99 protein-coding genes, 1 tRNA gene, 3 rRNA genes and 1 pseudogene are annotated in these 105,909 nt (G+C 70.0%); 41 read left to right on the forward strand and 63 right to left on the reverse strand.

Features of this window, described 5'->3' with window-relative positions:
• The 7 genes from rrf to ACFQPD_RS04735 form a co-directional block, all read right to left on the reverse strand.
• A 5S ribosomal RNA gene (gene rrf / locus ACFQPD_RS04705) occupies window positions 1-117 on the reverse strand.
• Window positions 118-276: 159 nt separating this feature from the next.
• Window positions 277-3,386, reverse strand: a 23S ribosomal RNA gene (locus ACFQPD_RS04710).
• Window positions 3,387-3,746: 360 nt separating this feature from the next.
• Window positions 3,747-5,273 (reverse strand): 16S ribosomal RNA (locus ACFQPD_RS04715).
• Together the 16S, 23S and 5S rRNA genes form the textbook arrangement of a ribosomal RNA operon.
• Before the next feature lie 429 nt (window positions 5,274-5,702).
• The gene (trxA, locus tag ACFQPD_RS04720) at window positions 5,703-6,059 is read right to left on the reverse strand and encodes a thioredoxin (protein WP_068751501.1); all 357 of its coding nucleotides are present in this window, start codon (window positions 6,057-6,059) and stop codon (window positions 5,703-5,705) included.
• Between the two features lie 110 nt (window positions 6,060-6,169).
• The gene (locus tag ACFQPD_RS04725; RefSeq protein ID WP_068751502.1) at window positions 6,170-6,919 is read right to left on the reverse strand and encodes a class I SAM-dependent methyltransferase; all 750 of its coding nucleotides are present in this window, start codon (window positions 6,917-6,919) and stop codon (window positions 6,170-6,172) included.
• The gene (locus ACFQPD_RS04730) at window positions 6,916-7,602 is read right to left on the reverse strand and encodes a metal-dependent transcriptional regulator (protein ID WP_353082843.1); all 687 of its coding nucleotides are present in this window, start codon (window positions 7,600-7,602) and stop codon (window positions 6,916-6,918) included. The genes ACFQPD_RS04725 and ACFQPD_RS04730 overlap by 4 nt, the downstream gene beginning before the upstream one ends.
• Before the next feature lie 50 nt (window positions 7,603-7,652).
• The gene (locus tag ACFQPD_RS04735; RefSeq protein ID WP_385898947.1) at window positions 7,653-8,798 is read right to left on the reverse strand and encodes an N-acetylglucosamine-6-phosphate deacetylase; all 1,146 of its coding nucleotides are present in this window, start codon (window positions 8,796-8,798) and stop codon (window positions 7,653-7,655) included.
• 89 nt (window positions 8,799-8,887) lie between these two features.
• On the opposite strand from ACFQPD_RS04735, the gene serC reads away from it, so the two are divergent.
• A complete protein-coding gene (gene serC, locus ACFQPD_RS04740; RefSeq protein ID WP_385898948.1) occupies window positions 8,888-9,985 on the forward strand; it encodes a phosphoserine transaminase in 1,098 nt (365 codons plus the stop codon).
• 3 nt (window positions 9,986-9,988) lie between these two features.
• On the opposite strand, the gene ACFQPD_RS04745 is transcribed toward serC, so the two are convergent.
• Window positions 9,989-10,966: a hypothetical protein gene (locus ACFQPD_RS04745; RefSeq protein ID WP_078919744.1), complete on the reverse strand. Its 978-nt coding sequence runs from the start codon at window positions 10,964-10,966 to the stop codon at window positions 9,989-9,991.
• A 34-nt stretch (window positions 10,967-11,000) separates the two neighbouring features.
• Here ACFQPD_RS04745 and ACFQPD_RS04750 point away from each other — a divergent pair, with 34 nt between their 5' ends.
• The gene (locus ACFQPD_RS04750) at window positions 11,001-11,621 is read left to right on the forward strand and encodes a hypothetical protein (protein WP_385898951.1); all 621 of its coding nucleotides are present in this window, start codon (window positions 11,001-11,003) and stop codon (window positions 11,619-11,621) included.
• A gap of 15 nt (window positions 11,622-11,636) precedes the next feature.
• Here ACFQPD_RS04750 and ACFQPD_RS04755 read toward each other — a convergent pair whose 3' ends face one another.
• The 5 genes from ACFQPD_RS04755 to nagB all read right to left on the reverse strand — a co-directional run bounded on the left by ACFQPD_RS04755 (window position 11,637) and on the right by nagB (window position 18,790).
• On the reverse strand, window positions 11,637-15,038 hold the full coding sequence (locus tag ACFQPD_RS04755; RefSeq protein ID WP_385898953.1) for a pyruvate carboxylase: 3,402 nt from the start codon (window positions 15,036-15,038) through the stop codon (window positions 11,637-11,639).
• Window positions 15,039-15,179: 141 nt separating this feature from the next.
• Entirely contained in the window at window positions 15,180-16,727 is a 1,548-nt protein-coding gene (locus ACFQPD_RS04760; RefSeq protein ID WP_385898955.1) for an NCS2 family permease, read from the reverse strand.
• A 67-nt stretch (window positions 16,728-16,794) separates the two neighbouring features.
• Window positions 16,795-17,565 (reverse strand): DUF3027 domain-containing protein, encoded by a 771-nt coding sequence (locus tag ACFQPD_RS04765; protein ID WP_385898958.1) that lies wholly within the window; start codon window positions 17,563-17,565, stop codon window positions 16,795-16,797.
• Window positions 17,566-17,949 carry a cold-shock protein gene (locus ACFQPD_RS04770; RefSeq protein WP_068751510.1) on the reverse strand — a complete coding sequence of 128 codons (384 nt, stop codon included), beginning with the start codon at window positions 17,947-17,949 and terminating at the stop codon, window positions 17,566-17,568.
• Window positions 17,950-18,025: 76 nt separating this feature from the next.
• On the reverse strand, window positions 18,026-18,790 hold the full coding sequence (gene nagB, locus ACFQPD_RS04775; RefSeq protein WP_385898961.1) for a glucosamine-6-phosphate deaminase: 765 nt from the start codon (window positions 18,788-18,790) through the stop codon (window positions 18,026-18,028).
• Between the two features lie 151 nt (window positions 18,791-18,941).
• On the opposite strand from nagB, the gene ACFQPD_RS04780 reads away from it, so the two are divergent.
• Window positions 18,942-19,709 (forward strand): hypothetical protein, encoded by a 768-nt coding sequence (locus ACFQPD_RS04780; protein ID WP_385898964.1) that lies wholly within the window; start codon window positions 18,942-18,944, stop codon window positions 19,707-19,709.
• Window positions 19,710-19,715: 6 nt separating this feature from the next.
• Here ACFQPD_RS04780 and ACFQPD_RS04785 read toward each other — a convergent pair whose 3' ends face one another.
• Complete coding sequence (locus ACFQPD_RS04785) at window positions 19,716-20,237, reverse strand: NUDIX domain-containing protein (protein WP_078919750.1); 522 nt, start codon at window positions 20,235-20,237, stop codon at window positions 19,716-19,718.
• The gene (locus tag ACFQPD_RS04790) at window positions 20,215-20,925 is read right to left on the reverse strand and encodes a copper homeostasis protein CutC (RefSeq protein ID WP_353082703.1); all 711 of its coding nucleotides are present in this window, start codon (window positions 20,923-20,925) and stop codon (window positions 20,215-20,217) included. Before ACFQPD_RS04790 ends, ACFQPD_RS04785 begins: the two co-directional genes overlap by 23 nt.
• Before the next feature lie 76 nt (window positions 20,926-21,001).
• Between ACFQPD_RS04790 and ACFQPD_RS04795 the strand changes: the two genes are divergently transcribed.
• Complete coding sequence (locus tag ACFQPD_RS04795; protein ID WP_385898966.1) at window positions 21,002-21,535, forward strand: GNAT family N-acetyltransferase; 534 nt, start codon at window positions 21,002-21,004, stop codon at window positions 21,533-21,535.
• Window positions 21,536-21,615: 80 nt separating this feature from the next.
• Here ACFQPD_RS04795 and groL read toward each other — a convergent pair whose 3' ends face one another.
• Window positions 21,616-23,247 (reverse strand): chaperonin GroEL, encoded by a 1,632-nt coding sequence (gene groL, locus ACFQPD_RS04800; RefSeq protein ID WP_385898968.1) that lies wholly within the window; start codon window positions 23,245-23,247, stop codon window positions 21,616-21,618.
• Window positions 23,248-23,433: 186 nt separating this feature from the next.
• On the opposite strand from groL, the gene ACFQPD_RS04805 reads away from it, so the two are divergent.
• Window positions 23,434-23,922 (forward strand): hypothetical protein, encoded by a 489-nt coding sequence (locus ACFQPD_RS04805; protein ID WP_385898971.1) that lies wholly within the window; start codon window positions 23,434-23,436, stop codon window positions 23,920-23,922.
• A gap of 15 nt (window positions 23,923-23,937) precedes the next feature.
• On the opposite strand, the gene ACFQPD_RS04810 is transcribed toward ACFQPD_RS04805, so the two are convergent.
• Window positions 23,938-24,222, reverse strand: a complete 285-nt coding sequence (locus ACFQPD_RS04810) for a DUF3263 domain-containing protein (protein ID WP_197971698.1) — start codon at window positions 24,220-24,222, stop codon at window positions 23,938-23,940.
• 102 nt (window positions 24,223-24,324) lie between these two features.
• Here ACFQPD_RS04810 and manA point away from each other — a divergent pair, with 102 nt between their 5' ends.
• The 3 genes from manA (at window position 24,325) to ACFQPD_RS04825 (ending at window position 26,265) form a co-directional block, all read left to right on the forward strand.
• Window positions 24,325-25,503 (forward strand): mannose-6-phosphate isomerase, class I, encoded by a 1,179-nt coding sequence (gene manA, locus ACFQPD_RS04815; protein WP_385898973.1) that lies wholly within the window; start codon window positions 24,325-24,327, stop codon window positions 25,501-25,503.
• A 39-nt stretch (window positions 25,504-25,542) separates the two neighbouring features.
• Window positions 25,543-25,618 (forward strand) — tRNA-Thr (locus tag ACFQPD_RS04820).
• 38 nt (window positions 25,619-25,656) lie between these two features.
• Window positions 25,657-26,265 carry a class I SAM-dependent methyltransferase gene (locus ACFQPD_RS04825; protein ID WP_385898976.1) on the forward strand — a complete coding sequence of 203 codons (609 nt, stop codon included), beginning with the start codon at window positions 25,657-25,659 and terminating at the stop codon, window positions 26,263-26,265.
• Window positions 26,266-26,283: 18 nt separating this feature from the next.
• Here ACFQPD_RS04825 and ACFQPD_RS04830 read toward each other — a convergent pair whose 3' ends face one another.
• A complete protein-coding gene (locus ACFQPD_RS04830) occupies window positions 26,284-27,048 on the reverse strand; it encodes a DedA family protein (protein WP_385898979.1) in 765 nt (254 codons plus the stop codon).
• Between the two features lie 214 nt (window positions 27,049-27,262).
• On the opposite strand from ACFQPD_RS04830, the gene ACFQPD_RS04835 reads away from it, so the two are divergent.
• The 3 genes from ACFQPD_RS04835 (at window position 27,263) to ACFQPD_RS04845 (ending at window position 31,001) form a co-directional block, all read left to right on the forward strand.
• Window positions 27,263-28,354 (forward strand): ABC transporter ATP-binding protein, encoded by a 1,092-nt coding sequence (locus ACFQPD_RS04835; protein ID WP_385898982.1) that lies wholly within the window; start codon window positions 27,263-27,265, stop codon window positions 28,352-28,354.
• Window positions 28,355-28,444: 90 nt separating this feature from the next.
• Window positions 28,445-29,605 carry a cystathionine gamma-synthase gene (gene metB / locus ACFQPD_RS04840; RefSeq protein WP_385898985.1) on the forward strand — a complete coding sequence of 387 codons (1,161 nt, stop codon included), beginning with the start codon at window positions 28,445-28,447 and terminating at the stop codon, window positions 29,603-29,605.
• A gap of 10 nt (window positions 29,606-29,615) precedes the next feature.
• Window positions 29,616-31,001, forward strand: coding sequence for a DUF4032 domain-containing protein (locus ACFQPD_RS04845; RefSeq protein ID WP_385898988.1), 1,386 nt, complete (start codon window positions 29,616-29,618; stop codon window positions 30,999-31,001).
• Here the strand turns inward: ACFQPD_RS04845 and ACFQPD_RS04850 are convergent.
• A complete protein-coding gene (locus tag ACFQPD_RS04850; RefSeq protein ID WP_385898991.1) occupies window positions 30,998-31,618 on the reverse strand; it encodes a class I SAM-dependent methyltransferase in 621 nt (206 codons plus the stop codon). The genes ACFQPD_RS04845 and ACFQPD_RS04850 overlap by 4 nt on opposite strands.
• Window positions 31,619-31,772: 154 nt before the next feature.
• On the opposite strand from ACFQPD_RS04850, the gene cysS reads away from it, so the two are divergent.
• The 3 genes from cysS (at window position 31,773) to ACFQPD_RS04865 (ending at window position 35,718) form a co-directional block, all read left to right on the forward strand.
• Window positions 31,773-33,218, forward strand: a complete 1,446-nt coding sequence (cysS, locus tag ACFQPD_RS04855; protein WP_385899136.1) for a cysteine--tRNA ligase — start codon at window positions 31,773-31,775, stop codon at window positions 33,216-33,218.
• A 5-nt stretch (window positions 33,219-33,223) separates the two neighbouring features.
• A complete protein-coding gene (gene rlmB, locus ACFQPD_RS04860) occupies window positions 33,224-34,180 on the forward strand; it encodes a 23S rRNA (guanosine(2251)-2'-O)-methyltransferase RlmB (RefSeq protein WP_385898994.1) in 957 nt (318 codons plus the stop codon).
• A 101-nt stretch (window positions 34,181-34,281) separates the two neighbouring features.
• Complete coding sequence (locus ACFQPD_RS04865) at window positions 34,282-35,718, forward strand: glycine hydroxymethyltransferase (protein ID WP_385898997.1); 1,437 nt, start codon at window positions 34,282-34,284, stop codon at window positions 35,716-35,718.
• A gap of 6 nt (window positions 35,719-35,724) precedes the next feature.
• Here the strand turns inward: ACFQPD_RS04865 and ispF are convergent, their stop codons facing one another.
• Genes ispF through ACFQPD_RS04880 form a run of 3 tightly spaced genes read right to left on the reverse strand, consistent with a single transcriptional unit; the run spans window position 35,725 to window position 37,401 of the window.
• The gene (gene ispF / locus ACFQPD_RS04870; protein ID WP_141680079.1) at window positions 35,725-36,198 is read right to left on the reverse strand and encodes a 2-C-methyl-D-erythritol 2,4-cyclodiphosphate synthase; all 474 of its coding nucleotides are present in this window, start codon (window positions 36,196-36,198) and stop codon (window positions 35,725-35,727) included.
• Window positions 36,198-36,905 (reverse strand): 2-C-methyl-D-erythritol 4-phosphate cytidylyltransferase, encoded by a 708-nt coding sequence (gene ispD, locus ACFQPD_RS04875; protein ID WP_385899000.1) that lies wholly within the window; start codon window positions 36,903-36,905, stop codon window positions 36,198-36,200. The genes ispF and ispD overlap by 1 nt, the downstream gene beginning before the upstream one ends.
• A gap of 10 nt (window positions 36,906-36,915) precedes the next feature.
• Window positions 36,916-37,401 carry a CarD family transcriptional regulator gene (locus ACFQPD_RS04880; protein ID WP_068751529.1) on the reverse strand — a complete coding sequence of 162 codons (486 nt, stop codon included), beginning with the start codon at window positions 37,399-37,401 and terminating at the stop codon, window positions 36,916-36,918.
• Between the two features lie 167 nt (window positions 37,402-37,568).
• Here ACFQPD_RS04880 and ACFQPD_RS04885 point away from each other — a divergent pair, with 167 nt between their 5' ends.
• Complete coding sequence (locus tag ACFQPD_RS04885) at window positions 37,569-38,060, forward strand: hypothetical protein (RefSeq protein WP_068751530.1); 492 nt, start codon at window positions 37,569-37,571, stop codon at window positions 38,058-38,060.
• A gap of 3 nt (window positions 38,061-38,063) precedes the next feature.
• Here ACFQPD_RS04885 and ACFQPD_RS04890 read toward each other — a convergent pair whose 3' ends face one another.
• Window positions 38,064-38,741: a response regulator transcription factor gene (locus ACFQPD_RS04890; RefSeq protein ID WP_068751531.1), complete on the reverse strand. Its 678-nt coding sequence runs from the start codon at window positions 38,739-38,741 to the stop codon at window positions 38,064-38,066.
• Window positions 38,738-39,901 (reverse strand): sensor histidine kinase, encoded by a 1,164-nt coding sequence (locus ACFQPD_RS04895; RefSeq protein WP_385899005.1) that lies wholly within the window; start codon window positions 39,899-39,901, stop codon window positions 38,738-38,740. The genes ACFQPD_RS04890 and ACFQPD_RS04895 overlap by 4 nt, the downstream gene beginning before the upstream one ends.
• A 196-nt stretch (window positions 39,902-40,097) precedes the next feature.
• Here ACFQPD_RS04895 and phoU point away from each other — a divergent pair, with 196 nt between their 5' ends.
• From phoU to ACFQPD_RS04910, 3 genes are all read left to right on the forward strand, one after another.
• Window positions 40,098-40,763: a phosphate signaling complex protein PhoU gene (gene phoU / locus ACFQPD_RS04900; protein ID WP_385899007.1), complete on the forward strand. Its 666-nt coding sequence runs from the start codon at window positions 40,098-40,100 to the stop codon at window positions 40,761-40,763.
• 19 nt (window positions 40,764-40,782) lie between these two features.
• On the forward strand, window positions 40,783-41,532 hold the full coding sequence (locus ACFQPD_RS04905) for a phosphoglyceromutase (protein ID WP_068751533.1): 750 nt from the start codon (window positions 40,783-40,785) through the stop codon (window positions 41,530-41,532).
• Window positions 41,533-41,711: 179 nt separating this feature from the next.
• Window positions 41,712-43,130, forward strand: a complete 1,419-nt coding sequence (locus tag ACFQPD_RS04910; RefSeq protein WP_385899010.1) for an AI-2E family transporter — start codon at window positions 41,712-41,714, stop codon at window positions 43,128-43,130.
• Here the strand turns inward: ACFQPD_RS04910 and ACFQPD_RS04915 are convergent.
• The 6 genes from ACFQPD_RS04915 to ACFQPD_RS04940 form a co-directional block, all read right to left on the reverse strand.
• The gene (locus tag ACFQPD_RS04915; RefSeq protein ID WP_385899012.1) at window positions 43,127-43,861 is read right to left on the reverse strand and encodes an SDR family oxidoreductase; all 735 of its coding nucleotides are present in this window, start codon (window positions 43,859-43,861) and stop codon (window positions 43,127-43,129) included. The two genes, ACFQPD_RS04910 and ACFQPD_RS04915, sit on opposite strands and share 4 nt — an antisense overlap.
• Window positions 43,862-43,882: 21 nt before the next feature.
• Window positions 43,883-45,046 carry an iron-containing alcohol dehydrogenase gene (locus tag ACFQPD_RS04920; protein ID WP_385899015.1) on the reverse strand — a complete coding sequence of 388 codons (1,164 nt, stop codon included), beginning with the start codon at window positions 45,044-45,046 and terminating at the stop codon, window positions 43,883-43,885.
• A gap of 259 nt (window positions 45,047-45,305) precedes the next feature.
• Entirely contained in the window at window positions 45,306-45,665 is a 360-nt protein-coding gene (locus ACFQPD_RS04925) for a biotin/lipoyl-containing protein (protein ID WP_385899018.1), read from the reverse strand.
• 16 nt (window positions 45,666-45,681) lie between these two features.
• Complete coding sequence (locus ACFQPD_RS04930; RefSeq protein ID WP_068751747.1) at window positions 45,682-45,942, reverse strand: hypothetical protein; 261 nt, start codon at window positions 45,940-45,942, stop codon at window positions 45,682-45,684.
• A gap of 11 nt (window positions 45,943-45,953) precedes the next feature.
• Window positions 45,954-47,510 (reverse strand): acyl-CoA carboxylase subunit beta, encoded by a 1,557-nt coding sequence (locus tag ACFQPD_RS04935; protein WP_385899020.1) that lies wholly within the window; start codon window positions 47,508-47,510, stop codon window positions 45,954-45,956.
• Between the two features lie 11 nt (window positions 47,511-47,521).
• Window positions 47,522-49,015 (reverse strand): methylmalonyl-CoA carboxytransferase subunit 5S, encoded by a 1,494-nt coding sequence (locus ACFQPD_RS04940; RefSeq protein WP_385899023.1) that lies wholly within the window; start codon window positions 49,013-49,015, stop codon window positions 47,522-47,524.
• A gap of 338 nt (window positions 49,016-49,353) precedes the next feature.
• Here ACFQPD_RS04940 and ACFQPD_RS04945 point away from each other — a divergent pair, with 338 nt between their 5' ends.
• Complete coding sequence (locus ACFQPD_RS04945; RefSeq protein ID WP_385899025.1) at window positions 49,354-49,728, forward strand: UDP-galactopyranose mutase; 375 nt, start codon at window positions 49,354-49,356, stop codon at window positions 49,726-49,728.
• A gap of 237 nt (window positions 49,729-49,965) precedes the next feature.
• Here the strand turns inward: ACFQPD_RS04945 and ACFQPD_RS04950 are convergent, their stop codons facing one another.
• The gene (locus tag ACFQPD_RS04950; protein WP_385899028.1) at window positions 49,966-50,376 is read right to left on the reverse strand and encodes a CBS domain-containing protein; all 411 of its coding nucleotides are present in this window, start codon (window positions 50,374-50,376) and stop codon (window positions 49,966-49,968) included.
• A 216-nt stretch (window positions 50,377-50,592) separates the two neighbouring features.
• Complete coding sequence (locus tag ACFQPD_RS04955) at window positions 50,593-50,793, reverse strand: hypothetical protein (protein WP_385899031.1); 201 nt, start codon at window positions 50,791-50,793, stop codon at window positions 50,593-50,595.
• A 249-nt stretch (window positions 50,794-51,042) separates the two neighbouring features.
• On the opposite strand from ACFQPD_RS04955, the gene ACFQPD_RS04960 reads away from it, so the two are divergent.
• Complete coding sequence (locus tag ACFQPD_RS04960; protein ID WP_353081706.1) at window positions 51,043-51,453, forward strand: hypothetical protein; 411 nt, start codon at window positions 51,043-51,045, stop codon at window positions 51,451-51,453.
• 118 nt (window positions 51,454-51,571) lie between these two features.
• Window positions 51,572-51,796, forward strand: a pseudogene (locus ACFQPD_RS04965) (prolyl oligopeptidase family serine peptidase); the annotation flags it as partial.
• A gap of 204 nt (window positions 51,797-52,000) precedes the next feature.
• Here the strand turns inward: ACFQPD_RS04965 and ACFQPD_RS04970 are convergent.
• The 6 genes from ACFQPD_RS04970 to ACFQPD_RS04995 are packed head-to-tail and all read right to left on the reverse strand — an operon-like array spanning window position 52,001 to window position 60,696.
• Complete coding sequence (locus ACFQPD_RS04970; RefSeq protein ID WP_385899034.1) at window positions 52,001-53,278, reverse strand: SDR family NAD(P)-dependent oxidoreductase; 1,278 nt, start codon at window positions 53,276-53,278, stop codon at window positions 52,001-52,003.
• On the reverse strand, window positions 53,275-54,621 hold the full coding sequence (locus tag ACFQPD_RS04975; protein ID WP_385899037.1) for a PHP domain-containing protein: 1,347 nt from the start codon (window positions 54,619-54,621) through the stop codon (window positions 53,275-53,277). The genes ACFQPD_RS04970 and ACFQPD_RS04975 overlap by 4 nt, the downstream gene beginning before the upstream one ends.
• Window position 54,622: 1 nt before the next feature.
• The gene (locus tag ACFQPD_RS04980) at window positions 54,623-57,082 is read right to left on the reverse strand and encodes a thiamine pyrophosphate-dependent enzyme (protein ID WP_385899038.1); all 2,460 of its coding nucleotides are present in this window, start codon (window positions 57,080-57,082) and stop codon (window positions 54,623-54,625) included.
• A gap of 30 nt (window positions 57,083-57,112) precedes the next feature.
• On the reverse strand, window positions 57,113-58,522 hold the full coding sequence (lpdA, locus tag ACFQPD_RS04985) for a dihydrolipoyl dehydrogenase (RefSeq protein WP_385899041.1): 1,410 nt from the start codon (window positions 58,520-58,522) through the stop codon (window positions 57,113-57,115).
• 17 nt (window positions 58,523-58,539) lie between these two features.
• Window positions 58,540-59,913: a dihydrolipoamide acetyltransferase family protein gene (locus ACFQPD_RS04990; protein WP_385899044.1), complete on the reverse strand. Its 1,374-nt coding sequence runs from the start codon at window positions 59,911-59,913 to the stop codon at window positions 58,540-58,542.
• Between the two features lie 30 nt (window positions 59,914-59,943).
• On the reverse strand, window positions 59,944-60,696 hold the full coding sequence (locus tag ACFQPD_RS04995; protein ID WP_385899046.1) for a DeoR/GlpR family DNA-binding transcription regulator: 753 nt from the start codon (window positions 60,694-60,696) through the stop codon (window positions 59,944-59,946).
• Between the two features lie 171 nt (window positions 60,697-60,867).
• Here ACFQPD_RS04995 and ACFQPD_RS05000 point away from each other — a divergent pair, with 171 nt between their 5' ends.
• Window positions 60,868-62,100, forward strand: coding sequence for a serpin family protein (locus ACFQPD_RS05000; RefSeq protein WP_385899049.1), 1,233 nt, complete (start codon window positions 60,868-60,870; stop codon window positions 62,098-62,100).
• Between the two features lie 237 nt (window positions 62,101-62,337).
• On the opposite strand, the gene ACFQPD_RS05005 is transcribed toward ACFQPD_RS05000, so the two are convergent.
• Window positions 62,338-64,221 (reverse strand): hypothetical protein, encoded by a 1,884-nt coding sequence (locus ACFQPD_RS05005; RefSeq protein ID WP_385899051.1) that lies wholly within the window; start codon window positions 64,219-64,221, stop codon window positions 62,338-62,340.
• A 75-nt stretch (window positions 64,222-64,296) separates the two neighbouring features.
• Window positions 64,297-65,358: a hypothetical protein gene (locus ACFQPD_RS05010; RefSeq protein WP_385899054.1), complete on the reverse strand. Its 1,062-nt coding sequence runs from the start codon at window positions 65,356-65,358 to the stop codon at window positions 64,297-64,299.
• Window positions 65,359-65,545: 187 nt separating this feature from the next.
• On the opposite strand from ACFQPD_RS05010, the gene ACFQPD_RS05015 reads away from it, so the two are divergent.
• Genes ACFQPD_RS05015 through ACFQPD_RS05050 form a run of 8 tightly spaced genes read left to right on the forward strand, consistent with a single transcriptional unit; the run spans window position 65,546 to window position 71,479 of the window.
• Complete coding sequence (locus ACFQPD_RS05015) at window positions 65,546-66,217, forward strand: fructose-6-phosphate aldolase (protein WP_068751570.1); 672 nt, start codon at window positions 65,546-65,548, stop codon at window positions 66,215-66,217.
• 57 nt (window positions 66,218-66,274) lie between these two features.
• Entirely contained in the window at window positions 66,275-67,648 is a 1,374-nt protein-coding gene (locus tag ACFQPD_RS05020) for an MBL fold metallo-hydrolase (protein ID WP_068751571.1), read from the forward strand.
• Window positions 67,645-67,992 carry a rhodanese-like domain-containing protein gene (locus ACFQPD_RS05025; RefSeq protein WP_197971702.1) on the forward strand — a complete coding sequence of 116 codons (348 nt, stop codon included), beginning with the start codon at window positions 67,645-67,647 and terminating at the stop codon, window positions 67,990-67,992. Before ACFQPD_RS05020 ends, ACFQPD_RS05025 begins: the two co-directional genes overlap by 4 nt.
• Entirely contained in the window at window positions 67,989-68,780 is a 792-nt protein-coding gene (locus ACFQPD_RS05030; RefSeq protein ID WP_385899058.1) for a sulfite exporter TauE/SafE family protein, read from the forward strand. Before ACFQPD_RS05025 ends, ACFQPD_RS05030 begins: the two co-directional genes overlap by 4 nt.
• 22 nt (window positions 68,781-68,802) lie before the next feature.
• Complete coding sequence (locus ACFQPD_RS05035; RefSeq protein ID WP_385899060.1) at window positions 68,803-69,108, forward strand: ArsR/SmtB family transcription factor; 306 nt, start codon at window positions 68,803-68,805, stop codon at window positions 69,106-69,108.
• The gene (locus tag ACFQPD_RS05040; RefSeq protein ID WP_385899063.1) at window positions 69,105-70,154 is read left to right on the forward strand and encodes a permease; all 1,050 of its coding nucleotides are present in this window, start codon (window positions 69,105-69,107) and stop codon (window positions 70,152-70,154) included. The genes ACFQPD_RS05035 and ACFQPD_RS05040 overlap by 4 nt, the downstream gene beginning before the upstream one ends.
• A gap of 29 nt (window positions 70,155-70,183) precedes the next feature.
• Window positions 70,184-70,420 carry a thioredoxin family protein gene (locus tag ACFQPD_RS05045; RefSeq protein WP_385899066.1) on the forward strand — a complete coding sequence of 79 codons (237 nt, stop codon included), beginning with the start codon at window positions 70,184-70,186 and terminating at the stop codon, window positions 70,418-70,420.
• A gap of 9 nt (window positions 70,421-70,429) precedes the next feature.
• The gene (locus tag ACFQPD_RS05050; RefSeq protein ID WP_385899068.1) at window positions 70,430-71,479 is read left to right on the forward strand and encodes a biotin/lipoate A/B protein ligase family protein; all 1,050 of its coding nucleotides are present in this window, start codon (window positions 70,430-70,432) and stop codon (window positions 71,477-71,479) included.
• A gap of 232 nt (window positions 71,480-71,711) precedes the next feature.
• Here the strand turns inward: ACFQPD_RS05050 and ACFQPD_RS05055 are convergent, their stop codons facing one another.
• From ACFQPD_RS05055 to ACFQPD_RS05085, 7 genes are all read right to left on the reverse strand, one after another.
• Entirely contained in the window at window positions 71,712-72,155 is a 444-nt protein-coding gene (locus ACFQPD_RS05055) for an RbsD/FucU family protein (protein WP_068751576.1), read from the reverse strand.
• Window positions 72,156-72,177: 22 nt separating this feature from the next.
• A complete protein-coding gene (locus ACFQPD_RS05060; protein ID WP_385899071.1) occupies window positions 72,178-73,161 on the reverse strand; it encodes a LacI family DNA-binding transcriptional regulator in 984 nt (327 codons plus the stop codon).
• The gene (locus ACFQPD_RS05065) at window positions 73,158-74,588 is read right to left on the reverse strand and encodes a rhamnulokinase family protein (RefSeq protein ID WP_385899074.1); all 1,431 of its coding nucleotides are present in this window, start codon (window positions 74,586-74,588) and stop codon (window positions 73,158-73,160) included. Before ACFQPD_RS05065 ends, ACFQPD_RS05060 begins: the two co-directional genes overlap by 4 nt.
• A 103-nt stretch (window positions 74,589-74,691) precedes the next feature.
• Window positions 74,692-76,461 carry an L-fucose isomerase gene (locus tag ACFQPD_RS05070; protein WP_385899077.1) on the reverse strand — a complete coding sequence of 590 codons (1,770 nt, stop codon included), beginning with the start codon at window positions 76,459-76,461 and terminating at the stop codon, window positions 74,692-74,694.
• Between the two features lie 90 nt (window positions 76,462-76,551).
• Window positions 76,552-77,610 carry an ABC transporter substrate-binding protein gene (locus ACFQPD_RS05075; protein WP_385899080.1) on the reverse strand — a complete coding sequence of 353 codons (1,059 nt, stop codon included), beginning with the start codon at window positions 77,608-77,610 and terminating at the stop codon, window positions 76,552-76,554.
• A gap of 62 nt (window positions 77,611-77,672) precedes the next feature.
• Window positions 77,673-78,677: an ABC transporter permease gene (locus ACFQPD_RS05080; RefSeq protein WP_385899083.1), complete on the reverse strand. Its 1,005-nt coding sequence runs from the start codon at window positions 78,675-78,677 to the stop codon at window positions 77,673-77,675.
• Complete coding sequence (locus ACFQPD_RS05085) at window positions 78,674-80,191, reverse strand: sugar ABC transporter ATP-binding protein (protein WP_385899086.1); 1,518 nt, start codon at window positions 80,189-80,191, stop codon at window positions 78,674-78,676. Before ACFQPD_RS05085 ends, ACFQPD_RS05080 begins: the two co-directional genes overlap by 4 nt.
• A 145-nt stretch (window positions 80,192-80,336) precedes the next feature.
• Here ACFQPD_RS05085 and ACFQPD_RS05090 point away from each other — a divergent pair, with 145 nt between their 5' ends.
• A complete protein-coding gene (locus ACFQPD_RS05090; protein ID WP_385899089.1) occupies window positions 80,337-80,687 on the forward strand; it encodes a rhodanese-like domain-containing protein in 351 nt (116 codons plus the stop codon).
• A gap of 70 nt (window positions 80,688-80,757) precedes the next feature.
• Here the strand turns inward: ACFQPD_RS05090 and fbaA are convergent, their stop codons facing one another.
• The 6 genes from fbaA to ACFQPD_RS05120 all read right to left on the reverse strand — a co-directional run bounded on the left by fbaA (window position 80,758) and on the right by ACFQPD_RS05120 (window position 86,459).
• Complete coding sequence (gene fbaA / locus ACFQPD_RS05095) at window positions 80,758-81,786, reverse strand: class II fructose-bisphosphate aldolase (protein ID WP_385899092.1); 1,029 nt, start codon at window positions 81,784-81,786, stop codon at window positions 80,758-80,760.
• 102 nt (window positions 81,787-81,888) lie between these two features.
• The gene (locus tag ACFQPD_RS05100; protein WP_385899095.1) at window positions 81,889-82,428 is read right to left on the reverse strand and encodes a hypothetical protein; all 540 of its coding nucleotides are present in this window, start codon (window positions 82,426-82,428) and stop codon (window positions 81,889-81,891) included.
• Between the two features lie 22 nt (window positions 82,429-82,450).
• Window positions 82,451-83,083, reverse strand: coding sequence for a TrmH family RNA methyltransferase (locus ACFQPD_RS05105; protein WP_385899098.1), 633 nt, complete (start codon window positions 83,081-83,083; stop codon window positions 82,451-82,453).
• 91 nt (window positions 83,084-83,174) lie between these two features.
• Entirely contained in the window at window positions 83,175-83,717 is a 543-nt protein-coding gene (locus ACFQPD_RS05110; protein WP_385899100.1) for a YceI family protein, read from the reverse strand.
• 426 nt (window positions 83,718-84,143) lie between these two features.
• The gene (locus ACFQPD_RS05115) at window positions 84,144-84,914 is read right to left on the reverse strand and encodes a LemA family protein (RefSeq protein WP_385899102.1); all 771 of its coding nucleotides are present in this window, start codon (window positions 84,912-84,914) and stop codon (window positions 84,144-84,146) included.
• Window positions 84,915-84,986: 72 nt separating this feature from the next.
• Window positions 84,987-86,459, reverse strand: coding sequence for a helix-turn-helix domain-containing protein (locus ACFQPD_RS05120; protein WP_385899104.1), 1,473 nt, complete (start codon window positions 86,457-86,459; stop codon window positions 84,987-84,989).
• Window positions 86,460-86,610: 151 nt separating this feature from the next.
• Here ACFQPD_RS05120 and aceA point away from each other — a divergent pair, with 151 nt between their 5' ends.
• Entirely contained in the window at window positions 86,611-87,873 is a 1,263-nt protein-coding gene (gene aceA / locus ACFQPD_RS05125) for an isocitrate lyase (protein WP_385899139.1), read from the forward strand.
• A 34-nt stretch (window positions 87,874-87,907) separates the two neighbouring features.
• Window positions 87,908-90,127: a malate synthase G gene (locus ACFQPD_RS05130; RefSeq protein ID WP_385899107.1), complete on the forward strand. Its 2,220-nt coding sequence runs from the start codon at window positions 87,908-87,910 to the stop codon at window positions 90,125-90,127.
• On the opposite strand, the gene pyrE is transcribed toward ACFQPD_RS05130, so the two are convergent.
• The 3 genes from pyrE to cobT are packed head-to-tail and all read right to left on the reverse strand — an operon-like array spanning window position 90,120 to window position 92,473.
• A complete protein-coding gene (gene pyrE / locus ACFQPD_RS05135) occupies window positions 90,120-90,662 on the reverse strand; it encodes an orotate phosphoribosyltransferase (RefSeq protein ID WP_385899110.1) in 543 nt (180 codons plus the stop codon). The genes ACFQPD_RS05130 and pyrE overlap by 8 nt on opposite strands.
• On the reverse strand, window positions 90,659-91,378 hold the full coding sequence (locus ACFQPD_RS05140; RefSeq protein WP_385899113.1) for a sortase: 720 nt from the start codon (window positions 91,376-91,378) through the stop codon (window positions 90,659-90,661). Before ACFQPD_RS05140 ends, pyrE begins: the two co-directional genes overlap by 4 nt.
• Window positions 91,379-91,417: 39 nt before the next feature.
• Window positions 91,418-92,473 carry a nicotinate-nucleotide--dimethylbenzimidazole phosphoribosyltransferase gene (gene cobT / locus ACFQPD_RS05145; protein WP_385899116.1) on the reverse strand — a complete coding sequence of 352 codons (1,056 nt, stop codon included), beginning with the start codon at window positions 92,471-92,473 and terminating at the stop codon, window positions 91,418-91,420.
• A gap of 32 nt (window positions 92,474-92,505) precedes the next feature.
• Here cobT and ACFQPD_RS05150 point away from each other — a divergent pair, with 32 nt between their 5' ends.
• Window positions 92,506-93,225: a cobalt-precorrin-6A reductase gene (locus ACFQPD_RS05150; RefSeq protein ID WP_068751594.1), complete on the forward strand. Its 720-nt coding sequence runs from the start codon at window positions 92,506-92,508 to the stop codon at window positions 93,223-93,225.
• 5 nt (window positions 93,226-93,230) lie between these two features.
• Here ACFQPD_RS05150 and ACFQPD_RS05155 read toward each other — a convergent pair whose 3' ends face one another.
• Genes ACFQPD_RS05155 through ACFQPD_RS05185 form a run of 7 tightly spaced genes read right to left on the reverse strand, consistent with a single transcriptional unit; the run spans window position 93,231 to window position 99,355 of the window.
• Window positions 93,231-95,726: a cobyrinate a,c-diamide synthase gene (locus tag ACFQPD_RS05155; protein ID WP_385899119.1), complete on the reverse strand. Its 2,496-nt coding sequence runs from the start codon at window positions 95,724-95,726 to the stop codon at window positions 93,231-93,233.
• The gene (cobO, locus tag ACFQPD_RS05160) at window positions 95,723-96,310 is read right to left on the reverse strand and encodes a cob(I)yrinic acid a,c-diamide adenosyltransferase (RefSeq protein WP_385899142.1); all 588 of its coding nucleotides are present in this window, start codon (window positions 96,308-96,310) and stop codon (window positions 95,723-95,725) included. Before cobO ends, ACFQPD_RS05155 begins: the two co-directional genes overlap by 4 nt.
• Window positions 96,280-96,879 (reverse strand): precorrin-6Y C5,15-methyltransferase (decarboxylating) subunit CbiT, encoded by a 600-nt coding sequence (gene cbiT, locus ACFQPD_RS05165; protein ID WP_385899121.1) that lies wholly within the window; start codon window positions 96,877-96,879, stop codon window positions 96,280-96,282. The genes cobO and cbiT overlap by 31 nt, the downstream gene beginning before the upstream one ends.
• Window positions 96,876-97,688, reverse strand: a complete 813-nt coding sequence (locus tag ACFQPD_RS05170; protein ID WP_385899145.1) for an energy-coupling factor ABC transporter ATP-binding protein — start codon at window positions 97,686-97,688, stop codon at window positions 96,876-96,878. Before ACFQPD_RS05170 ends, cbiT begins: the two co-directional genes overlap by 4 nt.
• A complete protein-coding gene (gene cbiQ, locus ACFQPD_RS05175) occupies window positions 97,673-98,416 on the reverse strand; it encodes a cobalt ECF transporter T component CbiQ (RefSeq protein ID WP_068751598.1) in 744 nt (247 codons plus the stop codon). Before cbiQ ends, ACFQPD_RS05170 begins: the two co-directional genes overlap by 16 nt.
• Window positions 98,413-98,688 (reverse strand): energy-coupling factor ABC transporter substrate-binding protein, encoded by a 276-nt coding sequence (locus ACFQPD_RS05180; RefSeq protein ID WP_068751599.1) that lies wholly within the window; start codon window positions 98,686-98,688, stop codon window positions 98,413-98,415. Before ACFQPD_RS05180 ends, cbiQ begins: the two co-directional genes overlap by 4 nt.
• Window positions 98,681-99,355, reverse strand: a complete 675-nt coding sequence (locus ACFQPD_RS05185; protein ID WP_068751600.1) for an energy-coupling factor ABC transporter permease — start codon at window positions 99,353-99,355, stop codon at window positions 98,681-98,683. Before ACFQPD_RS05185 ends, ACFQPD_RS05180 begins: the two co-directional genes overlap by 8 nt.
• A 212-nt stretch (window positions 99,356-99,567) precedes the next feature.
• Between ACFQPD_RS05185 and ACFQPD_RS05190 the strand changes: the two genes are divergently transcribed.
• From ACFQPD_RS05190 to ACFQPD_RS05220, 7 genes are all read left to right on the forward strand, one after another.
• On the forward strand, window positions 99,568-100,221 hold the full coding sequence (locus ACFQPD_RS05190) for a precorrin-8X methylmutase (RefSeq protein ID WP_068751601.1): 654 nt from the start codon (window positions 99,568-99,570) through the stop codon (window positions 100,219-100,221).
• Between the two features lie 41 nt (window positions 100,222-100,262).
• On the forward strand, window positions 100,263-101,078 hold the full coding sequence (locus tag ACFQPD_RS05195; protein WP_385899125.1) for an alpha/beta fold hydrolase: 816 nt from the start codon (window positions 100,263-100,265) through the stop codon (window positions 101,076-101,078).
• A 173-nt stretch (window positions 101,079-101,251) separates the two neighbouring features.
• On the forward strand, window positions 101,252-102,334 hold the full coding sequence (locus ACFQPD_RS05200) for a sensor histidine kinase (RefSeq protein WP_068751603.1): 1,083 nt from the start codon (window positions 101,252-101,254) through the stop codon (window positions 102,332-102,334).
• Entirely contained in the window at window positions 102,331-102,984 is a 654-nt protein-coding gene (locus ACFQPD_RS05205) for a response regulator transcription factor (RefSeq protein WP_068751604.1), read from the forward strand. The genes ACFQPD_RS05200 and ACFQPD_RS05205 overlap by 4 nt, the downstream gene beginning before the upstream one ends.
• Before the next feature lies 1 nt (window position 102,985).
• The gene (locus ACFQPD_RS05210) at window positions 102,986-104,080 is read left to right on the forward strand and encodes a cobalt-precorrin-5B (C(1))-methyltransferase (RefSeq protein WP_385899129.1); all 1,095 of its coding nucleotides are present in this window, start codon (window positions 102,986-102,988) and stop codon (window positions 104,078-104,080) included.
• A 726-nt stretch (window positions 104,081-104,806) separates the two neighbouring features.
• Window positions 104,807-105,013, forward strand: a complete 207-nt coding sequence (locus ACFQPD_RS05215; RefSeq protein ID WP_385899132.1) for a hypothetical protein — start codon at window positions 104,807-104,809, stop codon at window positions 105,011-105,013.
• Between the two features lie 603 nt (window positions 105,014-105,616).
• Window positions 105,617-105,909 (forward strand): hypothetical protein (locus ACFQPD_RS05220; RefSeq protein ID WP_385899133.1); only part of this gene is annotated, 293 nt, incomplete at its 3' end.

A 105,909-nucleotide genomic window follows, 5' to 3' on the forward strand; every position in this document is an offset into this window, starting at 1 on the left:
GTCCGGCGGCGTCCTAGTCTCCCACAGCGTCCCCGCTGCAGTACCATCGGCGCTGAAAGGCTTAACTTCCGGGTTCGGGATGGGACCGGGTGTTTCCCTCTCGCTATGGCCACCGGAACAACCACCACGGTCACCCGTGACTGGTCATGTCCGATCAACACAACACACTATTCACATATAGCTTTCGTGGGCCATGGACCCGGACAACCAGACACGACTGGGCGACCGAAAACCATCAACCAACAACTTCACAGTGGACGCGTAACATCTTTGTAGAAAGACAAGCCCTCGGCCTATTAGTATCGGTCAGCTCCATGCATTACTGCACTTCCACATCCGACCTATCACCCCATGGTCTATAGGGGGCCTTACCAGATTAATCTGTGGGAGCCCTCATCTTGAAGCGTGCTTCCCGCTTAGATGCTTTCAGCGGTTATCACTTCCCAACGTAGCCAACCAGCCGTGCTCCTGGTGGAACAACTGGCACACCAGAGGTTAGTCCGTCCCGGTCCTCTCGTACTAAGGACAGCTCTTCTCAAGACTCCTACGCGCGCAGCGGATAGGGACCGAACTGTCTCACGACGTTCTAAACCCAGCTCGCGTGCCGCTTTAATGGGCGAACAGCCCAACCCTTGGGACCGACTCCAGCCCCAGGATGCGACGAGCCGACATCGAGGTGCCAAACCATGCCGTCGCTATGGACGCTCGGGCAAGATCAGCCTGTTATCCCCGGGGTACCTTTTATCCGTTGAGTCCTGGCGCTTCCATGTGCCACCAGAAGATCACTAGTCCCGACTTTCGTCCCTGCTCGAGATGTCTCTCTCGCAGTCAAGCTCCCTTGTGCACTTACACTCGAAACCTGATTGCCAACCAGGCTGAGGGAACCTTTGGGCGCCTCCGTTACCTTTTAGGAGGCGACCGCCCCAGTCAAACTACCCATCAGGCACTGTCCCTGAACCGGATAACGGTCCAAAGTTAGATAACCAGAGTGACCAGAGTGGTATTTCAACGACGACTCCACCCGAACTGGCGTCCGGGCTTCACAGTCTCCCACCTATCCTACACAAGTCACACCGATCACCAATACCAAACTATAGTAAAGGTCCCGGGGTCTTTCCGTCCTGCTGCGCGTAACGAGCATCTTTACTCGTACTGCAATTTCGCCGAGTTCGTGGTGGAGACAGCGCCCAAATCGTTACTCCATTCGTGCAGGTCGGAACTTACCCGACAAGGAATTTCGCTACCTTAGGATGGTTATAGTTACCACCGCCGTTTACTGGGGCTTAAGTTCAAGGCTTCGCCGTGAGGCTAACCCTTCCCCTTAACCTTCCAGCACCGGGCAGGAGTCAGTCCGTATACATCGTCTTACGACTTAGCACGGACCTGTGTTTTTAGTAAACAGTCGCTTGGGCCTGGTCTCTGCGACCCTCAACGCTTTCGAAGCAAGTTCTACTACGCATCGGGTCCCCCTTATCCCGAAGTTACGGGGGTATTTTGCCGAGTTCCTTCACCACGATTCTCTCGATCGCCTTGGTATTCTCTACCTATCCACCTGTGTCGGTTTGGGGTACGGGCGGCTCATATCTCGCTCACGAAGCTTTTCTAGGCAGCATAGGATCACTCTTACGACCACACACATGCGGCCGACCCATCATGTCTCAGACACATGAGGTGCGGATTTGCCTACACCTCGCCCTACACACTTAGCCCGGGGATATCCAAACCCGGGAAGAGCTACCTTCCTGCGTCCCTCCGCAGCTTGCCTACTACAAGATCGGGTCACGCACTCAACCAACCACAGACCCGAAGGTCCGACGGCCGGCCTCACGCGCTTAGCATCACTCGCCTCAACACGGACGATATTTCGCCGGTACGGGAATATCAACCCGTTGTCCATCGACTACGCCTGTCGGCCTCGCCTTAGGTCCCGACTCACCCAGGGCAGATTAGCTTGACCCTGGAACCCTTGGATATTCGGCGGACGGGTTTCTCACCCGTCATTCGCTACTCATGCCTGCATTCTCACTCGTGTGCTCTCCACGGCCGGGTCACCCCGCCGCTTCACCGCGCACACGACGCTCCCCTACCCATCCACACAGCCTCACGGCCTAAACATGTGAATGCCATAGCTTCGGCGGATAACTTGAGCCCCGCTAAATTGTCGGCGCAGAATCACTTGACCAGTGAGCTATTACGCACTCTTTCAAGGATGGCTGCTTCCAAGCCAACCTCCTGGTTGTCACCGCAACTCCACATCCTTTTCCACTTAGTTATCGCTTAGGGGCCTTAGCTGATGATCTGGGCTGTTTCCCTCTCGACTATGAAGCTTATCCCCCACAGTCTCACTGCCGCACTCTCACTTACCGGCATTCGGAGTTTGACTGATTTCGGTAAGCTTGTGGGCCCCCTAGACCATTCAGTGCTCTACCTCCGGTAAGAAACATACGACGCTGCACCTAAATGCATTTCGGGGAGAACCAGCTATCACGGAGTTTGATTGGCCTTTCACCCCTATCCACAGCTCATCTCCTCGGTTTTCAACCCAAGTGAGTTCGGGCCTCCACGACGTCTTACCGTCGCTTCACCCTGGCCATGGATAGATCACTCCGCTTCGGGTCTAGAGCACGCGACTCAAACGCCCTATTAGGACTCGCTTTCGCTACGGCTACCCCACACGGGTTAACCTCGCCACGTACCACTAACTCGCAGGCTCATTCTTCAAAAGGCACGCCGTCACCCCACCCCAAAGGGCAAAGCTCCGACGGATTGTATGCGGCCGGTTTCAGGTACTATTTCACTCCCCTCCCGGGGTACTTTTCACCTTTCCCTCACGGTACTTGTCCGCTATCGGTCACCAAGGAGTATTTAGGCTTAGCGGATGGTCCCGCCAGATTCACGCGGAATTTCAGGGGTTCCGCGCTACTTGGGAATCACTCAAGGGAGTGACCAGCATACGTCTACAGGAGTCTCACCTTCTACGCCACGCCTTCCCAGACGCTTCGACTTCACTGATCATTTCTTACTCCCCGGTCGCACGGCAGCACAACCAAGAACAACCCCACAACACCCCCACTGCAACACCTGCCGGCTATCACACAGTAAAGGTTTGGCCTCTTCCGCTTTCGCTCGCCACTACTCACGGAATCACTATTGTTTTCTCTTCCTACGGGTACTGAGATGTTTCACTTCCCCGCGTTCCCTCCAACTGCCCTATACATTCAGGCAGAGGTCGCCGGACATGACTCCGGTAACTTCAAGGTTTCCCTATTCGGACATCCCCGGATCACAGCTCGTTTACCAGCTCCCCGAGGCTTATCGCAGGTTACAACGTCCTTCATCGGCTCTTGGTGCCAAGGCATCCACCGACCGCACTTAGTAGCTTGTCAAAATCTACAAAGATGCTCGCGTCCACTGTGAAATTATCAACACACACACGGAAAACCAGCCCACCCACCACACAAGCAGCAGCAGACCAGCCCCGCACAGAGAAAACCGATCACCCAACAGGCAACCGACCCCTCAAAACCCAACAACGTACTCCACGACACCCACCCCCAACACCCAGCCCACTTTCCACACCCCAACAGGAGCAGTACTCACAAACCAGACACCAGGAGACAAGCATCTCCAGCCAATGTTCCACAAACCAGAGCCACCAGGCCCAGTGACACTCGCACCAGAAACCCAGCAACACATCAACCACCACCCACCCCCACAGGGACAAGCAGCAGTCAACGGCTCCTTAGAAAGGAGGTGATCCAGCCGCACCTTCCGGTACGGCTACCTTGTTACGACTTAGTCCTAATTACCGGTCCCACCTTCGACAGCTCCCCCCCGCAAAACGGGTTAGGCCACCGGCTTCGGGTGTTACCGACTTTCATGACTTGACGGGCGGTGTGTACAAGCCCCGGGAACGTATTCACCGCAGCGTTGCTGATCTGCGATTACTAGCGACTCCGACTTCATGGGGTCGAGTTGCAGACCCCAATCCGAACTGAGACCGGCTTTTTGAGATTCGCTCACCCTCACAGGCTCGCAACTCTTTGTACCGGCCATTGTAGCATGCGTGAAGCCCTGGACATAAGGGGCATGATGACTTGACGTCATCCCCACCTTCCTCCGAGTTGACCCCGGCGGTCTCCTATGAGTCCCCGGCATAACCCGCTGGCAACATAGGACGAGGGTTGCGCTCGTTGCGGGACTTAACCCAACATCTCACGACACGAGCTGACGACAGCCATGCACCACCTGTAAACCGACCCAAAAAGGGGGCACCTATCTCTAGATGTTTCCGGCATATGTCAAACCCAGGTAAGGTTCTTCGCGTTGCATCGAATTAATCCGCATGCTCCGCCGCTTGTGCGGGGCCCCGTCAATTCCTTTGAGTTTTAGCCTTGCGGCCGTACTCCCCAGGCGGGGTACTTAATGCGTTAGCTACGGCACGGAGAACGTGGAATGTCCCCCACACCTAGTACCCACCGTTTACAGCGTGGACTACCAGGGTATCTAAGCCTGTTTGCTCCCCACGCTTTCGCTTCTCAGCGTCAGGAAAGGTCCAGAGAACCGCCTTCGCCACCGGTGTTCCTCCTGATATCTACGCATTCCACCGCTTCACCAGGAATTCCATTCTCCCCTACCTTCCTCAAGTCAGCCCGTATCGAAAGCAAGCTCAGAGTTAAGCCCTGAGTTTTCACTCCCGACGCGACAAACCGCCTACAAGCTCTTTACGCCCAATAAATCCGGACAACGCTCGCACCCTACGTATCACCGCGGCTGCTGGCACGTAGTTAGCCGGTGCTTCTTCTGTGGGTACCGTCACAAAAAACTTCGTCCCCACTGAAAGCGGTTTACAACCCGAAGGCCGTCATCCCGCACGCGGCGTTGCTGCATCAGGCTTCCGCCCATTGTGCAATATTCCCCACTGCTGCCTCCCGTAGGAGTTTGGGCCGTATCTCAGTCCCAATGTGGCCGGTCACCCTCTCAGGCCGGCTACCCGTCGAAGCCTTGGTGAGCCACTACCTCACCAACAAGCTGATAGGCCGCGAGTCCATCCCAGACCAGAAAACCTTTCCAACAAACCCCATGCGAGGAAAGCTGAATATCCGGTATTAGCACCTGTTTCCAGAAGTTATCCCAGAGACTGGGGCAGGTTACTCACGTGTTACTCACCCGTTCGCCACTCGTGTACCCCCGAAGAGGCCTTACCGTTCGACTTGCATGTGTTAAGCACGCCGCCAGCGTTCGTCCTGAGCCAGGATCAAACTCTCCGTCGAAAAAACAAAAAACCAACCACCACCAAAGCAGCAGCCAGCCAAAAATGTTTCAATCAACAAAAACTTCAACCACTGACAAAGACCCAAAAACTGGATCAATCAATCAATCATCAAAGGAATCCCAAACCAACCCCCAAAAGAGGGCCAGCCACGGGAAAAAACACAGACACAGCCACAAACAACCATGCCTGCAAAAATTGGCATTGACTTTTAAAGTACGCTGTTGAGTTCTCAAGTTTCGGTTGCTCCTGGAGCTTCCACCCCTCAGGGTTTCCGCTCCGGGCAACTCGCCCAACCTTACTCCGGCTCCTCGTCCCCGTCAAATCGGCGGTTTCTCGGCTTCCGTTGCTTGGCCCCGGGCGCTTGGTGAACATTACTGGAACACCCGGGGCCGTGCAAATCGGCGGTGGCCGGCGTCATACACCCTGGTCAGGCGCGCTTTGCCTCCTCCACCAGGGCGTCGATGTCCAGTGCCTTGATCTGGTCGATGAGCGAGTCGACCTGCTTCCCGTTGAGGAGCCCTGCCTGGCGGAACACGAGGTGCCCCCGGCGGAAGCCCATGATCGTGGGGATGGACTGGATGTCCCAGGCCGCGGCCAGGTCCCGCGCGTCCTCGGTGTCGACCTTGCCGAACACGACGTCGTCATGCCGGCCGGAGGCGTCCTCGTAGATCGGCGCGAAGCGCTTGCACGGGCCACACCAGTCGGCCCAGAAGTCGACGAGGACGACCTCGTTCTCGCTCACAGTGCTGTTGAAGTTCTCGGTGGTCAGGGCGGTGGTCGCCATGGGCGATCCCCTCTCTTCCTCGGTTCAGTACGACGTGGAGAGCAACGTCTCCAGCGGCCACGATATTCCCGTGGCGCGACACCCCCGAGGGTATCCCCCGCCCAGGCGGGTCACTTGATGGCGGTGAGCTTCCGCATGGGCAACGGGATCCGGACGACGCCCCTCGCGTCCGCCCGGGCCGCGAGGAACTCCACCGCTGCCGCCGCGCGTTTCGGTGTCGTGGCGCCACGAAGACCGCCGATCAGGCGTTCGGCGTCCTCCCTGGTCCTGATCTCTACGTAGTACTTGGCGCGCTTGTCCTCGGCCTTGATGAGCCCCACGGCCTGGAAGGCGTCGCGCGCCTTGAACTCGGTGAGTCCCGGCAGCTGCGGAGCGACTCGGAGGATGTGCGCCAGCCGCCCGACGAGTCGCAGGTCGGAGGTGTTGGCCGGCCGGAGTGAGGGCGTGAGGGCCGCGAAGACGCCGCCCGGGCGCAGCACCCGCGCCACCTCGGACAGCAGGCGGGACCTATCGGCCACCACGGCGATGCCGAGGGACGACACCACGGCGTCGAAGCTGTCGTCGGCGAAGGGCAGGTAGGAGGCGTGCCCGGCCACCAGGGGTCCTCGCCCCCGCCGGGCGGCTTCGTGGAGTTCCGCCTCGGACCGGTCGAGTCCGATGACGGTCCTGCCCTCACGTGCCAGCCGGTCCACCATGGCTCCCGCGCCGCACGCCAGGTCCAGCACCAGACCGGCCGAGCCGGAGACGGAGCGCGCCAACCACTCGTAGGGGGTGTGGTCGCCGCCGTACGCGCGGCTGAGGACGTCCTCGATGGCCCCGGGCACCCGCTGCCCCCGCCAGCGGTCCCCCCGGGGGCTCATGCCCTGCTCACGAACAGGAGTTCGGCGGCCAGGAGGCCGATGTCTCCGGTGACGCCGTCGTGGGACACCCGCACGACGTCGACGATCCGCTGCGCCTCGAACGCCGCCCCGGGCCTGAGCCCCATCGTCGCCAGACTCGGGAGCATCGCGCTGTCGGCCTGCAGGTTCTCGCTCATCCGCTCGAGCACGAACCGCTGCGGGATGTCGGAGACGAGGTCGCTCAGCGGGTCGGCGTGGTCCCGGAAGGGGACGTGCTCCACGTCCACGCCCAGATCCTGGAGCCCAGGGATCGGGTTGCCGTAGGGCGAGCGCGTCGGGGACCCGAGGATGGCGATGAGGCGCTTCTCGACGTCGAGGGAGATGACGTGCTCCCAGCGGCAGGCCTCGTCGTGCACCTTCTCCCACTCGAGGCCGATGACCTCGGTGAGGAGGCACTCGGCCAGGCGGTGCTTGCGCATCACGTCGCGCGCCAGCCGGGCGCCCGTCCTCGTGAGCCGGATCGTGCGGTCGACGTCGACGATCAGCAGGCCGTCGCGCTCCATGCGCGCCACGGTCTGAGACACGGTTGGCCCGGACTGGTGCAGACGCTCGGCGATCCGTGCCCGCAACGGCTGCACGCCCTCCTCGAGGAGTTCGTACACCGTCCGGAGATACATCTCCGTCGTGTCGATCAGGTCGCTCATGACACCCCCTCGCATCACATCCTAGTGTCGGGGTGCGACGCGGCGACCCGTCAGCTGTGGAGAGCCGGCCTGCGCACCCACTGTCCGCGGCGCAGCACGCCGTGCAGGCGGCCCGCGTCGTCGACGAGGCAGATGTCGGCGAAGCGCCCGGGCACCAGTTCGCCCACCTCGTCCAGGCCGTGCCAGGCGGCCGGCGTCGTCGCGGCCATCAGCGCCGCGTCCGGGATCGAGACCCCGACCTCCCGGACGACGAACTCGAACGCGCCGGCCATGGTCAGCGTGGAACCGGCGATCGCTCCGGGCTCGCCGTCGGCGGTGACCAGCCGGGCGGTGCCGGCGCTCACCTCGACCTCGAGGTCGCCCAGGATGTAGCGGCCGTCCCCGTCCCCGGTGGCACTCATGGCGTCGGTGACCAGGGCGACCCTGGCAGGCGTCGCGGCGGCTATGGCCATCTCGGCGACGACGGGGTGGTGATGCACGCCGTCGCAGATGAGCTCGACCATGACCCGCTCGTCGGTGAGGAGCACCGGGACGGGACCAGGGTCGCGATGGTGGATGGGGCGCATCGCCGAGAACAGGTGGGTGGCGACGCGGGCGCCCCACCCGATGGACACGGCAGTCCGGCGGTCGTCGGCGTCGGAGTGGCCGAAGGCGACCGCCACGCCCGCCTCGGTGAAGCGGCGGGTCGCGGCCTCGGCGTGAGGCAGCTCGACAGCGAGCGTGATCATCTTCAGCGCCGGTCCGCCCGCCCGCAGGAGCCGCTCGACCGAGTCGGGATCCGGATCCCGCAGGAGCGCCTGGTCGTGGGCGCCCTTGCGCTCAGGTGCCAGGAACGGTCCCTCGAGGTGGATTCCGTCCAGGTCGCCCGACTCCACGAGGGCGCTCAGCACTCCGAGCTGAGCCTCCAGGCGCTCGAGCGGCTCGGTCACCGTGCTGGCGAACAGCGTCGTGGTGCCCTGGGAGCGATGGAACCCGACGGCCCTGCGGTTGCGCTCGGGGTCCGGGTCGCCGAAGCTCACGCCGACGGCGCCGTGGCAGTGTGTGTCCACGAACCCGGGGACCGCCCAGAGAGCCGGCCCCGGCATCGGCGGCCCCGCTGCGACCGACAGGATGCGGCCGTCGCGGACCTCGATGGTGGCGTCGTCGACGACCCCGGCGGGTGTGACGGCGTGAGCGACGGTCAGCTGCAGGTCCATGTCCGCATTCAAGCACCGCGGCGGGCGCGGGACCCAGGCTCGCTGAACGTGGCTGCGCGACCCGTCGCCCCGCATGGGAAACTTGGCCCGTGATCCAGATCCCCGCTGACCTGCTCCCCGCCGACGGCCGCTTCGGCTCCGGTCCCGCCAAGGTGCGGCCCGAGGCACTCGACTACCTGGCCATGCGCGGCGACATCCTCGGCACCTCGCACCGGCAGGCACCGGTCCGCGACCTGGTGCGCTCCGTCCAGGAGTCGCTGGCGGAGTTGTATCGGCTGCCCGAAGGCTACGAGGTCGTCCTCGGCAACGGCGGGTCCACCCTGTTCTGGGACATGGCGGTCTCGTCGCTCATCGAGCACCGCTCGGCCCACGGCGTCTTCGGCGAGTTCTCCCGGAAGTTCGCCACGGCCTCCGCCCGCGCGCCGCACCTGGGTGATCCGGTGGTCAGCGAATCGGCGCCTGGCGGCGTCGCGGTGCCTGAGGCCGTCGACGGCGTGGACACGTACGCGTGGGCGCAGAACGAGACCTCCACGGGCGCAGCCGCCCCCGTGCGCCGCGTCGGGGACGGGCTCGTCCTCATCGATGCGACCTCGTCGGCGGGCGGCATGGACGCGGACATCGCGGAGACCGACGTCTACTACTTCGCCCCGCAGAAGAACTTCTCCTCCGACGGCGGCTTGTGGCTCGCGTTCGCCTCGCCCGCCGCGATCGAACGGGCCGAGCGCATCAAGGCCTCGGGGCGGTGGATCCCAGGCATCCTCGACTTCTCGGCGGCGGTCACCAACTCCCGCCAGCACCAGACCCTCAACACCCCCGCGCTGGCGACGCTCCTCCTGCTGGAGGACCAGCTCGCGTGGCTGCACGAGCTCGGCGGCATGCAGGCCGTCGCTGAGCGCTGCGCCACGTCCACGGGGATCCTGTACGACTGGGCCGAGGACCGCGACATCGCCGCTCCGTTCGTGCAGGACCCGGCGCACCGGTCCCCTGTGGTCGCCACCATCGACCTCGACGAGTCCGTCGACGCCAAGCAGGTCATCGCGACGCTGCGGGCCAACGGCATCGTCGACGTCGACCCCTACCGCGCGCTGCAGCGCAATCAGCTGCGCGTGGGCTGCTTCGCGTCGGTGGATCCCGACGACGTCCAGGCCCTGACCGCCTGCCTCGACTACGTCATCGAGCGGATGTGACGCTCAGCGCTTGACCAGGTAGGTCACCGCCCCGGCCGCCAGCGACACCGCGGCGGCGAGGATGAGCGCCACGGCCGTGCCGGTCCGGGCGGGCCCGGGCTCGCGCACGGGTTCCTCGACGGCGTCCACGGAAGCTGAGGGGCTGGCGTCCGGTTCGGCGGGCGCGCTACCGGATTCGGAGGGCGCCGGCTCGGGCGTCAGCGTCACCGTGGTGTCCGACGCGGGGACCTGCGTCTGCCGGAGCGCCGGGTTACCGCCGACGATGATCTCGTCATTGGGGCCGACCGCGAGAGACTCGCCGTCCGGCGCGCCCACGATGGTCTGCGTGACCAGCGGCTCCCACGTGAAGGCGTCGACGTACTCGATGCCCGCCGCGGTGCGGAGCGCCAGGGTGCTGCCGTCGGAGAGGAACGCCCCGTCGGTCACCCCCTCGGGCGCGTCCGCGACGCGCACCAAGGTGTTCATGTCCTGCCGCGACGGCTCGAGCGGGGCCCGGTAGATGCCGGGCTCCTCCCCCGCCGTCGCGATGTAGATCCGCCCCCGGCCCGAGATCATCATGGCCGTCGCATGCCGCGGTCCGTCCTCGTAGACGAAGTCGTAGGCGTGATACGTCGTGCCCGCCTCGTCCAGGGAACCCAGCCGATAGACGACGACGAAGTCCCGATCCGCGCCCTCGTCGCCGATGTCACCGACCCAGAGCCGGTCGCCCCGCCAGGCCAGGGCCTGCACGGACTCCGGCTGGGCGTTGAAGGACACCTCGCGGCCGTCGTCGGCCGAGGTGACGATGCCGCGGTCCGCCCGGGGCCCGGCCAGCCACAGCTCGCCGGTGCCCGACGCGTAGGCCATCCCGACAGCCGGCGTGGCGCCCTCCGGCGCCTCGATCTCGTCGGCGGACGCGGTCTGGATGGCGCCCAGGACGACGAGCAACACGAGCGCCAGGAGGACGCCCGTGACGATGAGACGACGTGTTCGCGGATTCACTGTGCCGATCGTACGCCCGGGTTACCGTTGGGGCATGCAAGAGCTCGTCTCGTGTGCGATCTCGATCGACGACGTGCGGGACATCTTCGGCGCCACCCCGGAGCTCGCCGACCGGCTCCGCGCCTCGTCCGCGGCACGTTTCCAGCGGCCTCAGGCATCGCACCGGAGGTGGTTGCGGCCGTTGCTGCGCCACGATCCCGAGCTCGAGGTCGCGCGGGACACGCCGTCGGCCGAGGACATGTCGGCGCTCCTGGCCGGGGCACACATCCCCCCGGACCGCGTCGCGGCGTCGTGGCGCCTCCTGCTCGGCTGGGTGGAGGACCTGGCGGTCCGGTCGGCCCGCGTCCCCTGGGACAGGGCCGCGTTCGACCGCCTGGAGTGGAACCTGGCCCGCGCCGGCCTCAACAGCGACTACTCCCTGCGCCGCCTCGCCGACCGCGACCTCGGCATCCCCCTCCACCCGATGCCGGACCAGGTGGCCGGGTATGCGAAACACGTCCACGCCGTCGAGACCCGCGACGCGCTGCGTGCGGTCCGCGACCATCCGGAGTTGGAACCCGGCGACCGTCAGGTCCTCGACCCGATCCTCAGCGTGCTCGACGCCGCATCCGCCGACCCGCGCCTCGACGTCGTGACCATCGGCGCGCGGGCCTGACGGCCCCCGCCGGCGTCAGGCGGGGTCGATCACCAGCACCAGGTCGCCGCCCTCCAGCTGGGTGGTTCCGGGCAGCACGACGCGGCTCACGAACCCGGCCACCGGGGCGTTGATGGCCGCCTCCATCTTCATGGCCTCGATCGTGGCCACCTGCTCACCGACGGCGACCGTCGTGCCCACGCCGACCGTCGGGGTCACCGCACCGCTGAACGGCGCGGCGACGTGCCCCTTGTTGCCGGTGTCGGCCCGCTCGGCGGCCGCCACCTCGGACTTGATGCTGAGGTCGCGGACCCTCACCGGCCGGATCTGGCCGTTGAGCAGGCACATCACGGAGCGCTTGCCACGCTTGTCCGGCTCCGAGATGGCCTCGATGCCGGCCAGCAGCGTGACGCCCTTCTCCAGGGTGATCGCGTACTCGCGGCCGCGCTCCATGCCGTACAGGTAGGGCACCGTGGGCAGCACCGAGATGTCGCCGAAGTCCTCGCGCTGCTGCTCGAAGTCCTTCGTCGGACCGGGGAAGAGCAACCGGTTGAGCGTCTCCTGCCGGGTCCGTCCCGGCTCCGCGAGCAGAGACAGGTCCTCCTCGGCCACCTCGGTGACGCGGGCGGGGGTACGGCGGCCCTCGATGGCGCGGGAGCGGAACGGCTCGGGCCAGCCGCCGGCGGGCTCACCGAGCTCGCCGTTGAGGAACCCGATGACGGAGTCCGGGATGTCGAACTTCTGCGGATCCGCCTCGAACTCCGCCGGGTCCGCGCCCACGGCCACGAGGTGCAGCGCCAGGTCCCCGACGACCTTCGACGACGGGGTGACCTTGGTCGGACGGCCGAGGATCTTGTCCGCGGCCTCGTACATGTCCTCGATCGCCTCGAACTTCTCGCCGAGGCCCAGCGCGATGGCCTGCTGGCGCAGGTTCGACAGCTGGCCGCCCGGGATCTCGTGGCTGTACACCCGGCCCGTGGGTGCGGGGAGGCCCGACTCGAACGGCCGGTACATCTTGCGCACCGCCTCCCAGTAGGGCTCCAGATCGAGCACCGCCTGCGGGTCCAGCTCGGACTGCCGCTCGGTCTGGTCCAGCGCCGCGACGAGGGCCGACATCGGCGGCTGCGACGTCGTCGAGCTCATGGCGGAGTTGGCGACGTCGACCGCGTCGACGCCCACGTCGATCGCGGCCATCAAGGTGGCGAGCTGGCCGCCGGTGGTGTCGTGCGTGTGCAGGTGGACCGGCAGGTCGAACCGCTCGCGCAGCGACGAGACCAGCCGCCGCGCCGCCTCGGGCCGCAGCAGGCCAGCCATGTCCTTGATGGCGATGATGTGGGCGCCCGCCTCCACGATGCGCTCCGCCAACCGCAGGTAGTAGTCCAGGGTGTAGATCTTCTCGGCCGGGTCGAGGAGGTTGGAGGTGTAGCACAGCGCAACCTCCGCCACCGACGGCGTTTCCCGCACCGCGTCGATCGCGGGCCGCATCTGCTCGACGTCGTTGAGGGCGTCGAAGATGCGGAAGATGTCGATGCCCGTGGCAGCGGCCTCGTCGACGAATGCGCGCGTCACCTCGGTGGGGTACGGCGTGTAGCCGACCGTGTTGCGGCCGCGCAGCAGCATCTGCAGGTTCTGGTTGGGCATGGCCTCCCGGAGGGTCGCCAGACGCTCCCACGGGTCCTCGCCGAGGAACCGCAGCGCGACGTCGTAGGTGGCTCCACCCCAGCACTCCACCGAGAGCATCCGGGGCAGCAGGCGGGCCTGCACCGGCGCCACCGCGGCCAGGTCGCGGGTCCGGACCCGGGTGGCCAGCAGCGACTGGTGGGCGTCGCGGTACGTGGTGTCGGTGATGCCGACGGCGGTGGCCGCGCGCAGCTCGCGTGCGAAGCCCTCGGCACCCAGCGCCAGGAGGCGCTGCCGGGACCCGTCGGGGGCGGGGGCGCCGAGGTCTGCGCCGGGGAGCTTGACCTGCGGGTCCAGCGTCGTGGGGGCCTCGCCGTGCGGCCGGTTGACGGTCACCTCGGCCAGATGCCTCAGGAGCTTGGTAGCGCGATCTGCGGGCGTCCTCGCGTGGAGCAGGTAGGGCCGCTCGTCGATGAACGACGTCGTCACCCCACCGGCGGCGAAGTCCGGGTCGTCGAGCACCGCGCGCAGGAAGGGAATGTTGGTGGCCACGCCGCGCACGCGGAACTCGGCCAGCGCGCGCCGGGCGCGCGCGACGGCCATCCCGAAGTCGCGGCCCCGGGCGGTGAGCTTGACCAGGAGGGAGTCGAAGTGGGGGCTGATCTCGACGCCCGTGCCGGTGGTGCCGCCGTCGAGGCGGATCCCCGCGCCGGACGCCGACCGGTAGGCGGTGATCAGCCCCGTGTCCGGACGGAAGGAGTTCATCGGGTCCTCGGTGGTGATGCGGCACTGCAGCGCCGCTCCCCGGATCTCGAGCTCCTCCTGCCGTACTCCGATCTCCTCGAGGCTGAGGCCGCTGGCGATGCGCATCTGCGCCTGCACCAGGTCGACGTCGGTGATCTCCTCGGTGACCGTGTGCTCTACCTGGATGCGCGGATTCATCTCGATGAACACGTGCCTGCCGGCCCGCTCGCCCTCGGTCTCGACCAGGAACTCGACGGTGCCGGCGCAGGTGTAGTCGATGGCCTTGGCGAACTTGATCGCGTCGCTGGTGAGCGCGTCGCGGAGCTCCTGCGAGATGTGCGGCGCCGGGGCGATCTCGACGACCTTCTGGTGCCGCCGCTGGATGGAGCAGTCGCGTTCGAACAGGTGGACGATGTTGCCGTGGGTGTCGGCGAGGATCTGCACCTCGATGTGCCGCGGGGCGGCCACCGCCTGCTCGATGAACACCGTGGGGTCGCCGAACGCGGCCTCGGCCTCCCGCATGGCCGCGCCCAGCTCCTCGGAGAGCTTGGCGGGATCGTCGACGCGCCGCATACCGCGGCCGCCGCCGCCGGCGACGGCCTTGACGAACACGGGGAAGCCGATCTCGTGGGCCGCGGCGATGAGCACGTCCGGGTCGGTCGACGGCGGGCACGAGTCGAGCGTCGGGACGCCGGCCTTGCGCGCGACTTCGAGCGCGCGGACCTTGTTGCCCGCCAGCGACAGGACGTCCGCGGAGGGTCCGATGAAGGTGATGCCGTTCTCGGCGCACGCAGCCGCGAGGTGCGGGTTCTCGGAGAGGAACCCGTAGCCCGGGTAGATCGCGTCGGAGCCCGACTCCTTGGCGGCCCGGATGATCTCGTCGATGTCCAGGTAGGCGCGGACCGGGTGCCCCTCCTCGCCGATGAGGTAGGACTCCTGCGCCTTGATCCGGTGGTCCGCGTTGCGGTCCTCGTAGGCGAACACCGCGACGGTCCGGTAGCCGAGCTCGTACGCGGCGCGGAACGCGCGGACGGCGATCTCGCCTCGGTTTGCGACCAATACCTTCTGGAACATGGGCGCCAGACTACCGGCCGTGCCTCGCGGCGGCGCCACGCTTCCACCGGCCATCCGCACCCCTTGACGCGCGCAGAGGCGTGTGCGGGGACGACGACGGGCCGGGGGCGCTCAGTCCCCCGGCCCGTCCGTCGCGTCAGGTCAGCTGATGAGGCCGAGCAGCGCGCCCTGGATGAAGTAGATGACGAACAGCGCCGCCACCACGTACATGAGCGGGTGCACCTGCTTCGCGTGCCCCTTGACCATCTTGATGAAGACGTAGGCCAGGAAGCCGGCGCCGATGCCCGTGGTGATCGAGTACGAGAACGGCATCAGGATGATGGTGAGGAAGGCGGGGATGCCGACCTCGGGATCGGTCCAGTCCACGTCCACGACCTGGGCGATCATCAGGAAGCCCACGAACACCAGGACCGGGGCCGCCGCCTCGGACGGCACCATGTTGATCAGCGGCGACAGGAAGATCGCCAGCAGGAAGGCCGCGCCCGTGACGACGGAGGCCAGGCCCGTGCGGGCGCCCTCGCCGACGCCGGCCGTCGACTCGATGTAGCAGGTGTTCGACGACACCGACCCGAGGCCACCGGCGGCGGCCGCGACCGAGTCGACGAGCAGGATCTCGGTGGTGCGCGGCGGCATGCCGTGGGCGTCGAGCAGCCCGCCCTCGCTGCCGACGGCGACGACGGTGCCCATAGTGTCGAAGAAGTCCGCGAGCAGCAGCGAGAACACCAGGACGGCCAAGGCCAGGAAGTTGGTGAACGAGAACTGGCCCTCGGGGAAGAACGCGCCGATCATGTCGACCCGGCCGATGAGGCCCAGGTCGGGCAGCGCGGCGAAGTCCGTGAGCTGGGGCACGTTGAGCGACCATCCCGTGGGGTTGACGCCGTCGGCGGTGAACTGCGGGCCGACCTTGGCGATCGCCTCGATGATGACGGCAGCGACCGTGGCGACGAGGATGGAGATGAGCATGGCCCCCTTGACCCGCAGCACGTACAGCGCGATGAGGACGACGATGCCGAGGAAGAAGATCGCGATGGGCCAGCCCATGAGGGAGCCGTTGATGCCGAGCTCGACCGGCGGGGCGCCCGCGGGCTTACGGACGATGCCTGCGTTGATGAGGCCGACGAACGCGATGAACAGACCGATGCCGACGGAGATCGCGGTGCGCAGCGTCTTGGGGATGGCGCGGAACACCGCTGTCCGGAACCCGGTGAGCACCAGGACGAAGATGATGATGCCCTCCCACACCACGAGGCCCATGGCCTGCGGCCAGGTCATCTGCGGGGCGAGGACGTAGGCCACCAGGGCGTTGAGGCCGAGGCCGGCGGCTAGACCCATGGGGAACCGCCCGATGACGCCCATCGCGAGCGTCAACAGGCCCGCCACGAGCGCCGTGGCCGCCGCGACCATGCCGATCGACTGGCCGACCGCGGCATCGTTGACGACCGTCATGGCGGCGTCGCTGAACTTCGGCTGCCCGGAGATCAGGTTGCCGTCGCGGTCGACGGCGGTGCCGATGATGAGGGGGTTGAGCGCGATGATGTACGCCATCGCGAAGAACGTCACCAGGCCGCCGCGGATCTCCCGGCTGAGAGTGGAGTGGCGCTTGGTGATCTCGAAGTAGCCATCGAGCCCGGACCGCTGACGCTCCGACTCGGGATGCAGCTTTGCTGCCTTGGGAGTATTGGTAACCACGGACGGCTATCGTACGGCCCCCGGAGTGGCGGGTCGACGCGGGTCCACCTGGCCCGCGTCCGCCCCGTCAGTCGAAGAGCGTCTGGTCGATGCCGATGGTGTCGAACGCCGGCTCCGGGAGCTCCTTCGCCCGCTCGACCGCGACGACGTCCGAGTGTCCGCCACAGCCGTGCTCGAGCGAGACGACGTGGGCGTCCCACGGCGAGTACTGGTTGGTGCAGGCGCCGAACAGCGTCCCCAACGACCCCCGCAGCGCCACGAAGTACCCGCACGTCATGCAGGGGGCCGGCGCCTCCTTGGATCCCTCGTCGTTCGGCCCGGGCGGGCCGGCGAGCCACCGCTCGGCCGCCTCGTCGCGCCCGTAGCGGCTGAGCACGCGCGGCCGGCCGAGACCCAGCTCGGCCACGGTGGTGCGCAGCTGGACCCAGTCCGCGTTGTCGGCGTCCACCGGGAGGTCTGTGGCCGCGAATCCCGGCTCGAGGCGCGGGTCGTTGTCCGGGGTGGCCATGAGCATGCCGGGGGCGATGTCGCCGGGGCCGATCCGGTCCTCCCAGGGGACCCAGGCGGGGGCGAGCAGCGCGTCCGGGCGCGGGAGGAGCACCGCCTCATTGACCGTGGGCGCCTTGGCGCGGGCGGCGCGCACGAGCGTGACCGCCCAGTACCAGTCGCTGTAGCCGGGAACGAGGCTGGCGAACGAGTGGGTCACCACCCGCTCGCCGTCCTCCGCGATGACGCCGAGGTGCTCGCCGACGGCGTCGTCACCGCCGGCCTCGACGGCCGCGGCTCGCGCGAGATCGACGGCGGCGGCCGTCACGGCGTCCAGCTTGGGTTTGGCCATCTACAGCTCCAGTTCGTCGGCCACGCGGCGCAGCAGTTCGGCGATCCGGCCTGCGTGCTTGCTGTCGGGGTGCCGACGGTGGCGGTAGTCGTTGCCGATGCCGTCGAGCATCTTGATGAGGTCCTCGACGATGACGGCCATCTGCTCGGGATTCTTCCGGGCGGCCTTGGACAGCGACGGCGGGGTCTCCACGATGCGCAGGCTCAGCGCCTGCTCGCCCTTACGGCCCTCGATGACGCCGAACTCGACCCGCTGGCCCGCCTTGAGGGCGGGCACGCCTGCGGGGAGCGCGTTGGAGCGCACGTAGACATCGCCGCCGTCGTCCTTGGTGATGAAACCAAAGCCCTTCTCAGCGTCGAAGAATCGCACTTTACCGGTAGGCACGTCGCCCTCACTTGCACTAGTAGCCAGTCAGAACGTGCAGTCTATCGGCTCGCGAGCGTCGGCCCCAATAATGCGCTCAGGTCGACGGCGTGATGCCGCGGAAGTAGTCGGCGTGCGCGAGCCCCGAGGCGGCCGCCTCGTCGATGACGATCACGGCGCGGGGGTGGAACTGGAGGATGGAGGCGGGACACACGGCGGCCACGGGCCCCTCGATCATCGCCGCGACGGCGGCGGCCTTGCGCTCCCCCGTCGCGACCAGGATCGCGGCGCGTGACTCCATGATGGTGCCGAGGCCCTGCGTGACGCAGTGCGTCGGGACGGCGTCGGGCGAGGTGAAGAAGCGGGCGTTGTCGGCCCGCGTCTGGGGCGTCAGGGTCTTGACGCGCGTGCGGGAGGAGAAGGAGGAGAAGGGCTCGTTGAAGCCCAGGTGTCCGTTGCTGCCGATGCCGAGGATCTGCACGTCCACGCCACCGACCGCGGCGATGGCCTCGTCGTAGGCGTCGGCGGCGGCCTGCAGGTCGGGCGCGGTGCCGTCTGGGACCCGCACCCGGGCCGGGTCCATGCGCAGGGGTTCGATGACGGTGCGCGTGATCACGCTGCGGTAGCTCTCCGGGTGGGCGGGATCGAGGCCTGCGTACTCGTCGAGCGCGAACCCGAGCCCGTGGGAGACGTCGAGGGTGCCTGCGGCGACGCGTCGCGCCAGCTCGGCGTAGAGCCGCAGCGGCGACGAGCCGGTGGCCAGGCCCAGCACCGGCGTCGGGATGCCGGCGAGACACTGGGCCACGCGGTCGGCCGCGACCTCCCCCACTCGCTCCGCGTCCCTGCAGATCACCACGTCCATGCGTCACTCCATCTGGTCACCGGCCCATGCCTGAGGTCGAGCCTAGGCCGCAGTGATCAGTCACCGTCCATTCGCGCGCACTTCCGCGCGCACAGAGTGAGCGGATGCGCACTGTCGTCGCGCGGATCGCGGGCCCGACTAGCATGGCCCCATGGCGAGCTGGCGGGACGGCGCGGAGTACGCGCCCACGGAACGACCCGACGGGTTCGCCACGCCGACCGCCGCGCCGCTCTCCGCGGCGGAGCCGTGGCGGGCGCCCACCCCTGGCCCCCTGGCCGCTCCCGAGGACTTCGACGCCCCCGAGTCCGCCCCGCTGTCCTCGGTGTCGGTCCGCGCGGAGTCCACACGGGACCCCCGCGACCCCATCACGACGGTCGCCGCGGCCCTCGCGCCGGCGGGCGCTCCGCGCGTCGACCGCGATCCCAGGGAGCCGATCGTCACGTCGGCTCCGCGTATCCCCGGCCCGGACTGGAACAGCGATGCCGGCGCGCAACTGCCCCCGCCCACCGGCCTGCCGCTGCACCGGATGCCCCCGCCCGCGGTGCCCGCGCCGCCCCAACCGGCCGCGGCGCCCGGCTTCCCGCCGCCGTCCATGCCGCAGGGGGCGGCCGGCCCCCAGCGGGTGGCGGCGCCCGCCTCGGGGGCCCAGCGGCAACTCGCCCTGGTGGCGGGCGCACTCAGCTTCCTCGGCTTCCTCGTGCCGTCCATCGCCCCGTTCGTGCTGGTCGGCGCCGGCGCCCTCGGCCTGCGGACGACCGCGCTCACGGGCCGCGCCGGGTCGTGGGCGCTCGGGGTGGGGCTGGCGACGGTCGCGGTGCGATTCGTCACCGGCAGCCTCGGCGAGCCCTCCGTCCTCGCGACGCTGGCCGCGCTGGGCTTCACCTTCGCCTTCGTCGTCGGCGGCCTCCGCCGGCGCTGACCGGGGTCAGCGCAGCGCGTCGCCCACCGGCACGGTCGATTCCTCCACCACTCCGAGATCGAGCGGGTCACCGCCCTCCCACGCCGCCAACGCAGCCAACTCGGCGGGCCACGTCAGGGGCGGCAGGTCACGGAGCCGGAACCACCCCGTCGCGACGTGCCGCGAGCGCTCCGCGACGGTGAGGCCGGAGGTCTCCGGCTCGAACCGCGGCGTGCGCACCAGGAAGATGGTCTCGTGCTGGACCAGGATGCGGTCGGAGTAGCCACGCAGCAGCAGTCTCGTGGCGACAGGCCCCTCCAGCGCGTCCGGGTCGACCGAGAGTCCGGTCTCCTCCGCGAGCTCCCGCGCGGCGGCGGCGCGCAGCGGCTCAGGCTCGTCGACGCCGCCCCCCGGCAGCTGCCAGAACCTCGACCCGGGGATCCCCGGGTCCGTGTCGCCCTGGAGCAGCACCTCGTCGCCGGCCAGCACGATGGTCCGGGCGGCGGCTCGGCGCCGGATCGGCCGGTCAGTGCTGGATGCGGCGGGCATGCGCCACCTCGTCGTCGATCAGATCCCGCCAGCTCGCCACGAGGTCCGGATCCACGTAGGCCTTGAAGGAGCGGCCTGGGCGAGCCGAGCCGCCGATGTGGAAAGCTCGGACGCCCGCCCTGACGAGCCAGGGCACATGCTCCGGCGCGAGCCCGCCGCCCGCCATGATCAGCTGCGCCACGGCCTGGTCCGCCTTGGCCCGGCGCACGAGATCGTCGAGGCCCTGCTCGACGCCGCGGGCCGAGCCGGCCGTCAGCACCTGGTCGAGCCGCGGGAGGGTCCGCACGGCGGCCCAGGCGCGGTCCTGATCGAGACAGTGGTCGATCGCGCGGTGGAACGTCCACGGGTAGTCGCCCTCGCCGACCAGCTCGGTGACGGTCGCGACGTCGACCGCGTTGGCTCCGTTGAGGAAGCCCAGGACCACGCCGTCGGCGCCGACGTCGAGGTAGCTCGCGATGAGGCCCTTCAGGCGCGTCGCCTCGCCGCCGTCCGTGCCGAATCCGGCCCGCAGCCGCACCATGGGGCGGATCTGGATCGACGTGGCACGCCGCACCTTCTCGACCGTGCGGGGCTCCGGCGAGAGCCCGTCGTCGTCCATGGTGCCGACGAGCTCGACACGGTCCGCGCCGCCGGCCTCGGCGCGCTCGGCGTCGGCCGCGTGCAGGGCGATGACCTCCAGCAGACTCATGTCCCCATCCTGCCAAGTGAGCGCACGGAGCGCGTGGAGGCGCGCAGCAGCGCTGCGCCGTCGGTAGCATGCGAGAGTGGTCGCCCCCGTCATCTCCGCCCCCGAACCCGCCGACGCCGAGGCGTGGTTCGACTTCATCGTGGCGCAGCAGGCCGAGACCTACGCCGGCATCGTGCCCGACGATTTCGTCGCCCGGCAGTCCGTGTATCGGCAGGAGTGGGTGCCCGGGTTGGCGGCGTCGTTCGCAGCGCCCGGCTCCGCGCGGCGCGTCGTGGCGAAGCTCGACGGGGCGATCGTCGGGGCCGCCTCCGTGGTGGACGGACCGCAGGACTGGGAGATCGGCGCAGGGCTGGTCCCCGCCCCGGCCGGGCGCGAGCTGGAGCGGCTGTACGTGGCGCCGGAGTGGCACGGCCGCGGGCTGGGCGCTCAGCTGCTGGAGCTCGTCGACGACGGCCGGGACCTGTATCTCTGGCTCATCGACGGCAACGAACGGGCCCGGGCCTTCTACCGGCGCCGCGGGTTCGTGGATCTGCCCGAGTCGCTGCGGACGAGCGAGAGCTGGGGCGGCGTCGCGATGCACCGCATGGTGCGCCGCGCCCCTGCGGCCTGAGCCCTGCGGCGCCCCCGGCACGCCGAAGGGCGGCCCCCATCGGGGACCGCCCTCCTGACGCGTGTGTGGCGCGGGGTGGCTCAGAAGCCGCCCATGCCGCCCATCTCGTCCATGCCGGCGCCGGCACCGGCCGCGGGGGCCTTCTCCGGCTTGTCGGCGATGACCGCCTCCGTGGTGAGGAACAACGCGGCGATCGACGCGGCGTTCTGCAGCGCCGAACGGGTCACCTTGGCCGGGTCGATGATGCCCGCGGCGACCATGTCGACGTACTCGCCAGTGGCCGCGTTGAGGCCCTGGCCGACGGGCAGGTGCGACACCTTCTCTGCGACGACCCCGCCCTCGAACCCGGCGTTGCCGGCGATCTGCTTCAGCGGCGCCGAAGCGGCCGTGAAGACGATCTGGGCGCCGACGGCCTCGTCACCCTCGAGACCCGCGACCGACGCGGCCTTCGACGCCTGCAGCAGCGCGACGCCACCACCGGGGACGATGCCCTCCTCGACGGCGGCCTTCGCGTTGCGGACGGCGTCCTCGATGCGGTGCTTGCGCTCCTTCAGCTCGACCTCGGTGGCCGCGCCGACCTTGATGACGGCGACGCCGCCGGCCAGCTTGGCGAGGCGCTCCTGCAGCTTCTCGCGGTCGTACTCGGAGTCCGAGTTCTCGATCTCGCGGCGGATCTGAGCGACCCGTCCCTCGATCTGAGCCGGCTCGCCGGCGCCGTCGATGATGGTGCACTCGTCCTTGGTTACGCGGACGGAGCGGGCCTGGCCGAGCAGGTCGAGCGTCGTGTTCTCCAGCGACAGGCCGACCTCCTCGCTGATGACCTGGCCACCGGTGAGGATAGCGATGTCGGTCAGCATGGCCTTGCGGCGGTCGCCGAAGCCGGGGGCCTTGACGGCGATCGACTTGAAGGTGCCGCGGATCTTGTTGACGATCAGGCCGGCGAGGGCCTCACCCTCGACGTCCTCGGCGATGACCAGCAGCGGCTTGCTCGACTGCATGACCTTCTCGAGGATGGGCAGCAGGTCCTTGAGCGAGGAGACCTTCGAGTTGACGAGCAGGATGTACGGGTCGTCGAGGACGGCCTCCATGCGCTCGGCGTCGGTGACGAAGTAGGGCGAGATGTAGCCCTTGTCGAAGCGCATGCCCTCGGTGAGCTCGAGCTCGAGACCGAAGGTGTTCGACTCCTCGACCGTGATGACGCCTTCCTTGCCCACCTTGTCCATCGCCTCGGCGATGATGTCGCCCACGGTGGGGTCGGCGGCGGAGATCGACGCGGTCGCGGCGATCTGCTCCTTGGTCTCCACGTCGATGGCGATGTTCGCCAGCTGCTCGACGATGGCGGCGACGGCAGCCTCGATGCCCTTCTTCAGGCTCATCGGGTTGGCGCCGGCCGTGACGTTGCGCAGGCCCTCACGGACCATCGCCTGCGCGATGACCGTGGCGGTGGTGGTGCCGTCGCCCGCGACGTCGTCGGTCTTCTTGGCGACCTCCTTCACCAGCTCCGCGCCGATGCGCTCGTAGGGATCCTCCAACTCGATCTCCTTGGCGATGGACACGCCATCGTTGGTGATCGTGGGGGCGCCCCACTTCTTCTCCAGCACGACGTTGCGGCCCTTGGGGCCGAGCGTCACCTTGACCGCGTCGGCGAGCGTGTTCATGCCGCGCTCGAGTCCGCGACGCGCGTCCTCGTTGAACTCAATCAGCTTTGCCATGTGTTCGGGAGTCCTCCCGTCGAGTGGGGCAGTGCCCCTGGATGTGTATCAGTTCCTGGGTGAACCGCGGTGCCCGCGACGGACGGCTTCAGCCTCACCGGTGGTTCGGTAGCACTCAAACGTTCCGAGTGCTAACCCCATTATTAGCACTCGACACAAGAGAGTGCAAAGGGCCACCATGGATACATGACGCGCGCGACGCCACCCCCGCACGGGACCTCGGGCCGACTCCTGCGCGACATCGCCAACGTCGTCAACCTCTCCACGCCGCTGGGCCTGATCATCGCCGCGGCGACCCGGTCCCGCATCCGGCGGCGCGGCGGTCTGATCGTGGCCGACCGGGCCCGGCTGCCCCTGCGCAACGCCGCCGCCTTCACCGTCGGCTCGGTCGTCATCCTCCCCCACCGCGAGCTCGAAGAGGCGGAGAGGCGCAACCCGTCGCTGATGGAGCACGAGGACGCGCACGCGTGGCAGTACGCCTATTGCCTAGGGCTGCCGTTCATCCCCCTGTACTTCATGGCCCTCGCCTGGTCGGTGCTTCGAACAGGTGACCGGGCGAGCGCCAACCACTTCGAACGGCAGGCCGACCTCGCGAAGGGCGGCTATCCGGCCCACCCGATTCTTCCGGTGCGTGAGGGCATCCGGCGGCTCATGCGTGGGGAGGTGCGGCTGTGACCGCGGCCCTCTGGCTCAGCCGTGCAGCCGGCGGGCGGACCGCGCGGCCTGACGCTGCGCACGCATCCGGCGCAGTCGCTTCACGAGCAGAGGCTTGTAGGCCAACGCCTCGGGGGTGTCGATCAGCAGGTTGAGGTGCTGGTAGTAGCGCGTCGACGTGAGCGAGAAGTGCTCCATGATCGCCTGCTCCTTCGGCACCGACGACGTGAACCAGCTGTCCTCGAAGTCGAGGATGCGGGCGTCGCGTTCGGCCAGCTCGGCCGACGAGGTGAGGGAGACTGCTTCCGACATGCCGGCCATCCTACGCCCGGAATCACACCCATGTCATTCCCCCGGCGCGGTTCGCTCGGCGCGATAGAGTCGGGGATCGACTGTCACCGACCGAAGGATCAGACACCCATCATGCGCCGACTCACCGGGCACATCCAGCACTTCGCCTGGGGCAGTCTCACCGAGATCCCGCAGATCCTGCGTCGCGAGCCCGACGGCACGCCGTGGGCCGAGTACTGGCTGGGCACCCACCCCGGCGGGCACGCGTTCCTCGACGACGGGCGCGTGCTGGCGGACCTGGTCCGGGAGCAGCCGGACGTCGTCGGCGCCGCCAGCCGCGAGCTGTTCGGCGGCCGCCTGCCGTTTCTCCTGAAGATCCTGTCGGCCGGTTCCCCGCTCAGCCTGCAGGCGCACCCTTCCCGCGAACAGGCGGTGGTCGGGTACGCGCGCGAGTCGCTCCTGGGACTGCACCCGGACGACCCGCGCCGGTCCTACAAGGACGACTGGCCGAAGCCCGAGGCCGTCGTCGCCCTGACCCCCTTCGAGGGGCTGCTGGGCTTCCGGGACCCCGTGGAGACGGCCGGCCTGTTCGAGGGCCTCGGAGTGGCCGCCGAACTCGCGTCGGTCATCGGACCGCTCCGGGACCGCCGCGACGCTCCCGCGCTCCAGGAGGTGTTCCTCGACGTCTTGTCCCTCGATGACCGGCGCCATCTCGTCGACCACGTGCTGGCCGCGGCCGTCGAGCGGCTCCACGCGCCGGGCAGTCTCGGCGAGTTCGCGCGCACGGCCGTCGAACTGGACGAGCACTTCCCCGGCGACCCGGGCATCCTCGCGGCGCTGCTCCTCAACCGCTTCAGGCTGCAGCCCGGGGAGGCCGTGGCACTCAAGGCCGGAGTCATGCACGCCTACCTGCGCGGCACCTGCGTGGAGATCATGGCGAACTCGGACAACGTCATGCGCGGCGGACTGACCGCGAAGCACATCGACGTCGACGGGCTCCTGCAGGTGGTGGAGTTCGAGCCCATGGCCCCGGAGATCCTGGTCGCGTCGGGCGCCGACGGCATCTACGTCTACCCGACGGCCTTCCCCGAGTTCGAGCTGTGGCTCGTCGCCCCCGTCAACGCGAGCGCCCACACCCTCCCCAGGCCCGACTCCGGCCGCATCGCGCTCGCGGCATCGGGCGAGTTCCTGCTGCAGGCGGATGGCGGCACCGAGCATCTGCGCTCCGGGGACGCGGTGTTCATCCCGGCGGACGAGCAGGTGACGGTGAGCGGCGAGGGCCAGCTGTTCGTCGCCGCGTCGGGCGCCTGACTTTCCCCGTCCGGCATCCGGCGGCACACTAGGTGCCACGCCCCCTTAGCTCAGCGGCCAGAGCGCTCGCCTTGTAAGCGAGTGGTCGAGGGTTCGACTCCCTCAGGGGGCTCCACTTTGGCCGCGTCCCGGCGGCGCGCCACAATGGCCCCCATGACCGAACCCAGCAAGTGGGCGCGCATCATCGCGGCCGACCCCGACCACTCCCAGCGCTACATCGAGCGGTTCAAGATGATGGAAGCGGCCGGCCACGACCTGGCCGGCGAGGTCCGCACCGTCGACGCCATGGTGTCGCGCGGCGCCCGGATCCTCGACGCCGGCTGCGGCCCGGGCCGCGTCGGGGGCCGGCTGCACGCGCTGGGCCACGACGTGGTGGGCGTCGACGTCGACCCCGCCCTCATCGAGGCCGCGGGCATCGACCACCCGGGGCCGGTCTGGGTGGTCGGCGACCTCGCCGAGCTGGATCTGCCGGCCCAGGGCGTGGCCGCCGATTTCGACGTCATCGTCTCCGCGGGCAACGTCATGGGGTTCCTCGCGCCGTCGACCAGGGTGGAGGTCCTGCGCCGGTTCGCCCGGCATCTCGCCGCCGACGGCCGCGCCATCATCGGCTTCGGCGCGGGCCGCGGCTACGAGTTCGCGGACTTCTTCGCCGACCTCGACGCGGCCGGCCTCTCCCTCGATGTCGCCCTCAGCACGTGGGATCTGCGCCCCTTCACGGCGTCGTCGGACTTCCTGGTCGCCATCTGCAGCCGCTCCAGCTGAGCTGGGCCGGGAGGCGCGTCAGGACGCGCGCGCCTTCCGGATCTGGTTCGCGTACGTCGTGATGACGATGGCGATGATGAGGCCGATCGCGACGTAGCCGGCGACCTTCGCGTACATCTCGAGCAGCGCCACGGCGGCCTCGCCCACCCGCCACCCGAGCAGGAAGAAGCCGATCAGCCACAGGGTGGAGGCGATGTAGTCGTAGAGCAGGAACCGCTTGAGGCTCATCCCCGAGGCGCCGGCCAGCACGAACACCACCGGCATCAGCGGCAGGGGCACGGGCACGTACGCGAGCATGAACCCCAGGGGTCCGAGGCGCTCGGCCCAGCGCTCCGCGATCGCGTAGTTGCGGGCCGCACGCTTGGACTGACCAGACCAGACCTCGATCATGCCCCTGCCCCACAGCTTGCCGGCCCACCAATAGACCCAGTCGAACTTGAGGCTGAGGACCGAGGCCACCACCAGCACGATGGGCCAGTGCGGGATCTGCCCGACGGAGGCCAGCGCACCCGTGGCCGCCACCGACGTGCGTCCCCCGGTGAGCATGGCGAGCCAGTCCGGCGCGGTCGCCATGAACCAGGCGCGCGTCGGCAGCAGGATGAGGCTCACGACGCCGATGACGCCGAACCAGGTCAGGCAGGCGATGTCGGCACGCCCCGGTTCCTTGCGCCACGGCATGCCCTCGCTGTCCCACCAGGGGCGCTCGGCCTCGCTGGGGGTGTCGTCCGCCGCGGAGGGCACCTCGTCCGGGTCGGGTTCGACGCCCCGGCGCTGCTCGTCCATCACCCGTCGAATGCTACGTGACGACGGGTTTCCGGCCCAGACGCGCGCCGAGGGGGACTCCCACGACCTCGGGCGGGTGTTCCAGTCCGTGGGCCCCGGCTGTGGCAACCGGACCCTGCCGGTGTAAAGTCACTGACCAGGAACACCTGAATACCAGGTTCCTATCCACTACGGATCGTCGGGCACGTACCTGCCCGTGGAAAGGAAATGGCTCATGGCCACTGTTAGCTACCGGGATGCCTCGCGCATCTATCCCGGTTCCGAGCGCCCCGCCGTCAACAAGCTGAACCTCGAGATCGAGGACGGCGAGTTCATGGTGCTGGTCGGCCCCTCCGGCTGTGGCAAGTCCACGTCGCTGCGCATGCTGGCCGGCCTCGAAGAGGTCAACTCCGGCTCGATCTACATCGGCGACCGCGACGTGACCGACCTGCCGCCCAAGGACCGCGACATCGCGATGGTCTTCCAGAACTACGCCCTGTACCCGCACATGACCGTTGCGGACAACATGGGCTTCGCCCTGAAGATGCAGAACGTGCCGAAGGCCGAGCGGGAGAAGCGAGTGAAGGAGGCCGCGCACCTGCTGGGCCTCGAGGACTTCCTCAACCGCAAGCCCAAGGCCCTCTCCGGTGGCCAGCGTCAGCGCGTCGCCATGGGCCGCGCCATCGTCCGCCAGCCGCAGGTCTTCCTCATGGATGAGCCGCTGTCGAACCTGGACGCCAAGCTCCGCGTCTCCACGCGTACCCAGATCGCCGCTCTGCAGCAGCGCCTGGGCGTCACCACCGTCTACGTGACCCACGACCAGGTCGAGGCCATGACGATGGGTGACCGCGTCGCGGTCATGAAGGACGGCGTCCTGCAGCAGGTCGACACCCCGCTGGCGCTCTACGACGCCCCGAAGAACCTCTTCGTCGCCGGCTTCATCGGCTCCCCCGCCATGAACCTCATCTCCGGCAAGCGCGTGGAGAACGGCGTGCAGGTGGGCGACTACGTCGTCCAGATCCCGCGTGAGACCCTGGCCAAGGCCGAGGGCGAGGACACCCTCACCGTCGGCATCCGGCCCGAGGCCTTCCGCGTCGCGGACGAGGGCATCGGCCTGGACATCGCCGTCGTCGAGGAACTGGGTGCGGACTCGTACCTGTACGGCACGCTGGCGGGCATGCACGCCGACGAGATCGTCGGCGCGCAGCAGTTCGTCGCCCGTGTCGGCGCTCGCACCGCCCCCCACAAGGGTCAGGTCGTGCGCCTCGCCGTCCCGGCCGATCAGGTGCACGTCTTCAGCAACAAGACCGGAGATCGCCTCTCCTGATCATCTGATAGCGAAACAGCGCAAGACGTGGAGCCCCGGTTCGCCGGGGCTCCACTATTTTGTGACCTCGACCACGGGAGGACTCGAGTGATGGCTGAACTGGGACGCTGGACGCGCGGCATGCGCGCGGGGCTGGGGACCGACCGCGCCTACGGGGCCGTCGTGCCGCCGTTGTACCTGAGCACCAACTTCACGTTCGAGGGCTACGACGCCCCCCGTGAGTACGACTACACCCGGTCGGGGAACCCGACCCGGGACCTGCTCAACGAGGCTCTCGCCACGCTCGAGGGCGGAGCCGGAGCCACCACGGTGGCGACGGGCCTGGCCGCCATCACGCTGGTCGCCGAGGCGTTCGTGCCCGCCGGCGGCCGCGTCGTCGTCCAGCACGACGCTTACGGCGGCACCTGGCGCCTGTTCACTTTCTTGGCCGCGCAGGGCCGCTTCGACGTCGAGTTCGTCGACGTCAACGACGAGGCGGCCTTCTCCGCCGCGCTCGACCGCTCCCCCTCGCTGGTGTGGATCGAGACCCCGTCGAACCCGCTGCTGCGCATCACCGACCTGGCGGCCACCGCGGAGCGGGCCCACGCCGTCGGCGCGCTCGTGGCGGCCGACAACACGTTCCTGTCTCCGCTGTTCCAGCGTCCGCTCGAGCACGGGGTCGACATCGTCGTCCACTCGACGACCAAGTTCATCAACGGGCACTCCGACGTCGTGGGCGGCGTCGCGATCGCCGCCGACCCGGAGGTGCACGAGCGCCTGCGGCTGTGGGCCAACGCGCTGGGCCTGACGTCCAGCCCGTTCGACGCCTACCTCACCCTGCGCGGCCTGCGCACCCTGGACGCCCGCATGCGGGTCCATACGGCCAACACCGCGGCCCTCGTCGACCTGATGACGGGACACCCCGCCGTGGCGGCGCTCCACTATCCCGGCCTGCCGACGCACCCGGGCCACGCCGTCGCCACGCGGCAGCAGACGGGATTCGGCTCGCTGGTCTCCGTCGACCTCGCGGGCGGGGTCGACGCCGTGCGCCGCTTCCTCGACGGGCTGCAGATCTTCCACCTGGCGGAGTCGCTGGGCGGCGTCGAGTCCCTGGTCTGTCATCCCGAGACGATGACGCACGCCGGCATGACCCCCGAGGCGCGGGCCGCCGCGGGCATCGGCGGCGGGCTGCTGCGGTTCAGCGTCGGCGTAGAGGCGGTCGACGACCTGGTGGCCGTCGTGGCCGAGGCGCTGGAGCGCGCCGGCCAGTAGACTCGGGGCCGTGCCCAGGTTCCTCGCTGCCAAGCCCACCGCGGAGCTGCTCCAGCTCCCGTGGCAAGTCCCGCTGGCGGACTGGCCCACCCAGCACCTCGTGGCGCTGCCCCGCGGCATCTCCCGGCACGTGGTGCGCTTCCTCGCAGTCGGCGAGGATATCCTGGCTGCCAAGGAGATCCTCGAGGAGGTCGCGGTGCACGAGTACCGCCTCCTCACCGAACTGAAGCGGCTCGGCGTGCCCTCAGTGGAGCCGGTGGGCGTCGTGCTCGGCCGCGTCGACGTCGACGGCGATCCCCTGGACCCCATCCTCTTGACCCGGCACCTGCCGTTCTCCCTGCCGTACCGCTCACTGTTCTACTCGGGCGTGAAGCACGAGACCGTCAACCGGCTCCTGGACGCCATGGTGGCGCTGTTAGCGCGCCTGCACCTGACGGGGTTCTACTGGGGCGACGTATCGCTGTCGAACATCCTGTTCCGGCGTGACGCAGGCGAGTTCGCGGCCTACCTCGTCGACGCCGAGACGGGCGAGCTGCACGACACGCTCACCGACGGCCAGCGCGCCCACGATCTTCAGATCGCGCGCACCAACCTCTACGGGGAGTTCCTCGACCTCGAGGCGGGCGGAATCCTGGACGCCTCGCTCGACCCGAAGTGGCTGGTCGCCACCATCGAGGACCGCTACCACCAGCTGTGGTCCGAGCTGACCGGCGTCGAGGAGTTCGACGGCTCGGAGATGTACCGCCTCGAGGGGCGCGTGCGCCGGCTCAACGCGCTGGGCTTCGACGTCGCGGAGATCGACGTCGACGCCTCCCCGGACGGGCGCACCATCAAGATGCGGCCCAAGGTCGTCGAGGCGGGCCACCACACCCGTCGCCTCATGCGCCTGACCGGGCTCGACGCCGAGGAACACCAGGCCCGTCGTCTGCTCAACGACATGGACACGTTCCGGGCCAAGTACGCCCCGGGCGCCCCCGAATCGGTGGCCGCCCACAAGTGGCTCGTGGAGGTCTTCGAGCCTGCCGTCAACCGGATCCCGGCTGATCTGCGGGCCAAGCGCGACGCCGCCCAGTTCTTCCACGAGGTGCTCGACTACCGCTGGTACCAGTCTCAGCGCGAGAACCGCGAGGTGCCGACGGACGAGGCGGTCACGGGCTACATCCACGAGGTCCTCACGCAGCTGCCCGACGAGGAGATGGTCAACGTCGACCCGGTCGGCGCCGAGCTCGCGAACAAGTACGACCCCTCCCACGGCTACGTCGACGACAACGAGGAGAAGCCGTACGACCCGTGGGAGGACGAGGCCAACGACCCGGAGGTCCCGGTCATGGCCGGCTTCGACATCGCCGCCCTGCGCGCGAAGGCCGCGGCCAAGGAGGCCCGCCGCTCGTCCTAGGGCCGGCGGGCGTGGACCCGCTCGATCAGGCCGCGGTGCAGCCGCTCCGCTGCGACGACCTCCAACCCCAGCCGCTCGACGGCGAGGCGCGGCCTGCGCGTGAAGTGTTCGCCCTGCAGCGGGATGGTCACCGCCTCCAGCGCCCACTGGGCCGCTCGGAGCAGGGGGTTCGTGGACCCGACGTGGTCGGCGAGCAGGAGCGCACCGCCGGGTCGGAGCACCCGGGCCATCTCGGAGACCCCGCGTTCGTGGTCGATGAATCCGCACAGCGAAAAGGTGCACACCACGGCGTCGAACGACCGGTCCGGGAACGGCAGTCGTTGCCCGTCGCCGACGGCGAACGCGATGGGACGCTCGGAGGCTTCCGTCTTCTGGCGCGCGACGTCGAGCATGCCGTGGCTGAGGTCGACGGCGGTCAGCCGCACGCCGTCGCGGTAGTGCGGCAGGTTGAGCCCGGTCCCGACGGCGACCTCGAGGACGTCGCCCCGCGCGCGGTCGGCGACCCACTCCCGGCTCGCGGCGAGGAACCGGCGCTCCAGCGGCGCGATGTGACGGTCGAACCCCTCGGCCTCCTCGTCCCAGTGGCGCCTGAGCCGTGCCTCCCGTGCAGTGGTCATGCCCCCAGTAGACACCACCCCGGGCCCCTTCCGGATGAGCCTGCCACCGGACTCGACGAGGCACATGGGCGATTTGATCGTTCACATCCCCGTCGACACCTGGCTCAGGCTCAACGGGGCGGGGGCAGACGCCGGGCCGGTAGACTCGCCCACTGTGACGCTCAAGCTCTATGACACCGCGACCCGCTCCGTGCGGGACTTCGTGCCACTCCGCGACGGCGCCGTCTCGATCTACCACTGCGGGCTCACCGTCCAGGCGTCGCCGCACCTCGGGCACATCCGCAAGGAGGTCGTGTTCGACGTCCTGCGCCGCTGGCTGGAGCACAAAGGCCTCGAAGTCACGGTCGTCGCCAGCGTCACCGACATCGACGACAAGATCCTCGCCAAGTCCGCGGAGGCGGGCGTCGAGTGGTTCGCCCACGCCTACCGGTACGAGCGTGAGCTGCACGACGCGTACGCCGCACTCGGCTGCAAGCCCCCCACGTACGAGCCCCGCGCCACGGGTCACATCCCGGAGATGCTCGAGCTGACGCAGGCCCTGATCGAGCGCGGTCACGCCTACGCGGCCCCCGACGGCTCGGGAGACGTCTACTTCGACGTGAAGTCCTGGCCCCGCTACGGCGAGTTGAGCGGCCAGAAGGTCGACGAGATGGAGCCCGCCGCAGACGCCGATCCGCGAGGGAAGCGCGACCCCCGCGACTTCGCCCTCTGGAAGGGGCACAAGGAGGGCGAACCGCTCACCGCCTCGTGGCCCTCGCCGTGGGGCCGTGGCCGGCCCGGATGGCACCTCGAGTGCTCGGCCATGGCGGGCAAGTACCTCGGCGACACCTTCGACATCCACGGCGGCGGCGTCGATCTGCGCTTCCCGCACCACGAGAACGAGCTGGCCCAGTCCGCCGCCGCTGGCAAGGGGTTCGCGCGCTACTGGATGCACAACGCCTGGGTGACCATGGCCGGCGAGAAGATGAGCAAGTCCCTCGGCAACACCGCACTGGTGTCCGAGGTGACCAGGACCTACGACCCGCGCGCCGTTCGCTTCTTCCTGCTGGCGCCGCACTACCGGTCCACCATCGAGTTCTCCCCCGCCGACGACGAGACCCGCGGCTCGCTGGCCGAGGCCGAGAAGGCCATCCAGCGGATCGACTCGTTCGTCGAGCGCTCACTCGCCCTCGTGGCCGACGGCGTCGGCACCGCCGATGCCGCGGCGGTCGAGCAGTACGGCGCGTTCGCCGCCGCGATGGACGACGACCTCAGCACCCCGGCGGCAGTCGCGGCGCTGTTCGACGCGATCCGCGCCGGCAACCAGGCCATCGCCGACAGCGACGTCGCACGGGCCGGACTCCTGGGAGGGGCCGTCGCCGCGATGCTCGACGTGTTCGGCATCCATCCGGACGCCCCCGAATGGGCCGGGCAGTCCGCCGGCTCGGACCTCACCCCCGTCGTCGACGGCCTCGTCGGCGCCCTCCTTCAGCAGCGGGCCAAGGCCCGCGAAGCGAAGGACTGGGCCGCCGCCGACGCGATCCGCGACACCCTGGCCGACCTCGGCCTCACGATCACCGACACCCCCACCGGCCCCCGGTGGAGCCTGGAGAAGAGGTAACACCCATGGCAGGCAACTCCCAGCGCCGCGGCGCGACCCGCAAGGGGAAGAACAAGGCGGCCGGATCCGGCGGCCGGATCAAGCGGTCCCTGGAGGGCCGCGGCCCGACGCCCAAGGCCGAGGACCGCACCTACCACAAGGCCTACAAGGCGAAGCAGGCAGCCGCGAAGCGACAGCAAACCGCCCCGAAGCGGCCGGGCAAGACCATGGCCGGCGCCGACTGGATCGTCGGCCGCAACCCCGTCTACGAGGCCCTGGCTGCGGGCCTGCCCATCAAGCAGGCCTACGTGGCCGAGGGCGCCGAGCGCGACGACCGGCTCCGCGACATCCTCAAGTTCGCCGCCGAACACGGCCTGCCGCTGCTGCAGGTGACGCGCGGCGAGCTCGACCGCGTGACCGGGGGGCTCGTCCACCAGGGCGTCGCGGTGCAGCTGCCCGCCTACGAGTACGCCGACGCGGAAGACATCCTGGCCGATGCGGCGGATGTCGACGGCATCGTCGTCGCGCTGGACGGCATCACGGACCCACGGAACCTCGGCGCGATCGTGCGTTCCGCCGCGGCCTTCGGCGCGCAGGGCATCATCATCCCCGCACGGCGTTCGGCGTCGATGACGGCCGCCGCCTGGAAGACGTCCGCGGGCGCTGCGGCCAGGCTGCCGATCGCGATGGCGACGAACCTCAACCGGGCGCTCGAGCAGGCCTCGAAGATGGGCTTCACCCTCGTCGGGCTGGCCGGCGAGGGCGAGGTGCCGGTGTCGGGAGCCCCGGGCATCGACGGCCCTCTGGTCATCGTCGTGGGCTCGGAGGATGAGGGCCTCGCGCGGCTGGTCCGCGAACACTGCGACGCTCTGGTGTCCATTCCGATCGCGAGCGACGTCGAGTCACTCAACGCCTCCGTCGCGGCCGCCGTGGCCTTGTACGAGGTGACGCAGCAGCGCGCCGGCCTCCCGACGGGAGAGTGACGCGGGCGCAGCGGCGGCGTCCAGCGCGCGGGGCCGGGAGTGCCCCGGTGGCGCCGGAGGACTAGATTGGGTGCCACCACACCCGCACCCCAAGGAGAACTGTGAGCGATCTCGAGTCGATCTCGTCGGCCTACCGGACGCTGCTGGGCATGATCGAGCAGGTGGAGCCGCGCATCGCCCAGGCGACGCGCCAGGAACTCGCCGATCAGCGCGCATCGCTGAAGCTCATCGCGTCCGAGAACTACGCCAGCCTCCCCGTCCTGGCCACGATGGGTACCTGGCTCAGCGACAAGTACGCCGAGGGCACCGTCGGTCACCGCTTCTACGCGGGATGCCAGAACGTTGACACCGTCGAGGCGGTCGCCGCTGAGCACGCCCGCGAGCTGTTCGGCGCGGAGTACGCCTACGTCCAGCCCCACTCGGGCATCGACGCGAACCTCACCGCCTACTGGGCGATCCTGGCCCACAAGATCGAGTCGCCCGCGCTCGCCGAGTTCGGCGCCAAGGGCGTCGCGGAGCTGAGTGAGGCGGACTGGGAGACGCTGCGGCACCGCTTCGGCGACCAGCGTCTCCTGGGCATGTCGCTGGATGCCGGCGGTCACCTCACGCACGGCTTCCGCCCCAACGTGTCGGGCAAGATGTTCCACCAGCGCTCCTACGGCACCGACCCCGAGACGCAGCTGCTGGACTACGACGCCCTCGCCGCCCAGGCTCGCGAGTTCAAGCCGCTCATCCTGGTGGCCGGCTACTCCGCGTACCCGCGTCGTGTGAACTTCGCGAAGATGCGCGAGATCGCCGACGAGGTGGGCGCCGTCCTGATGGTCGACATGGCGCACTTCGCGGGCCTCGTGGCCGGCAAGGTGTTCACCGGCGACGAGGACCCGGTGCCTCACGCGCACGTCGTCACGACCACCACGCACAAGTCCCTCCGCGGCCCCCGCGGCGGCATGGTGCTGGCCACCGAGGAGTTCGCCCCCTCGGTCGACCGCGGCTGCCCGCTGGTGCTCGGCGGCCCGCTGTCGCACGTCATGGCCGCCAAGGCGGTCGCGCTCGCCGAGGCCCGGACCGCCGAGTTCCGCACGTACGCCGCGACCGTCGCCGACAACGCCAAGGCGCTGGCCGAGGGCCTCCTGCGCCGCGGCGTGAGCCTGGTCACGGGCGGCACGGACAACCACATCGTGCTCATGGACGTGCGCTCCTTCGGGCTCACCGGCCGGCAGGCCGAGGCGGCGCTGCTGGATTCGGGCATCGTCACCAACCGCAACGCCGTCCCGAACGACCCCAACGGCGCGTGGTACACCACCGGAGTCCGCCTGGGCACGCCCGCGCTGACGTCGCGCGGCTTCACGCCATCGGACATGGACGCGGTCGCGGACATGATCGCGGGGGTCCTGACGGCCACCACGCCCACGACGACGGCGGCCGGTCAGCCCAGCAAGGCCAAGTACGAGCTCACCGACGACGCCCGCAGCCGGTCGCTCGCCGAGGCGGAGCGCCTGCTCAACCTGCACCCGCTGTACCCCGGTTTCGAGGTCTGAGCGGACTCAGGAGAGGGGGTCGACGACGAGGGCCACGGCCGTCGCCGCGACCCCCTCTCCGCGTCCCGTCAGCCCGAGCCCGTCGGTGGTGGTGGCCCCCAGCGTCACGGGGGCGCCGACGGCGTCGCTGAGGACCCGCTCGGCTTCGGCGCGGCGGGCGGCGAGCTTGGGTCGGTTGCCGATCACCTGGATCGCCACGTTGCCGATCTCGAGGCCGGCGGCCCGTACGCGGCGGGCGGTCTCCGCGAGGAAGGCGACGCCGGAGGCGCCCGCCCACTCGGGCTCGGCCGTCCCGTAGTTGCTGCCGAGATCTCCCAGACCGGCGGCGCTGAGCAGCGCGTCGCAGGCGGCGTGGGCGGCGACGTCGCCGTCGGAGTGCCCGGCCAGGCCCGCCGGCTCGTCGGGGAAGTGCAGTCCGGCGACCCACATCGCGACCCCGGGTTGGAGCCGGTGGACGTCGGTCCCCATGCCCACCCGCATCATGGCCGGGCCCCTGCGGTCCGATGGGCGAGCAGCGCCTCGGCCAGGATCAGGTCGACCGGTTCGGTGATCTTCATGGCGTCGCGGTGGCCCGCCACGAGCGTGACGGGGATGCCGACGTACTCGCACGCGGCGGCGTCGTCGGTGACCTCGACGCCGTCGGCCGCGATCCGGTCGTGCGCGGCCCGCAGCTGCCACATGCGGGCGCCCTGGGGCGTCTGCACGGACCGCAGCCGCCCGCGGTCCACCACGCGGGACGAATGCTCCCCGACCTCGCGGATCGAGTCCACGACGGGGAGGACCGGAACCACGGCCTCGCCGCTGGTACGCACCGCGGCCGCGACCGCGGACACCACGTCGGGGGGAATGAGGGCGCGCGCCGCGTCGTGCACGAGGACGATGGCGTCGTCGGCGGCGCCCAGCTCACTGAGGCCGATGCGCACGGACTCCTGCCGGGTCGCGCCGCCGGGGACACACCGCACCGGGGCCGCCACGCCGTCGAGGGCGTCCTCGACCTCGGCCGCGCGCTCCGCGGGCACGGTGACGACGATGGCCTGGGCGCCGCCGGCGACCAGCGCGTCCACCGCTCGGCGGACGAGCGGCACCCCGCCCAGCGGGACCAGGGCCTTGGGCACGGCCGCGCCGAGCCGGGAACCAGAACCGGCCGCCACCACAACGGCGACGACCGGTACTTCGTGTTGGATCACGGGGCGGAGTCTACGACGCGAGAACCTCGTCCAGCATCACTTCCGCCTTGTCCTCCTCGATGCGCTCCGCGAGAGCGAGCTCCGCGACGAGGATGGAGCGGGCCTTCGCCAGCATCCGTTTCTCGCCCGCAGACAGCCCCTTGTCGCGGTCACGGCGCCACAGGTCGCGCACGACCTCCGACACCTTGATCACGTTGCCCGAGTGCAGCTTCTCCATGTTGGCCTTGAACCGGCGCGACCAGTTGGCCGGCTCCTCGGTGTGCTCCGCGCGCAGCACGGAGAACACGCGCTCCAAGCCGTCGGCATCGACGACGTCACGGACGCCCACGAGGTCGAGGTTGCTTGCCGGAACACTGATCTTCAGGTCGTTCTGTCCGATCACGCGGAGGACGAGGTACAGCCGGTCCTCGCCCTTGATGGTCTTGTTCTCGATGTCCTCGATGACAGCCGTCCCATGATTGGGGTACACCACCGTCTCACCGATCGAAAAAGTCATACCTTGCAACCCCTTTCGCTCCCCACAGTCTAGCAGGGCACCCTCTACCAGCCCAGAGCCGCCTGTTAATCCACCCCCCGGGCCCACGCGCGGAAGCTCCGTGGTAGAAGCGCCCCGGATCCGGTTAGGATGTGCCCTAGCCCAACGCCCCCACAGCCGGAGGACCCATGAGCAAGCCCCTGCGCCGCACCGCGGCGATCGTCGCCGCCGCCGCGCTCGCCGTCTCTCTCAGCGGCTGCACCGCCGGGCAGTGGCAGTACGAAGCGCCCCCGGCCGCCGGCGTGCAGAAGGACGACGGCGGCATCAAGCTGCGCAACATGCTCGTGGTCACCGACGGCGAGGGCACCGGCATGATCCTCGGCGCCATCGCGTCACGCGACGAGGCGGCCGAGGTCGTCGGGCTCGGGTACGCGGCCGAGAAGGAGGACGGCTCCTACGGCGAGCTCAACGCCGTCCCGTTCGAGGCCAGCATCGCGAAGGGCAAGACCGTGATCCTCGACGGCGCCGAGACGCGCTTCAACAGCTCGGAGCTGCTCGTGGGCCGGCTGGCCGAGGTCGCCGTCGTGCTGGAGGACGGGCGACGCATCTCGCTGCTCGCGCCCGTGATGTCGGCGGAGCACCCGGACTTCGCGGCTGCGTGGGATGAGGCGTCCGCCTGAGGGTCAGCCCTCGTACTTGTAGCCGAGTCCCCGCACGGTGATGAGCCGCTCGGGAGCCGAGGGGTCGCGCTCGATCTTGGCCCGGAGCCGCTTGATGTGGACGTCCAGGGTCTTGGTGTCGCCGACGTAGTCGCTGCCCCAGATCCGGTCGATGAGCTGTCCGCGGGTCATCACTCGGCCCGCGTTCCGCAGCAGCAGCTCCAGCAACTCGAACTCGCGCAGCGCGAACCGCACCTCCACGCCGTCGACGCTGACCTGGTGCCGTTCGACGTCGATGCGGACGCCGCCCACCTCGACGACGTCGGGCAGCAGCACCTGATCCTGGCCGCGGCGGAGGACGGCGCGGATGCGCGCCACCAGCTCGCGATGGCTGAACGGCTTGGTGACGTAGTCGTCGGCGCCGATCTCGAGGCCCACCACCTTGTCGACCTCGGAGTCCCGGGCCGTGACCATGACGATCGCCACGTTGCCGCGCGCCCGCAGCTGCCGGCACACCTCCACACCCGGGATGCCGGGCATCATGAGGTCGAGCAGGACCAGGTCCGCGCCGTTCCGGTCGTACTCGGCGAGCCCCTCCGCGCCGTCGGCGGCGGTGACGACGTCGAATCCCTCCTTGGCGAGCATGAAGCTCGTGGCGTCGCGGTATGAGTCCTCGTCCTCGATGATCAGGATGCGGGTCACCTGGTCTCCTCGTCGGTGTCGTGTGCTGGGCCGAGATACGCGGGGAGCCGCAGCGTGAACGTCGATCCCTGCCCCGGGCGGGACCATACCCGCACCGTGCCGCCGTGCGCGACGGCGATGTGGCGGACGATCGACAGGCCCAGGCCGGTGCCGCCGCTCTGCCGGGAGCGCCCGTAGTCGACGCGGTAGAAGCGCTCGAAGATGCGCTCCTGGTCTTCTGGCTTGATGCCGATCCCGTTGTCGGAGACCTTGATCTCCACGAACATGTCCCCGTCGGCCGTCACGGTCATGATGCTCAGCGTCACGCGGGCGCGTTCGTCGGAGTAGTTGATGGCGTTCTGCACGAGGTTGGTGACCGCGTCCGCGAGCTGCCACCGGTCCCCCATCACCCGCGCGTCGGCCGTGCGCGCCAGCATGAGGGTGACACCCCGCTGGTTGGCCCGCTCCTGCGACCTCGAGATGGCCTCGGTGACGACCTCGGCGACGTCCACGACGTCGTGGTTGAGCAGCGGGTCCGTCGACTGCAGCCGCGACAGGTCGATGATCTGATTGACCAGCTCGGCCAGGCGCGACGTCTCGAGCTGCATGCGGCGCACGAAGCGCTCGACGGCCTCCGGGTCATCCTTGGCGGCGTCGACGGCCTCCGCGAGCACCGAGATGGCGCCGATGGGCGTCTTCAGCTCGTGGGAGATGTTGGCGACGAAGTCACGCCGGACCGCCTCGACCCGCTTCTGCGAGGACTCGTCGTCCGCGATCACCAGGACGTTCCCGTCGACCATCGGGGTGATCCGGCTGGTCAGCTCCAGCTTGTCCTCGCCGGGGTGAAACTCCCGCAGCACGGGGCCGCGGTAGGGCTGCTGCGCCGCCCTCACCTCGCGCACCTTCTCGAGCAGGTCGGCGAACCCGACGCGGCTCCCGCGCGCCAGACCCAGGGCGACCCCGGGCTCGTTGACCACGAGGATCTCGTCATGCGGACCCACCAACAGGGCCCCCGACTGCAGCGTATGCAGCGCGTCGTGCAGCTCGCGCGACGCCTTGTCCGCCATCCGCTGCGCCTCCAGCCGGCGCCAGTCGTGCTTGCCACGCACGAGCGCGTAGACGAAGAGGCAGCACGCGAGGGCGACGCCGGCGCCGATGAGACCGGCGAGGGCTGGATGCATGCCGCCATCCTAGAACCCCACCGTCGACATTCACCCTGCCGCGCGCGCCACCGTCGGCAGCGACCCCAGACTTCACAGTGCGTTCACCGTCGGTTCACCCGCCCGATACGCCCCGCTAGCGGGCGTGGCTATGGTCGGCTAAGTCATGCCTCCGGGCTAGACTCGACCTCGACCCGAGCACAAGGAGAACGCGAGCATGCGTACCAGCTACCACGAGGAGCTCGACTCCATCCTCGACCGCCTAGTCCACATGGCTGAGCTCGTCGAGGTGGCGATCCGCGAAGGCGCGGAATCGCTGCTGACGGCCGACCTGACGCGCGCCGAGTCCGTCATCTCCAACGACGTGCAGCTCGACAAGATGCACGAGGAGATGGAGTACAAGTGCCTCTCGCTCCTCGCCCTGCAGGCCCCCGTCGCCGGCGAGCTCCGGATCATCGTCTCGGCGATCCGCGTGGTGTTCGAGCTCGCGCGGATGGGTGACCTGGCGGTCCACGTCGCCAAGATCGCGCGGCTGCGCTACCCGAGCCCGGCGGTGCCCACGCGCTTCGAGGAGAGCTTCCGCGAGATGGCCGCGATCGCCATCGAGATCGTGCGCCTCGCGCGCGTCTCACTGCAGGAACGCGACGCCAAGGGCGCCGAGCAGCTGGTGGCCATCGACGAGCGGATGGACCTCCTGCGCCGCGAGCAGTTCACCATGCTGCTGGGCGACAACTCGGACATCAGCATCGAGGGCGCGGTCGATGTCGCGCTGCTCGGGCGGTACTTCGAGCGCTTCGCCGACCACGCCGTCGCCGTGGGTCGCCGGGTCATCTACATCATCACCGGGCAGGTGCCCGAGGGTGAGGACTGGCCCAACGCCTGACACCTGTAGGGTGTGGCCCATGACCGCGAAGTTGATTCTGCTCCGCCACGGCGAGAGCGAGTGGAACGCCAAGAACCTGTTCACCGGCTGGGTGGACGTGGACATCAACGAGAAGGGCATCGCGGAGGGCAAGGCCGCCGCCGGGCTGCTGGCGAAGGAGGGTCTCCTCCCGGACATCCTGCACACCTCGTTGCTGCGCCGCGCCATCCACACGGCCTATCTCGCCCTCGACGGCTGCGACCGGCACTGGATCCCCGTCAAGCGCAACTGGCGGCTCAACGAGCGCCACTACGGCGCGCTGCAGGGCAAGGACAAGGCCCAGACCCTGGAGCAGTACGGCGAAGAGCAGTTCATGCTCTGGCGCCGCAGCTACGACACCCCGCCGCCGGCGATTGACGTCGACGACGAGTTCTCGCAGCACCACGATCCCCGCTACGCCGACATCCCTGAGGCTGACCGTCCCCGCACCGAGTGCCTCAAGGACGTCGTCGCGCGCCTGCTGCCGTACTGGGAGGCGCACATCGTGCCGGACCTGGCCGAGGGCAAGACGGTGCTGATCACCGCGCACGGTAACTCGCTGCGCGCGCTGGTCAAGCACCTCGACGGGATCTCCGACGACGCCATCGCCGGTCTGAACATCCCCACGGGCATCCCGCTGTACTACGAGCTCGACGAGGACTTCAAGCCGGTGACCCCCGGCGGTCGCTACCTCGATCCGGAGGCGGCTGCCGCGTCCATCGAGGCCGTCAAGAACCAGGGCAAACGCTGAGTCGTGGGGGCGCCGTACGGCGCCCCCCCCACCCCCACCCCCAACCCAGAACGCAATGACGGCCCCCCCCCCGGNGGGGGGGGGGGGGCCGCCCCCCCCCCCCCCCGCCTCCCCCTCCCGCTACGCTGAACGCTAGGACGGCACCCGCACGGGCTGCCGCCGGAGCGGAGGAGGACCGCGTGCCCCAGGACGATCCCACAGGGACCCCGGACGCCGACATCGACGCCGTCGGCCCCGTCGCCGACACCGAACGCCCGGCTGCCGAGCCAGACGCGTCGTCCCCGATGGTTGGCCTGCCGGCCCCGGATCCCGCGGAGCCCGTCGACCGGGCCGATGTCATCGGTGCAGGCGGCCGCTGGTTGGCGATGTGGGCCGGTCGGTTCATCCTCATCGCGCTGGCGCTGGCCGCGCTCGGCTGGACGTTCACGAAGTTCTGGGACGGCATCCTCCCCGTCGTCCTCGCCCTGCTGCTGACCTCCGTCCTGTGGCCGGCGACCGCCGCCATGAAACGGGCCGGCCTTCCCTACGCGCTCGGAGCCGCGCTGGCACTCCTGGGCGGTGTCAGCATCCTGGCCGGCCTCATCGCGATCATCGCACCCAGCGTCGCCTCCCAATGGCCGACGCTGTCCTCGCAGACAGTGCAGGGTGTGCGCCGCCTCCAGGAGTGGGCCGCCGGGCCGCCGCTGAACCTCCGCGACGAGCAGCTCGACGAATGGATCACCCAGGGGCTCGACTACCTGCAGTCGCGCAGCGGCGACATCCTCTCGCAGGCCCTCAGCTTCGGCGGCAGCGTCGGCAACGTCGTGCTGACCCTGCTGCTCATGCTCGTCCTGTCGTTCTTCTTCCTCAAGGACGGGGCCGGCTTCCTGCCCTGGACCCGACGCGTGGTCGGCCGCCGGGCCGGCTTCCACGCCACCGAGCTGCTGACCCGGCTGTGGGCCACCGTCTCCGGCTACATCCGCACGCAGGCGATCGTCAGCTTCGTCGACGCTGTCTTCATCGGCTTCGGCCTGGTGCTGCTGGGGGTTCCGCTGGCGTTCCCCCTGGCCATCATCACCTTCATGGCCGGTTTCATCCCCATGGTCGGCGCCGTGACCGCCGGTGCCGTGGCAGTCCTGGTCGCGATGGTCTCGAACGGCTTCACCACCGCCCTGCTCGTGCTGGGCCTCATCATCCTGGTGCAGCAGCTGGAGGGCAACGTCCTTCAGCCGATGCTGCAGTCCAGGGTGATGAAGCTGCACCCCGTCGTCGTCCTGCTCTCCGTACTCCTCGGTGGTGTGTGGTTCGGGATCATCGGCGCGTTCCTCGCGGTCCCCGTGGCCGCCGCGCTGGCGGTGGTCTTCCGTTACCTGGGCGACCTCATCGACCTGCGTACCGGGGAGCGGTCCGCGGACGAGATCGAGTGGGCCACCGCCGACGGCCGGGTCGTCGCGAGCGAGTCGGAGAAGGCGGCCCAGTTCTTCCGGGCGCTAGTGCGGCTCCGCGGCAGCCGGCAGGGCGCTGAGGGCGCGGCGGAGGACGCCGCGCTGAAGGCTCAGGGACACCTGACGGAAGCCTCGCCGTCGTGGCTGGACCGGATGCGGCGCCGTCGGCCCTAGCTCTCGCGATGGACCTTGTGTTGGGCGGCCTGCGCGCGCGGGCGGATGGTGAGGCGGTCGATGTTCACGTGCGCCGGGCGCGTCGCCATCCACACGATCGCGTCCGCGACGTCCTCGGCGGTCAGCGGGTCGGGCACCCCGCGGTAGACCGCGGCGGCCTTCTCCTCGTCGCCTTCGAAGCGGGTGAGGGCGAACTCGTCGGTGCGCACCATCCCCGGGCAGATCTCGGTGATACGCACGGGCTGGTCGTAGAGCTCCAGCCTCAGCGACTCTACGACGGCCCGCTCCGCCGCCTTTGCGGCGCAGTATCCGGCGCCGCCCTCGTAGCCGGAGTCGGCGGCCGTCGACGTCACGAACACCATGACCCCCCGGGCCTCGACGAGGGCAGGGAGCAGCGCCTTGGTGACCCGCGTCGTGCCGAGCAGGTTCGTCTGCACCATCGTCGACCACGCGTCGAGGTCCGCCTCCGCGACGGGTTCGAGACCGAGGGCGCCGCCCGCGTTGTTGACGAGGACGTCCAGCGAGCCTCCGACGGCGACGGCGAGGCGGGCCACGTCGTCGTCGCTGGTGATGTCGCACTCGATCGCTACGCCGTCGATCTCCTCGGCCAACGCCCTGATGCGGTCGGCGCGCCGCGCCGCGCAGATCACGCGATACCCCTGGGCGGCGAGGAGCTTGGCCGTCGCCGCGCCGATCCCGGAGCTCGCGCCGGTCACCACTGCTGTCGTCATGACAGCCACTCTAGGGGGCCGTCACGAGGCGTCGCGGAGGACTCCCCGCAACTCGTCCGCGGTGAGGACGATCGGGTTGCCCTTCATCGAGCTGGCCTTCATCGCGGCGGCGACGACCGCGCCGTGATCGGCCGGAGAGAGGCCCAGCTCCGCCAGCCCAGGCACGCGCAGGGCGTCGGCGAGGGCGCCGATCCACACGTCGAGGGCACGCCGGATCCCTTCGGGTGACCGGTCCGACAGGGGCTCGCCGGTGAGCGTCTCGGCCGCCACGGCGTACTTCCCGACGGCGGGGTTGTCCGGCTCCCGCTCCGCCATCGCCCGCAGGTTCGCCGACGTCACGGGCTGCAGGAGGGCTGCGCAGATCGCGCCGTGCGGAGCGCCGATCGTCCCGCCCAGCACGCCCGCCAGGCCGTGGACCGCGCCGAGCTTGGCGTTGGCCAGCGACAACCCGCCCATGAGCGAGCAGTAGGCCATGTCCGTGCGGGCCTCGAGGTCCTCCCCCTCGTCGACGGCCCGCGCGAGGCCCCTCGCGGCTGCGCGGAGGCCAGACGTCGCGAGGGCGTCGACCAGCGGGTTCGCCATCCGCGACGTCAGCGGTTCGAGGCACTGGGTGAGGGCGTCCATGCCCGACTGCGCCGTGACGAGGCGGGGGCAGGAGACGGTGAGGGCGGGGTCGACGAGCGCGACGGTCGCGAGCATCGACGGCCCACGCAGCGACACCTTCACCTTGTGCTCGTGGCTGGCGAGGACCGCATTGGCGGTGACCTCCGACCCCGTGCCCGACGTGGTGGGGAGCGCGATGAACGGCAGGGAGGCGCGCGGCAGCGGGTGGCCGGCGCCGATCACCTCGGCGTGGTCCATCGGGTCGGTGTCGCCGGCGGTCAGCGCCGCCACCGCCTTCGCGAGGTCCAGGACCGCCCCGCCTCCGATGCCGATGATGTGGTCCGCCCCGGCCTTCCTCGCGGCGGCGACGGCGGTGCGGGCATCGTCGAAGCTGGGCTCACCGGTGAGCGCGAAGGAGCCGACCTCCGAGATGTCGCGGAGCACCTCCGCGTGCCGGTGCCTGTTGCGGCCCGTGACGAGGAACGGGCGCTCCCCCAACCGTCGGGAGTGGTGGGGCAGCTCGGCCGACACCCCCACCCCGAACCGAATCGACGTGGCGGTGGCGAAGGTGAACTCGGTCATGGGTCCAGCTTGCCAAAGCGATCGGCCCTCCGTAGGCGGGAGCGTACGAAGGGCCGATCGCGTCGTGAGTCAGTCAGTCAACCAGCACGAATGACAGGCCCGCTCACACCTCGGCCGCGGCAGAGGCGTCGAGGTGCCAGTTCGACGGCGTGTCGTGCTGGGTGGGGCGGGAGGAATTGCGGGGGCGGGGACGGGGGATGCGAACGAGCCCCGGAGTGCGGCTGCACCCCGGGGCTCGTCGGATGAGTGACTGCGGTGGTCAGAGCTCGATGAGCGCCTGGCCACCCTGGACCGCGTCGCCAGGGGCGACGAGGATGGCCGAAACCGTGCCCGCCGCGGGGGCGGTGATCTCGGTCTCCATCTTCATGGCCTCGAGGATCAGCAGCACCTGCCCGGCCTCGATCTCGTCGCCCTCCTTGACCAGGATCCGCGCGACGGATCCGGCCAGCGGCGCGACGACGGCGTTCGAGCTGACGGCGGAGACGGACGCCTTCGTCGGGATCGGGTTCGCACCGGCGTTCACGCCGATGATGACCGGCCCCAGACCCTGGCGCTCCTCCTCCTCGACCTCGACGTCGATCTCGTACTCGGTCTCGTTGACGGTGACCTTGAGTTTCATATCAGTTCTCCTGTACTCAGCGGACGTGGGGGACGGACCGGTCGTGGACGCGGGCCCGCGACGCGGCGGCCCACCGGGTCTGCGATCCGTAGCGGATGGCGCGCACCTTGGCCTTGTGGCCGAAGTACGCCGCCACCGCGGCACCGATGGCCACGAGGTCGGCCTCCGGGATCGCCCGGCAGTCCTCCAGCGAGGCCACCCTGGCCTCGAGGACCGCGACCTGTTCCGTGAGCGCAGCGACGGCGTCGCGCAGTTCCTGCAGCGTGGTGTCTTCCATCGTGGTGCCGATCACGTCGGGCCGAGGCCGTGCTTCTTGGCGGGACGGATCTCGCGCTTGCCGATGAGCAGTTCGAGCGCCATGGCGATCTCGCGGCGGGTGTCGGCCGGGTCGATGATGTCGTCGACCAGGCCACGGCTCGCGGCCATGTACGGCGTTGAGAACGTCTCCCGGTACTCCTCCACCAGCTCGGCGCGGCGCGCGTTCTTGTCCTCAGCGGACTCGATCTCGCGACGGAACACGACGTTGGCCGCACCCTCCGCGCCCATGACCGCGATCTCCGCCGTCGGCCACGCGAACACCTTGTCAGCGCCCAGGTCCTTCGAGCACATCGCGAGGTATGCGCCGCCGTAGGCCTTGCGCAGCACCACGGTGATCTTCGGGACGGTCGCGGCGGAGTAGGCGTACAGCATCTTGGCGCCGTGGCGGATGATGCCGTTGTGCTCCTGGGCGACGCCGGGCAGGAAGCCGGGGACGTCGACGAGGTTGACCACCGGAATGTTGAAGGCGTTGCAGAACCGGATGAACTTCGATGCCTTGTCCGACGAGTCGATGTCGAGCACGCCCGACATGACGCTCGGCTGGTTCGCGATGATGCCGATGGTGCGGCCCACGATGCGCCCGAAGCCGATGACGATGTTCTTCGCCCAGCCGGCCTGCACCTCGAGGAAGTCGGCGTGGTCGACGATCTCCAGGATGACGTCGCGGACGTCGTAGCCCTTGCGGCCGTCGGCCGGCAGGATCTCGCGCAGCTTCGAGTTGGGCTCCACCACGTCGTCGGGATCGACGATCGGGGCGTCCTCCGTGTTGTTCTGCGGCAGGAAGCTCAACAGCTTCTTGGCGATGAGGATCGCCTGCTCGTCGTCGTCGGCCACGAAGTGCACGACGCCGGAGCGGGCCATGTGCGCGTCAGCGCCGCCCAGCTCGTCCTGCGAGACATCCTCACCGGTCACCTGCTTGATGACGCCGGGGCCCGTGATGAACATGTGGGCCTTGCGGGTCTGGATGATGAAGTCCGTCAGCGCCGGGGAGTACGCCGCGCCACCCGCGCAGGGGCCGGAGATGATCGAGATCTGCGGCACCGCGCCCGACAGCAGCACGTTGGCGTAGAAGACCTTGCCGTAGCCCGAGAGGGAGTCGATGCCCTCCTGGACGCGGGCGCCGCCCGAATCGTTGATGAAGACGAACGGGGTGCCGGTCGTCAGCGACGCCTTCAGGGTCTCGGTGACCTTGATGGAGTGCGCCTCACCCGCGGAGCCGCCCATGACGGTGAAGTCCTGGCTCGCGAGGTGGACCGGACGGCCCAGCACGTAGCCGGAGCCGGTGACCACGCCGTCGGCGGGCATGTCGGCCTTGTCCATCCCGAAGGTGGTGGTGCGGTTACGTCGGAAGGCGCCGGTCTCCTGGAAGGAGCCCTGGTCGACGAGGGCGGAGATCCGCTCCCGCGCCGTCAGCTTCCCCTTGTCGCGGTGCTTCTGCAGCTTGTCCTCGCCGCCACCGGCGTGGATGTGGGCGCGCTTCTCGGCGAGCTGCTCGAGGCGCTCGGCCATGGTGTGTTCCTTGGGCATCAGCTGGCTCCTCAGACTGGCTCGACGGCGACGTGGTGCTCGCGGCCGGCGAGCGTCACCTTGTACTTGATGGGACCCGTGATGCCCTGCTGCTTCGCACCGGAGGCCTGCTTCTCGGACTCCATCTGCTTCGGCGTCTTGGCGACGGACTTGGGGCCCTCGTCGCGGGTCTTGAAGAATGCGGGCGCCACACCCGGGAACATGGCGTTGGTCAGCACGTCCTCCTCGGAGCCGTCGAAGCCCTCGAGTGCCGAGGCCTGCTTGACGAGCTCGTCCCATTCGGGCTTGAGGTAGTCAGCCGGGCGGGCCGTGATGATGTCTTTCTTCGCCTGCTTCTGCGCCAGCTCGACGACCTCGGGGTTGCGCTCTCCGAGACACTCGCCGTAGTAGCCGAGCATGAGGTCGGCGAACTCGCCGGTCATGACCTTGTAGCGGCCCATGAGCACGTTGAAGACGGCCTGGGTGCCGACGATCTGCGACGACGGGGTGACCAGCGGCGGGTGGCCGGCGTCGGCCTTGACCCGCGGCACCTCCTCCATGACTTCGCGGATGCGGTCGCCCGCTCCCTGGGCGCGCAGCTGCGACTCCATGTTCGACAGCATGCCGCCGGGGATCTGCGAGGAGAAGATGTCGGTGTCGACCAGGGTGGCGGACTCGAACTCCTTGTACTTCGGCCGCACGGTGGCGAAGTGGTCGCGGATCTTGATCAGCCGGTCCATGTCGAGGTCCGTGGTGTACTCCGTGCCCTCGAGCATCGCGACGAGCGACTCGGTGGGGTTGTGGCCCGGGCCCAGCGACATCGACGAGATCGCCGCGTCGACGACGTCGGCGCCGGCCTCGATCGCCTTCATCAGCGAGACGAGCGTGACGCCGGTCGTCGAGTGGCAGTGCACGTTGATCTGGATGTCGCCGTAGGTCTCCTTGATACCGCGGACGATGTCGTACGCGGGCTGCGGCTGGAGCAGGGCGGCCATGTCCTTCAGCGCGATGGACTCGGCGCCCATGTCGATGAGCTGACCGGCGAGCTTGATGTAGCCCTCGACGGTGTGGACCGGGGAGATAGTGTAGCAGATGGTGCCCTGCGCGTGCTTGCCGACCTTCTTGACGGCGGCCATCGCGTGGGCCATGTTGCGGGGGTCGTTGAGGGCATCGAAGACACGGAAGACATCCATGCCGTTCTCGGCGGACTTCTCCACGAACTTCTCGACGACCATGTCCTCGTAGTGGCGGTAGCCCAGCAGGTTCTGCCCGCGCAGCAGCATCTGCAGCCGGGAGTTGGGCATGAGCTCGCGGAAGGTCCGCAGCCGCTTCCAGGGGTCCTCGTTGAGGAAGCGGATGCAGGAGTCGAACGTCGCACCGCCCCAGCACTCGACGGACCAGTACCCGGCCTGGTCGATGTCCTCACACGCAGCGACCATGTCCTCCATGGCCATGCGGGTAGCCAGCAAACTCTGATGCGCGTCCCGGAGAACAAGCTCCGTTACGCCGATCTTTCGCGCAGTCATGGAGCAATACAACCATGGGGCAGGGCCGCCCGAGACGGCACCCCCGAGATAATCGGTCCGACCAACCTCGGGTACCATGTCTCCCCTTGCTGCGACGCGTTTCACCCGCCTCGCGCCCCTGGGCCTGCACACTTTCTCGGCGCCTGCCGTCGGCACCGTCGCCTGCCTCCGGTCAATTCGCCTGCTCTCCGTCGCGGCGCGCCTGCCTCCCGTCGCGTCGCCTGCGCTCCAGGGCAGGCGAACGCGCCGGAGGCAGGCGCCCAGGTGCCACCGGCCGAGGGGACGCCACTGCGCTCCAGCGACCGCTGCGACAGATCGTGCCCGGGATCGTGCCGGTTGTGCAGCGCAACCATCGGCCGGTCCTCGACGTGGCGGACCACCAGGGCACGGCCGTGATCAACGAGTGCGACGAGGACGTCCCCTACACCAGGAGGCTGGAGTTCAAGCACTTCCATCCTGAGCGCACCCACCGCGACGGCACCGTCGTCGTGCGGGAGTCTTCGCGGTTCGCGGAGGGCCCGGACGAGCCGTACTACCCCGTTGCGACGCCGGAGGACAGGGCCAGGCTCGAGCGCTACCGCGAGGCAGCGGCCGAGGAGCCGCAGGTGCTGTTCGGCGGTCGGCTCGGCACCTACCAGTACCTGGACATGCACATGGCCATCGGCTCGGCACTCAACAGATTCAGCATCGTTCGCACCTGGTTCGAGCGATGACACAGAGACGGGGCCGCCATCAGGCGACCCCGTCCCGCTCAGAAGAAAGGCTGCGGTGCAGCGCTCGTCTCAGACGATGCACACCCCGCGTAGGCCTTCCTTGGCCTTACCTACGGTCTGATAACTGTCATCGATGCCCATAAATTGCCTCCCGGAGTGGTCTAGGAAATAGGACAGGTTCCACGGTACGCCCCCGGGCAAACCGGGGGGCGTTCCGCCGAACGAATGGTGCGCCGGTCAGCGCGAGATGTCCTCGACGATGTCGCCGGTGAGGCGGTCGCCAAGCGTGCGGGCGATGTCGGCCTGGGCGATGATCCCGACGACCCTGCCCTCCTCGACGACGGGGATGCGCCGGATCTGGTTCTCGGCGAGGATCCGTGCGACGTCCTTCGCGTCATGGTCGACGCCGACGGTCACCACGTCGGGGGTGGCGATCTCGGCGACGGTGGCGGACGCGGGGTCGAGGCCGACGGCGATGCCCTTGACGACGATGTCGCGGTCGGTCACGACGCCGACCAGCAGGTCTCCGTCGGTCACGGGCATGGAGCCGACGTCGTGCTGGCTGAGCTGTCGAGCGGCTTCGGCGAGGGTCGCGGTGGGTGCCAGGCATTCGGCCGGCGAGGTCATGAGATCGCGTGCTGTCTTCATGGCTCCTCCTTGCGGGTCACGGTCAGCCCTGGTGACTGGCCTACCTTGTCCGGTACCCGCTGTCGGGCCCTGCCAAACACCGTGTTGTCCGTTCGGACGTCGGTGTTGTCCGACCGCCGTCCGAGCCTGGTCGGGAGTGGCGCCGCACGGCAGGCTGCCTCCATGCATCCGCGGCAACCTCTCCCCCGCGCGCTGGGAGCTCTGGCGGAACGGCAGTCAGGCCTCCTCACCACGCGGCAGCTCCTCGACGGCGGACTCACGCGTGCGGTGATCGGCCGGATGGCCCGGCAGTGGGTCTCGCCGGCGGAAGGGCTGCACTTCCTCACCGAACCGTGCTGGCTGAGCGCCGCCTGGGCAGGTGTTCTGCGTGGCGGGGACGGGGCGGTCCTGGGCGAGGACGCTGCTGCCTATCTCCATGACGCTGTTCGTGATGCTCCATCTCACATCGCCGTCTGGACCCCTGCCCGGCGGGACCCTCTCGACCTGGGCCCGTGGGTGGTGCACTACCGGCGAGGTGTCCGAAGCGGGCGAGGGAGCCCTTCCCGGACTTCCGTCGAGACATCGCTGCTGGACCTCGCCCGAGTCAACTCTGAGGATGGGACCGTCGCCGCCGTCGCGCGAGCGCTGGCCCAGGGCAGGACGACGCCGGACAGACTTGTCACCGCCATGGACACCCGGCGCGCTACCCGGCACTCGACCGTGATCCGGGACCTGTGCCGCCAGGCCGGAAGCGGCATCGAGAGCGCGCTGGAATGGAGATTCCATCGGCAGGTCCTCGTTCCGCACAGGCTGCCCCACCCGACGAGGCAGGTTCGCTCCGTCGTGGGGCGGGCCGACTGCCTGTACGGCTGGGCGCGACTCGTCGTGGAACTCGACGGGATCCGCGACCATGTCGAGTGGTCCAAGGACATGGAGCGCGACAACGCCCGGCTGATTCTGGAGGGCGCCGTCACGCTGCGGTACGGGTGGCACGCGGTCACCGGCGACCCCTGCGGTGTTGCCGCACAGCTGGCGGATGCGTTGCGCCCACGCGGCTGGGATGGCGTGCTGAGAAGCTGTCGGCGTTGCGCGGGATGAGGTGGAGCGGCGGATCTGGTGGCGTAGTCGCGACCAGATCCGCCGGTCGGGACCGCGCCCCTGGCGACGACCGATTCGGCGGGCCTACGTCGTCGCCCCGCAGTCCCCCAGCATGTGGATGAACGACGGCGACGGGTTCGCGCCGCGGATCGCCGCGCTCGTGGACGAGCTCCTCGCCTCGAACCACAAGATCGACCCGCAGCGCGTGCACGTCCTGGGTTGCAGCAACGGTGGGTACATGTCGCTCAAGATGGCGGTCGAGTACCCGACGAAGTTCGCCTCGATCGCCCCCATCTGCCCCGGCGCGACGCCCAACTTCTTCACCGACGCCGAGCTGCAGAGCGTCAGCTCGACTCCCACGTGGCTCGTGCACTCGAAGGACGACACCGTCCTCCCGTGGGAGCCCAACACCGGCCGGGCGGCGGCGCTGATCGACGACGCCGCTGACCCGCTGGCGGTCGCGCCGGAGACGGTCGACCGGCGGATCTGGTGGCGTAGTCGCTACCAGATCCGCCGGTCGAGCACGTCACGGGCTCTGCCCCTCGGATCAGCTGCTGAGCATGACCTGGCCGCCGGTCACCGGGAGGGCCTGGCCGGTCTCGTACGCCTGCTCGACGATGTAGTACACCGCTCGCATGACGTCAGCTCCCGTGGTGCCGCGGCGCAGCGGCACCTTGGCCTCATAGAACTCGCGCACCTCGTCGACGGTCGTGGCGCCCGGCACCTTCCCGGAGCGCAGGTACTGCACGAACAGCCCCTTGTCCGGATCCGACCACAGGGGGCCGTCGTAGAAGTTGCCCGGGCAGATGGCGTTGACCTTCACCCCGTGCTCGACGAGTTCCAGCGCAAAGCTCTGCACCAGCCCGATGCCGCCGAACTTCGACCCGGCATAGGCGCCGTTCTTGTTCGAGCCCACCAGCCCCGACTTCGAGTTGATCTGGATGATGTCGCTCATCCAGCCCGGCGCCGCGGTGTGCTGGGCGGCCAGCAGCCGGCCCAGGTGCTTCGTCACGAGGAAGAACGCCGTGTAGTTGATGTCCGTGGTCAACGCGAACGCGGACAGCTCCTGCTCCAGCACTCCCCCGGCCCGGACGATGCCGGCGTTGGAGATGACGAGGTCGAGGCCGCCGGTGGTCGCCGCGATCTGCTCGGCCATGGCGGCGACAGAGGCCTCATCGGCGACGTTGACCGTGATCGCGGCGGCGCGGTCGCCCAGCTCCGCGGCCAGGGCCGCGGCGCCGTCGCCGTTGAGGTCGGCGATGTAGACGAACGCGCCGGAGTCGATCAGCCCGTGGACGATCTCCGCGCCGAAGCCCTGGGCACCGCCGGTGACGACGGCGACCTTGCCCGCGACGACGGCGGACCGCGACGCCGCGCTGCGGGCCTCGGCGGTGCGCGCACCGGGGAGCGGGGTGAGGTCGCCGAGGGTGCGGGCGGAGAACTCGTACGTCTGTCCGTCCACTTCGACCGCGACGGTCCCCGGGAGGGGGAGGTCGACGTCGGCCAGGGCCTGGGGCAGGTCTGCGATCGAGGAGACCTTCTTAGGCTTCGAGGCCGACTCCGTCGGCACCTCAGCCAGCGGGTCCAGCGTCGAGGCCGACTCCGTCGGCACCTCAGCCAGCGGGTCCAGCTTCGAGGCCGACTCCGTCGGCACCTCAGCCAGCGGGTCCAGCGTCGAGGCAGACTGCGTCGGCACCTCAGCCAGCGGGTCCAGCTTCGAGGCCGACTCCGTCGGCGCCTCAGCCAGCGGGGTCACCAGGACCGGGACCCCGTACCGGGCCAGGTAGGCGCCGCGCACGACCGGCGCGATCTCGACCAGGCTCATGCCGTCACCGTCCTCAGGTCGTCGGCCGCCGCAGCGACCGTCAGTCCACCCTGCACCAGTCCACGGCCGAGTCCGGCGTAGCGCGCGACCCGCTCGGCGAGCGGCAGCGACGCCAGCGGGGAGTCGCCCGAGAACAGCCCGAGGCCGCCGTCGACCTCGGCCAGCCGCTCGTGGGCCACCATCGCCCAGGTGGCGTCGTTGAGGTGGGCCAGCTCCGGCCGCTGCAGCTCGGGGCAGTTGAAGACCTGCCGCGGCGTGTTGATGTCCACGCCCGACACCTCCAACAGCCCGTGCTCCGTCGCCAGCGCCGCGACCCGTGCCATCTGCTCAGGGGTGTTGCGCGGCGGCATGTACGTGATCGCCGGGATCCCGATGCGACGCAGCTCCTCCACCAGGAGATCGAGGAAGTCGTCTTCGAACTTCTCGGCCTTCTTGTCCCCCGTGGGCGACGCGGTGACGTCGCCGAGGTACGCATAGGCCGGGATGGCGTCGACGGACGTCGCGAAGGCGGCGACCTCGGCCATCGTCGGGCACTCGGTCCGGTCCGGGACGATGTAGATCTGCCCGAGGAACTCGGCCTTCATGACGCCCAGCAGGTCGAACACCAGGTGCGGGTTGTCGGGGTCCGCGAGCTGGTCGCGGACCTTGCCGCCGAGGGAGAGCCCGAGCTCGGCCAGGCCGTCGACGAGCGACCGGCCCACCCCGAAGCGCTCGATGAGCTTCGACGCCATGGCCGCCAGCAGGTGCCGTTCGGTCACGGTGCCGCCCCGGAGGAACTGCGACCGCTCGACGATGTCCTCCTCGAGGTCGATCAGCGGCGCGCCGAGACGGCCGAGGATCTCGTTGGCCCGCTCCACCATGGCCCCGGTCCGCCTGAGGCGGGCCTCGCGCACCGGCACCAGGTACTCGGCCACCGCATCGCGCGAGCGCGCCGGGATGCCCTGCACTGTCATGTAGGCGATGCCGGCCGTGTCGGGGTTGTTGAGCTTGCGGTCATGCAGCGGCGCGCGGCCCGATGCCACCTCCTCCTCGCTGTACATGTAGACGCGGCACTCGAAGCCGGTGACCGCGCCCATCCCGAGGAGCCCGGCGGCCTCCGCCATCTCGGCGGCCGCGCCGGCGGAGTCGTGGTCCACCGATCCGACGACCTGCAGCCCCGCCTCGCGGGCCCGCAGCGCCGCCATCGCCGGCGCGTACGGGCTGAACGAGTAGATGGTGTGCACGTGGTTGTTCGACTCGGTCACGAACTCCGGGAACTCGGGCGCCCCCTCCAGATACCCCTTCAGCGCGTCGAGCCGCTCGCCGGGCGTGGCGAGGGGGTCGTTGATCGCATCGCGCGACACGTCACACCCCCTGACGCGACCGGCGCGCCAGCTCGGCGACGGTCTGGTTGGTGGTGGGGACGTGTCCGGCCAGCGGCAGGATCCGCTCGTGGATGGCGTCGACGAGCCATTCGGGCTGCGGGAAGAACTCCTTCTCGAGCTCGGCCGCCGGGGTGATCGCGTTGCGCGATCCCACGACCGTGACCGGCGCGTCCAGGTGGTCGAACGCCAGCGTCTGGATCTGCGAGGCCACGTTGTGCAGGAAGGACCCGCGGTCGACGGCGTCGGAGGTGAGCACGAGGCGGCCGGTCTTCTTGACCGACTCGACGATCGGGTCCAGGTTGAGCGGCGCGATGAAGCGCAGGTCGATGACCTCGGTCGAGATGCCGTACTTCTCCTGCAGCAGGTCCGCGGTCTCCATGACGCGGTAGAGCGTCGGGCCGATGACCGCGATCGTGATGTCGGTGCCCTCGCGGCGCACGACCGGTTCGCCCTCCGGCACCTCGTAGTAGCCCTCGGGCACGCCGTCGGCCTCGAACTGCTCGGCCACGTCGTAGAGGAGCTGGGACTCGAAGAACATCACCGGATCGGTCCCACGCAGCGCCAGGTTCATCATGCCCTTGGCGTCGTACGGGGTGGCCGGGTAGTACACCTTGAGCCCGGGCATGTGCGCCACGAGCGCCGACCAGTCCTGCGAGTGCTGCGCGCCGTACTTGGAGCCGACGGACACGCGCATGACCAGCGGCATCGTCAGCAGGCCCGCGGACATGGACTGCCACTTCGCGGCCTGGTTGAAGATCTCGTCCCCGGCGCGGCCGAGGAAGTCGCAGTACATGAGTTCGACAATCGCGCGGCCGCCGGAGAGGGCGTAGCCGACACCGGCGCCGATGATCGCGGCCTCGGAGATCGGCGAGTTGAACAGCCGGTGGTACGGCAGCAGCTCGGTGAGCCCGCGGTAGACGGCGAAGGCGCCGCCCCAGTCGCGGTTCTCCTCGCCCCAGCCGGCCATGGTCGGGTCGGTGGCGAAGCGGTGGGCCACGGCCTCGAAGATGGCGTCGCGGTAGGAGTACGCCTTGGCCTTGGAGACGGGCTTGCCGTTCTCGTCGGTGGCCTTGCGCACCTTGTTCTTCAGCGACTTCACGCGGGCGTTCTCGGCCAGCGGTTCGAGCAGCTGCGGCTCGCCGTCGGCCATGGCCTCGACGTTGCCGTTGGAGTACATGACGGTCTCGATGAAGTCCATCCCGACGCGGGGGCTGGACTCCTCGTCCTTGGTCGCGATGGCGATGATCTTGGTGAGGCGCTCGTCGAACGTCGCCTGGATGTCGTCGACCTCGCCCTGGCTGAGCACCTTGTTCTCGACGAGGTACGCGGCGTAGTTCTTGAGGCCGTCGTGGCTCTCCCACAGCTCGACCTCGTCGCGCGTGCGGTAGCTCGACGCGTCCGACGGCGAGTGGCCGGAGAACCGGTAGGTGATGGTGTCGGTGAGGACCGGGCCGCGGCCGGACTCGAGGATCTCGCGCTTGCGGGCGACGGCGTCGGCGACGGCCAGCGGGTTGAGGCCGTCGACGCGTTCGGCGTGCATGGCCTCCGGGTTCACCCCGGCGCCGACGCGGGCGAGGATGTCGTAGCCCATGGTCTCGCCGGAGGTCTGGCCGCCCATGCCGTAGAAGTTGTTGAAGAAGTTGAACCAGATCGGCGGGTTGCCCTCCACGCCGTGTGTCCACAGGGTGCGGTACTGGTCCATGGCCGAGAACATCATGGCCTCCCACACCGGGCCGCAGCCCATGGAGGCGTCGCCGATGTTGGCGATGACGATGCCGGGCTGCTGGTTGACCCGCTTGAACAGGGCGGAGCCGGTGGCGATGTCGGCCGAGCCGCCGACGATGGCGTTGTTCGGCATGGAGCCGAACGGCGCGAAGAAGGCGTGCATCGAGCCGCCCAGGCCCCGGTTGAAGCCGGCCTTCCGGGCAAAGGTCTCCGCGACGGTGCCGTAGAGGATGAAGTTCTCGGCCAGGTCGAGGAGACCGTCGTGCTCGACCTTCTCGGCGAACCCGAGGGTCTCGCCGTCGAGGAACTCGCGCATGATCTTCTCCAGCTCGGCGGGATCGAGCTTGCGCGCCGCGGAGTAGCACTTGGCGAGGATCTCGCCGTGGCTGCGGTGCGAGCCGAAGACGAAGTCGGTCGGGTCGAGCTGCGAGGCCTGGCCGACGACGGCCGACTCCTGCCCGATGGACAGGTGCGCGGGGCCGCGGTGGTTGTACTCGACGCCGTTCCAGGCTCCGGTGGTCTTGATCGAGTTGAGCATGGTCTCGAACTGACGCACCGCAATCATGTCGTGGAGGATGTCGATGAGACCCTGCTTGCCGTAGCGCTCGAGCTCGGCGGCGAAGTCCGGCCGGTACTGGTTGACCGGGATCTCCGGGGCGGTGATGGAGGACGCCGAACGGACGTTGCTCGGGTCGACGATGAGGTTGCGTGGCATGGAATGTGACTCCTGTTGTTCGTGTCTCGCTCAGGCCTTCGCAGCCCAAGCCGCCTCTCGGATGAGTTCGCTGACGGTGGGATGGGGGAAGACGACCTGGCGCAGGTCGGTGATGGTGAGTTCGGTCTCCAGGACGACGGAGGCGCCCCAGACCATCTCGGAGGCGTAACTGCCGACGACGTGCAGGCCGACGACCTGCAGGGTGTCGGCGTCGTAGACGAGCTTCGCGGCCCCGGGGGCCTTGACGCCGTTCTCGGCGACGAAGCGGCCCGACATCGCGCCGGGCACCGTGACGGTCTGGACGTTGCCGCCCTTCGCCCTGGCCTGCGCCTCGGTGAGTCCGATGCCCGCCGCCTCCGGGATGGAGTAGACGGCCCATGGGATGGTGCCCCAGCGCATGACCTCGCCGCGGCGGTGCGCCTCGGGGTCCAGGATGTTGGCGGCGGCCACCTCACCCATGCGGTACGCGGCGTGGGCCAGCAGGGAGCGGCCGGTGACGTCTCCGATGGCCCAGACGTTCGGGAGGTTGGTGCGCATGCGGTCATCGACCGCGACACCCTTGCCCGAGACCTCGAGGCCGCTGCTCTCGGCACCCCAGCCCTGCACGGCGGGGCGGCGGCCGACCGCCATGAGCACGACGTCGGCCTCCACCGCCTCGGCGGAGCCGTCTGCGGTGGTGTACTTCACGCTGCCACCGTCGATGGCGGTGACGGTGCACGACAGCTTGAAGGTCACGTTGCCGAGCGCCTTGCGCAGCATGGGTGCGAGTTCGGCGTCCATGAACGGGACGATCTCGGGCAGCATCTCCACGACGGTGACCTCAGACCCGAGCGTGGCGAACAGGCTCGCGAACTCCAGCCCGATCACGCCGCCGCCGATCACGGCCAGGCGCGGCGGGATCGCGTCGACGGCGAGCATGCCGGTGGAGTCCACCACGTGCGGATTGTCCTTCGCCCCGGGGATGGGGGGCATGACGGGGACGGAGCCGGTGGCGAGGATGACGTGGTCGCCGGTGTAACTCTCCGCTCGTTGAGCCGGACCGGAGCCGGAGGCGCCGTCCGCGTCGACACGGACGGTGACCCGTCCGGGCCCGTCGAACGTGCCGTACCCCTTCACGACGGTAACGCCGGCCTTCTTCTCCGCGAAGCCCACGCCCTTGACGAGGGTCGTGACGGTCTGGGCCTTCCACTTCTGCAGTTCGGTCCAGTCCACCGAGATGTCGGAGGTGTGGATGCCGAGGTTGCTGCCGTGCTTGGCGTGTTCGTAGGTCTTGGCCGCGTTCAGCAGGGCCTTCGTGGGGATGCAGCCCACGTTGAGGCAGGTGCCGCCCAGGGCGTCGGCCTCGACGAGGAGGACCTTCCTGCCCGCGTGGCCGAGTCGCTCCGCGGCGATGTAGCCGCCGGGGCCGCCGCCGAGGACGATGACGTCGTAGTCACTCATGGATGTGTCGGTTCCTCTCAGCCGAGAACGGTGATGTCGATGGCCTCGATGAAGCGCACGAGGTCCTGCAGGAAGCGGGCGGCGTCCGCACCGTCGATGACGCGGTGGTCCGCGGTGAGCGACAGCCCGATGCGCTGCTCGGCACCGACGGAGCCGTCGGCGTTGACCTTGACGCGCGGGAAGATGGCGTCGACGCCGAGGATGGCGGTCTGGGGCACGTTGAGCAGCGGGGTGAACGACTCGATGCCGAAGCCGCCAAGGTTCGACACCGTGAACGTCGCACCCGACAGCAGGTCCGGGTTGATCGAGCCCTGGATGGCCTCGTTCGCCAGCTGCTTGCTGACCGCGGAGAACTCCCGCAGGCTCATCAGCGACGCGTTGCGCACCGTCGGGACCAGCAGGCCGCGGGGGGTGTCGCATGCGAAGCCCAGGTGGACCCGCTCGAAGGTGGTGAGCACGCCGTCGGCCAAGTGCGCGTTGTGCGAGGGGTTCTGGGCGGCGGCGCGGACCGCGGCGTAGCCGACGAGGTCGCCGATGGTGACGCCGGTCATGCCGAGCGCAGGGTCCGAGCTCTTGAGCTTCTTGCGCAGGTCCAGCAGCCCCTGCGCGTTCGCGGTGGTGGTGTAGGTGAGCTGCGCGGACGTCGCCAGCGAGTTCATCATCCGCTCGGAGATGACCTTGCGGACGCCCTTCACCTGCGTGGCCTCCGAGGGGCCGGGGAAGTCGGCGTCGACGGCGGTGGCCGGGCGCGCGGCGGGCATCGTCGGGGCGACGGCCTCCGGAGCCGGGCCGGCGGTGAGGTCGGTCGTGGTGACGCGACCGCCGAGGCCGGTGCCCTGCGCGGCGGCGCCGTGCGCACCGGCCCGTGCGGCAGCGGGCGTGGCTGAAGTCAGCGCCTCCTTGACGTCGCGCTCGATGACGCGGCCGCCGGGGCCGGAGCCCTCCTCGACGGCGCCGAGGTCGAGCGAGTTCGCCGCGGCGAGGTTGCGGGCGCGGGGGCTGGCTGCGCCGGTGGCGGCGGCACGCTCGGCGGGTTGCGCGGCGACCTCGGGGGTGGCCGACGCCTCCGTGGGCTGAGGCGCGGGGGCTGCGTCGCCCTCACCGTCCTTGCCGGCCCAGCCGACGGCGTCGAGGGCGGGCTTCGGGTCCTCCCCGGCCGCGCCGACGACGAGGAGCGGCTCCTTGACGGGGACGTCGTCGCCCTCGTCCCACAGCAGCGCCAGCACGGTGCCGGCAGCGGTGGAGGGCACCTCCATGGAGGCTTTGTCGGTCTCGACCTCGCAGACGATGGCGTTCTCGGCGATCTCGTCGCCCACCTTCACCTGCCACGACACGATCAGGCACGACTCGACACTGTTGCCGAGCTGCGGCATGACTACGACGGTTGCCATTGGCTGTCCTTCTGGGTTGGGTCTTCGTTGTCAGACGACGAGCACCGTGGTGCGCTCGCGGAGTGCATCGGCGGCGCCCTCGGGGAGGCCGCGGTCGGTGATGATCCCGGCGATGTCCGGGAGGCGGAGGAACGTGACGAAGCCGGCCTGGCCGAACTTCGAGGAGTCGGCGAGCAGCCAGGTCTCCTCGGCCCGGCGGGCCATGCCGGAGGCCACCTGTCCGCCCTCGACGAAGCGGGTGGTGAGGCCGCGCTCGGGGGAGAACCCGTCGGTGCCCAGGAACGCGAGCCGGGTGTTGAAGTCTGTGATGGCGCGCTCGGCGAGCGGCCCGACGAACGACTCGGACTCCGCCCGGAACACGCCCCCGGTGAGGATGACTCCGAGGGCGGGGTTGCTGCGGGCGGCGCTGAACACGAGGGCCGAGTTGGTGACGATCTGGACGCCTGAGCGGCCCGCCAGGTGCTTGACGACCATCGCCGTGGTGGTGCCCGCCTCGATCATGATGGTGTCGTCGTCACGCACCAGCGCCGCGGCCGCGGCCGCGATGCGCTGCTTGGCGTCGACGTTGACCTTCTCGCGCTGGAGGATCGACTTCAGCGTCGTCGGACGGGCGCCGCCGCGGGTGCGCACGAGGAGCCCTCGCTGTTCCAGTGTGCGGAGGTCGCCGCGGATGGTGACCTCCGAGACGCCGAGGCGAGCCGCCAGCGACGAGACGGTCAGGGTCCCGTCGTCCGAGAGACGCGACATGATCTCCTGCTCGCGTTCCGCGCGCTCGACCGTCATTGGCGTCCCATCACTGTCGGTTCCGAAGTGGTTTCGATGTCACCACGCTAAACCCTTCGGATCAGCTTCGATACCCCCCAACAGGAAAGCTGAGCATTTGCCCACGGGATCGCCGCATTGACGCCCCGGCGGGCCGGGATGAGCGCGTACCCTGGCCGCAGGAGGCCGATCATGCCCAGTCGTCGCCAGGTCCTCACCGCCGCTAGTCTCAGCGCCCTCACCCTTGCCGTCGCGTCGTGCGCGCCGCCGCGGGCCGACGAGTTGCGGGGCACGCAGCCCCCCGAGGAGTTCCCGCTCGACACCGTGTCCGCACCGACCGCAGCCGCCGCCACCGAATCGTTGGCGTGGACCCTGCTGGCCGGCAAGACCGGCAACCGGGTGCTGGGGCCGAGCTCTCTGATATCCGCCCTCGTCATGCTCGGCGAGGGCGCCGCCGGAGCCAGCGCGGCATCACTGGACAGCACCGTCGGCCTGGCGGGGGACGAGCGGTCCGCGGCCGTCGCGGCGCTGCGACAGTCACTGGCGGGCTACGACTCGCTGCCGTCCAGCCTGGACAAGAAGGACCCGCCCGAGGACATCGTCGTGCATCAGGCGTCGCAGGTCGTCATCCTCGACGACGCCGTGGTCCGGCAGCAGTACCTGGACCGCCTCACGCGTTTCTACGACTCGGGCGTGGAGCGCGTGCCGAGGGACGACGCCAAGGCCAACCTCGACGCCTGGGCCCGCAAGCACACCGCGGGGCTGATCGAGAAGTCCGCCATCGAGATCACCCCGAACCTGCAGTTGGTGCTCCAGGACGCCGTCCTGTTCGCGGCTCGCTGGCGGACCCCCTTCTCGAGCCAGTGGCCGGTGCCGTTCACCCCGGCCGGCTCAGAACCCAAGGAGGTGCCGGGCATGACGGAGATCATCCCGGCCCGGTTCGCGGAGTCGGGGCGCTGGACCGCGGTCAGGCTCCCCTACGACGACACCCTCGCGATGGATGTCATCCTCCCGGGCCCCGGCATCACGCCCGCGGAGCTCGCCCCGGACGATCTCGTCGCCGTCTCCGCCGGGCTCGCGGAGGCCGCGGAGATCCTGGTCTCGGTGGTGATGCCCGAGTCGGACCAGAAACAGACGTGGGACCTGCTCGAGCCCGTGCGGGAGGCGGGAATCGACCTGTCGGATCTCAGCGGCATCATCGACGGCGGCACGCTCGGCCAGCTCGTGCAGCAGGTGACCCTGACCGTGAGCCCCAAGGGCACCGTGGGGGCGGTGCTGACGGAGGGCGCCGTCGGGACGGGGGCGCCGGCCTACGACGCGGAGATCCGCGTCGACCGGCCGTATGTCATGCGGGTGCTGGACACACGTACCCGGTGGCCCATCTTCCTCGCCGTCGTCGAGGACCCCGCCGCTCCAGCCGAGTAGCACCCCGGTCGCCGGCTGGGTGATCGGCCTCGGCCTCGGCCGCGGTTTGAGCCGGACACGGCTCTCGGCGAGTGCGTTTGAGCCTGGCTTCGGAGTCGCTGTGACTTGAACGATCACTAGGCGGGATTCGCGCGTCGAAAGCCGTGTCCGGCTCAACCAGCCTCATCGAGGGCCGTGTCCGGCTCAAACAGCCCCCTTGAAAGCCGTGTCCGGCTCAACGTCCTGACCCGCAGAGGGCTACGAACCGAGGGCGAGCGGCAGGAGTTGCGCGGCCCAGGCCACCACCATCAGCACCGTCGCGACGAGTGCCGGGGTGGGGCGGCGCCCACCCCTGGCGCCCTGCGGGCCGGCGCCGAGCCACGACTGCAGCTCGGCCGCCGCGGCCTCGGTGGTGGCGCCCGGGCGCACCACGGCCGGGTCGATGCTCAGCATGTCCTCCGGGTCACGGAGCCGCACACCGACGGCGTGACTGCCGGGCGCGATCAGGTCGACGCGCGCGGGGCCAACCACGTCGTCGAGCAGGAGCCCGTACCAGCCGAAGCCCTGCCGGAACCGGCCGAACTCGCCCCACGACCACGACGTCGCCCAGAACGGGCCGGTCACCACCACGAGGACGGCGAGGAGCAGGCGGATGTTGTTGAACCAGTCGCCCCACGCCTCCGTGATCATGAAGGGCACCGCCAGCGCGCCCACGCCCGCCACGGCCAACGCCGCCACCCACCGCGTCCACCGCCCGTGATGCAGTGCCCACAACGCCAGACTCTCCTGAACCGTGGTGGGCGCCGCCTCGTCAACGTCCCAGCCCGGCTGCCCGGGTCTGATGGCCCGGAGGAACCGCCGCCGACCCCTGAAAGGCTGGGGCTCCTCCACCTCGGCCAGCCAGACCTGCCCCGTCGCCCTGGCCAACGCCACCGAGGAGCCGTAGGCCCAGCTCCCGACCAGGATGAACGGCTCCGCGCCGTTGGTGTCGGGGCCGACGACGGCCTCAGCCATCTCCTTCTCCTCGCCGGTGAGGCTCGCCATCTCCTCGGCAACGACCTCATGGTGGATGTCGTCGGCCCAGTGCGCCACGTCCATGGCCGTGGCCGGCATGGGCATGTCGGCCAACTCCTCGTCGTCGTCCTCCGGCTCCCATGCGTCGGCGGCGTCGACGGCCTCGGCCACCCTGTCCCGGTCCGCCAGGCCGTCGAGGTTAGTGAGCTCAAGGGCCGGCCAGTCCGCGTCGGTGGGGAGCACCAGCGCGATCTCGCCGTTGCACACCACCCGCACCGTCACACCGGGCGCGCCCTGCGCCACCAGCCTGGCCCGCCGCCGATGCGGCGCGACGTAGCGTCCCCACACCGCCGCCGCGGCCATGGGCACCGCGGCCACCAGGCCGAGGAGCCACGCCGGATTGTCCTGGCCGGCGCCAACCAGCACCGCGCGCGACCCGTCGGTGAGCACCTCCACCTGATCACCCACCACCACGTCGTCGTACCAGGGGCTCTCGATCTCCCGGTCCACGCCGTCGAGGACCACCGTCAGGTACTGATAGCCGTCCTCGTCCTCCTCGATCGCGGAGACGGGGACGCTCACCAGCGACGCCCCGGCCTCGAACCGGGCCGCGTCCCGCACCTCCGACTGATGGATCACCAAACCGACGACGCCTGCCACCACGACCGCCGCCACCCCGCCGACGCCGAGCCATCGACGCAGCGTCGGGGTTGCGGCCCAGGACCCTTCGAACGGCACACCGGTGGCGGGGACCACCACGTCCCCGCGCGGCCGGGAGCGCGAATCCCGCACGAGAACGAACCCGAGCATCACGGCCGCTGTCAGCCCGGCGGCCCACCACAACGCCTGCTGGCCTGACCAGGCGACGCCGACGACGGCGCAGGCGACCGCGGTCGCAAGCGCCACGCGCGGCGCGAGCCACACCAGCACACCGGAGACGACCACGGTCAGCCCCAGGCCGATCGCGATGTATCCCCCCGACCACAGCGGCGGGCGGGCGAACGCGTGGGCCCCCAGTGGCTCAAGGACTCCGATGCCGATGGCGAGGGTGATGAAGGTCCAGGCGGTCCTGAGCCAGGACAGATGGGTCCGGCTGAGGCGGAGGTCGCGGGAGGAGAGGCGGTGCACCAGGGCAGTATGGCCGAAACAGGCCCCGGCTCGTCCCGTGGGGGTGGGGTGGTGTTGAGCCGGAGCGGGCTGGGATCAGCCCGTGGGCGAGGGCTCCGGGCCGAGGAACGCGTGCAGATCCTCGGCCAGGTCCGCGGGGGGCTTCCAGTAGGCGAACTCGTCGAGGGGGCTGGGGTCCACCGCGAAGTTGCCGTCGTGCAGCGGCACCAGCGACATCGTCGAGCCCCATCCGTCGACGAGCACGAAGGCGCCGCGGTTGTCGATCCCCATGCCGGGCACGTCCCCGCCCACGTCCGTGCGCAGCGACTCCACCATCCGTGCCAGCAGGTCCTCCGGAACCTCGTCGATGACGCGGACATCGCTGTAATCGCGGGAGCAGACGTGGCCGACCAGGATCGCGTCTGGCGTGGTCGGAACCAGGGTGGTCAGCGGTGGACACACCTCCGGGGGCTCCGACGGTGCCACCTCCCCGGATCGCTGGCCCTCCCACAGCCCGACCAGGGTCTGCAGGAACCCTTCGCCGCCCGAGAACTGGCGTTCCCCGTCGCTCACCACCTTGCAGCCGTGCAGCTCCCCGCGCAGGCGCTGCGCACCGTCCGGGTAGTCGAGCACCACGACGTAGGTCATCCGGTACTCCGCGGTGCACGCGACGTCCCCGGGCAGGGGCTCGAGGGCATTGAACGCGGCCGTCACCTCGTCCAGCCCCTCCGTCAGCGGTTCGAGTGGTCCGCCCGTGGCCGGGAAGCCCTCGCTCGGGTCCCCGCACAGCCACGCGCGCAGCGCTCCGTCGGGGAGATCGCCGTCGAACGGGGTGAGCTGGAGCCCGGCCTCGCGCGTCTCCTCCGCGATCCCCGCGCACGGGTTCTCCACCGGCGCGACCGTAGGCGTGGCGGATGCTTCCGTGGGCGTGGGCGAGGGAGCGGACGGCTCAAGCGAGCTTGAGCCCGAGGGGATGGGGCTGGGAGTATCCCCCGGCACCGCACCGTCCGGGCCGCGCAGCGCCTGGTACCCCAGCGGGATCGCGACGGCCGCCAGCACCAGGCCCCCGACGACGGCGCCCGTCACCCACCGGCGCGGCCTGCGGCCCTCCGCATCAGCGGCCGCGCCCGTCCCGTCCGCTGCGCCGTCGTCCGTCATCTCGACCTCGTCTCTGAGCCGCCCGCGGCAGGACACAGCGGGGCTGAACCCATTGTCCCCCTCGATCGCGACGCCCGGAAGGGGCACGGTGGGCATCTGCCCGGATCGCCCGCGAAACCGCCGCTCCGCGACCCGCCGGTGGTGGAATTGCCCTGAGCCCACCCCCCATGCCCGAAGAAAGGCCCCCATGGACATCCTGTTCGACACCGCCAACCTCGACGACATCGAGCGACTCACGCCCATCTACCCCGTCACGGGCGTCACCACGAACCCGTCGATCCTCAAGAAGGAGGGCCCCATCGACTTCTACGCCCACCTCAAGCGCATCCGGTCGATCATCGGCCCCAACCGGACGCTGCACGTGCAGGTGCTGGCGAAGGACGCGCAGGGCATGATCGACGAGGCACACCGCCTGCTCGACATGATCGACGCCAACGTCTACCCCAAGGTCCCGACGACGGAGGCGGGTATCCAGGCGATGCGCGTGCTCAAGAGCGAGGGCGTGAAGGTCACCGCCACCGCCATCTACTCCAAGACCCAGGGCTTCCTCGCCATCGCGACCGGCGTCGACTATCTCGCCCCCTACTACAACCGCATGCAGAGCCTCGACATCGACACCCGGGGGACGCTCAGCGCCCTGGCCAGCTTCATCGACCGCTTCGAGGCGCCCAGCAAGATCATGGCCGCGAGCTTCAAGAACATCGCGCAGGTGTCGCACGCGCTGGAATCGGGCGCGCACGCGGTGACCCTGTCTCCCAAGCTGCTGCGCCAGGCCCTGTCGGCGCCCATGATCGAGGATGCCGTCGACGCGTTCATCTCCGACTGGAAGGACGTCCACGGGACGACGACGCTCCCCTGAGGCTTCCCTTTGGATACCCCCAGGGGTATATACTTCTTCGCAACAGAAGGAGTGCACATGGCGACCATCATCACCATCGAGACCCCCACGCTCGGCGACCGCAGCTACGTCGTCCACGACGGCGCCGTCGCGTTCGTCGTCGATCCTCAGCGCGACATCGACCGCGTCACCGCCATCCTCGACGAGGCCGGCGTCACGCTGAAGGCGGTTTTCGAGACCCACATCCACAACGACTACGTGACCGGTGGGTACGCGCTGGCCCACGCCACCGGCGCGGACTACTACGTCAACGCCCAGGACGAGGTGTCCTTCGAGCGCACGCCCATCGTCGACAACCAGGTCGTGGAGATCAGCCCCACCATGTCGGTCCGGGCCATCGCCACGCCGGGCCATACCTACACGCACCTGTCATACGCGCTGTTCGACCCCACCGCGGACGACGACGACGCGCGGGGCCAGGCCGTCTTCAGCGGCGGTTCGCTCCTCTTCGGCGCCACCGGCCGCCCAGACCTCCTCGGCGCCGAGCACACGCACGAGCTGGTCAAGCACCAGTACAACTCGGCCCACCGGCTCGCCAGCGAACTGCCCGACGGCACGGAGATCATGCCGACGCACGGCTTCGGGAGCTTCTGCTCCGCCACCCAGACGGAGGGCGACGAGTCGACCATCGGGCGCGAGAAGCGCGTCAACCCGGTGCTGACGAAGGACGAGGCCGAGTGGATCGAGGAGATCCTGGCCGGCCTCGACGTGTATCCGGCGTACTACGCGCACATGGCCCCGTCCAACTCCGCCGGCCCGGGCGAGCCGGACCTCACCGAACCGACGCGCGCCGACAAGGACGAGATCCGCGCCCGCCTCGAGCAGGGTGAGTGGGTGGTCGACCTGCGCAACCGGGTGGCCTACGCGGCCGGCCACGTGCCCGGCAGTTTCAACTTCGGCATCGACGGACAGATCGCCACCTACATCGGCTGGATGATCCCGTGGGGAACCCCGTTGACGCTGCTCGGGGAGTCCCGCGAGCAGGTCGCCGAGGCCCAGCGCGAACTCGTCCGAATCGGCATCGACCACATCGCGGCGAGCGCCACCGGCGGTCCGGCCGAGTGGACCGACTCCCCTGCCACGCTGCAGCGCGCCGACTTCGGAGACCTCAGCCAGGTCCGCCACCACCGCGAGGTGCAGATCCTCGACGTCCGCCGGGCCCCCGAGTACGCCGAGGCCCACATCGACGGCGCCGTCAACATCCCGCTGCACGACCTGATCACGCGCATCGACGAGGCGCCCCAGGGTGAGCTGTGGGTGCACTGCCTCAGCGGTTACCGCTCCTCGATCGCCACCTCGATCCTCGCCGCGGCCGGGCGCACCGTCGTGGCGGTCGACGACAAGTTCGAGAACGCCGAGAAGAGCGGCCTCCCGCTCGTGAGCGGGAAGTGACGACGTCTGACGTGGCGGAGTGCAGCGTCGGGGACCTGTACTCCGCCTGGAAGCGTGACGAGTACATCCTCGACGTCCGCGAGCCCGACGAGTACGCCGAGGGCCACGTGCCGTCGGCGGTCCTCATCCCGCTCGGGGAGCTCGCGGCCCGGGTCGGCGAGGTGCCGCGCGACCGGCCGGTCTACGTGGTGTGCCGCTCGGGGCGCCGCTCGATGACCGGTGTCCGGACGCTCGCCGCCTCCGGGATCGAGGCCACGTCCGTGAGTGGCGGCACCCTGGGATGGATCGCGGCGGGATACCCGGTGTCCGGGCGACCACACCTCGCGGGGACCACTCGCCGATGAGCTGGTGGTTGGTGCCGCTCGCCGCTCTGGTGGGGCTCGTCATGGGCGCCCTGGGCGGCGGCGGCGCCATCATCACGGTGCCCGTGCTGGTCTACCTGGCGCAGCAACCCCCCGCGGCGGCCATGGTCGGCTCGTTGATCGTCGTGAGCGCGACGGCGACGGCCGGGCTCATCGGGCACTGGCGGGCCCGGCTGGTCCGGCTGGGAGAGGGCGTGGCGTTCGCCGCGCTGGGCTCGGCCGGAGCGGTCGCCGGGTCGCTGCTGTCGATGCAGGTCCCCGGCCAGCTCCTCATGGCGCTGTTCGCCGTGCTGCTGCTGATCGTCGCCGGACTGATGACCAAGAAGTTCCTGCGCCCCTCGCCGACCCCGCCGCGGGACGTACCGCCGATGATCGGCGGTGACCCGCGCCGCGTGAACTGGCGGCAGGTCGCCGTCGTCACCGCCACCGCCACGGGAGTTGGGATGCTCACGGGGTTCTTCGGCGTCGGCGGCGGCTTCGCGATCGTTCCGGCACTCGTGATGGTGCTGGGATTCTCGATGCAGCAGGCCGTCGCGACGTCGCTGTTGGTCATCGTGCTCAACTCACTCGTCGCGCTCGCGACGCGACTCACGGTCGCCGTCGACGTGGATTGGGCCCTGATCGGCTGGTTCAGCGTGGTGGCCGCCGCCGGCGCCATCCTCGGCGGCCGCCTCGGGCGCCGGCTCCCCGCACGCACGCTGGGGCTCGGCTTCGCCGCCCTGCTGGCCGTGACGGCGGTGCTTATCCTGACCCAGTCGCTGACAGGCTGACCCCCCGTCCTACGCTTCAACCATGCTTGATTCAAGCGCGGTTGATACGACGCTCGACGCGGCGGAGGCGCTCGCAGTCCTCCAAGCCGTGGCCGACCCGATCCGGTGGCGGGTCCTCACCCGCCTGTCCACCTGCCGGCGCTGCGTCTGTGACCTGCAGGGCGAGATCGACATCGCCCCCAACCTGCTGAGCTACCACCTCAAGGTCCTCCGGGACGCCGGCCTGGTGGTGGGGACGCGTCGCGGCCGGTGGATCGACTACACGCTGACCGACGACGCGCAGGCGCGGGTCAAGGCCGCGCTCCCCGGCGAGCTGGGCCGGTGGTGACCGTGCTGAGGTCGCTCGCGGTTCCCCGCTCCACCCGCACGCTCGTCGCGGCCCTCCTGGGTGCCTCTGTCGGGTGGGCGGCGCTCTACGCCCTCAACGAGGTGCTGTGGGACGCCCTGTTCGTCTCGGTGCTCGGTCTCGATCTCGACGAGCGCGTCCCGGGCGCGGTCCACTTCTTCCTCTACGACACCTCCAAGATCTTCCTACTCCTGACCGGGATGATCTTCCTGATCGGCATGCTCCGCACGACGCTGCGGCCGGAGCGCGTCCGGCAGTTCCTCGACGGCAAGCCCTTGGTGGTCTCGCTGCTGCTCGCAGCGCTTTTCGGGGCCATCACGCCGTTCTGTTCGTGCAGTTCCATCCCGCTGTTCATCGGTTTCGTGGGCGCCGGCATCCCCTTGGCGGTGACCCTCACCTTCCTCATCGCATCGCCCCTGGTCAACGAGGTGGCAGTCGTGCTGCTGGCCGACACGTTCGGCGCCGCCAACACCGTCGCCTACGTCGCCGCGGGCCTCACGGCCGCCATCGTCATCGGCTTCATCTTCAGCCGCCTGAGCCTGGACCACCTCGTCGCCGACTTCGTCTTCAAGACCCCCGTGGCCGTCCTCCAGGCCGACGGGCGGCGTCCCACCCTGCACGAACGGGTCGAGGCGGCCCTCGAGGAGACGCGCGAGATCGTCGGCCGGGTGTGGAAGTGGATCCTCATCGGCGTCGGCGTGGGGGCGTTCATCCACGGGTGGGTCCCCACCGAGTTCTTCGCCACCTACGCCGGGCCCGACAACCCCTTCGCCGTGGTGCTCGCCACGCTCGCCGGCGTGCCGCTGTACGCGAACGCCGCCGGTGTCATCCCCATCGCCGAGGCGCTGTGGAGCAAGGGGATGGCGCTGGGCACCGTCATGTCGTTCATGATGGCCACCGTCGCGCTCTCGCTGCCCGAGTTCATCCTGCTCAAGCAGGTCCTCAAGCCCAAGCTCTTGGCGCTGTTCTTCGGCAGCGTCGCGGTGGCCATCGTGGTCATCGGAGTCCTGTTCAACCTGGCCACCTGACCGGTCCAGGGAAAGTGAGAGAAGGAAACATGCTGATCAAGGTCCTCGGCCCCGGCTGCAAGAACTGCCAGACCCTGGAGAAGAACGTGCGCGAGGCGCTGAGCCGCCTCGACCTCGACGCCGACGTCGAGAAGGTCACCGAGTACGCCGACATCATGGCACACGGCGTCATGTCCACGCCCGGTCTCGTGATCGACGGCGACGTCGTCTCCTACGGCCGGGTCCCCACCCCTGGCCAGATCGTGGAGCTGATCCAGTCCCGCTAGGGTCGGGGCATGCGTGGAGAATACAAGGTCCCCGGCGGGAAGCTGGTCGCCGTCGACCTCGAGACGGACGGCGGGCGAATAGCCCAGGCCGCCGTCTCGGGTGATTTCTTCCTCGAGCCGGACGAGGCCCTCGACAACATCAACGGGGCCCTCCTGGGGATGCCCGAGTCGTCGTCGGTGGCGGATCTGGCCGCGGCCATCACGGCGCGGCTCGACCCGGCCGCCACGCTCATCGGCTTCACCCCCGAGGCGGTGGGCATCGCCGTGCGGCGCGCGCTCGGGCACGCCTCGGACTGGTCGGATCACACGTTCGACGTGATCGGCCCGGTCTCGATGGACCCGCGCATGCACGTGGCCCTCGACGAGGTGATCGCCGCCCGGCTGGCGCGCGGCGAGATCAACCCGAGCCTGCGCATCTGGGAGTGGGACCAGCCGCTGGTGGTGATCGGCTCGTTCCAGTCCTACCGCAACGAGATCGACGACGATGGCCGCGCCCGCCACGGCATCAACGTCGTGCGGAGGATCACCGGCGGTGGCGCCATGTTCATGGAGCCCGGCAACTGCGTCACCTACTCGCTCGTGGTGCCGGCGTCGCTCGTCGAGGGGCTGAGCTTCGAGCGGTCCTACGAGTTCCTGGACCAGTGGGTGATGGGTGCGTTGGCCGAACTGGGCGTGAACGCCCGGTACGTGCCGCTCAACGACATCGCATCCGACAAAGGCAAGATCGCCGGCGCGGCGCAGCGCCGGGTGACCGGAGGCGTCGTCGTACACCACGTGACGATGGCCTACGACATCGACGCCGACAAGATGCTGGAGGTGCTGCGGATCGGCCGCGAGAAGCTGTCCGACAAGGGCACCAAGTCCGCGAACAAGCGCGTGGATCCACTGCGCTCGCAGACGCGGCTGCCCCGCGACGAGATCATCACCGCGTTCCTGGCGCACTTCGAGGGCCGCTACGCGACGCAGCGCCGCGGGTACACCGAGGACGAGCTCGCCGCCGCGCAGCACCTGGTCGAGACCAAGTTCAGCTCCGAGGAGTGGACCAAGCGGATTCCCTGATCGGGCGCGGGAATCGACGCCTGCGGCGTCGGCTTCGAGACTCGCCCGGGTGCTGCGCACCGGGCGCGACCTCAGCGAACGGGGTTGGCTTCGGCTTCGAGACTCGCCCGGGTGCTGCGCACCGGGCGCGACCTCAGCGAACGGGGTTGGCTTCGGCTTCGAGACTCGCCCGGGTGCTGCGCACCGGGCGCGACCTCAGCGAACGGGGTGGCGCGACCTCAGCGAACGATCGTCACTCGCCGGGCTGGCGCACCCCCACGGTGAGGATCAGGTTGGCGTACAGGCGCTGGTCCGCGCTCACGATCACCACCGAGACGTCGTCGGACTTCGCGACGTCGTAGAAGTCCCACCGCGGGATCTCGACGAACTCCACACCCGGAAGGGCGGCACGGTACTCGTCGTGCGCCGGGATCGAAGCAGGCGCCTCCGCCCCGCTGGCGTCCGCCGCCGGGATCATGATGCCCGCCTGCTCGATCGGGATCGTCCGCTTCAGGACCTCGAGGATGTCGGACACCGTCAGCAGGCCGGGCGCGAGGTTGAGGTAGATGCGCTCAGCCGACGCCGGCGCCCCGGTCGACGCCGGGTAGTTGCCGTCGGTGATGAGCACCTTCGAGCTGTGGCCCGCGCGGCCCAGAGCGCCGAGCAACTGCGGGTGGGTCATGGGTCCGTAGAGCATTGAATGGGTCCTTTCGAGTGGATCAGCTGCTGGCCCGGACGACCAGCGTGGGTGAGATGAGAGTGGACTCGGCAGCGTATCCGGCCAGCAGTTGGCTCAGCGCCGCGACGGCGACCTCGCCCACCGCGCGGAAGTCCTGGCGGATGGTCGTCAGGGGCGGCAGGAAGCTCTCCGAGCCCAGGGCGTCGTCGAACCCGACCACGCGCACGTCGCCGGGGACCGCCCGCCCGGCCAGCTGCAGCGTCGTCATGGCTCCCAGCGCCAGGTGGTCGTTGGCGGCGAAGATGCCGTCCACGTCCAGAGGCAGACGGGCGACGAGGGGGGCGGCCGCCGTCGAGTCCCAGGACCTGGCCGGCAGGATCAGCGGCGCGATGCCCGCGGCGGCGACGGCCTCGCGGTAACCGCTCAGCCGCTCCCGCGCATCGGTCCATTCCTCTGGACCTTCCAGGTGCGCGATCCGGGACGCCCCCCGCTCGAGCAGATGTTCGACGGCGAGGCGGGCGCCGAGCCGGTGGTCGACGGCGACGCCCACGACGGCATCCGGGAGGTCGTGGGTCTGTCCCACGTACACCGTCGGGAGCCGCGCCGCGACCGTGTGCACCCACGACCTCGGCTCGCCGCGACCGCCCAGCACGACGACGCCGTCGGCGCCGACCGGCACGAGCTGGTGCAAGGGCACCGTGCCGAGGTCCGCCCGGATCACCGAGGTGGAGATGTGCAGGTCGAGGGCGGCCAGTGCCTGGCAGACGGCGACGAACGTCGTGGCGTGTCCGTGCAGCAGCGGCACCGCGTCGATGATGTGCACCGAGCCGGTGCGGTTGGCCGACAGCGAGCGCGCCGCCATGTTGGGTTGGTAGTTCAGCTGCTCGATGGCCGCCAGCACCTTGAGCCGCGTCGCCTCAGCGACGACGTCCACCCCGCGCACGACACGCGAGGCGGTCTGCATCGACACCCCGGCCGCCTCCGCGATGTCGCGGAGATTGGCCCGTGGGCGACGTCGGCTCATCGCTCCACCTCGTAGCGCACCGTCCTGGCCGAGGCCGCGATGACGCCGTTGCGCCCGGCCGGATCCAGGTGGCCCATGATCTCGAGCTGGGCGATGAGGGAGCCCAGCGACGACGCCTCGACCGGCCCGGCGATGACGGGCACCCCGACCGCGTCCGCCGTGAGACGGCACAACAGGGCGTTGCGCGACCCGCCGCCCACCATGGTGAGCTCCGATGGCCGAGCGCCGGTGAGCGCCGCCAGCGCGTCGATGCCGCGGGCGTACCGGGCGGCCAGGGACTCGAGGATCACCCGCACCACCGCTCCCTCGTCGAGCTCGGCCGGCCCGCCCTGCGCGGCCACCGCGGACGAGACCCGCCCGACCATGCCGCCGGGCTGCGCGAAGCCCGGCTCGTCCGGGTCGATGAGGATTCCCGTCGACGGCGCCGCCTCGGCCGCCCTGACCAGGTCGACGATGTCGTGGACGCCCCCGGTGGCCCGCCACTCACGCTGGCACTCCTGCAGGATCCACAGCCCGGTGATGTTGAACAGGGGGCGTAGTCCTCGGTCCGCCCGCGCCTCGTTGGTGAGCCCGAGGGCGTGGGCCTCGGCGCTGAGGAGGGGTTCGTCGCGGAGGACGCCGAGCACCGACCAGGATCCGCAGGAGAGGAACAAGGTCTCCTCCCCCGGCCTCCGCTGCAGCGCGTGCACCGCGCAGGCCGTGTCGTGGGCTCCCGCGCGGACGACGGTGAGTTGTTCCAGCCCCGGGATCCGGCACGGCCCGACGACGGTGAGCTCGGCCGTGACGTCGCCGAACCAGGATCGCGGGATGCCCAGCGCCTCGAACACGTCGTCGTTGAATTCATGGGCCCCTGGGCGGCAGAGCGCCGACGTGGAGGCGTGGGACCTGGACCAGCCGGCCTCACCGGTGAGGAGGTAGGTGATGTAGTCGGGCAGCAGCAGCACCCGCGACACCTGCGCCGCCAGCTCCGGTTCCTCGGTGACGAGCGCGAAGAGCTGGTTGGCGGTGTTGATCGTCGCCGGGGCGATGCCGGTGGCCGCCCACACGGCGTCGTCGTCGAGCCGCACGCGGAACGCGTCGAGCGTGCGGGCCGTTCGTTCGTCCCGGTAGGCGACGGCGGGTCCGACCCGGCGGCCGTCGGCCCCCAGCGTGACGGCATCGACGCCCCAGGTGTCGACGGAGACGCTGACGGCGTCGGGGAACCGCGCGACGGCTGCCTTCAGCCCGGCGGTCAGCTCGCGCTCGATCAGGTCGAGGTCCCAGATGAGATGGCCGTGCGCGGACCCGGGTCCCGGCTCCTGGCGGGCCGCCTCGTGGGCGAACCGGTGGACTTCCACCTCCTCGATGACACCGTCGCTCAGCGTGCCGGCGATGATGCGCCCCGACGACGATCCGAGATCGACGGCCAACGCGGTCACGGGGCTCACAATGCTCCTTCAGGAAGTGTCGACGACGGGGTGTTCGGCCCCGTCGCCCACCAGTATGGCGAGCGACGGGGCCAGTGCCTCGGGCAGGGGGGCTCCCGAGGGGTCAGGCGTACAACGGGCCGAACTGGGCGCAGGCGCGGTAGTCGGCGCCCTCGAGGTCGGCGGTGCCGAATCCGAGCCAGTTCTTCGGCCGGAAGATCCGGTCGCGGGACACGTTGTGCATGTTGACGGGGATGCGCAGCATGGCCGCCAGCGTGATGAGCTGGTGCCCGATGTGCCCGTAAGTGATGGCGCCGTGGTTGGCCCCCCAGGCGTTCATCACCTCGTACACCGAAGTGAACGCGCCCTCGCCCGTGAGGGTGGGCACGAACCAGGTCGTGGGCCACCCGGGATCGGTGCGCAGCTCGATGGTCTTGGCCACCTCGTCGGGCAGTTCGACGGTGTAGCCCTCGGCCAGCTGCATGACGGGACCCAGACCGTCGATCCAGTTGATGCGCGTCATGGTGACGGGCACCTCGCCGGACGAGCGGAAGTGGGTGGAGAAGCCGCCGCCCCGGAAGTAGCCGGTGTTGGCGGGGTGGAAGGTCGTCGCCTCCAGCATCGCGGCGGTGTCGTCGTCGGTCAGCTCCCACCAGGGCTTGATGCAGGCGTTGCCGTCGGCGTCCTTCGCGGCGAACGTGCCGTCGAGCGTCGTGGCGCCCGAGTTGCGCAGGTCGATGAAACCGCCGGCGGCCCGACCCTCCGGGCGGTATCCGGTCACGCGCTCCACCGCGTCGGCGCTCCAGTAGGTGCGCACGTCGGAGAAGATCTGCGCCCGGTTGGTCAGCAGGTAGTTCACCAGCATCGACGCGCCGTTGAGGTTGTCGTTCTCGGTGGCCATGATGAGCGGGGCGCGGGTGCCGTTCCAGTCGAACTGGGTGTTGAGCATCGTCTCCATGAGGTCACCGTTGGGCAGGAAGTCCGTCCACTGCCGCTGGCCCTGGAAGCCGGACACCAGCGCGCCGTGACCCAGCGCCTCCTCGGCGAAGCCCTTGTCCGCGAGCTTCGGGTTGCCGATCATGAGGTCGCGGCCGATGAGGACGAGCTTGGTGGAGTACGCCCACCAGTCCTCGTGCTTGTCGCCGTCGGCCTGCCAGTGCTCGGGGTTGAAGTCCTCGCCCTGGGCCAGGTTCTCCTTCACCCAGGCGTAGGCGCGCTCGTACTCCTCGTCGTCGTAGATGCCGAGCTGGACGCGGCGGTCTAGCTCGACCATGTCGACGTACTCGTTGCGCATGCCCAGCCAGTAGTTCCAGAACTCCTCCTTGACCACGCAGCCGGCGATGCCCATGGACACGCCGCCGATGGAGAGGTAACTCTTGCCGCGCAGCTGCGCGACGGCGAGACCGGCGGTCGCGTAGTCGAGGAGCCGCTGGCGGACGTCGTCGGGGATGGAGTCGTCGTCCGCGTCGCGGACCTCCTCGCCGTAGATGCCGAACGCGGGGATGCCCAGCTGGGCGTGACCGGCGAGGGCGGCGGCCAGGTAGACGGCGCCCGGGCGCTCGGAGCCGTTGAAGCCCCAGATGGCGTGAGGCATGGTGCGATCCATGTCGATGGTCTCCGACCCGTACGCCCAGCACGGGGTGACCGAGAGCGTCAGTCCGACGTTCTCCCGCTTGAACTTCTCCGCGGCGGCCTGCGCCTCCGGGACACGGCCGATCGTCGAGTCGGCGATGACCACCTGGACGGGCGAGCCGTCCGGGTAGCGCAGCTCGGCCTCGTAGAGCTCCTTGACTCGCAGAGCCATGTTCATGGTCTGGTCTTCCAGGCTCTCGCGCACGCCGTTGCGCCGCCCATCAATGATGGGTCGGATGCCGATCTTGGGGTAGTTGGACACGAATCACACCTTCTTCAACGCTGTTGGTTGTTCTTGCACTCACCGGACAGGTGAGGGGGTGGGCCCCTCGCGGGACCCACCCCTGTTCACTCACTCGTAGAGGTTCGCGGCGATCTCGGGATCGTCGATGTTGGTGGCGTCGTACCAGGCGAAGCCGGAGTCGATGACCTTCGGCAGCTCCTGGCCGTCGATGGCCTTGATGGCCGCCACGACGGTCTCGTAGCCCATCTTCACCGGCGCCTGGGTGATGGCACCGGCCATGTCACCGTTGCGGATGGCGTCGAGCTGAGCCTTGCCCGAGTCGAAGCCGACCACCACAACGTCGGCGCCGGACTCCACGGCCCCCTGCAGGGTGCCGATGGCCGAGGCCTCGTTGGAGCCGTAGATGCCCGCGATGTCGGGGTTGGCCTGGATGATGGCCTTGGCGGTGTTGGCGGCGAGGCCGACCTCGAACGCGTACTGCGGCTCGAGCAGCTTCACGTCGGGGGCGTTCTCCTGCATCCACTCCTGGAAGCCCTCACAGCGCTGCTTGCCGGTGGCCGAGGTCTGGTCGTGGCAGACCAGGCCGACGGTGCCCTCGTTGCCGATGAGCTCCGCCATGTGCTTGGCGGCCTCGGCGGCGGCGGCGCGGTTGTCGGTCGAGACCGTGGTCAGCGGGATGTCCGAGTCGACGCCGGAGTCGAAGGCGATGATCGGGATGTTCGCCGCCTGGATCTCCTCCAGGACCGGGCCGGCTGCGCCGGAGTCGAGTGCGGCGAAGCCGATGGCGGCCGGCTGCGACTGCAGGGCGGTGCGCAGCTGGTCGAGCTGCTGCGTGACGGCCTGCTCGTTCTCGGGGCCGACGAACTCGACCTTGTAGTTGAACTCCTCGCCGGCCTGCTCGGCGCCCTGCTTCACTGCCTGCCAGAAGCGGTGCTGGAAGCCCTTGCTCACGAGGTAGATGGTCTGGGTGCCGTCACCCATGGGGATATCGCCCTCGGCGGGGGCGGAGGACTCGGCGGGCGCCGACGATTCGGCCGGGGCCGAGGAGCTGGCGGAGGTCTCGGCCGGGGCCGGAGCCGACGACGTCGTCGTGGCCGAGGTGGAGCAGGCGGTGAGGCCCAGTGCGAGCACTGACGACATTGCCAGTGCGGAGCGCAACATGCGCATGGCGGTTTTCCTTTCGGTTGTGGGAGGACCGCCCTCCCGGATGGGGTGTGGTGGTGGGTGGACTAGACGGCCGACGCGCGCTGACGGCGCAGGATGTCGGCGTAGACGGCGAGCAGGACGACGATGCCGGTGACGACGAGCTGCCACTGCTGGGCGACGCCCATCATCTGCAGGCCGACGGTCAGCGTCATCATGAGCAGGGCGCCCATCATGGTGCCGACGATGTTGGCCCGGCCGCCCGACAGCGAGGTGCCGCCGATGACGACTGCCGCGATGACCTGCAACTCCATGCCGAGGCCCTCGGCGGGCTGCACGAAGCCGAACCGGCCGGAGTAGAGGATGGCGCCTAAGGCGGTGAAGATACCGGCGGTGACGTAGACGAGCGCCTTCCAGAACTTCACGTTGATGCCCGACAGGCGTGTCGCCTCCTCGTTGGAGCCGATGGCCAGCGCGTAGCGGCCGAGCAGCGTCTTGCCGAGGATGACGGCCGCGATCATGCCGAGGATGATGAAGATGAGCGCCGCGTTGGACAGGAACGGGATGATGCGGCCGTTGGAGATCGCCGAGTAGTCGGGGTTGGCGATCTTGATGCTGGAGGCGTTGGAGATGATCAGCGACAGGCCGCGGGTCACCATCATCATCGCCAGCGTCGCGATGAACGGCGGGATGTGCAGGTAGGCGATGAGCAGGCCGTTGACCAGGCCCATCAGCGCGCCCACGATCAGCACCAGCAGGAGGCCGAGCCCCAGCGGCAGGTTCATGAACTCAGCCGACATGAACACGCCCGCCATGACGGCCGAGAAGGTCATGCCGGTGCCGACGGACAGGTCGATGCCGCCCGTGGCGATGACGAACGTCGCCCCGAGGGCCATTGTGCCGATCGCCGCGGCCTGCAGCAGGATGTTGGGGATCACGACCCCAGCGCTGAAGTTCGGCGCGAAGATCATGAAGAACACGAACACCACGATCAGCGCGGCGAACACGAACAGCTGCTGGAGCGATGACCTGATGAACTGGTGCACCCGCGACTGCTCGGCGGGGGCGGCGTTGGTGGCGACGGTGCTCACGCTGCGTTTCCTTTCAACTGAGCCTTGCCGACGGTGGCGAGCTCCATGATGTTTTCCTGAGTGGCGTCCGCGTTGTCGAGGAAGCCGGTGATGTGCCCGTGCGCCATGACGGCGATGCGGTGGGACACGCGCAGCACCTCCGGCAGCTCGGACGAGATGACGATGATGGCCTTGCCCTGCGTCGACAACTGCTCGATGAGGTTGTAGATCTCCTCCTTGGCGCCGACGTCGATGCCGCGGGTGGGCTCGTCGAAGATGAGCACGTCACAGTTGCGCACCAGCCACTTGGCGATGACGACCTTCTGCTGGTTGCCGCCCGACAGTTTGCCGAGCAGCTGGTTGACGCTCGGGGTCTTCACGCGGAGCTTCTGGGAGTACTCGGTGCCGACGGTCTTGATCTTGCCGTCGAGGATGAACCCGCCGATGTGGAAGTCCTTCATCGCCGCCATCGCGGTGTTCGCCTTGACGTCCTGGTCGAGGAGGACGCCGAACTGCTTGCGGTCCTCGGACAGATAGCCGATCCCGGAGCGCACGGCGTCGGCCGCGTTGCGGATCTGGACCTTCTTGCCGTGCAGGAAGATCTCGCCGCCCGTGCGGGGGTCGGCGCCGAAGACGGCGCGCGCCACCTCGGTGCGACCGGCGCCCATGAGACCCGCGAACCCCAGGACCTCACCCTTGCGCACCTCGAACGAGACGTCGCGGAGCAGCTTCTTGGTGTTGAGGCCCTGGACCTTGAGGACGACCTCGTCCGACTCCGGCATCGTGCGCGGGCGGGCGTCGCCCGAGACCTCGCGTCCGACCATCATCGAGATGATCTCGCGGATCTCGACCTCCTTGGTCACGACGGTGCCGATGTACTGGCCGTCGCGGAGGACGGACACCCGGTCCGTGATCTCCTCGATCTCCGGCATGCGGTGCGAGATGTAGATCAGGCCCGTCTCCGGCGTGACGAAGTCGCGGATCATGCCGAACAGCGCATCGGTCTCCGCGAGGGTGAGCGCCGCCGTCGGCTCGTCCATGACGAGGATCCGCGAGTCGTAGGACAGCGCCCTGGCGATCTCCACCATCTGCTGGCGCGCCACCGACAGATCCCGGACGTACGCCTTGGGATTCAGGCGCATGCCGAGCCGGTCGAAGAGGTCCGCGGCCTGCGCGTTGAGCTTCGCGTCGTCGACGAACCCGGCCCGATGGCTCCCAGGGCGGCCGAGGAACAGGTTCTGTGCCACCGTGAGGTCGGGCACCATGTTGAGTTCCTGATGGATGATGCTGAGTCCGAGGTCGCGGGCGTGGTTGGTGTTGCGCACCTCGACCTTCTTGCCCTGGAGCCAGATCTCGGCTCCGGGGTCCGGCGTGTAGATCCCGGTGAGGATCTTCATGAGGGTCGACTTCCCTGCGCCGTTCTCGCCGCAGAGGCCGAGCACCTCCCCCGCGTTGAGGTCGAGGTGGACATTACTCAGCGCCTTCACGCCGGGGAACGTCTTGGAGACGTTCTTCAGCTCTAGAAGTGTGGTCACGAGTACTCCTTCGTACACGCTGAACGAGCCCTCCGGTGGCCCTCGTTCAGCAGCGATGTTAACGCTATCGTAAACCTTAGCCCCTGCCTAGCGCCGTTATGCAACTGTGATGATGCGATACCCACGGGGGTATATGATTGGGCCCATGAACCTTCGTATGACCCTGCTTGCCCTGGTGATGTCCGTCGCCGCCCTGCTGGGCCTGGCCGGCTGCTCGTCCAGCGAAACCGACGCCGCCCTGACCGCCATCGAGTCCGGCGCCACGGTGATCGACGTCCGCACGCCCGCCGAGTACGACAGCGGCCACGTCGACGGCGCGCTCAACATCGACGTCCAGGCCCCTGACTTCGCCGAGAAGGTGGGCGAACTGCCCAAGGACGAGACCTACGTCGTCTACTGCCGATCCGGCAACCGCTCCGCCGCGGCGATCGACATCATGGAGGACCTGGGCTTCACCGACCTCATCAACGGCGGTGCCTACTCGTCCCTCTCCTGACCCGTTAATCGCGAACGTGGCCGGCCCCCGAAGGGACCGGCCACGTTTCGTGTAGCGGGAGAGACTCAGCTCACTTGGCGCCCATGGTGGTGCCGGCGGAGCGGAGGTTCTGGCATGCCTCGACGATGCGGGCGGCCATGCCGGCCTCGGCCAGCTTGCCCCAGGCGCGCGGGTCGTAGGCCTTCTTGTTGCCAACCTCGCCGTCGACCTTCAGCACGCCGTCGTAGTTGCGGAACATGTGATCCGCGACGGGGCGGGTGAAGGCGTACTGCGTGTCGGTGTCGATGTTCATCTTGATGACACCGAAGTCCACCGCGTCGGAGATCTCCTGCGGGGTGGAGCCCGAGCCACCGTGGAACACGAGGTCGAACGGCTTGTCCTTGCCGTACTTCGCGCCGACGGCGTCCTGGATCTCCTTGAGAACCTCGGGACGCAGCTTGACCGCACCCGGCTTGTACACGCCGTGCACGTTGCCGAAGGTCAGGGCCGCCATGTAGCGGCCCTTCTCGCCGAGGCCCAGCACCTCGGCGGTGCGCATGCCGTCCTCGATGGTGGTGTAGAGCTTGTCGTTGATCTCGGCGGAGACGCCGTCCTCTTCGCCGCCGACGACGCCAACCTCGATCTCGAGGATGACGTTGGCAGCCTTCGCGAGGGCGAGCAGCTCGTCAGCGATCTGCAGGTTCTCCTCCAGGGGCACGGCCGAGCCGTCCCACATGTGCGACTGGAACAGGGGCAGCTCGCCGCGCTTCACGCGCTCGGCCGAGATGGCGAGCAGCGGACGCACGAAGGAGTCGAGCTTGTCCTTGGGGCAGTGGTCCGTGTGGAGCGCGATCTGCACGGAGTAGTTCTTCGCGACCTCCTGCGCGTACGCGGCGAGCGCGACGGCACCGGTGACCTTGTCCTTGATCGTCGAACCCGAGGCGTACTCGGCGCCGCCGGTCGAGACCTGGATGATGCCGTCAGAGCCAGCCTCCGCGAAACCCTGGATGGCAGCGGTCACGGTCTGCGACGAGGTGATGTTGATGGCGGGGTAGGCGAACTTGCCGGCCTTCGCCCGGTCGAGCATCTCGGCATAGACCTCGGGGGTTGCAATGGGCATGGATGCCTCTTTTCTGGGTCGAGACTTCAGGTGTGCCCAAGACTATCGCCTAGCCCTCCCCGGAGGGAGGGTGGGGTCCGCAGCGGTGGACCCACCGCGGGCTCAGAGGAGGCGGTCCAGGGCCGTGACGTCGAGGTGCACGCGGCCCAGGGAGTAGGCCCGCACAGCCGAGTCGATGACGGAGGCCGACGCGTCGAGGAAGCTCAGCGGCACGCCGGCCACGCGCGCGCCGTCGACCTCCAGCGCGACGGCGGGGCCGGCCCCGAACCCGCCTCCGACCAGCCGCAGGGCGCTGACGTCGTCCCAGCGCACGCGCGGGTGCGGTGGCTCGACGAACTCGATGCCGTGCGGATCGAGGTAGAAGGCCACGCCGTCGTGGATGCGGCCGAGATCACGCTTGGCGCGCTGGAGCCCGACGATGGAGATGACGAGCCAGAACGCCGAGGACCCGACCCAGAGCACGATCATGGCGATGGTCCATTCGCGCGACCAGTCGCGGCCGATCGTCAGCACGAGCACCGCGAGGATGGCCAGCGAGATGACCGTCGAGATGATGCGCCAGCGCAGGGCCCCGCGCTTCTGCGCCACGCGGGCCGCCGTCGGCAGGGGGGTCAGGCCCACGGCGAATCGCTCTGGCTGCATGCCGCCCACGATAGCGGTGCGCTCAGGCGTCGATCGCGTGCTGGAGCGTCCAGTGGTACATCGCGATGGCGGCGGCCGCCCCCGCGTTCATCGAACGGGTCGAGCCGCGCTGAGTGATCGCGACGAGCCGCTCGCACCCGGCGACCATGTCGTCGGTCAACCCGGGACCCTCGGACCCGAACACCAGGCAGCAGCGCTCAGGTAGCTGGGCGGTCTCCAGCGGCACGGATCCCGGCAGGTTGTCGACCCCGACGGGCGTGACCCCCTCCGCTTCCAGGTGGGCGAGGAGGGCGGCCTCGTCGTCGTGATGGAGGACGTGGAGGTACCGGTCGGTGACCATGGCGCCGCGGCGGTTCCACCGCCGGCGGCCCACGATGTGCACCGCCGCGACGTTGAAGGCGTTGGCCGTGCGGACGATGGACCCGATGTTGAAGTCGTGCTCCCAGTTCTGGATGGCCACGTGCAGCGGCGCGCGCGTGCGGTCCAGGTCGGCGACGATCGCCTCCATCCGCCAGTAGCGGTAGCGGTCGATCACATTGCGGCGGTCGCCCTCGGCCAGCAGCGCCGGGTCCAGGCGCTCGTCGGCGGGCCACGGTTCAGGGTGGGGGCCCACGCCGACGGTGGGTGCGGTGGGGTCGTCGACGGGCTCGGTCACAGGGCGAGCTTGCCCGCCCCGGCGCGCGGCGGCAACCGGGAGCGCAACGCGCCCCGACCGCGAAGGCCGGGGCGCTGTGCCGCGTGGCGGGTCAGGCCTGCTGGATGGCCGAGATCTCGACCTCGATGGTGACCTCGTCGGAGACAAGGAAGCCGCCGGTCTCGAGCGCGGCGTTCCAGGTGAGCCCGAAGTCGGAGCGGTTGACCTGCGTGGAGCCCTCGAAGCCGACGCGGGTGTTGCCGAAGGGGTCCTTGGCCGCGCCCTGGTACTCGAGCGGGATGGTGATGGAGCGCGTGGTCCCGGCGATGGTCAGGTCACCGGTGACCTCGACGACGTCGCCCTTGACCGCGTAGCCGGTGCCGACGAAGGTCCAGGTCGGGTACTCCTCGACGTTGAAGAAGTCGGCGGAGCGGACGTGCGCGTCACGGTCGGCGTTGCGCGTGTTGACGGAGGCGGCGTCGATGGTGACCGTCAGCTGCGTCGCGGCCGGGTTGGCGGCGTCGACGACGGCCTGGCCCTCGAACTTCTCGAAGGAGCCGCGCACCTTGGTGACCATCGCGTGGCGGGCCACGAAGGACAGGGTGCTGTGGGTGGGATCGATGACGTAGGTGCCGTTGAGCTCGTTGAGGTTCATAGGTGTGGTCCTTTCTTGGCTGTGGACACCACCCTACGTAGCCCTTGTTGAAATGTCAACTAGATACTTGAAATTCTCCCTTTCGCCTGCCTGGACTCGGCCCCGGCGCCTGCCTCACGTGCCGGCGCCTGTCCTCCAGCGCAGGCGTCGCATTCGCGCCTGCCTCGCGCTCATGCGCCTGCGCTCTAGGACAGGCGCCGGGAGATAGGGCAGGCGTCGCATTCGCGCCTGCCTCACGCTCATGCGCCTGCGCTCTAGAGCAGGCGCCGGGAGATAGGGCAGGCGTCGCATTCGCGCCTGCCTCCCGCGCATGCGCCTGCGCTCTAGAGCAGGCGCCGGGACATAGGGCAGGCGCCGCCCAGGAGGACGGCGACGGAGACGACGAGACCCGCCCCGGACGGGGGCGGGTCTCGGTGCGAGCCTCGATCAGCTGGTGTAAGGCGGGCGGTAGCCGCCCGGCTCCTGCTGCGGCGGCGGGGGCGCATCGGCGGGCTGGACGTCCGGCTGCTGCGCCCGCTGCGGGGGCTGGTACGGCTGCGCCCCGGCGTCGGTCCGCGGGGCCTGGATCTGCTGCTGCGACTCGGGGGCGGCGGCGGGTCGCTGGGAGATCTCCCCGAAGTTGACGTCGGGCGCCTGCCGCACGATCGGGTCGTTGACCTCGAAGTAGGTGGCCTTCTCGAACTTCGCGAAGCCCGCGATGATGTTGCTCGGCACGGACTCGATCCGGGTGTTGTAGTCGCGGACGTTCGCGTTGTAGAAGCGCCGCGACGCCGCGATCCGGTCCTCGGTGTCGGTCAGCTCGCGCTGCAGCTCGAGGAAGTTCGTGTTCGACTTCAGATCCGGGTACGCCTCCACCGAGACGAGCAGGTTGTGCACCGCGGTCGTCAGTTCGGCCTCGACGGCGGCGCGCTGTTCGCTGGGCTGGCCGTGGGTCTGCGTGGCGAGCGAGCGCGCCGTGTTGCGCAGCGCGGTGATCTGCTCGAGGGTGTTGCGCTCGTGCGCCGCGTAACCGCGGACGGTCTCGACGAGGTTGGGAATCAGCTCGTAGCGGCGGTTGAGTTCGACGTCGATCTGGCGCCAGGACTCCTGGATGAGGTTGCGGCTGCGCACAAACCCGTTGTACGCGCCCACCCCCCACAGGACCACGGCCAGCGCGAGGACCACCAGCACGATGAGGATGATCAGGACAGTGTCCACGGCAATGTCTCCTTGTTCGGTCGAGTTCACGGTAGCGCAGGCGGCGAATCAGGCGCAGCAACGCCAGCCAGCTCAGGCGCCCTGGTGGGCGTCCAGGAACTGGTACACCTCGGTGTCGTCGACGCCGGGGAAGGTGCCAGGCGGCAGCGCGGCCAGCAGGTGTGCGTGGGTGCGGGCGCTCGGCCACGCGTGACCCGACCATCGCGACGACAGGTCGGCCGGAGCACGACGGCAGCACGTCGGATCGGGGCACCGCGACACCGAGCGTTCGCGGGTGTCGCGGCCCCGGAACCACTTCGAGTCGCGATAGCGGACCCCGATCCCGGTGGAGAAGGCCCCCGTCGAGGTCTGCTCGACGCGTGCCGTGCACCAGAACGTGCCCGTCGGGGTGTCGGTGTACTGGTTGAACGCGTTGAACTTGTCCGCGACGTCGAAGACCTCGCGCGATGTCCAGTACCGGCAGGCCGGCTGGCCCTCGATGGCCCCCAGGTTGTCCTTGGGGAACGCGACGCCGTCGTTCTCGTACGCCTTGTAGATGGTCCCCGACTCGTGGACGCGTTGGAAGTGGACCGGGATGCCCAGGTGCACGGTCGCGAGGTTGGTGAACCGGTGCGCCGCGGCCTCGTAGCTGACCGCGAAGGCGTCGCGGAGGTCCTCGAGCGCCAGCTCGCGGCGCGCCTTGGCCTCCTGTAGGAAGCGGACGGTGGGCTCCTCAGGCAGCAGGAGAGCGGCGGCGAAGTAGTTCGTCTCGATCCGCTGCCGGAGGAACTCGCCGTAGTTCGCGGGCGGGGCATGCCCGAGGATGTGGTGCCCCAGCGCCTGCAGGAGGACCGAGCGCGGCTCGTGCTCGCGGGAACTGCTGGTCGGCAGATAGATCCGCTTGGACCTCAGGTCCATGACCGACCTCGTGGAGTGCGGCAGGTCGCCGACGTGGTGCAGCGTGAACCCCAGGTGCGCCGTGATCTCCCCGATGAGGTGCTGCGACAGCGGGCCCGCCACGTAGCCGCACCGTCGCAGCAGCGTGGCGGCCTCCTGCTCGATCGTGCCGAAGTAGTTGTCGCGCGCCCTCATCTCGTCGCGCAGCTGGGCGTTGGCGCGCCGCGCCTCTTCGGGGGTCGCCATGCGCTCGGCGGCGTCGTGCGCCAGTTCCCGGTGCAGCGCCACCAGCGCCTCGAGGACCTCCATCGGCATGCGGGGCGAGATCCGCACGACCGGCAGCCCCTTCGCCCTGGCCAGGGGCGAACGCATCAGCCGCTCGAGTTCGATCTCCAGCTGGGCGCGCCGGCTCGGCACGGCGGCGGTGAGGTCGCCGAGCGTCGCGCCGTAGACGGCCGCCAGGCGTTGCAGGTGGGAGACCTTGGCCTCCCGCTTCCCGTTCTCCAGGAGCGACAGCTGCGACGACGCGAGTCCCGCCGCCTCGGCCACCTGGGCCAGCGTCAGACCGCGCTCCTTGCGCAGGTGGCGCAGGCGGCGGCCGAGCGAAAAGGGGTCGAAAGAGCCGGGTTCCTGCTCGGTCGGGGCGGGGGTGTCGTCGTCGACAGTCACGAAGTTGACAGTAGCGGAATTTCTGCGTTTCTTCACCGGAAATTTCTTCTCAACTGTCGGATGCGGGGGCCGACGATGGGTCCATCACCCGACGACGAGGCGAGCAGTGAAGCCGCCACCACCGGAAAGGACCACCCCGATGACCGACCCGATGTCCGCAGAACTCCTCAAGTACGACTGGAAGATCAACCCCCGCTGGAGCAACGTCCAGCGCGACTACAGCGCCGAGGACGTCGTCCGGCTCCGCGGGCGAGTCCAGGAGGAGCACACGCTCGCCCGCCGCGGTGCAGAGCGCCTCTGGGAGCAGCTGCACAGCGAGGACTTCGTCAACGCGCTCGGCGCGCTGACCGGCAATCAGGCCGTCCAGCAGGTGAAGGCCGGCCTCAAGGCCATCTACCTGTCGGGCTGGCAGGTCGCCGCCGACGCCAACCTCTCGGGCCACACCTACCCCGACCAGTCGCTCTACCCCGCCAACTCCGTTCCGCAGGTGGTCAGGCGCATCAACAATGCCCTGCTGCGCGCTGACCAGATCGAGCACGCCGAAGGCATCCGCACCGTCGAGGACTGGCTCGTCCCCATCGTCGCCGACGCCGAGGCCGGCTTCGGTGGCACGCTCAACGCCTACGAGCTCATGAAGGCCATGATCGCGTCCGGCGCCGCGGGCGTGCACTGGGAGGACCAGCTGGCGTCGGAGAAGAAGTGCGGCCACCTCGGCGGCAAGGTGCTGATCCCGACCCAGCAGCACGAGCGGACCCTGAACGCTGCCCGCCTCGCCGCTGACGTCGCGGGCGTCCCGACGGTGATCATCGCCCGCACCGACGCCGAGGCCGCGACGCTGCTCACCTCCGACGTCGACGAGCGCGACCGCGAGTTCCTCACCGGCGAGCGCACGAGCGAGGGCTTCCACAAGGTCCGGCCCGGCATGGAGCCCAGCATCGCCCGCGGCAAGGCCTACGCGAAGTACGCCGACCTGCTGTGGATGGAGACCGGCGTCCCCGACCTGGAGGCGGCCCGCACGTTCGCCGAGGCCATCAAGGCGGAGCACCCCGACCAGCTGCTGGCCTACAACTGCTCCCCGTCGTTCAACTGGCGCAAGCACCTCGACGACGCCACCATCGCGAAGTTCCAGCGCGAACTGGGCGCCATGGGCTACGCCTTCCAGTTCATCACGCTGGCCGGCTTCCACGCCCTCAACTACTCGATGTTCGACCTGGCGCAGGGCTACGCCACCCGCCAGATGAGCGCCTACGTCGAGCTGCAGGAGCGCGAGTTCGCCGCCGAGGAGCGCGGCTACACCGCGACCCGGCACCAGCGTGAGGTCGGCACCGGCTACTTCGACACCATCGCCGCCGCCATCAACCCCGCCAGCTCGACCACGGCGCTCGAGGACTCCACCGAGTCCGCGCAGTTCTGACCCCACCCACCTCGATCCCCGAAGGAGCACCGCCATGACGATGACCATCACAGCGCCCGCCATGCACGCCACCCACGCCCCCGTCGGGCGGCTGTGGGTGGACCGCACCCTCGTCGACTTCCTCGACCGGGAGGCCCTGCCCGTGGCAGGCGTGGACCGGGAGCGCTTCTGGGCGGGGTTCGAGGAGGTCTTCGACCGGTTCACCGGCCGCAACCGCGCACTGCTGGAGGAGCGCCGGCGCCTCCAGCAGGCCATCAACGAGTTCCACCGCGCCCATCCCGGCCGGCCCGACGCGGGCCACTACCGCAGCTTCCTCACCCGGATCGGCTATCTGCTCCCTGAGGCCACCGAGGTCGCCGCGCGGACCACCGGCGTCGACCGGGAGATCGCCGAGGTCGCCGGCCCTCAGCTCGTCGTCCCCGTCACGAACCGCCGGTTCGCGATCAACGCCGCGAACGCGCGGTGGGGGTCGCTGTACGACGCCCTCTACGGCACCGACGTCATCGCCGACGGCGACGGCGCCGGCCGGGAGGGGCGGTACAACCCGGTCCGGGGCGCGAAGGTCATCGCCTGGGCACGCGAGTTCCTCGACGCCGTCGCGCCGCTGGCGTCCGGTTCGCACACCGACGTGGCCGGCTACCGGGCAGGCCGGGTGTTCGAGGCGATGCTGTCGTCCGGGCAGATCGTCGGCCTTGCCGACCCCGACACCTACGCGGGCTTCCAGGGCGAGCCGGGCGCCCCAGACGCGATCCTGCTCGCCCACCACGGCCTCCACCTCGAGCTGCGGATCGACCGGCAGGGTCGCATCGGCCGCGAGGACCCGGCCGGCATCGACGACATCATCCTCGAGTCCGCGGTCACCGCGATCATGGACTTCGAGGACTCCGTGGCCACCGTTGACGGGCCGGACAAGGTCGTCGCGTACCGCACGTGGCTGCAGCTCAACGACGGCACGGCGACCGAGGAGATGAGCAAGGGCGGGCGGCAGTTCACCCGGACGCTGGCCGACGACCGCCGCTTCACGCGTCCCGACGGGACGGAGTTGCGGCTGCCGGGACGCGCGCTGATGCTGTGCCGCAACGTCGGGCACCTCATGACGACGCCCGCGGTCCTCGACGACGAGGGGCAGGAGCTGCCCGAGGGGATCCTCGACGCGCTCGTCACCAGCCTGTGCGCCCTGCCCGGCCTCCGGGCCGACGCCCGGCGCGCCAACTCCCGCACCGGCTCGATCTACATCGTCAAGCCGAAGCAGCACGGCCCGGACGAGGTCGCGTTCACCTCCGACCTCTTCGCCGCCGTTGAGGACGTCCTCGGCCTGCCGCGCACCACGCTGAAGATGGGCATCATGGACGAAGAGCGGCGCACGACGGTGAACCTCGCGGCCTGCATCGCCCAGGCTGCGGACCGGATCATCTTCATCAACACCGGGTTCCTCGACCGCACCGGCGACGAGATCCACACCTCGATGGAGGCCGGGCCGATGATCCGCAAGGCCGAGATGAAGCAGGCGGCCTGGATGCGGGCCTACGAGGACTGGAACGTCGACGTCGGCATCGCCTGCGGCCTCCCCGGGCGGGCGCAGATCGGCAAGGGGATGTGGGCGAAGACGGACCTCATGGCCGAGATGGTCGCCGAGAAGATCGGGCATCCCGCCTCGGGCGCGACGACGGCGTGGGTCCCCTCCCCCACCGCGGCCACCCTGCACGCGACGCACTACCACCGCGTCGACGCCAGGGAGCGGCAGGCGGGCATCGCGGCCGGCGGGGGCCGCGCCACCCGCGACGACCTGCTGGAGATTCCCCTGGCCACCAGCACCCGCTGGAGCCCCGAGGAGCGGCAGGAGGAGGTCGACAACTCGTGCCAGTCGATCCTCGGCTACGTCGTGCGGTGGATCGATCAGGGCGTCGGCTGCTCCAAGGTGCCCGACATCACCGACACCTCACTCATGGAGGACCGGGCCACGTGCCGCATCAGTTCGCAGATGCTCGCCAACTGGATCCGGCACGGGATCGTCTCGGAGCAGTACGTGCTGCAGTCGCTCAAGCGGATGGCGGCGGTCGTGGACGCCCAGAACGCGGGCGACCGCACCTACCGCCCGATGACGCCCCGCGAGGGCGGCTCGTTCGAGGACTCGATCGCCTGGTGCGCGGCGCGGGACCTGGTGGTCCAGGGGACGTGGTCGCCGTCGGGCTACACGGAGCCGATCCTGCACCGCAGGCGGCGCGAGTACAAGGCGCGCTACCGGCTCAGCTGAGTCCCAGATCCGCCAGATCGACCGCGTAGCGGTACTCGAGACCGGCGTCGCCGACCCGTTCGGCGGCGCCGGTTCCGCGGTCGACGACGACCGCCACCGCGACCACCTCACCCCCGGCCTCGCGCACGGCCTCGACCGCCGCGAGGGCCGAGCCGCCCGTCGTGGACGTGTCCTCGACGACCAGCACCCGCCGCCCCGCGACGTCGGTGCCCTCGATGCGACGCTGCATGCCGTGTTCCTTGGCGGACTTCCGCACCACGAAGGCGTCGAGCCGGCCGCCGGCGGCCGCGCGGGCGTGCAGCATCGCCGTCGCGACGGGGTCCGCGCCGAGGGTCAGGCCGCCGACGGCGTCGAAGTCGAGGTCCGCGACCAGCTCGTTCATGACGCGCCCCACCAGGGGCGACGCGGCGCCGTCGAGCGTGACCCGACGCATGTCGATGTAGTAGTCGGCCTCCTTGCCTGAGGCAAGGGTCACGCGGCCGTGCACGACGGCCAGGTCCTTGATGTGGGCGATGAGGTCGCTGCGATCGGTCATCTCGTGGTCTCCGCTTTCTCCAGGACGCCGAAGCCGACGCTGCGGTCCGGCGTGTCGATGAGGTCTTCGTGGGTGGTCAGGGTGAGCAGCGCCTGGCTGGGCACCGTGTCGGGCTCGCCGGGGACCGGGTCCAGGACCCAGGACTCGTCGGCCTGGACGGTGAGTTCGGCGGGGGGGAGCACGATGCGGTAGGTGAACGTGGCGGTGGCCGTGTCGATGATCACCTCGTCGCCCTCCCGCAGCTCGAGGAGCCGCTCGAACGGTGCCCCGTTCGTCAGCCGGAGCCCTGCAATGGCCGTGTTGCCGACCTGGCCGGGCAGCGCCGTCGACGGGTACCAGCCGACGCCCTGCGTCAGCAGGCGGCCCTCGACGCCGGACACGACGGGCCATTCGACGCCGAGCGAGGGGATGCGCAGGATCCACGCCGCCTCGCCGGGCTCAGGGAGGGCCGGGACGGGGACCTGGGGGTCGGCGTCGGGTGCCTCAGACGTCGGGGTGGGGGTCGGTGTCGCGGCGGCCCAGGAGGCGCGGAGCTCGGCGACGGTGGCGGCGGCGCTGTCGCGGGCCAGCCAGGTGGTGCCGTAGACCTGCCACGCGAGGTATCCGCCGGCGGCCAGGAGCGCCGCCACCACCGCGATGGCCACGAGCACGGCCGGGGACGGCCGACGGCGGGAGCGCGTGACACTCCCGCCGTCGGCGGCCCGCTTGGCTTCCATGCGGCCCATTCTTCCCTACCGGCCCGGGCCGGCGGACCGTCAGCCCTCGGCGACGCCCGCGGAGTCGAACGTGGCCATCTCGCTGAGGATGCGGGCCGCGGCCTGGACGGTCGGCAGCGCCAGGGCAGCGCCGGTGCCCTCGCCGAGGCGCAGGTCGAGGTCCACCAGCGGCTGGAGGTCCAGCCAGGTGAGGGCGGCCTTGATGCCGGGCTCCACGCCGGCGTGCCCCGCGATGAGGTAGCCGGTCACCGACTCGTCGAACCCGGCCGCGACGCAAACCGCGGAGGCCGCGATGACGCCGTCGATGATGACGGGGATCCGGCGGGCCGCCGCGCCGAGGATGAAGCCCGCCAGCGCGGCGTGCTCGAGCCCGCCGACAGCCGCGAGGACTCCCAGCGGGTCCGCCGGATCCGGACGGTGAAGGGTGAGGGCGTCGTCGATGACCCGGACCTTCCTGGTCAGCATGTCGTCGTCGGCCCCCGCCCCGCGTCCGGTGACGGTCGTGACATGCAGGCGGGAGAACACGGCGATCAGCGCACTGGCCGGCGTGGTGTTGCCGATCCCCATCTCGCCGGTGAGCAGCACGTCGGCGCCGGCGTCGATGGCCTCGTTCGCGGCCTCGATGCCGACCTCGAGGGCGGCGCGGGCCTCGTCGCGGGTGAGGGCGGGTTCGACGGTGAAGTCGCGGGTTCCGCGGCGCACGTTCCGGGCGCGGATCCCGGGGTGCTCGGGGACCTCGGCCGCGACGCCGACGTCGGTCACCCACACCTCGGCCCCGACCTGACGGGCGATCGCGTTGATGGCCGCGCCCCCGGACGCGATGTTGAGCGCCATCTGGACCGTGACCTCCTGCGGCCAGGGGCTGACGCCCTGCGCGCAGACGCCGTGGTCGCCGGCGAACAGGCCGATGACCGCCCGGACCGGGAGCGGCGGTGGGCAGGCGTCGGCGATGGCCGCGAGCCGGTTGCCGATCTCCTCCAACCGGCCGAGGCTGCCCGCCGGCTTGGTGAGGCGGAGCTGGCGAGCCTCCGCGGCGGCGAGCGCCTCGGCGGAGGCGGGGACGATGGCCGACAGGGTGTCGTCGAGCAGGGTCATGGGTGTCCTTTCGGAGATGGTTGGATGGAGCGGTGATCCTGATCCTGGGCGGCACCGCGGAGGGCCGCCGGCTGGCTGAGGCGCTGACCGGGCGCGCCGCGGTGCTGTCGCTGGCCGGCCGCACGCGCGACCCCCTGACCGCGGGCCAGGTGCGCCTGGGCGGGTTCGGCGGGGTCGAGGGCCTGCGCGGCTACCTGCGTGAGCACGGCGTGACGGCGGTCGTCGACGCCACCCACCCGTTCGCCGCCGTGATGTCGCGCAACGCCGCGGCCGCCTGCGCCGCCGAGGGCGTCGCGCTGCTGCGCCTTGTCCGCCCGAGTTGGGCGTCGCATCCGTCGGCGGGCAGCTGGCACTGGGTCGACGGGCATGGCGAGGCCGCCCGCCGCGCCGCCGCCCTGGGCGCCCGGCCCTTCCTCACCGTCGGCCGCCAGCACACCGCTGACTACGTCGCCGACCTCGCCGACGCGGACGTGCTGGCCCGGGTGGCCGAGCCGCCCGTCGCGTTCCTGCCCGCGCGGTGGACGCTCGTCACCAGCCGCGGGCCGTTCACGCTGGACGGCGAGCGGGAGCTCATGGCGGCGCACGGCATCGACGTCCTCGTCGCCAAGGACGCGGGCGGTGCGCACACCGACGCGAAGTTGAGCGTGGCCGCGGAGCGGGGCGCCGCCGTCGTCATGATCCGGCGGCCGGCGGCGCCCGCGGGGGTGCCCGAGGTGGCCGACGTCGCGGGCGCGCTGACCTGGCTGGGGTGAGCCGCTCACGGGTGGCCCCCGAGCTCTGCGAGGGCCGTTGCCAGGCGACGGTGGACGTCCGGGGTGCGGACGGCGAACCGCAGCCACGTCGGCCCGAGACCGGGGAACGTCTCGCCCCGGCGGACCGCGAACCCGCGCTCGGCCAGCGGTCCGCGCAGTGAGGACGCCGACAGCGCGGTGGTGTCGGCGAGCACGAACGGCGCCCGGCCGGGGACGACGGCGACGCCGACGTCGGTGAGGCGTACGGCGAGATCTTCCCGGGCGACGACGGCCTCCTCGGCCAGGCGTGCGGCCTCAGCGGTTGCGCGGGCGGAGGTGCAGGCCATGGCCGCGCGGATGGCCGGGATGGACACCGACCAGGGTGGCTGCTGGGCGGCGAGGCGCTCGATGAGGGCGGGGTCGCCGACGACGTAGCCGATCCGCAGCCCTGCCAGCCCCCAGGTCTTGGTGAGCGAGCGCAGCACGAGCCGGCCGGGCATCGACGGCGCGATGAGGGTCTCCGGCTCGCCCGGCACCGCATCCATGAAGGCCTCGTCGACGACGAGTGTCGCGGCGGGGAGTGCGGCGAGGTCGTCGGCGCGGTGCAGGACGCCGGTGGGGTTCGTGGGGTTGCCGACGATCGTGAGCTCACCGGCCGGAACCTGTGAGGGGATGAGCCGGAAGCCGGTGTCGCGGCTGAGGACGTGGCGGCGGGGGTCGCGGCCGGCGGCGCGGAGCGCGGCCTCGGGTTCGGTGAACTGGGGGTGGACGATGAGAGCGTCGCCGGGGAGCGCCCGTGCGATGAGGGTGAACGCCTCTGCGGCGCCCGCGACGGGTAGGACCATGGCGGGGTCGACGCCGTGGTGCGCGGCGAGGGCGTCGCGGGCGGGGGTGGGGTCGGGGTAGGCGGCGAGGTCGATGTCGCCGAAGATCTCCTCGGCCAGCCAGGCCGGGGTGGTGGGGACGCGGACGTTGACGGCGAGGTCGATGAGGCCGGGGGCGAGGTCGCGGTCCCCGTGGTGCAGCAGGTCCGGCTCCGGCCCCGGCGGGGGGTTGGGTTTGAGCAGATGGCACGACTCAACGTCGAAATCGGGCCTTGTTAGCGCTCTCGTCCGCGTCGAGTCGTGCCATCTGCTCAAACCCTCACCGGCACCGAGCGCGGGATAGCGGTGGACCGCGTCGGCGAAGCGCTGGGCCAGCCGGGGGTGGCCCGCCCAGTGGACGTGGAGGTACGACGCGTGGAGGTTCTCCCCCGCGACGCCGTCGGCCCTCCCGTCCAGCAGCCACGCCGGGCCGACGGCGCCCTCGGCCCCCGCCTCCCCGGCGCCGCCATGCCCACCAGCGCCCACAGTCGTGCGGTGGAATTCGTGCCCGGTGACCTCCTCCCCCGGCCTGCCCAGCAGCGTGGGCCGATCCGACACCGCGACCCGGTAGCCCATCGTCAACCGCGGACCCATCGCCGCGTCCGCCTCGACGGCGCCCACCATCGGCCGCCCGTCCAGGCTGCGGCACAGGTACAGCAGCCCCGCGCACTCCGCGACCGTCGGCATCCCGCCCTCGACCGCCGCACGGATCTCCGCCGCCAACGCCTCGTTGGCCGCCAGCTCGCCGGCGTACACCTCGGGGAACCCGCCGCCGAGCCACAGCCCGGCCGTCCCCGCCGGCAGCGCGGAGTCGACGAGGGGGTCGAACTCCACCACGCGACACCCGGCCGCCGCCAACAGCTCGTCAGTCTCCGGGTAGCGGAACGTGAACGCCCGCCCCCCGGCCACGGCCACCACCGGCCGGCGGTCCGACGGCGGCGACACCTCCCGCGCCGGATCCCACGCCACGACGTCCAGCGCCGGCGCCTCCGCGGCCACCGCCAGCAACGCAGCCACGTCCACGTGCGCGGCCACCACCTCGCCCATCGCCGCGACCCTCGAGTCGTCGCGTTCCGCCACCGGCACCAGGCCCAGGTGTCGCGACGGCGCCTCGATGTCCAGCGCCTTCGGCAGCACCCCCAGCACCGGCAGCCCCACCTCCTCGACGGCGGCGCGGGCCTCCGCGGCGTGCCGAACGCTGCCCACCTGGTTGAGGATCACCCCCGCCACGCGCACGCGGGGATCGAACTGCGCCATGCCGAGCGCCACCGCGCCGACGCTCCGCGACGCGTGCCGGGCGTCGATCACCAGCACCACCGGCGCCTCCAGCAGCCGCGCTACGTGCGCCGTCGACCCGAAGCCGCCGGTACCGAGCCGTCCGTCGAACAGCCCCATCACGCCCTCGATCACCGCCACATCCGCACCCGCCGCACCGTGGGCGAACAGCGGCCCCATCCGCTCCTCGCCGCAGAGGAACGGGTCCAGGTTCCGGCCCGGCCGGCCGGTGGCGAGGCCGTGGTAGCCGGGGTCGATGTAGTCCGGCCCCACCTTGAACGGCGCCACCTCCAGCCCGCGCGCCCGCAGCGCGGCCATCAGCCCGGTGGCCACCGTCGTCTTCCCCTGCCCCGACGACGGCGCCGCGATCACCAGCCGGCTCACCACTCGATGCCCGCCTGCCCGCGCTGGCCCTGCTGGAAGGGGTGTTTGACGAGGGCCATCTCGGTGACGAGGTCGGCGGCGTCGATCAGTTGCTGCGGGCATCGTCGCCCGGTGACGACGACGTGCTGGCGCCCAGGCCGCGACCCCAGCGCCTCCACCACCTCGGACGCGTCGATCCAGCCCCACGCCAGCGGATAGGTGAACTCGTCGAGCAGCCAGAACCGGTGCCGCTCCTCCGCCAGGCCCTCGCGGATGCTCCGCCAGCCCTCCCGGGCCTGCTCGGCCGGGTCGACGGCGGTGTGCGCCCGCGACCACGACCAGCCGGTGCCCATCTTCTCCCACGTCAGCCCGCCGCGCTCCGGCAGTGAGGCGAACGCCTCCTGCTCCCCGGTGCGCCACTTGGCGGACTTCACGAACTGGTAGACGCCCACGTCCCAGCCCTGCGCCCACGAGCGCAGCGCCATCCCGAGGGCGGCGGTGGTCTTGCCCTTGCCGTCGCCGGTGTGCACCGCCACGATCGGCCGCTGCCGCAGCTCGCGCGTGGTCGGCGCGCTCACCGCGACCCCTCCACGACATACCCCCAGCTGACGACGGCGCGCGCGGGCGTCCAGCCCAGCAGGCGGCCGATGGGCGCGGCGTGCTCGTGGTGCAGCCGGGCGAGCTGCCCGCCCCACCGTCGGTACGCCGCGACACACACCTCCTCGGCTTCCACTGTCACCCCGTGCACGACGATCCGGCCCCCCGCCGGCAACGCGTCGACGGCCCGCTCCACCAGCGACGATGTCGCTCCCCCGCCGATGAACACCGCGTCCGGCCGGGGCAGGCCATCCAGGGCCTCCGCGACACCGGACTCCACCAGCCGCACCGCCCCGGCGGGCGCCAGCCGGGCCGCGTTCGCCGCGACCCTCGCCGCCCGCTCCGGCACCCGTTCGACGGCGACCGCCCGGGCCCCGTCGGCCGCCCGGCACCATTCGATGGCCACCGACCCGGCCCCCGCGCCGAGGTCCCACAGCAGCTCGCCGGCCCGCGGGCGGAGCAGCGCCAGCGCGCATGCGCGGATGTGCCGCTTCGTGATAAGGCCGTCGTGTTCGAAGACATCGTCGGGGAGGCCGGGCGTGCGGCCCAGGAGGGCGCCGTCGGGGTCGGTGATCATGAGCGGGATCCTTCCGGGAGGAGCGCGACGAGCTGGTCGAGGTCGCGGGGGGCGCCGGGCAGGCCGAGGCGCGCGGCCAGCTCCAACGGCCAGGGGCGGCGGAGGTGGGCATCGCGGAGGAGGACCTCGTCGCCGAGCAGCGACGGCGGCCCCTGCGCCACGCGGCCTTCCACCACCACGGCCACCTCGTCTGCCCAGGCCAGGGCGAGGTCGACGTCGTGGGTGGCCAGTACGATGCCGGCGTGCAGGCCGGCCAGGGTGGCCAGCAGGTCGGAGACCCCGGCGGGGTCGAGCCCGGCCGTCGGCTCGTCGAGGAGCAGGACGTCCGGCCGCATCGCCACCGCGCCCGCCAGGGCCACGCGCTTGCGCTCGCCGAAGCTCAGCTGGTGCGTGGGGCGGGCGGCGAGGTGGGCGATGCCGAGCAGCGCGAGGGCCTCATCGGTGCGGGCGCGGGCGTCGTCGTCGCTGAGTCCGAGGTTGAGCGGGCCGAACGAGACGTCCTGGGTGACATCGGCGGAGAAGAGCTGGTCGTCCGGGTCCTGCAGCACCAGCTGGATGCGTCGACGGTGCGCCCGCAGCGCGGCCCGCGTGTGGGCGAGCGGCTGCCCGTCGAGGGTGACCCGGCCGTCGGCGGGGCGCAGCGCCCCGGCCAGGCACTGGAGCAGCGTGGTCTTGCCCGAGCCGTTGGCGCCGAGCAGCGCCACCCGTCGCCCGGGGGCGACGGCGAGGCTCGCCCCCGTCAACACGGCAGGCCCGCCCGGATACCCGACGACAACTCCCTCTGCCCTCAGCATCACGCCACCGCCCAGCAGGCCAGCCAGATGCCCACGACGAGGGCGGCGCCCGCTCCCAGGCCCCAGCCGCCGGCGCGGCCCACGGGCCGCAGCGTCGGCAGCGACTCCTCATAGCCGCGCAACTCCAGGCCCGCCTGCAGCCGGGTGGCGCGGCGCCAGCTCATGAGCAACACGGTGCCGACGCCGTCGACCGCGGACCGGAACCGGCGCCGGAGCGGCGCATCGCCCCCGAGCCGGGCGGCCTGCGCCGCCTGTAGCGCCAGCGCACTGCTGAGCAGCACGAACAGCAGCCGATACATCAGCTCGGCGACCTCCAGCAGCGGGCCGGGGATGCCGCGACGGTGCAGCCAGCCCAGCACGTCGACCATCGGCGTGGTGGTGGCCAGCAGCAGCACCGCCAACGTCCCCGCGACGCCATGCGCGAGCATCTCAGCCGCCCTGAGCCCGCCCTCGGCGGTGACGCGCAGCCCGTCGCCCACCTCGACCGCGAGCGGCAGCGCCCCCACCACGAGGAACGCCAGTGGAGGCAGCGCGACGGCGGCCACCAGCCCCGGCCGGATGCGCGCCGGGCCGAGCATGAGGACCAGCGACGCCCCCGCCACCAGCAGGCTCCCGGGCCAGGCAGGGGTGAGCAGAGCGGTCAGCACGAGCGCGGCAGCGAGCCCCACCTTGTGCCCCACCGCGATCCGGCGCCACGGCCCGGCCCAGGCGGCGTCGTCGACGGCGGTGACGTGGACGCTCACGACCGGCGCCGAGCCGTCAACCGGCCGAGGACGAAGCCCAGCAGGATCCCTCCCAAGCCCGCCTGGAGCGCGAAGAGCCCCGACTCGAGCTCGGGGCTCCCCGGCCGGAACAGCGGCTCGAGCCACGGCACGCCACCGGTCAGCTCCCCCGCGGCGGCGTCGCTGCCCAGGAACTCCGCCCCGGTCGGGGCCAGCGCCAGGCTGCCGAGGTACACCCCGACGATGGCGACGACGAGCGCCAGCCCGATCCAGATGTCGCGACGGCTAAACACCGGCGTCCTCCTTGAGCAGACCCAGCCGGGCCAACTCCGGGCGCGCCGCACGCGTCAGGAACCCGACCAGCAGCACCCCCAGCAGCCCCTCCGCGACCGCCAGGGGGACCTGCGTGACCGCGAACAGCGCGAGGAACTTCACCAGCGCGCCCCCCAGCCCACTCGTCGGATCCGGGTACGCCAGCGCCAGCTGCAGCGACGTCACGGCGTACGTCGCGATGTTCGCCACCGCCATCGCCAGGAACACCGACGCCCACAGCGGGGCCGACAGCCGCGACGCGGCCCGGTACACCCCGTACGCCGCCCACGGCCCGACGATTGCCATCGAGAACACATTCGCCCCGAGCGTCGTCAGCCCGCCGTGGGCGAGCAGCGTCGCCTGGAACAGCAGCACCAGCGTGCCGAGGAACGCCATCACCGGCGGCCTGAGCAGCACCGCCCCCAGGCCTGTCCCCGTCGGATGCGACGAGCTTCCGGTGATCGACGGCAGCTTCAGGGCGCTGACCACCAGCGTGAACGCCCCCGCGGCGGCGAGGATCAGCTTGCGTTCCGGGTGCTCGCGCACCGTGGTGAGCACGGCGCGGGCACCGTGGACGACGAACGGGGTGGACGCAGCCAGCCAGGCCGCGCAGTGCAACGGGGGAAGCATCCCCTCGGCGATGTGCATCGCTCTCTCAGGTCCCTTCGCCCGGGATGACGCGCCCCAGGCAGTCGGCCGTGAGGGTCCAGTTCCTGACTTCCCGCCCGACGGCGGTCCACAGTGGCGCGACCGTGCCGGCTCGTTCCGGCTTCCTGGTCCCCTCGCGGTGTGAATGTGTGAGGCCAGTCAACCAGAGCCCACCGGGCCCCGCTATTGCGGGGTCCACTACGGTGGACGGCGTGCGCTACGACTACCTGACCGACGGCTCCGACATCTACCGCGAATCCTTCCGGATCATCCGCGAGGAGACCGATCTCACCCGCTTCCCCGACGACGTGGCCCGCGTCGTCGTGCGCATGGTCCACGCCGCCGGAGCCCCGGACGTCGCCGACGACGTGGCCTTCACCCCGGGCGTCGTGGCCGCCGCCAACGCCGCTCTTCGGGCCGGCGCGCCGATCCTCTGCGACTCCTCCATGGTGGCCACCGGCATCATCGCCTCCCGCCTCCCCCGCGACAACGACGTCGTCTGCCACATCAAGGACCCCGGCCTCGCGGCGCTGGCCGCCGAGAAGTCGATGACCAAGACCATGGCCGCGATCGACCTGTGGCTGCCCCGCCTCGACGGCGCCGTCGTCGCCATCGGCAACGCCCCCACCGCACTCTTCCGGCTGCTCGAGGTGGTCGCGGAGACCGGCGTGCGGCCGGCCGCGGTGATCGGCATCCCCGTCGGGTTCGTCGGCGCGGCCGAGTCCAAGCAGGCTCTCGCCGATAACGACCTGGGCCTCGAGTACCTCGTCGTCCACGGCCGAAGGGGCGGCTCGGCCCTCACCGTCGCCGCTGTCAACGCCATCGCCAGCACCGACGAGCTGACCAACACCTCGCGCCAGGCCTAAGAATCGCCGACGAGTCCCCTGCCACGACTACGCTGGGGCGCATGCCCGCCCGCCGCCACGCACCCCGCGACGAGGTGGTGTACAAGAACCGCTACGTCGGCAGGGTGGAATACCACACCAGCCGCACCAGCTTCGGCGACGCCTCGATGGTGTCCTACCGGTTCCCCTGCCAGGTGCCGCAGAAGACGAGTCCAGACTTCGTGCTCGTCCACGGCATCGGCGTCTCTGCCCGGTCGTACGGACCGACAGCGGTGGAACTCGCCAACCACGGCGACGTCCACCTCATCGACCTGGCCGGCTACGGCCGCTCACCGCGCCCGGACCGCGACCTGACCATCGCGGAACACGCCGCGCTCGTCGGGAGGTTCCTCGCGGAGAAGGACCTCGACCACCCCGTGGTGGTCGGCCACTCGATGGGGGCCCAGGTGGTGGCGCAGTTGGCGGCCGACTATCCCGACGAGGTCGATCACATCGTGCTCATCGCGCCTGTCGTGACGCCGACGGCGAGGTCGCTTGCGAAGGTGGCAGGGCTGCTGCTCGCCAACGGGCTCCGGGAGCCGCCGCAGGTGGCGGCGATGGCCATCTACGACTACCTGTTCCGGGCCGGGGTGCCGTACATGGTCAAGCAGACCCCGCACCTGCTGGAGATGGACCTCGACGCCGTCGCGGGGCGGATCGACGCCAAGACGCTGGTGATCGCCGGGCTCGACGACCCACTCGTGCCGTTGGACTGGGCGGAGAAGCTCGCAGGCGCGTTCCAGCACGGCTGGTTCGCGACGGTGCCGGGGCCGCACGCCACGATGTTCGCCTCGCCCAAGCTGATCGCCGATCTCATCGACGAGCATGCCCACCGCTGAACGCGAGCCCCCACCGACAGAAGCGATCAGAAGTGATGCCGAGGTCCCCCCAAGACCTCGGCATATCCGCAGTCTCACGACATTCCCCGGCACACGCGTCCAGGACGGTACGAAAGTACCCTGGCCGTCCCCGCCCGAGTCGACGGCGGCAGGCTCCCCCCTAGGATGACCGGGTGGGACGGAAAGCACTCTCGAGCGGCGCGCTGGAGGTCCTCATCGCGCTCGTGATCATCACGGTTGAGTTTCTCGCCCCGCGCGCCCGCCTCGTCCTCACACCCGAGATCGTGGCCCTCGACGTCGCGGCCTTCGTCACGGTGGTGGTCGCGGTCCGCTGGCCGAAGGGCGGCGCCGCGCTCACTGTCGTCATGGCCATCACGGCGGCGGCCGTCGACGAGAACTCCCTCGGCTTCTGGGGTTACCTCCTCATGCTCCCGGTCGTCGCTGCTCTGCGGACCGGCCGCTGGGCACAGGCCGCCGTCATGGCGGCAACCGTGTTCATCACGTCCGTGACCGCCACCGCCCGCAAGCTCGGGGAGGAGTTCGACGCATTCGAGGTGATCCTCGGGTGGCTGGCGCTGGATGCGGTGTTCGTGCTCGTCGGGCTGGGACTCAATGCGGTGTCCCGGAATGCCGCCGAGGCCGAGGCCAGGCGCCAGCAGGATCTGAGGCTCCGGGCCACACTCGACCTGCACGACTCGGTGGCCCGCGAACTGACTCTGATCTCGATGGAGGCGGACGCTGCGTACCAGGCCGGCGGGGCACCGCCCGAGACGCTTGCCGCCTTGTCCGAGCGTGCCCGCAACGCCGGGGCCGCCCTCCGCGACACCATCCGCATGATGCAGATCGGCGAAGCCGCCGGACCAGATGCCGGATTCGCCGAGACGCTCGGCCAGGAGATCCGGGTCCTCAAGCGGCGAGGCCATGAGGTCAGCGCCTCCGGTGACCTGACCCCCGCCCTGCCGGTCGCAGTCGATCGTGCGCTCGCCCAGATCGTCCGGGAAGCTCTCCACAACGTGGCCAAGCACGGCACAAGACACGGCCATTGCACCATCGTGGGCGAACTGTCCGCCGTCGACTACCAGCTGGTCATCGCCAACCAGATGGCTTCCGAGCAGATCCCCGGTACCGGGCTCGGTACCCTCGGCATGCGCCATCGCGCCACTCTCGCGGGCGGGACGCTCCACCTGGCATCGGCGAACGGCACGTGGACCTGTCTGGTGGAGATGCCGCTGGCGGCGAGGCAGCTCCAGGCATGATCACGGTCGGAATCTGCGACGACGACGCCCTCGTCCTCAGCTATCTCACGAGCACTCTCTCCCGCGTCGACGACATCGCCGTGGTCCACCAATGCGCCGGTGGGCATGAGGCGCTGGCCGCCTCCCCCGTCGACATATGGCTGATGGACATCCGGATGCCGGGCATCTCCGGAGTGCAGGCCTGCCGGTCGCTGACCTCCCGCCCCAACCCGCCGCGCGTCCTGCTGCTCACCAGCCTCAGCACCACGACCCTCCCCGAGGCCATCGCGGCCGGGGCCAGCGGCTTCCTGTACAAGGACACGCCCGGCAAGGCGCTCGCGGCCGCCATCAGGACCGCCCACAGCGGGATCTTCGTCCACTCACCCGACGCGGCGCGCGCCCTCACCACCCGTGTGACCAGCCGGGAACCAGCTCCCGACGGTGTGTTGCGCGACGCCGTCGACCACGAGCTGATCCGCGCCATCAACGCGGGCCGCAGCTACGACCAGATGGCCGAGGCGCTGGGGATGTCCGTCTCGGGTGTGAAGAAGCGCGTAGGCATCCTCATGAAGCGCGCGGGCGTGACCAGCCGCCCCCAACTGATGGCCCAGTCCGCCTCGTGGGGCATCAGCCCGGTCCCCGGCACAGCGCACACCTCGAAGGACCGCTGACATGGCGCGCCGCGGGCAACTCGACGCCTCCAAGCTCCGGCCCGGCTGGACCACCGGCGCCTGCGCCACCGCCGCCGCGACCGCCGCCTACGAGGCCCTGCTCACCGGCGAGTTCCCGGACCCGGTGGAGGTCGAGCTGCCCCAGGGTCGCCGACCGTCGTTTGCCCTGACCCTCGAGCAGGTGACCGACGGTGTCGCGATGGCCGCCGTCACCAAGGACGCCGGCGACGACCCCGACGTCACCCACGGCGCCCTCGTCCGCGCCTGGGTGCGGCCCGGCCCGCCGGGCTCGGGCGTGCGGTTCGTCGGCGGCCCCGGCGTCGGCACCGTCACGCTGCCCGGGCTCCCTCTCCCTGTGGGCGAGCCGGCCATCAACCCCGCACCCCGGGCGATGATCACGGCGAACCTCTCCGCCGTCGCCCGCCGACACGGCGTGCCCCTCGACCTCGAGGTGACCATCGGGGTCGACGACGGCGAGGCCCTCGCGCGGCACACGTGGAACCCGCGCATCGGCATCGTCGGGGGGATCTCCATCCTCGGCACCACCGGCGTCGTGGTCCCCTACTCGTGCTCCGCGTGGATCGATTCGATCCGGCGCGGCGTCGACGTCGCCCGCGCCGCCGGCCTGCAGCACCTGGCCGCCTGCACCGGGTCGACGTCGGAGCGTGTCGTCTCCGAGCTGTATGGCCTGCCCGAGCTGGCCCTGCTGGACATGGGTGACTTCGCGGGGGCGGTGCTGAAGTACTTGTCCCGCCACCCCGTCGAGCGCCTCACGATCTGCGGCGGGTTCGCCAAGCTCACCAAACTGGCCGCCGGACACCTCGACCTGCACTCCCACCGAACCCAGGTGGACCTGTCCCACCTCGCCAGCCTGGCGGTCCAGGTCGGTGCCGGGGAGGCGCTCGCCGCGGCGATCCGTGCCGCCAACACCGCGGCAGAGGCCCTCGACCTGGCCGAGGCAGACGGCATCCCGCTGGGCGACGCCGTCGCCACCGCGGCCCGCGATCACGCCCTCACCGTCCTGCGCAGCTCTCCCGTGGCGGTCGACGTCATCTGCATCGATCGGGGCGGCGCAATCGTCGGCAACTCGGCTTGATGAGGGATGCGGCACGTCGGTCCGGTGAATGTCGGGGATGAGCGCAGACGTTTCAGGGTCTTACCGCCTCAGGTTCTTGAGTCCCTCCCCTACGATCTCGAGCCGCACCACAGCCGAGCGCCGCAACTCATCACGCAGATAGCCGTCGAGATCCAAAACACGTGCAACTTCCTCACGGTCGAGGTGTGGGCTGAGATTCATGGCTCCCAGTCTCTCGCCGGCTCACCTGTCCTTGAGCTGCTCATGAAGGCCGCCCCGCAGCGCGAGCGGAACCAAGGCCACCCCCTGGTCGCGGCGGCCGATCCGATGGCGAGAAAACCTGCAGCGAACGTCGCCGCGACCCCGGTCAGCGGGACGGCCTGCAGCGAGACGGCCACTGCGAGCGCGGCGACGGTGGCGGCGCAGGCGGATCCGGCCCCTGGTCCCGCCTGCCCCAGCTGGGACCTACCTCAACCCGTGCCCTGACGCGTCCTGGCCGACGAGCAGGGCGTGACCGTGGGTCGACCCGCCAGTCCGCGCGCCTGGATCACCGCGTACGCCACCGCCACCGCTGGCCCCGCGGCCTGGGAAACCAATCAGGACCGCCGCCAGCCCCGCCGACGCGGACCCGCCCACCAAGGCGACCACCATCCGCTACCGGCGAACTCAATGGCACGACACCCGCTTGAGCGAAGGCTGTGCGCATGTAACGTGATGCGCACGGCGCCCAGGCGCAGGAGGCCAGGAGTGGTGCGATTCATCCTCGAACTGATCATCGGCGTCGCAGTGGCCGCGATCGTCACCGCGGCCGTCATGGTCACGATGTTCTACCTCGGCCCCTGGGCCGATCCGCCCGGGATGGACAAACTCTGGTGGCTGCTATCGACCGCAGCGGCCTTACTCGCGTCCTGGCGATGGTGGGCACGCCGACGCACCTCTTCGGACCGGAGGTAGGGCTCGTAGTCCTGGCAACGCTGAATGGCTTGGAGAATGTCGGCGAACCGCTCCTGATCAGATCGGGTCACAACGGCACCGCGTCGGCTAGAGCGCTGGACGACACACTGTCGCCCGTGGCGTCGCCACGGGCCACAGAGCCGAACAGTCTCGGGTTGGCCGCGTGTTAGCGACAAAGGATGCCGTCCAGGGCATCGCGATGCGCGATGATCGCCGCACGCAGCGACGCGCTCTCGGCCGTCACGATGCTCATGCACCGAGGGTACCCCGCGACCAACGCGCTCGGTACTGCCGATCCCCCCGACAGCGGCATAGAACGGACGTGTGGTGGAGCGTTGCTGCAACGGATCAGGGTTCGCGAGACTGAATCGCCGTTGTGGCGAGGTTGAGGCAGGGACCGGGTAGGCGTGGAGGCACAGGCGGGTGTGTACTTCCGACATGAGTGATTTCGGGACCCGGATCCGGCAGAGTCTCCGCCGAGCGTCGCCAATCCCGGTTTCGGCGGTCCCGCTCGGTCCGGTCGACCGCGCCGCCCGACCGGGCCCCCAACCTGCCGCCCATGCAGTACGGCGCTGGCTGGCGGCAGCCGTTGGCCTCGTCGTGGTGGCCGGCATCGGACTGGCCGCCTCGGGCTGCAGCACGCCAGTACCCGACGCGCCCGCGGCCCCGCCCGGCCGGGCCACCGTGATGGTCGACCTTTACTCGGGACGGGAGAACCCGCAGATCCCGCTCGACCCTGACGTTGCCGAGGAGTTGTACCTGATGATCAGCGATAGTGCGGCTGCCGGGGAGGTGATCCCTGCCGACCCGCCGGATCCCGGGCTCGGCTTCCGCGGCTTCGTCGTCACCCCCGCCGACGCGAACCTCCCGGTGCTGCGGATCCTGCCGACGGCCGT

It is taken from the genome of Tessaracoccus sp. O5.2 (assembly GCF_964266725.1).
Classification (GTDB): Bacteria; Actinomycetota; Actinomycetes; order Propionibacteriales; family Propionibacteriaceae; genus Arachnia; species Arachnia lapidicapta.

Excerpts from the sequence above, each read along its gene's own strand:
- trxA (WP_068751501.1), bottom strand. The coding sequence starts at position 6,059 with ATGGCGACCACCGCCCTGACCACCGAGAACTTCAACAGCACTGTGAGC.
- ACFQPD_RS04725 (WP_068751502.1), bottom strand. The coding sequence starts at position 6,919 with ATGAGCCCCCGGGGGGACCGCTGGCGGGGGCAGCGGGTGCCCGGGGCC.
- ACFQPD_RS04730 (WP_353082843.1), bottom strand. The coding sequence starts at position 7,602 with ATGAGCGACCTGATCGACACGACGGAGATGTATCTCCGGACGGTGTAC.
- ACFQPD_RS04735 (WP_385898947.1), bottom strand. The coding sequence starts at position 8,798 with ATGGACCTGCAGCTGACCGTCGCTCACGCCGTCACACCCGCCGGGGTC.
- ACFQPD_RS04750 (WP_385898951.1), top strand. The coding sequence starts at position 11,001 with ATGCAAGAGCTCGTCTCGTGTGCGATCTCGATCGACGACGTGCGGGAC.
- ACFQPD_RS04755 (WP_385898953.1), bottom strand. The coding sequence starts at position 15,038 with ATGTTCCAGAAGGTATTGGTCGCAAACCGAGGCGAGATCGCCGTCCGC.
- ACFQPD_RS04765 (WP_385898958.1), bottom strand. The coding sequence starts at position 17,565 with ATGGCCAAACCCAAGCTGGACGCCGTGACGGCCGCCGCCGTCGATCTC.
- nagB (WP_385898961.1), bottom strand. The coding sequence starts at position 18,790 with ATGGACGTGGTGATCTGCAGGGACGCGGAGCGAGTGGGGGAGGTCGCG.
- ACFQPD_RS04780 (WP_385898964.1), top strand. The coding sequence starts at position 18,942 with ATGGCGAGCTGGCGGGACGGCGCGGAGTACGCGCCCACGGAACGACCC.
- ACFQPD_RS04785 (WP_078919750.1), bottom strand. The coding sequence starts at position 20,237 with ATGCCCGCCGCATCCAGCACTGACCGGCCGATCCGGCGCCGAGCCGCC.
- ACFQPD_RS04790 (WP_353082703.1), bottom strand. The coding sequence starts at position 20,925 with ATGAGTCTGCTGGAGGTCATCGCCCTGCACGCGGCCGACGCCGAGCGC.
- groL (WP_385898968.1), bottom strand. The coding sequence starts at position 23,247 with ATGGCAAAGCTGATTGAGTTCAACGAGGACGCGCGTCGCGGACTCGAG.
- ACFQPD_RS04805 (WP_385898971.1), top strand. The coding sequence starts at position 23,434 with ATGACGCGCGCGACGCCACCCCCGCACGGGACCTCGGGCCGACTCCTG.
- ACFQPD_RS04810 (WP_197971698.1), bottom strand. The coding sequence starts at position 24,222 with ATGGCCGGCATGTCGGAAGCAGTCTCCCTCACCTCGTCGGCCGAGCTG.
- manA (WP_385898973.1), top strand. The coding sequence starts at position 24,325 with ATGCGCCGACTCACCGGGCACATCCAGCACTTCGCCTGGGGCAGTCTC.
- ACFQPD_RS04825 (WP_385898976.1), top strand. The coding sequence starts at position 25,657 with ATGACCGAACCCAGCAAGTGGGCGCGCATCATCGCGGCCGACCCCGAC.
- ACFQPD_RS04830 (WP_385898979.1), bottom strand. The coding sequence starts at position 27,048 with ATGGACGAGCAGCGCCGGGGCGTCGAACCCGACCCGGACGAGGTGCCC.
- ACFQPD_RS04835 (WP_385898982.1), top strand. The coding sequence starts at position 27,263 with ATGGCCACTGTTAGCTACCGGGATGCCTCGCGCATCTATCCCGGTTCC.
- metB (WP_385898985.1), top strand. The coding sequence starts at position 28,445 with ATGGCTGAACTGGGACGCTGGACGCGCGGCATGCGCGCGGGGCTGGGG.
- ACFQPD_RS04850 (WP_385898991.1), bottom strand. The coding sequence starts at position 31,618 with ATGACCACTGCACGGGAGGCACGGCTCAGGCGCCACTGGGACGAGGAG.
- rlmB (WP_385898994.1), top strand. The coding sequence starts at position 33,224 with ATGGCAGGCAACTCCCAGCGCCGCGGCGCGACCCGCAAGGGGAAGAAC.
- ispF (WP_141680079.1), bottom strand. The coding sequence starts at position 36,198 with ATGCGGGTGGGCATGGGGACCGACGTCCACCGGCTCCAACCCGGGGTC.
- ACFQPD_RS04880 (WP_068751529.1), bottom strand. The coding sequence starts at position 37,401 with ATGACTTTTTCGATCGGTGAGACGGTGGTGTACCCCAATCATGGGACG.
- ACFQPD_RS04885 (WP_068751530.1), top strand. The coding sequence starts at position 37,569 with ATGAGCAAGCCCCTGCGCCGCACCGCGGCGATCGTCGCCGCCGCCGCG.
- ACFQPD_RS04895 (WP_385899005.1), bottom strand. The coding sequence starts at position 39,901 with ATGCATCCAGCCCTCGCCGGTCTCATCGGCGCCGGCGTCGCCCTCGCG.
- phoU (WP_385899007.1), top strand. The coding sequence starts at position 40,098 with ATGCGTACCAGCTACCACGAGGAGCTCGACTCCATCCTCGACCGCCTA.
- ACFQPD_RS04905 (WP_068751533.1), top strand. The coding sequence starts at position 40,783 with ATGACCGCGAAGTTGATTCTGCTCCGCCACGGCGAGAGCGAGTGGAAC.
- ACFQPD_RS04915 (WP_385899012.1), bottom strand. The coding sequence starts at position 43,861 with ATGACGACAGCAGTGGTGACCGGCGCGAGCTCCGGGATCGGCGCGGCG.
- ACFQPD_RS04920 (WP_385899015.1), bottom strand. The coding sequence starts at position 45,046 with ATGACCGAGTTCACCTTCGCCACCGCCACGTCGATTCGGTTCGGGGTG.
- ACFQPD_RS04925 (WP_385899018.1), bottom strand. The coding sequence starts at position 45,665 with ATGAAACTCAAGGTCACCGTCAACGAGACCGAGTACGAGATCGACGTC.
- ACFQPD_RS04930 (WP_068751747.1), bottom strand. The coding sequence starts at position 45,942 with ATGGAAGACACCACGCTGCAGGAACTGCGCGACGCCGTCGCTGCGCTC.
- ACFQPD_RS04935 (WP_385899020.1), bottom strand. The coding sequence starts at position 47,510 with ATGCCCAAGGAACACACCATGGCCGAGCGCCTCGAGCAGCTCGCCGAG.
- ACFQPD_RS04940 (WP_385899023.1), bottom strand. The coding sequence starts at position 49,015 with ATGACTGCGCGAAAGATCGGCGTAACGGAGCTTGTTCTCCGGGACGCG.
- ACFQPD_RS04950 (WP_385899028.1), bottom strand. The coding sequence starts at position 50,376 with ATGAAGACAGCACGCGATCTCATGACCTCGCCGGCCGAATGCCTGGCA.
- ACFQPD_RS04955 (WP_385899031.1), bottom strand. The coding sequence starts at position 50,793 with ATGGAGATAGGCAGCAGCGTCCTCGCCCAGGACCGCCCCGTCCCCGCC.
- ACFQPD_RS04960 (WP_353081706.1), top strand. The coding sequence starts at position 51,043 with ATGGACACCCGGCGCGCTACCCGGCACTCGACCGTGATCCGGGACCTG.
- ACFQPD_RS04970 (WP_385899034.1), bottom strand. The coding sequence starts at position 53,278 with ATGAGCCTGGTCGAGATCGCGCCGGTCGTGCGCGGCGCCTACCTGGCC.
- ACFQPD_RS04980 (WP_385899038.1), bottom strand. The coding sequence starts at position 57,082 with ATGCCACGCAACCTCATCGTCGACCCGAGCAACGTCCGTTCGGCGTCC.
- lpdA (WP_385899041.1), bottom strand. The coding sequence starts at position 58,522 with ATGAGTGACTACGACGTCATCGTCCTCGGCGGCGGCCCCGGCGGCTAC.
- ACFQPD_RS04990 (WP_385899044.1), bottom strand. The coding sequence starts at position 59,913 with ATGGCAACCGTCGTAGTCATGCCGCAGCTCGGCAACAGTGTCGAGTCG.
- ACFQPD_RS04995 (WP_385899046.1), bottom strand. The coding sequence starts at position 60,696 with ATGACGGTCGAGCGCGCGGAACGCGAGCAGGAGATCATGTCGCGTCTC.
- ACFQPD_RS05000 (WP_385899049.1), top strand. The coding sequence starts at position 60,868 with ATGCCCAGTCGTCGCCAGGTCCTCACCGCCGCTAGTCTCAGCGCCCTC.
- ACFQPD_RS05010 (WP_385899054.1), bottom strand. The coding sequence starts at position 65,358 with ATGACGGACGACGGCGCAGCGGACGGGACGGGCGCGGCCGCTGATGCG.
- ACFQPD_RS05015 (WP_068751570.1), top strand. The coding sequence starts at position 65,546 with ATGGACATCCTGTTCGACACCGCCAACCTCGACGACATCGAGCGACTC.
- ACFQPD_RS05020 (WP_068751571.1), top strand. The coding sequence starts at position 66,275 with ATGGCGACCATCATCACCATCGAGACCCCCACGCTCGGCGACCGCAGC.
- ACFQPD_RS05030 (WP_385899058.1), top strand. The coding sequence starts at position 67,989 with ATGAGCTGGTGGTTGGTGCCGCTCGCCGCTCTGGTGGGGCTCGTCATG.
- ACFQPD_RS05035 (WP_385899060.1), top strand. The coding sequence starts at position 68,803 with ATGCTTGATTCAAGCGCGGTTGATACGACGCTCGACGCGGCGGAGGCG.
- ACFQPD_RS05045 (WP_385899066.1), top strand. The coding sequence starts at position 70,184 with ATGCTGATCAAGGTCCTCGGCCCCGGCTGCAAGAACTGCCAGACCCTG.
- ACFQPD_RS05050 (WP_385899068.1), top strand. The coding sequence starts at position 70,430 with ATGCGTGGAGAATACAAGGTCCCCGGCGGGAAGCTGGTCGCCGTCGAC.
- ACFQPD_RS05055 (WP_068751576.1), bottom strand. The coding sequence starts at position 72,155 with ATGCTCTACGGACCCATGACCCACCCGCAGTTGCTCGGCGCTCTGGGC.
- ACFQPD_RS05060 (WP_385899071.1), bottom strand. The coding sequence starts at position 73,161 with ATGAGCCGACGTCGCCCACGGGCCAATCTCCGCGACATCGCGGAGGCG.
- ACFQPD_RS05075 (WP_385899080.1), bottom strand. The coding sequence starts at position 77,610 with ATGCGCATGTTGCGCTCCGCACTGGCAATGTCGTCAGTGCTCGCACTG.
- ACFQPD_RS05090 (WP_385899089.1), top strand. The coding sequence starts at position 80,337 with ATGAACCTTCGTATGACCCTGCTTGCCCTGGTGATGTCCGTCGCCGCC.
- fbaA (WP_385899092.1), bottom strand. The coding sequence starts at position 81,786 with ATGCCCATTGCAACCCCCGAGGTCTATGCCGAGATGCTCGACCGGGCG.
- ACFQPD_RS05100 (WP_385899095.1), bottom strand. The coding sequence starts at position 82,428 with ATGCAGCCAGAGCGATTCGCCGTGGGCCTGACCCCCCTGCCGACGGCG.
- ACFQPD_RS05110 (WP_385899100.1), bottom strand. The coding sequence starts at position 83,717 with ATGAACCTCAACGAGCTCAACGGCACCTACGTCATCGATCCCACCCAC.
- aceA (WP_385899139.1), top strand. The coding sequence starts at position 86,611 with ATGTCCGCAGAACTCCTCAAGTACGACTGGAAGATCAACCCCCGCTGG.
- ACFQPD_RS05130 (WP_385899107.1), top strand. The coding sequence starts at position 87,908 with ATGACGATGACCATCACAGCGCCCGCCATGCACGCCACCCACGCCCCC.
- pyrE (WP_385899110.1), bottom strand. The coding sequence starts at position 90,662 with ATGACCGATCGCAGCGACCTCATCGCCCACATCAAGGACCTGGCCGTC.
- ACFQPD_RS05140 (WP_385899113.1), bottom strand. The coding sequence starts at position 91,378 with ATGGAAGCCAAGCGGGCCGCCGACGGCGGGAGTGTCACGCGCTCCCGC.
- cobT (WP_385899116.1), bottom strand. The coding sequence starts at position 92,473 with ATGACCCTGCTCGACGACACCCTGTCGGCCATCGTCCCCGCCTCCGCC.
- cbiT (WP_385899121.1), bottom strand. The coding sequence starts at position 96,879 with ATGATCACCGACCCCGACGGCGCCCTCCTGGGCCGCACGCCCGGCCTC.
- ACFQPD_RS05185 (WP_068751600.1), bottom strand. The coding sequence starts at position 99,355 with ATGCACATCGCCGAGGGGATGCTTCCCCCGTTGCACTGCGCGGCCTGG.
- ACFQPD_RS05195 (WP_385899125.1), top strand. The coding sequence starts at position 100,263 with ATGCCCGCCCGCCGCCACGCACCCCGCGACGAGGTGGTGTACAAGAAC.
- ACFQPD_RS05205 (WP_068751604.1), top strand. The coding sequence starts at position 102,331 with ATGATCACGGTCGGAATCTGCGACGACGACGCCCTCGTCCTCAGCTAT.
- ACFQPD_RS05210 (WP_385899129.1), top strand. The coding sequence starts at position 102,986 with ATGGCGCGCCGCGGGCAACTCGACGCCTCCAAGCTCCGGCCCGGCTGG.